This is a genomic window from Tsukamurella sp. II2bb (assembly GCF_057815145.1).
In genome coordinates this window covers 1,000,485-1,109,292 of record NZ_JBYPZI010000001.1, presented here as the reverse complement: position 1 = coordinate 1,109,292, position 108,808 = coordinate 1,000,485, and the positions used below count along the sequence as shown (strand labels likewise).

Below are 108,808 nucleotides of genomic sequence, written 5' to 3'. Positions count from 1 at the left end.
CCCGAGCTCTCCTCGACCGTCACGACGCCGTCGGCGCCGACCTTGGTCATCGCCGAGCCGATCATCGTGCCCAGTTCCTCGTCGCGCGAGCTGACGGTCGCGACCTGCGCGATCGCCCGCTCCCCGTCGACGGGGGTGGCCTGTGCGATGAGGATCTCGGAGGCCTTGTCGGCGGCCGCGCCGATGCCCTTGCCGAACTCGATCGGGTTGGCGCCGGCCGCGACGTTGCGCAGGCCCTCCTTGACGATCGCCTGTGCGAGCACGGTGGCGGTCGTGGTGCCGTCGCCGGCGATGTCGTTGGTCTTGGTGGCGACCGACTTGACCAGCTGGGCGCCCAGGTTCTCGACCGGGTCCTCCAGCTCGATCTCCTTGGCGATGGTGACGCCGTCGTTCGTGACGACGGGGCCGCCGAAGGCCTTCGCGAGCACCACGTGGCGGCCACGGGGGCCGAGGGTGACCTTGACGGCGTCGGCGAGCTCGTCGACACCGGCCTCCAGGCTGCGGCGCGCCGACTCGTCGAATGCGATTTGCTTAGCCATGTTTCAAAGCTCCTAAGCTCTGCGGAAACGGCCGGACCGCCCCGACCCGCTGTATCCCAGGGGCGGAGCGGTCCGGAATTCGCACGTGTGCGCCGTTACTTGCCGATGACGGCGAGGACGTCGCGCGCGGAGAGCACCAGGTACTCCTCGCCGTTGTAGTTGAACTCGGTGCCGCCGTACTTGCTGAACAGCACGGTGTCGCCCTCGTTGATCCCGGTGGGGACCCGGTTGCCCTGCTCGGTCACGCGACCCTCGCCCACGGCGACGACGGTGCCGGTCTGCGGCTTCTCCTTGGCGGTGTCCGGGATGACCAGACCCGACGCGGTGGTGGTCTCGGCCTCGGCGGCCTTGACCAGGATCTTGTCGTCAAGCGGCTTGATGTTCACGCTCGCCACAGTTCGCCTCCATGTGTGGAAAATCTTCTTCTCATGTTTGAGTGGCCCGAAAGTCACAGCCGTCGTCGCGGGTGCCGGCGTCACCTGTGCGTCCGGGTGTCACCCCGTCCGCACGAACCACTTAGCACTCTACCGATGGGAGTGCTAGCACTCAAGGGCGGTCCTACACACGCCGATCGGTGGGAGTGATACGAATCAGTGGAGGGACCGGTACTGCGCGAGGTGCGGCGCCCGCTCCAGGGCCTCCTCGATCCGCTCGTCCCGCCGGCCCGCGGCGCGGTCGAGCCGGCGGCGGGTCGCCTCGTCCATCGGGTAGAAGGCCTCGAGAACGAGGCTCTCGAGCACCACGTCGTGCGGGGCGCCGAACGTGGTGAGGGTGCTGACGAAGGCGAGCTCGGCGCCGTCGACGTCCCGCATCCGGAACGGCACGAAGACGCCGGGTGCGGGATCGGGTTCGACGGTGCCCGCGGGCGCCGGGTAGCCGCTCAGCTCGCGGTACAGGTCACGGAGCCGGGGGTCGGCGGTGCGCTCGTGGCTGCGCCGCACCCTGGCGAGCACGGAATCGCGCACCTGCGCGTGGTCGAGCAGGCGCGGCGCGAGACCGTCGGGGTGCAGCGTGAGCCGCATGACGTTGAGCGGCGCAGCCAGCAGTGCCGCGTCGACGCCCGTGACGAACAGCACGGCCCCGGCGTTCGCCGTCACCAGATCGAATCCCGCGCCGAGAACCAGGGCGGGATAGGGCTCGTGGGCGGCGAGGACCGTCTCGAGCGCCGCGCGCACGGGCCGCATGGGCGCGTCGTCCAGGCCGTGCGCGGTGTACACCGGCGCGAACCCGCCGGCCAGCAGCGCCTCGTTGCGCGCGCCGAGCGGCATGTCGAGCTGCTCCCCCAGCGCGGCCACGAGGCGCCGGCTCGGTCGCGCGCGACCGGTCTCGACGAAGCTCAGGTGGCGGGCGGAGACGCCGACCGCCAGCGCGACGTCGAGCTGGGTCCGGCGGCGCCGCAGTCGCCAGTCCCGGATCATCTCGCCGCACGTCACGGTCTCGACGCTAGCGCCGGTCGGTAGGCGATCGCATTACCTCGTAGGTAATCGACGCCCGATCCACCCACCACGAGACTCGTCGGTATGACGACCACGATCACCACCTCCGACCGGCTCTCGCCCGCCTTCACCGCGATGGCGGTGGGCCGCATCGCCTGGGGCACCGCCGCGGTGCTCGCTCCGCGGACCAACCTCCGGGTCGCGGGTGCCCCGTCGCCGGGCGCACCCCACACCGACTACCTGATCGGAGTGTTCGGTGTTCGGGCCCTCGCGATCGGGCTCGGCTACGTCACCGGCGACGCCCGCGCCCGGGCCCGCTGGCGCCGCCTCGGCCTGCTCATCGATGTGGTCGACACCGTGAACGGGCTGGCCCGATTCGCGGCCGCCCACGACGCCGAGTCGCGCCGCGCCGGTCGCCGGATGATGGCGATCACCGGCGCGTACGCGACGATCGGGCTGGCGGACGCCGCCGCCGGGGTCCTGCGATCCCGTCAGGCGGCGCGACGCGGGCGGTCGGACCGGGCCGCGTAGGCGGCGCCGACTCCGAGGAGGGTGACGCCCACCAGCAGGAACGCGATCACCCGCACGGCGCCGTCGAGGGCGGCGAGGTCGAACAGGAAGAGCTTCGCGACCGCGCCGCCGATCAGCACGAGCCCGGCGACGCTCCCCGCCGCTCCCCACTGCCGGCGCCGCTGCAGCAACAGGTACGCACCGGTGGCGATCCAGGCGACGGTCGCGAGGCCGTGGCCCCAGCGCGCGCCCTCCGCGCCGCCGAGCGCCCAGCCGACGTTCGCGAGCAGCGCGGTGGCCGCGCCGAGCGCCGCGACGCCGCAGATCACACCGACGAGGCTCCGGGATTCCGCGGACACCCGCGGCACCACGCGCCACGCGGTGACCACCGCGAGGACGAGTGCGAGGAGGGCGGCCGCGAGGGCCGGAAGGCCGCCCGCGCCGCGGCGGGCCGCCTCGTCGAGCAGGGTCACCGTCTGCCCGTACTCCACGAGCGCCAGGACGAGGCCCACGCCGCCCAGCGCCGCGCCGGCCCAGCAGGCCGACGGTTCGCGGCCGGCGGCGACGAGCGCGCCGATTCCGAGCGCGAGCACGACGGCGGGCAGCGAGGCCGCGGGCACGGTGATCACCGCGCCGATCAGGGCCGCGAAGGCCGCGAGCCCGAACCAGACGGCGCGGACCGACGGTGCCGTACCGGGCAGCAACCCGAGGGCCACCGTCGACGCGACGAGCGCGAGGGCACCGGCGGCCGCCGCCCAGGCCGGGGCGACGTTCAGCGCGAGCAGCACGGGCAGCACGGCGACCACGCCCGCGGCCAGGAGCGGCCGGCACCGTCCGGCCCGGGCCTGCGCGTCCGCGGCGGCCAGCAGGCCGACCACCGCGCCGAGCACCGTGCCGCCGAGGATCGGCAGCGCATCGGCCGAGCCCGCCCCGAGCGCGAGCACCGCGAGGGTGAGCGACGTACCGGCGGAGCGGACGACGTGCAGCCACGGCCACGCGGCCGGACGGGAGACGCCGATCGAGGCGATCGCGAGGATCAGGGTGAAGCCGCCCAGCAGGTAGGCGTTGTCGGCCAGCGGCGGTGCGAGCGCGTAGACCGGCGCGAACAGCGCCACGCCGAGCCACTGGCTGCGCCAGCGCGCGGCGAGCCCGAGCCCGCCGAGGGCGATCAGCCCGGAGAGGGTGAGGCCCACGACCGGCGGCACCCACTCGTAGATCCCCGTCACCGCGACGGTGTCGAGGTAGGCGGCGGCGATGCCGGTGGCCGCGAGGGCCGCGGCCCCGACCCCGCCGCCCGGGCGCCGGTGCAGCCACAGGGCCGACCCGAGCAGGCCCGCGGCGAGGGTCGCGCCGAGCCCGACCCGGACCGCGGGGCCGAGCAGCCCGGCCTGCGCCGCCAGGACCAGGAGCAGCGCGACGCCGATCAGTGTCACGAGGACGCCGGCCCCCGCGAGCACCCGCCCGATGGTGAGAACGGGCGGGCGCGGAGGGCCGGCGGGAACGGGTGCCGGGCGCATCGCCGGCGGGAAGGGCTGCGCCGCGGGCGGCGCGGGCCGGGGGTGCGGCGCGGGCCGGGCCTGCGGGACGGGCCCGGCCTGCGCCGGCGCGGTCCGGGCCGCGGCAGCCATGAGGACGGGCGCCACGGCGCCCTGCACCGCGGGGTTCCGAGCCCCGGGGCCCTGGATCGCACCGAGCTCGGCCTGCATCCACTGCAGCCGCCGGACGGTGATGTCGAGTTCGGTGGCGAGACGGGCGATCCGGAGATCGGTCTGCGAGGTCGTCTGTGACATACCCCTACGCTGCCGCGCCTCAGTGCGGCGCGGCAGCGTAGGACTACTCAGTTCGCGGCGGTACTTCCCACCTCCGCGCCGTCCGCTCCGGCGCTCCGCACCTCGGCGGGGGCGGCACCGTCGGACCGGCGGGGGCGGGACAGGGCGAGAACCGACACCGTTCCGGCGAGGCCGACCAGCGTGAGCCCGACGACGACGGCGATCGCGGTGGTCATCCCCGGCAGCAGCTGCCCGGGGAGGGCCTGCGTGCCGGCACTGGTCGTGATCGCCGTGACGACGGCCATCATGACGGCGCCGCCCACCTGGATGAAGGTGTTGAGCAGACCGGAGGCGAGGCCCTGCTCGTCGTCGTCCACACCCTCGGTGGCCTGCGAGTTCACGGCCGGGAACGTGAGGGCGAAGCCGACGCCGAGCAGCAGGATCGTCGGGAACAGGAACAGCCAGTAGCTGGCCCCCGCCTCCGCCCGGAGGAACCAGACGTACGCGCCGAGGAAGGCGGTGAGGCCCACAGCGACGAGGACGGTGCTGTTCACGCGGTCGAGGACGGCGTCGATCTTGGTGGCCGAGGCTACCACGAGCAGGCCCGCGGGCAGGAAGGCCAGCGACATGGCGACGGGGCTCCAGCCCAGGGAGTCCTGCACGTACAGCGTGACCAGGAACTGGAAGGCCGCGTAGCCGCCGAACATGACGAAGCCGGCGAGATTGGCGTGCACGAGCCGGACGGACTTCAGGATCGACAGGCGCACGAGCGGGTGCGGGTGCTTGACCTCGATCACGACGAAGGCGACGGCCAGCAGCGCGGACGCCGCGAACAGGGTGAGCACCGTCGGCGAGGCCCAGCCGAGGTGCGGCGCCTGGACCACCGTGTAGACGAGGATCAGCAGGGCGCCGGTCGACGTGACGGCGCCGGCCACGTCGAAGCGCCGCAGCGTGAAGGTCTCCGACGGTGCCGTGCGCGGGATGACCTTCCAGCCCAGGAGGACGAGCGCCAGCGCGATCGGGCCGGGGAACAGCAGGGTCAGCCGGTAGGAGACCTCGGTGAGCAGGCCGCCGAAGACGAGGCCCATCGAGAAGCCGGATGCGCCGGCGACCGTGTAGATGGAGAAGGCCTTGTTGCGGGCCGGCCCCTCGGCGAAGGTCGTGGTGATGATCGACAGTCCGGCGGGCACGGTGAAGGCCGCGGCGACGCCCTTGACGAAGCGCAGCGCGATGAGCGCGGCCGGCAGGTCGACGAAGGCCGTGGCGACGGAGGCCACGCCGAAGACCAGCACGGCGCCGAGGAAGACGGGGCGTCGCCCGAGCAGGTCCGCCGCGCGGCCGCCGAGCAGCAGCAGGCCGCCGTAGCCGAGGACGTAGCCGGAGACGATCCATTGCAGCGCGGACGGTTCCATGCCGAGCGCGGATTTGATGGAGGGCAGTGCCACACCCACCATCGAGATGTCGAGGGCGTCGAGGAACAGGGCGCCGCACAGGACGAGCAGGAGCAGCCAGGTGCGGGAGGTCCAGCCGGACGCCGTGGTGACGTGGAGCTCTTCCCGCCCGGGGTTCGGGTTCGACGGTGCTGTCGGGGGTTCGTGTGTCGTAGTCACACGGATGACTCTATGCGCACGCATTAAATGTGTCCACATTTAATGCTGAGGAATATTTTGCGACGGTCCGGTGTACACTGCGGACATGAGCGTCAAAGGCGACGTCGCTCCGGTCGACGCGAGTACCTGCACCCCGGCGGATGACGCGCTGGCGGAGCAGTGGCACCGGCTGATGCGCGACTACTCCCGGATGACCTGCGCCCTCGACCGCGCACTGTCGGCCCACGACCTGACGTCGTCGGAGTTCGAGGTCCTCGAACAGCTCGCCCGCGCCCACGCCACCGACCAGGGCAAGGTGCGCATGGCCGATCTCGCCGAGCACGTGCACCTGTCCCAGTCCGCACTGTCGCGGCTGGTGGCGCGCCTGGAGAAGGACGGGCTCGCCCTCCGCACCATGTGCCAGAGCGACCGCCGGTCGGTGTTCACCGCCATCACCGACCTCGGGCGCGAGCGGTACGCGGCGGCGCGGCCGACGCAACGGGCGGTGCTGCGCGCCGAATCGGCCGGGTGCGGGATGCGCGACTACCTCTGCGGCGACGAGGCCTGAGCCGGCCGCACCCTAGAGCTTCGTCAGCGTCACCGAGAGCCCCGGGTCGGTCGCCGCGCCGAGGTCGGTGGGCGTCGGGTCCGCGTCGATGACGTGCGCCCCCAGCGCCGCGATCATCACGCCGTTGTCGGTGCACAGCCGCGGCTTCGGCACGCGCAGCTCGATGCCCGCGGCGTCGCAGCGCTCCTGCGCCAGCGAGCGGATGCGGGAGTTCGCGGTGGCGCCGCCGCCGAGCACCATCGTCTCCACACCGACGTCCTGCGCGGCGCGGATCGCCTTGAAGGTCAAGACGTCCGCGACCGCCTCCTGGAAGGACGCGGCGATGTCCGGGACGTTCAGGGGACGGCCCGCCGCGTTCTCGGCCTCGACGTGCCGCGCGACGGCGGTCTTGAGCCCGCTGAAGGAGAAGTCGTGCCGGGCGTCCTGCTGCCGGGTCATCGCGCGCGGGAACCGGATCGCGTTCGGGTCGCCGTCGCGCGCCAGCCGGTCGATCACGGGGCCGCCAGGGTAGCCGAGACCGAGGAGGCGGGCCACCTTGTCGAAGGCCTCGCCCGCCGCGTCGTCCACCGTGGTGCCGAGTTCGACGATCGGGGCGCCCAGGTCGGTCACGTGCAGCAGGTGCGTGTGCCCGCCGGAGACGAGCAGCGCGATGCAGGGCGGCATCGGGCCGTGCTCCAGGGTGTCGACGGCGACGTGCCCGCCCAGGTGGTTGAGGCCGTAGAAGGGCACGTCCCACGCCGCCGCATAGGCTTTCGCGGCCGCCACGCCCACGAGCAGGGCGCCGGCGAGGCCGGGGCCGATGGTGACGGCGAGCGCATCGGGCCGGTCGATATCGGCTGCGGCGAGGGCGCGACGCATGGTCGGGACGATGGCCTCGAGGTGGGCGCGCGAGGCGACCTCGGGCACGACTCCCCCGTAGCGGGCGTGCTCGTCCTGGGACGACGCCACCTCGTCGGCGAGCAGGCGCGCAGTCTTCGATTCCGGATCCCACTCGACGATGCCGACTCCCGTCTCGTCGCACGAGCTCTCGATCCCCATGACGATCACTGCGCAGCCTCCTCCGGCTCTCTAGCGGCGGGCTCCCGCTTCATCGTGTAGGCGTCGGCTCCGGAGGGCCGGTAGTAGTTCTTCCGCACCCCGACGGTGACGAATCCGTTGCGTTCGTACAGGTTCCGGGCGGCGTCGTTATCCGTGCGCACCTCGAGGAAAACGGCACCACCGTGCCGGTCGGCCTCGCCCAGGAGCGTGCGCAACAGGGCGTAACCCACTCCGGCGCCCTGGTATTCGGGGTCGACGCCGATGGTGAGGACCTCGGACTCGGGGAAGAAGGTGTTGCCCAGTAGGCCGATGCCGGCGTAGCCGACGAGCCGGCCGCCCGCGTTCTCGTCGCGGGCGGCGAAGAAGCGGGTGTGTCGTTCCGGGGTGAACGCCGATGCGGGCCACGGACTGTCACCCTCGAACAGGATCGTCTCGAGCTCCGCGCAGCGGGCGGCCTCGTCGGGCCGCAGCGGCCCGATCGCGATCTCAGGCACGCGAGGCCATTTCGACGGCGTCGGGGCGGCGCAGGTACAGCGGCACGAGCGGCTGCGGCTCGGTGCCGAGCAGGTGCTTCCCGACCGCGACGAGGCTCGCCGGCGTGGGCGAACCCTCGACGACTCGCGCACCGTCGGTCTCCAGGTCCGCGGGCTTGATCACGCCCGGCCCGGCCGTGCGGGCACCGTCGGAGTACCGGGCCCAGTAGACCTCCTTGCGCCGGGCGTCGGTGACGACGACGACCTCCCCCGCCTCGCCGTGCGCGATGGCGTCGAGGCTGCACACGCCGTGCACCTCGATGCCGAGCGCATCACCGAAGGCGGCACCGGTGGCCATACCGACCCGCAGGCCCGTGAACGGTCCCGGGCCGCAGCCCACGATGACCGCGCCGAGATCGGTGCGCGCGAGTCCGGCCTCGGCGAGGCACTCGAGCAGGTACGGGACGAGGACCTCGGCGTGACCACGGGCGTGCGTGCGGTCGCGGCGGGCGAGCACCGCGCCGGTCGCAGCGTCGACGATGCCCACCGTGAGCGCCGGCGTGGCGGTGTCCAGGGCGAGCACGTACATATCTGCAGGTTACCGCCTCGGCGTGTCCGTCCCCGAATCCGCGCACACCGCCCCGGGCGACGAGGTCGCCGACGCCAGGGCACGAATGAACTGCGCGATGACCGCCCGCACCTCGGTCGACGCCGCCGACGGATCGTCGGCACGGGCGATGTAGAGCGCCGATTCGTCGAGCATCCCGAGGAGGACGTGCGCCAGCGGACGCACGGGCTGCCGCACCATCGCCCCCGTCTCCATCGCCCGGCTGAGGAGCGAGGAGATCACGGCGAGCCCGTACTTCTCGCCGCGGGCGCGCCAGCCCTCCCAGCCGAGCACGGCGGGCGCGTCGATCATGGTGATCCGCGTGATCCCGGGCGCCGACATCGCCGCCAGGAAGGCGTCGACGCCGACCAGCATGGTCTCCACCGGCGGCAGCTCCCCCGCCTCGGCGACGGCCCGCGCCGCGCCGCCGATCCACTCGTCCTCCACCGCGTCGAAGACGGCCTCGAACAATCCCCGCTTGTCGCCGAACTGGTGGTAGAGCGCGCCGCGGGTCACGCCCGCGGCCGCGACGATCGCCTGGGTGCCGACGCCCGCGTAGCCGTGCTCGGCGAACAGGGAGCGCGCGGCACCGATCAGCGCGGCGCGGGTCGCGGCGGTGCGCTCCGCCTGGGTGCGGCGGCCGCCCCGCTCCTCATCATTGACTTTCATACAGGTTGCACGTAACTTTCATACCGAGTGTTCGTAACTGCGCTCCGTACAGTAGTCCCCGACCCTCGGAAGGGCGCGCCATGCGGCGATTGCACCTGGTCACCAAGGCCGTCACCACGGCGGCACCCCACCTCGACGCAGCCGCGGAGGCCGGCGCCGGCACGGCGGCGGCACCGTCGGGAGGTCCGGCATGAGCCTCTCCTCGCTCCCCTCCGGCACTGTCCACTTCCAGGTCTACGGGCCCGAGACCACCGACCGTCCGCCCGTGCTGTTCGTGCACGGCGCGCTCGTCGACATGCAGTTGTGGGATCGGGTGGCCGGCACCCTGGGCGCGGCGGGGCACCGCTGCTGGTCGGCGACCTGGCCGCTCGGCTCGCACCGCATCGCCTGCCCGGACGCCGTCGCCGACGGTCCCCGCGGCGTCGCCCGGATGGTCGCCGCCTTCATCGAGGAGCAGGGCATCGCCGGGTGCACCCTCGTCGGCAACGACACGGGAGGCGCGATCTGCCAGTACCTGCTGCACGAGCGACCCGAGCTCGTCGGCCGGGTGGTGCTCACGAACTGCGACGCCTTCGAGACCTTTCCGCCGCAGCCCTTCGCGACGCTGTTCGCGCTGCTGCGGCGCCGGTCCCTGGTCCGGCCGCTGATGACGACGATGCGGTCCGTCGCCCTGCGGCACTCGCCGCTCGGCTTCGGACTGCTCGTCACCGATCCGGACCCGGGCGTGACCGCGTCCTGGGTGCGCCCCGCCCGGGTGGCCGCGAAGATCCGCACCGACCTCGCGACGCTCCTGGCCCGGATCGACCCGTCGGACCTGGCGCGGATCTCGCCCACGATGCGCGACTTCCCCGGGCCCGTGACGATCGTCTGGGGCATGGCGGACCGCTGCTTCACGCCCGCGCTCGGCCGCCGGCTCGCCGCCGCCTTCGGTGACGACAGGCCCGGCGGCGTGCGGTTCGTCGAGGTCGACGGCGCCCGCACCTTCGTCTCCCTCGACGCCCCGGCGGCCGTCGCGGACGCCGTCATCGACATCGCGGCGATCGGGTAGCACTCCCTCGGCATCAGCGGCGCCCGGACGGAGGGAGCAGATCTTTTCGTTCTCGTCCGTTCCTGTCAGTGGGCGGGTCCACGATGGAGTCATGAACGAGAACTCCGACCCCCTCCCCGACTGGGCACCCCTGGTCCGCGGCCTGCGCACCCGGTTCCGCACCCGCGACTTCGCGGCGGGCCTCGAACTGGTCACGGCCTTCGCCGCCGCGGCCGAGGCGGCGAACCACCACCCGGACATCACGTTGCGCTACGGCACCGTCGACGTGCTGCTCTACAGCCACGACACGGGCGGCGTCACCGACCGGGACCAGCAGCTCGCGGCGCGGTTCTCGGCCATCGCCCGGGAGCGGGAGATCAGCGCCGGCCCCGGCGAGCTCACGGTCGTCGAGCTGGGCCTGGACACGGACGACGCCACACAGATCGCGCCGTTCTGGTCGGCGCTGCTCGGGGCCGAGATCCAGGACGACGCGGACGGCATCGAGGTCCGCACGCACGGCGCGGACGCGATCCTGTGGTTCCAGCGCACCGAACCGCACGAGACCCCACGGCAGCGGTTCCACCTCGACGTGTGGGTCGATCCGCGCGAGGCGCGCAGCCGGATCGACGCCGCGATCGCGGCCGGCGGCCGGCTGGTCTCGGACGACGAGGCACCCTCGTTCTGGGTGCTGGCGGACGCCCAGGGCAACCACGCCTGCATCTGCACCGTCGCGGGCCGCGATTAGCACGGGTACCCCGGTACCAGGATCGGGGAGAAAGGTACCAGAAGCTCCGGGAACTCCTCGCCGTCGATCGCGCGGAACGGATCCTCGCGATCGGCCGGGACGCGGCGAGTCGATTGACGCCGGAGGACCGCGCCCGCATGCTCAACTTCGACGCGGAGCTCTACGACGAGGAGACGGGCCTGCCCCGATGATCGTCGACACCTCAGCTGTCATCGCGGTGCTGGCGGACGATCCGGATGCTCACCGTTACGCCCTGGCACTCAGCTTACGGTCGGGCCGAATGTCTGCGGGGAACTATCTCGAGGCGGGCATAATCGCGGACTCCACTCTCAATCCGGTCATCGCGCGGCGCCTCGACGAGCTTCTCGCCCAATCGGGAATCACGATCGAGCCGGTCACACACCACCACGCAGCGCTCGCTCGGCAGGCCTATCGCGACGTCGGCCGCGGCAGTGGCCACCCGGCGAAGCTCGACTTCGGCGATTGCTTCGCCTACGCCCTCGCGATCGACGCGGGTGAACCACTGCTCTGGAAGGGAGACGACTTCTCGCACACCGGCATCGCCTCGGCCCTCCCCACGGAGTAAGTGCGATCAGGCCCCGTCGACCCACTCCCAGGTGGCGGTGCGCACGTCGGTTCCCTCCGCCCGGCGCAGCCGCACCAGGAGATGACGGTCCGTGAGACGCTCCGCGATGCCCTCGCCCCACTCCACGACGACGACGCAGTCCTCGAGGTCGGTGTCGAGGTCGAGGGCGTCCAGCTCGTCGAGCCCGCCCAGCCGGTAGGCGTCGACGTGGACCAGCCCGGGCCCGCCCGGCACCCCGGCGCGATGCTCGCGGGCGATGATGAACGTGGGCGACGAGACCCGGCCGACCACCCCGAGCCCCGCGGCGATCCCGCGGGTCAATGCCGTCTTCCCGGCCCCGAGCGGACCGTCGAGGATGACCAGGTCACCGGCCGCCAGCTGCGCCGCGAGTTCCCGGCCGAGGGCCTCGGTGTCCTCGACCTCGGGCAGCACCCGCTCGCCGTGCACCGGCCCCGCGTTCACCGCGCGACCGCCCGCGCCACCAGGTCGGCGACTGCGCGCGCGACCCGCGGCGCCGACTCGAGGATGAGCATGTGCCCCGTCTCGGTGAGCACGATCAGTTCGGAATCCAGTTCCTCGGCAAGGACTTTCGACTTGCGCAGGGGCGTCATCCAGTCGTGGTCGCCGCACACCACCGAGGTCTCGATGCGGCGGAGTACCGGCACGGCGCCGCGCTCGTCGTAGTCCTCCAGCGCGGGCATGAAACCCGCATAGGTCGCGAGCGGCGCCGTGAGGCTCATGGTCGAGGAGAAGTCCGTCATCGTGGCACTCCGGTCACCCGGCGCGTAGGCGCCGGCGGTCACGAAGGGCGCCGCGAGCGGCGCGATCACCTCGCGTCCGCGGCCGACCACCGAGGGCAGGAAGCGGATCGCGACCCGGACCACGTCGAGAACCGGATTGCGCAGGGCGGCGGCGAGTCCCACGTCCGTCAGCGCGTGCGAGGCGGTGCCCAGCAGCGACGCGCCGACCACGCGCGACCCGATCAACTCGGGGTGCCCGGTGGCCAGCGCGCAGATCGCCATACCGCCCATCGAATGTCCGACGAGGACGACCGGCCCCTCGGGAACCAGCGTCCGAATGACGGTGGCGATGTCGTCACCCAGCAGCCCGACGGTGCTCTGCTCGGGGGTGCACGCGCCGGAGTCCCCGTGGCCCCGGCAGTCCGGGAAGACCATCCGGACATCGTCGCCCCACCGCGCCTGCAATTCGTTGCGCATCAGCACCCAGGACGCGGTGCGCAGCGTGAAGCCGTGGACGAAGAGCACCGTCACCGGCGCGGTGCGGGGACCGACCTCGCGGACGTGCAGCGGGACCCCGTCGTCGCTCATGACGATCGTCTCCCGGTCCGACCGGAACACCAGGTCGTCGGGTGTGACGGGGTCGTCGCCGGCCCCGCGGACCCCGAGAACCCTTGCCGCGGTGGCGATCCCCGTCAGGACGGCGACGGCGACGCCCGTGCTCAGGCCCGCGAGCAGGGCCGGGCCGGGCACGCGTGCGGGGATGTGGATCCGGCCGCGATCGTCGTTGTTCACACTGCCCCCGTGTACGTCCGCACCGCGCGCCCGCGGACACCGGTGAGGACCTCGTAGTCGATGGTGCCGAGCAACTCCGCCCAGTCGGAGGCGCGGTCGGCGGCGGGCGCGTCGCCGAACAGCACCGCGGTATCGCCCTCGGAGACGCCGCCACCATCGGGCCCGAGGTCGATCACGCTCTGGTCCATGCAGACCCGGCCCACCTGGGGGAACCGCCGCCCGCCGATCGCGACCTCGATGCGCCCGCTCAGGGGCCGCCAGACGCCGTCGGCGTAGCCCGCGGGGATCAGCCCGACGACGGTGTCGCGCGGAGCGATCCAGGTGTGCCCGTAGCTGACGCCGTCGCCCCGGCGGAGCCGCTTGATCAGGATGACCGGCGCCGCGAAGGTCATCACCTGCCGGAGGCCGAAGTCCCTGCCGGGCACCGGGATCCCGCCGTACAGCGCGATGCCGGGGCGGACCAGGTCGAAGTGCAGGTCGGGGCGGGTCAGCGCGGCCGCGGAGTTCGCGGCGTGCACCTGCGTGGGCCGCAGGCCGTGCGCCCGCGCGTCGGCGACGGTGGCGGCGAGCGCCTCGCGCTGCACGTCGAGGTGCGGATGCTCGGGCTCGTCGGCGTGCGCGAGGTGGGTGAACAGGCCCTGCAGTTCGACGGCGCCGGCCCGCTCGGCCTCGACCAGGGCGTCCCGCACCGCGGGCCATTCGTCCGGGGCGACGCCGTTGCGGTTCAGGCCCGTGTCGACCTTCGCGTGCACCGTCGCGGGCCGCCCGACGGCCTTCGCGGCCGCGACGACGGCCGCGAGCTGCCGCGGCGAGCTCACGCCGATCCGCACGTCCGCGTCGATCGCCCGCTCGTAGCCGCTCGTGCTGAGCCAGCTCAACAGCGGCACCGTGACCCCGGCCTCGCGGAGGGCGAGGGCCTCGTCGATGGTGGTCACCCCGATCTCGGTGGCACCGCCGGCGAGCACGGCGCGGGCGACGGGCAGCGCGCCGTGGCCGTACGCATCGGCCTTGAGCACGGCCATCACGGCCGCGTCCGGCGCATGCTCGGCGACGACGCGCGTGTTGTGCGCGACCGCACCCAGGTCGATCTGCGCGGTCAGTCGGTCCAGCCCGGACGCCGGGATCTGTGAGTTCATGGCACCGTCAGCCTAGTCGGCGAGCTTCTCGCGCAGCACGTCCGGCACGGCCGCACTGATCGCGGAGGCGTGGGTCGGTGCGCCGTCGGCGGCGCGGGCGGCGGCCAGGCCGTGCACCCGCGCGGCGCAGGCGGCGGCATCGAGCGGGGCCAGCCCCGACGCGAGGAGCTTGCCGACGAGGCCGGTCAGCACGTCGCCGGAGCCGGGTGTGGCGGCCCAGGACGATCCCGCGGTGTCGGCGACCGCCGTCCCGTCCGGCGCGGCGATCACGGTGACGTGCCCCTTGAGCAGTACCGTCGCGTCGAACTCGCGCGCCGCCTCGCGGGCCGCCTCGACCCGGTCGTTGCCGATGGGGCCGACGAGCCGGGCGAACTCCCCGGCGTGCGGCGTGAGGACCGTCGGCGCGGTGCGCCCGGCCAGCAGACCCGGATGTTCGGCGAGCAGGGTGAGCGCGTCCGCGTCGAGCACCGTCGGCAGGTCCTGGTCGAGCACCCGGGCCAGCCGGTCCGCCGCGGCACCGTCGGTGCCCATCCCGGGACCGGCGGCCCAGGCCTGCACGCGGCCCGCGGCCGCGACGTCCTCGCTCGCGACCGCTTCGGGCCAGGCGGCCAGCACCGCATCGCGGGCGGTGCCCGCGTACCGGACCATGCCCGACGTGGCGCGGATCGCCGCGCCCGTCGCCAGCACGGCGGCGCCGGGGTACCTCTCGCTCCCGGCGACGACACCGAGTACGCCGAGGCTGTACTTGTCGTCGGCGGGCCCGGGGACGGGCCACAGCGCGGCGAGGTCGGCGTCCTCGTAGGAGCGCAGCTCGCCCGGTCCGAGGCCCAGGCCGATGTCGATTAGGTCCACGCGGCCGCAGTGGGCCGGGTTCAGGGCGTGGACGGGTTTGCGGGCGCCGAAGGCGACGGTGACCGCCGCCGCGACGGCCGGCCCGTGGACGACGCCGGTGTTCACATCCACGCCCGACGGGGTGTCCGCCGCGACGATCGGGGCCGTGATCGCAGCGACGAGGGCCGCGGCGTCGGGCCGCAGCGCCCCGCGCGCGCTGATCCCGACGATGCCGTCGACGACCAGGTCGGGCCGGGACGGCGCGCTGACGACGCGGCCGCCGGCACGGCGCAGAGCCCGCAGCCCCGCCGCGTGGGCGCGGTCGGGGGCCAGCAGCACCGCCTCCACCGCCACGCCGCGCCTGCGGAGGAAGGCGCCCGCGAACAGGGCGTCGCCGCCGTTGTCGCCGGAGCCGACGAGCAGGGTGACCCGGCGCCCCGCGATGCCGCCCGTGCGGGTGGCCAGCTCCTCGGCGCAGACCCGCGCGAGGCCGTAGGCGGCCCGACGCATGAGGGCGCCCGCGGGCAACGCAGCGAGCAGGGAACTCTCCGCCGCGCGCACGGAGTCGGGAAGGTGATAGTGCCGCACGCCGCCACGGTACGGCAGCGTCCACGCACGCGAGCGCGTGACGCGGACCGCCGAGCCCGGCATGCGACGTCGTTCATCCGCTAACGTGAGCGGCGTGACGGATGCGAACAAGCTGGTGAAGCAGTTGCGGCGCCGCGGGCCGCACCGCGTGCTCAAGGGCGACCTGGGCGTTGCGGGGCTGCTGGGCGCGATCTACACGCCCGAGAGCGGCTCGAACCTGCCCGCGGTGGCCTTCGCGCACGACTGGCTGACCCCGGCGAGGCGCTACGCCGGGACGCTGCAGCACCTCGCCTCCTGGGGCCTCGTGGTCGCGGCCCCGGACACCGAGGGCGGGGTGTTGGCCTCGGACGGGCGCCTCGCGATCGACCTGGGCACCGCACTCGACGTGATCACCGAGGTCCGCTTGGGCGACGGCGCGATCACGGTGAACAAGGCCAAGCGCGCCGTCGTCGGGCACGGCTGGGGCACCGGCGCCGCGCTCATCGCCGCCGCCGCGGACCCCCGCATCGAGTGGCTGTCGGCGCTGTTCCCCGCACCCACGTCTCCCCGGGCCGAGAAGGCCGCCACCGAGACGCACGCGACCGCACAGATCCTGGCGGCCGCCGGCGACGAACACTCGATGTCCTCCAACGCCGGCGTGCTGTCGCTGCGTTACGCGGGCCCGTCGGAGTTGCGGCTCGTCCCGGACACCGAGCCCGGCGGGCTCGCCGAGGGGATCTCCGTCCGGGGTGCGCTGGGCGCCGGCGGCGCCGACAAGACGACGCAGAAGATCGTCCGCGCCCTGCTCACCGGCTACCTGCTAGGCGGGCTCGGCGGTGACAAGGAGTACAAGGCCTTCGCGGAGCCCGGCGCGGATCTCGGCGAGAGCTCCTTCGTCTGGGATCCGAACGCGGAACCCGAGCAGCCCAGCGCGCTCCAGCGCCTGCGCAGCCTGGTCTGATTCCCGCGTTCAATCCGCGGTGAGCCAGGACAGCGGCAGGTCCGCATGCGCGATCACGGGGATCGGCTGCGTGATCTCCGCCGCCGGCAGGGTCACACCGGCGGCCCGCAACAGGTCGTCGTACAGGTCGCGGCGCGCGGCGATGCGCACCGCGCGGGCGTGGTCCTCGGGCTTCGGATCACTGCTGGTCATCACCGGCTCCTAGGGCGCGCTGGTCGCGAACTCGGCGCCGCTCCCCTGCTCAGCGGATTCCTCCGGCGGGCACGGTTCCCCGTCCGGCGCCGGGGCCGGTGACTGCGGCCCGGGAACGGGCTTCCCCGACGGGGCGGCCGGCGGTACGACCGGCGCGACCGACGGTGCCGCCCCCGCGGCGGAACCACCCGCCGGGGAAACTCCCGACGGGGCGTTTCCGCCGGGCGTTCCCGGCGCGCCGGCCTGACCCACGCTGGGCGTGGCGCCGGCGGGGGCGCTCGTCCCCGCCACGGGCTTGTTCGGCCCCGGCTGGCCCTCGCCCGGCGGGTTCGTGCCCGGCACGGTCGCGCCGGCCCTGTCCTTCGCGTCGAGCGGCGTCAGCGTGCCGTCCGCGCCGACCTTGAGCGTCGCCTTCTCGACGGTGCCGTCCGGCTTCTTGGCGGTCACCTCCACCGTTGTGCCGTCCGGGCTGAGTACGGCGGTCACCGTGCGGCCGAGGGCGTCCGTGCCGAGCACCGTCCGGCCTTTGCCCGGGCCCTTGTCGGTGTCCTCACCGTCCTTGCCGGCGTCCTTGCCGGCTTTGTCCGCGGTCTTGTCCCCGTCGCCCTTGTCCTTATCGCCGAGACCGAGCTGTTCGGCGATCTTGGGCAGCAACTGCGAGAGCCACGACGAGCCGCTGTCCTTACCCGCCCCGGTGCCCACGCTCGGCATCCCACCCGGCGTCCCGCTCGGCGTCGCGCTCGACGGAGCGGTGGCCGCGGGGCTGGTCGACGTGGGGCTCGTCGGGCTCGCGCCGGTCGGAGCGGCACTGGACGGGGTGGGGCTCGTCGGGGACGCGCCGGTCGGGCTCGCGGTGGACGGGCTCGCCGACGTGGGGCTTCCCGAGCCCGGCGAACCGCTGCCGCCGCTTCCTCCGCCTCCCCTGCCTCCGCCACCGTTCCCACCACCGTTCCCGCCGCCGGGCACGTCCTGTGTCCGGCCGGTGATGCTGCCGAACGACGGGGCGGGGAAGGCGGTCGAGTCGATCCCCGTCGCTGCTGCGGGCACCGTGGCGTAGGCGGCCTGCACCGACGAGACGCAGGTGGCGATGATCTCGTTGAAGCGGGTGAGGTCCTCCGCCAGCTGCTTCTCGAAGCGTTCCACCAACGCCTGCGCCTGCTTCACGCTCGCGATGCCTCCGACAGGATTGACGAGGACGGCCCCCACCGCCGCCGCGGTCGTGAGGCCGTCGCCGGTTCCGGCGTCGCCGAGACCGAAGGCCTCCTTGTCGAATTCGCTGAGTCCGGAGACCTTCGCGGCGACGGCGGCGGCCACTGCGCCGGGCACCGCCGCGGCGGCGGTGGCGGTCTTCTCCAGAACCGCGGCCACCGGTTCGCTGCGCTTCTGGTGCGCGGTCAACGTGGCGACGGCAGCGGTGCCCGCGTTGTCCGGCCACGCCGTCTGGACGCCGGAACGCGCGGTGGCTTGGTCCGTCGCCGCCTGCCGCGCCGCCGTGGCCTGCTGCCGCAGCATGACCGCGTCGCCGCGCAGGGCGGCGAGATCGATGCCGCGCTCGTTGTCGTACGTGCGACAGACGTGGTCGCGCCAATCCGGCCACGACTTGCTGGAGATCACCTTCGCGATGTCCAGCATCTCCTTGAAGTACTGCAGGCAGCTCGCCCCGCCGTCGAGCATCTGATCGACGGTCTTCTCCGCCACGACTCAGGCCCCGGTGACGGCGGCGGCGCCGGCGGCATCGGTGGTGACGTGCGCGCTCGCCGAGTTCGCCAGGCCGGTGCCGCAGGAGCGCGCGCCCATGCGCCAGGCGTCGACACCCGTGGCCAGGCTCTCCATCACGGCGGCGTAGGCGCCGCCGTCGGCCTGGTAGTTCCGCCCGAAGTCCCCGGGCTCCGCGGTGAAACCGCGGATCCGGCCGGCGACGGTGCCGAGGTTGTCGGCCACCGTCGAGTAGCCCGCACCGGCCCTGCTCACCGCGGCCGCGTCGATCTTCGTGCCCATCCGAACCCCCTCGCTCGCACGTCCCCTACTCATTGGACGCACCAGCGGGCGGATCGGTTCCGGGTTCCCGTCAGATCGCCCCGGTGCCCCGGACGGCGGTCAGCAGGCCCGCCGGGCGGGCCTCCACGGGCAGAGGCTCGACCTGCGCGAACCCGCAACCGATGGCGCGGGAGGCACCGTCGGCCTCCTCGCTGTCGCCCACCATCAACACCCGCTCGGGCGCCAGTCCCAGGGCGCTCGTGGCGATGCGGAAGATCTCGAGGTCCGGCTTGGCGTGCCCGGCCTCGAAGGACAGCACGAACTCGTCGACCAGGTCGGCGATTCCCTCGCGCGCGAAGGCCGGCCTGATGTCGTAGCCGATGTTGGAGAGCACGCCCACCTTGAGACCCGCGTCCCGGGCCGCGCGGAGTACGACCTCGGTATCCGGGTAGATCGTCCAGTTCAGGGGGTTGGAGAACTCGCCGTAGAGCCGTTCCCGCTCGCTCGGGTCGGCGACGCCGGAGTGCTCGAGGACGTGCAGGTAGGCGCCCCGGTGGTCGGCGGACGAGAGGTCGCGGGCGTGCCAGGTGCGCAGCGCCTCGCCCTCCATCGGCACCGGGACCCCGACCGGCACCGTCATCCGGTGCAGCAGTTCCTCCTGCGCCGCGTCGTCGAGCGGGCGCCCGTCGGCGCCCGTGAGCCCGGCGAACCACTGCGGGTCGGGCTCCAGCCGGAACAGCGTCCCCGAGAAGTCGAACAGCACACCCTCATAACCGGTCATACCCACACGGTACCGGTTATGAAAACGTTTCGACAGGCCGCGTCAGGAAATGAGACCGGCGAGCCGCTCCGCCGTGCCGCGCGCCAGTTCCTCGGTGGACGCCTCGACCATCACCCGCACCAGGGGCTCGGTGCCCGACGGGCGCAGCAGGATCCGCCCGGCCTCACCGAGCGCCGCCTCCTCCGCCGCGAGCGCCGCGACCAGGTCCGACGAGGCCATCGCCGCCGCCTTGTCGATCACCTTCACGTTCACCAGCACCTGCGGCAGGACGGTGAGCACCGAGGCCAGCTCGGCCAGCGACGAGCCCGTCTGCGCCATCCGCTCCATGAGCTTGAGCCCGGTGAGGACCCCGTCGCCCGTGGTACCGAAGGCCGGCAGCACGACGTGCCCGGACTGCTCGCCGCCCAGCGCGTAGCCGCCGGTGCGCAGTTCCTCGAGCACGTACCGATCGCCCACGGCGGTGGTCCGCAGGGTGATGCCCGCGGCCTTCATCGCCAGGTGCAGGCCCAGGTTGCTCATCACCGTGGCGACCAGGGTGTGGTCGGTGAGCTCGCCCGCCTCCTCCATGGCGACGGCGAGGATCGCCATGATGGCGTCGCCGTCGACGGTCCGGCCCGCCGCATCGATGGCGAGGCAGCGGTCGGCGTCGCCGTCGTGACCGAGGCCCAGATCGGCCTCGTGCGCGAGGACCGCCGCCCGCAGGCCCTCGAGGTGCGTCGAGCCGCAGTCGCGGTTGATGTTGAGCCCGTCCGGCGTGTCGTGGATCGCGATCACCTCGGCCCCCGCGTCGCGGTAGGCCTTCGCGGCCACCGTCGAGGCGGCACCGTTGGCGGCGTCGACGACGACCTTCAGCCCCTGGAGCGAGACGTGCACCGCCGACTCCAGGTGCGCGACGTACCGGTCGACGGCGTCGAAGGCCCGCTTGACACGGCCGATCGCGGCGCCCGTCGGACGGGGCGGCGCGGGATCGTCGAGCGCCGCCTCGATCGCGTCCTCCTGCGCGTCCTCCAGCTTGTGCCCGCCGCGGGCGAAGAACTTGATGCCGTTGTCCGGCATGGGATTGTGCGAGGCGGAGATCATCACGCCGAGCGCGGCGTCGTACTCGGCCACCAGGTGCGCGACGGCCGGCGTGGGCATCACGCCCACCAGCAGCACGTCGACGCCGGCGCTGGTCAGGCCCGCGGAGACCGCCGCCGACAGCATCTCCGACGATGCCCTCGGGTCCCAGCCGACGACCGCGAACGGCCGCGCTCCGCCCTTTCCGCCCTTCGCCGGGTCACGACGGCCGTTCGCGTCACCGTCAGCAGCACCCGACCCCTCGGCCGGCGCGCCGAGCACCGCCGCCGCGGCCGCGGACAGGCGCAACGCCAGATCAGCGGTCAGGTCCCTATTGGCCAGGCCGCGCACACCGTCGGTCCCGAACAGACGCCCCATGAATCACACCTCACGGAAGAAGAAACGAGTGGAAACGAGACCAGGGCAGGCGCCCGCACGGATGCGGGTGCCTGCCCTGGTGAGAGCCTGCAATCAGCGCTTGCTGTACTGCGAAGCCTTGCGGGCCTTCTTCAGGCCGTACTTCTTGCGCTCGACGGCACGCGGGTCACGCGTGAGGAAGCCGGCGCGCTTGAGCGCGGGGCGATCCTCGGGCGAGACCTCGATCAGCGCGCGGGCGATGGCGAGGCGCAGCGCGCCCGCCTGGCCCGACGGGCCGCCACCGGTGAGGTTCGCGGCGATGTCGAAGGACTCGAGACGCTCGACGGTGACCAGCGGGGACTTCACCAGCTGCTGGTGCAGCTTGTTGGGGAAGTAGTCCTCGATGGTGCGGCCGTTCAGCACGAAGTTGCCGGTGCCGGCGGTCAGGCGCACGCGGACCACGGCCTCCTTGCGGCGGCCGACGGTCTGGACGGGGCGCTCGACGACGACGGGGCCACGGGGAGCGCGGGTCTCGGCAGCGGCCTCAGGGGTCTCGGAGGTGTACTCGTTGAGAACGACCTCGGCGTCGCCCTCGAAGTTCTCGATCGTGTCGCTCACTGCTGCGCCACCTGCTTGATCTCGTAGGGAACCGGCTGCTGCGCGGTGTGGGGGTGGTTCGGGCCGGCGTAGACCTTCAGCTTGCCGCCGATGGCGTTGCCCAGCTTGTTCTTCGGGATCATGCCGAGAACGGCCTTCTGCACCACGCGCTCAGGGTTCTTGGAGCCGAGGACCTCGCTGATGGTGCGCGAGCTCAGGCCGCCCGGGAAGCCCGAGTGGCGGTAGTGCCGCTTGTCGGTGAGCTTGGCGCCCGAGAGGGCGACCTTCTCGGCGTTGATGATGATGACGTAGTCGCCGCCGTCCACGTTGGGGGCGAAGGTCGGCTTGTGCTTGCCGCGCAGCAGGTTGGCCGCTGCGACGGCGAGGCGGCCGAGCACCACGTCGGATGCGTCGATGACGTGCCACTGCCGGGTCACGTCACCCGCCTTCGGGGTGTAAGTAGGCACAGGAGATCCTCTGCTCGATGGTTCGGTGCCGGTCCCATGTGCGGCAAGAGCACCCCCGGCGACCAACGGAGACCCGGGACTCGACTCCGCATCGCCCTCGAGAAGGGCAGCGCGGCGCCACACACCAGCGGACCAGAGTACGCGGGCGCCCCGTCGCAGGTCAAAACGGCCGGGTCCGCTCGCCCACCACCGTGCCCGACGGTGCCGAACGTCAGGGTCCGGTAGGGGGCTTTCCCGGATGTGTCGGGGGCACCGTCGGAAATACCGTTGCCTTCCATGACCACCCCGACCGTGGAGGCGCCCGACGCGCCCGAGGCCGAGAACCCGGCCACCCCCTGGACCACCGCGCAGCTGATCGGTTTCCGCCTGCTCTTCGTGCTGGGCGGCGGCCTGACCCTGCTGTCCGTCTTCGGCAGCCTGCAGCTCGCGCCGGTGATGACCGTCGTGCAGGGCCCGTTCGCCAGGATCGGCGCGCTCGTCACGGGCACCGAGCTGGAGCTGCCGTCGCTCAGCGGCTCCGGCGATTCGCTGGGCATCTGGCAGTACCACATCGGCTGGACCGTGGTCGCGGTGCTGATCACCGCCCTGTGGACGGTCCTGGACCGGGGACGGCGCGAGTACCGCGGTCTCGCCGGGTTGCTCTGGCAGGTGGGCCGGATCGCGCTCGCGAGCGGCATGATCTTCTACGGCCTGGGCAAGGCGATCCCCACCCAGATGGCGTACATGGAGCTGCCCACCTACGCGCTGCAACCGGCGGGCGACATCAGCCGGATGAACATGCTGTGGGGTTTCATGGGCGCCTCCGACGGCTACTCGATCGTCACGGGCCTCGTCGAACTGGTCTCCGGCCTGCTCCTGCTCTCGCGTCGCACCTGGATCCTCGGAGCGCTCGGCTCGATCGTCTCCATGGTGCAGGTGCTGTTGCTGGACACCTTCTACAACGTGCCGGTGAAGTGGCTCTGCCTCGAATTCCTGCTCCTCGCGGTCGCGCTGCTCGCGCCGCAGTGGCTGAACCTGATCCGCGCCGGATTCGGCCGGGCCACGGGTCCCGCGCCCGCGATCTGGCCCGCCGCGGGCGCCGACCGGACCTGGCTGCGACGCACCGGGAGAACCGTCGCCGCGCTCGCCATCGTGAGCATCACCGGGCTCGGCCTGGTCTCCGGCGTCATGATCAAGGCCGCACTCGCCGAGCCGCGCAGCGAGATCGACGGGACCTGGCACGCGACCTCCTTCCTGGTGGACCGCCGCGAGGCGACCCTCGCGACCGATCCGGCGTGGATCAACGTGGCCATCACGTACCGCGGCCGCGGGATCTGGGAGTCCGCGGGCGAGCGCTTCACCACCTTCGTCACCCAGGACTCCACCGCACGGGTCACGCCCTGGCTCCTCGAGGTGGACGATTCCACGCTCACGATCAAGCCGGCCGAGTCCGGCCCCGAGACGGTGCTGCGGTACACGCAGCCCGGCCGCGACCGCCTGACGATCAGCGGCCGGGTCGACGGCCGCGACATCGCGGCGGTGTACGAGCGACGCCCGATGGACCGGCAGTCCGAGCAATTGCGGCTCACCCACACGGAGCCGGACCCGGAGACGCCGTCGCTGGATTTCCCCTGATCGCCCGTTGCACTTGTTACATCTGTCACTAGGAGTGGTCGTGAGTGAGACTTACGATGACGGCATGAGCGCACCTCAGAGCCGTGCGGAACCGGCGGGGCCGGCACCGTCGACGCCCGTGCCCGCGACCGTCCCACCGTTCGTCGCCGGACCGCCCGTACCACCCCCGCCCGCCCCTCCGGCCGCACCGCCGGAGCCGCGGTGGTCGGGCGTGCAGAAGCTGGCCTTCCGGCTGCTGTTCGTGCTCGGCGGCGGCATCATGCTGCTCTCGCTGTACGGGAACGCGGGCCTCGCGCTCGTCTGGCGGTTCTCCGGCGTCTGGTGGCTGCTCGCGCAGATCGGCAGCTACGTCAGCCGCGGCGAGGGCGTCGACATCGTCCTCTCCGCGGGTGGCGACAACCTGTGGCAGTGGTGCGTGCACCTGGGCTGGATCGTCGTCGGCCTGGTGATCGTGGCGGTGTGGACGGCGCTCGACCGCGACCGCCCGAACTACCGCTCCCTGCTGGGACTGCTGGGCGTGCTCGCGCGGTTCGTGCTGGCGATCTCGATGATCATCTACGGCCTCGCGAAGGTGATCCCCACGCAGATGGGGTTCATGATCCTCCCGTCGCACCAGTTGCAGCTCACCGGCGATACCAGCCTGTTCACCACGCTGTGGGGCTTCATGGGCGCGTCGGTCCCGTACATGGTGGTCACGGGCCTGGTCGAGCTGCTGGCCGGCATCCTGCTGCTGTGGCGGCGCACGTCGCTCCTGGGGTCGCTCGTGGCGATCGTGGCGATGAGCCAGGTCTTCCTGCTCAACCTGTTCTACGACGTGCCGGTGAAGATCGTCTCCGGCGAGCTGCTGCTCGTGGCGATCGCGCTGACCGTGCCCTCCCTGCCCAACCTGGCGCGCGTGGTCTTCCACCGCCCGGCACCGGCGCCCCCGGCGCCGCTCCCCGTCGCCGGCGCCGGGCGCGCGTGGTCCCGGATCACGGGCCAGGTCGTGAAGTTCGCGGTGGCCGGCCTGATGTTCGTCCTCATCGCCGCGCAGGGGGTGGTGATGACCTACGTGATCCACACGCCGCGCTCCGACCTCGACGGGGTCTGGCGGGCGACGTCCTTCACCATCGACGGTGCGCCGGCGGGCCTCACCCAACGCGATCCGGCGGCGTGGTCGAACGTCGCGATCACCTTGCGCGGCAGTCGCTCGAACGAGACGATCACGAAGCTGGGCGAGATCTACGACAGCGTCGTCACCCAGGAGCCGTCCGGCTACACCACGGCGTGGCGGCTCGATCTCGACGGCGACGTCCTCGAGATGCGCAAGCGCGAGAACGACGCCCCGCTGCGGGTGACCGCGCGACTCGACCGCGACCGGCTGCATCTCAGTGGCACCGTCAGCGGCAAGCGTTTCGAGGGCGTCTACGAACGCCGGTTCATGGAGCGGGAACGTTCGCACTTCCGGTTGGTCCAACCCGACGATCCGGGCCCCGTCGGCCCGGAACAAGGAGGTTCGTGAGATGACGAGACCGTTCCGGTTCGCGCTGGTCGCACTGCCCGTGCCGCAGCTCGGCGACTGGGCCGGCTACGCCCGCTCGGTCGAGTCCGACGGCTTCGACGTGCTGGCGCTACCCGAGAACTACCCGCTGCCCGACGGTTTCACCTCTGCGGCGGTGGCGCTCGGCGCGACCTCGACACTGGAGGTGGCGAACTTCGTGGTCGCCGCGCCACTGCACGACCCGAAGCACGCGGCGTGGCAGGCACATTCGCTCGCGGCCACCAGCGGCGGCCGGTATCGCTTCGGCATCGGCACGGGCCGCCCCGACGTGGCGGGCGACGCCGCCGCGCTCGGCGTGCCCTTCGGCACCGGCTCCCAGCGCCTCGCCCGGGTCGTGCAGACCCTGGACGCGCTCGCCTCGCTCGACGGTGCCGGCCACACGCCGGTGCTCATGGCCGCGGGCGGCCCGAAGGCGCTCGCGGTCGCGCGGGAGCGGGCGGACACGGTGGCCCTGGCGACGGCGCCCACCACCACGGCGGAGCGGCTCGCGGAACTGACCGCGCCGCTGCGGGACCGGGTGGAGCTGGCCTGCTCGATCTTCGCGGTCAACGGCGCCGTCCCCGCCCATGCCCGCGCTTTCATCGGCTCCGATCTCGACGCGCTCCGCGCCGTGGACTCCCCGGCGGTGCTGGACGGCTCCGTCGACGAGATCTGCGCGACCCTTCGCCGCCGCCGCGAGCAGTACGGCTTCTCGTTCATCGCGCTCGGCGGGCACACCGTCGACGCGATGCGTCCGGTCGTGGCGCGCTTGGCCGGAACGTAGTACGCCGACGGCTCCCCTCCCCCACGATCTCGGCGCATGATGGAGGCATGCGCCCAGAGCTGAGGTCCGTGCCCGGTACCGCCCCGCGGGGCGTGGTCTTCGGGGATCCGCACGTCACGCCCGACGGGACGACGGTGATCACCGTCTCGCGGATCCGGCGCCGCCGCAGCGGCGAGGACCGGGTCTCGGCGATCGGCGTTTACACCGTCCGTGACGGGCAGGCGGTGTGGTCGCCGGCCGTCGACGCGGACCGCATCGCACTGCTCGGCGTGACGACGGGGCTCATCGCCGCCACGCTGGCCTCGCTCGCCGTGGTGCGGAAGCCGCCGTGGCCGGCGCTCACCGGGACGGTCACGGTGACTCGGGGCCGATAGCGCTCTCCGGTCCAGCGACCATCGCGACCTGCACCAGCTCGACGCCGCGCGCCCGCGAGACCCAGGTGCCGCGACCGGGCGGCTGCGGCGACATCTTCACCGCCCCGAGCACGGTGCCCTCGTCGCGGGAGCCGCTCATCACCAGGCCGTCGGCGGCGAGGTCGCGGATGCGGGCGAGGAAACTCTCGTACAGGCCGCGGGCGAGGCCGCCGCTGCGCCGGGCGATGACCACCTTCAGGCCGATGTCCCGCGCCTGGGGCAGCAGTTCCAGCAGCGGTGCCAGCGGGTTGCCGGTGGCGCTCGCGACGAGGTCGTAGTCGTCGACGATCAGGTAGATGTCCGGACCGGTCCACCACGACCGGTCCCTGAGCTGCTGTGGTGTGACGTCCGCGCCCGGGCACCGGTCCCTCAGGACCTGCACCAGGTGGGCGACCATGGGCGTCAGGGCGTCCGACGACGAGGCGTAGCCGGCGAGGTGGTCTCCCTCGACCGCGCCGAGCAGCGTCCGGCGGTAGTCGACGAGGACGATCTTCGTCTGCTGCGGCGAACCGCCGGCGACGAGGCCGGCGATGATCGTGCGCAGGGTCTCGGTCTTGCCGCACTCGCTGTCTCCGAGGACGAGGAAGAAGGGCTGCGTCTCGAACTGCAGAGTGGCGGCGGCGAGTTCGGACTCCCCGACGCCGAAGACGGCGTGCGTCGGCGGCGCGTCCCGGCGGGCCGGGATCCGGTCCCGGAGCACCAGATCCGGCAGCATCCGCACCTCGGGTGCCCGGTCGTCGTACTTCTGCGCGAGCTCGTCGACCATCGCCCCCTGAGCCGTGGGCAGGTCCGCGGCGGTCGTGCCGCACGGGAGCGCGACGAGCATGTGCAGTTGCTCGGAGGTGATCCCCCGACCGGGCCGGCCGACCGGCACGGAACCGGCCACCCGGCGGCCCATCTCGGAGTCCATCGGATCACCCAGCCGCAGTTCGATCCTGGTGCCCAGCTGGTCCTTGACCGCGGGCCGGATCTCGCCCCACCGGGACGCCGCGATCACCAGGTGCACGCCGTACGAGAGTCCCTGCGTGGCCACCGCGTTCACCTGCGGCTCGAGCGTCTCGAATTCGGTCCGCAGCACCTGCCAGCCGTCGATCACGAGGAAGACATCGCCGAACGGATCGGCGGCCGCCGCGGGGTGCGCGCGGTACTGCGCCATCGACGCGACCCCGTGCTCGCGGAAGGCCGCCTCGCGCCGCCGGATCACGCCCGTCACCTCGGCGACGGTGCGGCGCACCCGGTCCGGGTCCAGTCGGCCTGCCACGGAGCCGACGTGCGGGACGCCGGCGATGCCGGCCAACGAGCCACCGCCGAAATCGAGCACGTAGAACTGGATCTGCCGCGGCGTGTGCGTCAGCGCCGCCGAGACGACGAGGGTCCGCAGCGCGGTCGACTTGCCCGACTGCGGACCGCCGACGACCGCGACATTGCCCTGCGCGCCGTGCAGATCGACCAGCAGCAGGTCCCGCCGTTGGTCGTAGGGCCGGTCGACCACGCCGATCGCCACGCGCAGCGGTGTCGAATCGGTACGCCGCAGGTGGGCCGCGAGGTCACCGACGGGCGCGGAATCGTCGAGCGGCGGCAGCCACACCTCGTGCGCCGGGAGCCCGTGCCCGGCCAGGCGCGCCACCATCGTCTGCAACAACGACGGTGCGCCGTGTGCCGGCGCGGCCGACGACGGTACGCCCGTCGCCGGAACGGGATCGCCGGGCTGCGCCGGGATCCGCATCAGGCCCGCGGGCAGCCCGGAGCGCCGGCGTTCGACCGGCGCCGGGGCGTTGCGGTACTCGCGCACCGCCGCGTTGCCGACCGCACCGCGGCGCGCCGTCGACGCGGCGGAGACGGGCGGCTCGTACTCGCCCGAGACGTAGCAGGCGTGGAACCTGCGCGGCGGATCGGCGTCGAACTTGAGGTATCCCGCGCCCGGCGTCGACGGCAGGTGGTACGCGTCCGGCACGCCGAGAACGGCACGGGACTCACTGGCGGAGAAGGTCTTCAAACCGATCCGGTACGACAGGTGCGAGTCGAGGCCGCGCAGCTTGCCCTCCTCCAGCCGCTGCGAGGCCAGCAGCAGGTGGATGTGCAGCGACCGGCCGAGCCGACCGATCGCGACGAACAGCTCCGCGAAATCGGGTTTCTGCGAGAGCAGTTCGGAGAACTCGTCGACGATCACGACGAGCGCGGGCATGGGATCCAGCGGCGCTCCGGCCCGGCGCGCCTTCTCGTACTCGCCGACGTTCGCGAAGTTGCCCGCCCGGCGCAGCACCTCCTGGCGGCGGTTCATCTCCCCGGAGAGGGCGTCGCGCATGCGGTCGACCATCGCGATCTCCTCCTCGAGGTTGGTGATGACCGCGGCGACGTGATGAAGACTCTCCAGGCCGAGGAACGTGGCACCGCCCTTGAAGTCCACGAGCACCAGGTTCAACGCCTCCGGCGGGTGGGTGGCCACCATGGACAGCACCAGTGTCCTGAGGAATTCCGATTTTCCTGATCCGGTTGCCCCGATGCACAATCCGTGCGGGCCCATGCCGTTCTCGGCGGCCTCCTTGAGGTCCAGCTCCACGGGCTCGCCCCGCGGGCCGATCCCGATCGGCACCCGCAGCCGCTCGCGGGCGGAGCGCTCGCGCCACACCGACTCCGGCGTGATGGCGGCGGCGTCCGTGATGCCGATCAGGGCCGGCAGGCCGGGATCCACAGGCCCCGCGGCACCGTCGAAATCGAGGAGTTCGGCCATCGACGCCGGGCGGAACCGGCCGATCCGACGCGCCGTGACCTGCGCCGCGCCCGCGGTCACCGCGTCCGGCTGGGCGAAGTACTCCACTCCGGCCGCGCTGCGGGCGCCGAGTCTGCGGGACTCGTCGATCACCAGATTCAGGCCGCTCCGGGCCGCGAGCGAATCCGGCTCCGGAGACAGATCGAGCACCGTCACGCCGTCGATCCCGACGGCCACGTCGAGCACACCGCCGGGCGTGACCGCGATCCCCCGGTCCAGCAGGATCACGTGGTGGGGCCGGGTGGGATCGGCCGGCGCGGAGCGGGAGAACGCGCCGCGCTCCGCGAGCTCCACGGCGATCGCGTCTTCGAGCTCCGCCGCCGAGCCGTACACGGTGCGTACGGGACCGAGCCCGTCGCACTGCGTGGGATGCGCCACGTGCGGAAGCCATTTCAGCCAGCCCCACTCCGCCGAGTCGACATCGGGCGTGGCGGCGGCGATCCGCACGTGATCCGGTCCGTGCAGAGTCACCAGGGCCAGCAGCATCGCGCGCGCCGTGTCGAAGACCTCGGCGCGCGGGCCGCTGAGCCCGACGGCGGGGAAGCCGCGCACCGCGACTGCGACGGGCAGGCCGGGCACCGACGCGCCGTGCCGGACGAACCGGCGCAGCGCCACCGTCGACACCGGCTCCAGGTCCTCGAGCGGCCCCGTCTCGGGCGGGACCAGGCGGGTGGCGAGCCGCTGGCTGCCCACCCCGACGCGGACGTGCAGGAAGTCCGGGTCCGCCGGGCGCCGCTCCCACATCCGCCGGGAGCCGACGCACCCGGGCAGCGCAGCGGGATCCGGGTGGATCCACTCGAGGGCGGCGCGCTGCTCCGCGCGCGTGCGGTCCACCTGGGCGCGGACCTGTCCGAGGTAGCGCAGATAGTCCTTCCGGTCCTCGTTGAGCTCGGCGGCGGACGCGCCGTTGCCCTTGTTGTTCATACCGTACATGCCGAACATCGACATGAGCATCATGAGCGGGAACATCATCATGAACGGGCTCTGCATCATCGCGCTGCCCGAGGTGAACATCAACGCGATCATGCCGACCACCGCGACCACCATGACCACCGGCAGCAGCTTGGCGAGCAGTCCACCGGGCACGGCGCGCGGGATCTCGGGCGGCGCCTGCAGCGCCACCTCACCACCGGGCGTGCGCGGCGGCGCAAGCCGTTGCTTCCGCGCGAATCCCTCTGTGACCGGCTCGAAAACCACGTCGGTCGTGTCAGCCACCCTCGGCCTCCCCCGGACTGCGGCGCGCCCCCACGCACCGTCGTGACTCCACTGTGCATCGCCGGGCCCGCGGCCGGAGGTCTTTCGGCGAACCCCGGGCAGAAGGGAACCGATCGCCGCTCTGGTGCGTCCAATGAGTATCGGGCCCTTGTTCCACGGGCCGAGCAGGGCGATGCGAGGGGGCGTTGTGACGGACACGATGGAGGAGACATCCACCGAGGTGGCACGGCTGAGCCGGGTCTCCGTGCTGTGCGGCGGAGCACAGGTCGACGTCTCCCTGCCGCTGCTCACGCCGACGGAAGTGCTGATCCCCGAGCTGATCCGGCTGTTCGGGGATCGGATCGGCGGCTCGGCGGAATCGGCGTGGTCCCGCCCCTGGCGGCTGGCACCGGTCGGTGGCGAGCCGCTTCCCGGGCCGCGCACCCCGGCGGACGCCGGTATCACCGACGGTGCCCTGCTCGTCCTGTTCGTAGCCGACGCACCTCCCCCACCTCCCGTCTTCGACGACGTCTTCGACCGCACCGCGGCGGATCTCGTGGTGGGACGCCGCTGGGACGAACGGTCGGCGTCCCTCGTCGGCCTGGTGGTGCTGGGGCTGGCGACCATCGCGACCGGCGCGGTGGCGCTCCGGCTGGGCCTCGCGCCCCGCGGTGCCGACGGTGACCGCCCCGGGGTCGATCATGTCTTCGCACAGTTGTGGTGCGGGGCTGCGTCTCTCGCGCTGATCGTCGGATCGGTGCTGTGCGCGCGGCGAGCGGCGTCGCCCGGACCGGTCCCCACCGCGCTGGCGATGTGCGCCACCGCCCTCGCCGCCGTCACCGGCGCCCTCGTCGTGCCGCTCGGTGCCGACGGCCGGTACGGTCCCGCGCACGCACTGCTCGCGACGGGGGCGGCGGCCGTCACCGCGCTCGTCGCGCTGCGGTTCACCGGTCGCGGTACCGCGGTGCACACGGCGCTCCTCGCCGCGGCGGCGCTCGCCGGGCCGGCCCTGTTCGCCGCCCTGTGGCTGCCCGGCCACCGCGCGGCGATCGGTGCCACTATCGCGATCGCGGGGTATCTCGTACTGGTCTTCGCCGCCCGGATCGCCGCCGTCGCGGCACGGCTGCCGCTGCCCCACGTCCCGGCCGCGGGCGAGCGGATCGACCCGATCGACGACGATCCGCCACCCACGGTGGCCGGGATCGGCGCGGTCGCAGCGGGACTCGGCGAGGAGCAGCCTGAGCGGGACCGTCCGCCGCACTCCGATCTGGCGCAGCGCATCTGCACCGGGATCACCGTGGGCGCTGCCTCCGCCGGGGCGGTGGCAGCGCTGACGGTGGGGGCCGCATCGCGGGAGCTGCCCGGGCATCACCTGGCTTTCGCACTCGTCATGGCAGTCGCCTTCTGTCTGCGGGGCCGCACGCACGCGGAGCCCGTCCAGGCAGGGGCGACGGTGCTCAGCGGCGCGACCGTCGCGATCGGCACCGCCACGAGCCTCGCCTGGGGATACGGCTCGTGGCCGGTCGTCGGGCTGGTCGTACTCGCCGTGATCGCCGGCCTGGCACTCGCCTGCGGCGCAGCGGCACCGCGGCGGGTCTTCACCCCGGTGCAGCGGCGCCTGGCGGAACTCGGCGAGTACCTCACGATCGCCGCCGCCGGACCGCTGCTGGGCTGGGTGTGGGACGTCTACGCCACCGTCCGGAATCTCTGATGCGGCACCGGATCCGGGCGGCCGCCGCGGCGGTGGTGCTCGCGGTCGCCGTGCCCGTGGTCCCGTCCTGGCCGGCGTCCGCCGATCCGCCGCCCGACGGTGCACCGCGCGGCCCCGTCGGCCCTCTTGCTCCCACGGTGCAACGGACGCAGTGCAATACGCTCCGTACCCAGCCGGGAACCGATTACTCCCGCGCTGATCACGCGGCGCGGTCGCTGCGCTTCGGCGAGGCGTGGCGGTTCACCCGGGGCGAGGGGCAGCGGGTCGCGGTGATCGACACCGGCGTCACGCCCCATCCTCGGCTCGGCGAGGTGATCCCCGGCGGGGACTACGTCTCCACCGGGGACGGCCGCGACGACTGCGATGCCCACGGTACGGCGGTCGCCGGGATCATCGCCGGCCGGCCCGCGCCGGGCGACTCCTTCGCCGGCGTCGCGCCGGCGGCCTCGATCATCGCGATCCGCCAGGCCAGCGCCGCCTTCGAGCCGAAGCAACGGGGAGTGAACAGCCATGGCAACGTGACCACCATGGCCTATGCGGTGGTTCGCGCCGTCGACCTCGGGGCCACCGTCATCAACATCTCCGAGGTGGCCTGTGCGGGCTCCGCGTCCGCGCTCGGGGACGACGCCCTGGGTCGCGCGGTGCGGTTCGCCGCGGAGCGGAACGTCGTGGTGGTCGCAGCGGCCGGCAACGTCGACTCCGGCACCGCCTGCGCCGAACAGAACACCGATCCGGCGCGGCCGGCGACGATCGCGTCGCCCGCGCGGTTCGCGGAACAGGTCCTCGCCGTGAGCGCCACCGAACCCGACGGCCGGGCCGCACAGTTCTCCCTGGCCGGCCCGTGGGTCGCGGTCGCCGCCCCCGGAACCGACGTCACCACCCTCGAGCCGCGCGGAGCTGGGCTGGCCAACGCCCAGACGACCCGGTCCGGTACGACGCCGCTCGCCGGAACCAGCTACGCCGCACCGTACGTCGCCGGGGTCGCCGCCCTCGTGCGGGCCCGGTTCCCGCACCTGAGCGCCGCCCAGGTGCGCGCCCGGATCCTGGCCACCGCCCGGCGGTCCGCGAGCACCGGTGGCGCGGGCATCGTCGATCCCGTGGCAGCGGTCTCGGCGACCCTGCCCGGCGAGGCCCCGGCGCCCGGGAGGCTAGAGATCGCCGCGGCGCCCGCGCCGGACACCCGCCCGCGTACCGTCGCGCTCGGCGGGGTCGCGCTCCTCGTCATCGCCGCGATCGCTGCGTGCCTCGCGCGCCGCTGAACGTCAGTGTTCCGTACGGACCCGGTCGGGGCGGCCCGGTGCGGGGCCGTCCGCGTCTACGCGCTCAACGGGTGTTCCGCTGCGTAAGCGAGCTGCTCGTCGATTGGATCACCGGTACGCTCAACGCGCAGCCTCGAGAACCGAAGCGAGTGCAGCCCGAACCCGGTCGACGCCTGCCTCAGGACGCTCTACCACCCGAGACGTCGTCGGATCCGGAAGGCGAGTCAGCGGGAGAGGGTGATCGGCGTTCCGTCGCGGGTGACCGATGCCGCTTGCCTCGTCAAGTCCGGGCCCGCGGGGATCGCGGTGAGCACCGACCACGCCACCGGCCTCGGCTTGTGCTTCAGACCCAGGATCTGCGCCGTCGCCGAGTCCGGAATGCCGTAGCGCACTCCCGAATCGGAGATGTAGAAGAGCCCGTCCCGGCGCTCGCCGCCGGGCTCGGCCGCCACCACGTACTCGCCCGATCCGGCCGGGATGGCGGCCGCATCGAGGGCGTCCCCCGCACCGTCGGCGCCGGCCAGCGCGACGGGATCGTCGGGGCCGGGGAGGGCCCGGAAGGTACGCAGTTCGACGGTGCCCCCGCCCCGTCCGTCGGCGGACGCCGCCGCGCAGAGCACCGGCGCATCGCGCAGCGTCCGCAGCGACGGCCGGCGGTCGGGCAGGGCGCCGACCGCAACGGTGCGGCGCAACGCAGCCGCGGCGACCGTTGTCGCGGGCACCGTCGCGATCGGCGCGCCACCGGTGTCGCCGGACCGGATCAGGTCCGCCGCCCAGGATCCGACCTCCTGCACACCGTCGGCGAGCACGACGTACAACCGATCTCGGTCCGCGTCCGCGACGCGGACCACGTCACCCACCCGGACTCCGGGGACGGCGTTCGACGGCTGCCCGCGACCGGGAATCTGGGGCACGACGATCGGATCGACCGGGGCGAAAGCGTTGAGCACGTGCGCGCTGACGGCGCGGGCGACGGCGCCGTCGATCCCGGCGACCCGTCGGACCACCGGGTCGGTGGGATCGATCGCGGCTCGAACCCCCCGGAACAGCAGGAAGTGCTCGTCCCCACGGCGGACGAGGACCGCGCCGTCATCGGCGGTGCCCGCATCGACCGAGGTGACCATCGTGTCGAGCGCGTCCCGTGCGGTGGGCATGTCCGACGGTGCCGGCCGCGTCCGGTCGCACAGCAGCCACGGGGAGGCACCGTCGGTCCACGCCGACACCGGGCCGAGGATCTGCGCCGGCGCGCCGACGATCCCGACCTCCGGACCGCGCCGGAAGTCGCTGAGCCGCCGGTCCTTGACTGCGGTGGGCTGCTCCGCCTCACCGACCACGAGGCGCGCGGACGCGAGGCCGGTCACGGGATGCAGGACGTCCTCGGCGCGGACGTACAGTGCGCCGGACTCCTTGGCGAGCACGATCTTCGCGTCACCCACCGCCCCCTGTGGGCGCAGCAGCGCGAGGACGCCGCACCCACCCGTGATGACGAGCGCGAGCACCAGACCGACGACGAGCGAGCGGGACTGCGAGGCCATCGGATCGGAGATCATCCGCGGATCACGGCGCAGCAGCGCATGATCCATTCGGCGAAGAATGAACCGATAGCCACTGACCTGCGCGCGCGTGGTCAATTGCTTCCGCATGAAGCCGCCCTCCCCCAAGGTGCGTGCCGATCACTTCCCCCGAAGCGACCGTCGTGACGCCGAGAATACGGTACTTTCGGCGCACGGCACCACGTTTCGGGGGAGACGGCGGGCCTTCGCAGGGGGATGCACATGGAAAACGTCACTCGTTCACCCGAATTCATCGCGCCCGGGAGGTGGCATCGCGCGGCGTGGCCCACGACGGGCGCCGTACTACTCGCGGAATCGGCCAGCGCCGCCGCCGGTCTGGGGGTCGCGGGGTTCGGCGGGCCGCACTGGGCCGCCGCGGCGGCGACGCTCACCGTCGGCGTGGGTGCCCTGTTCCGCGTGCGGGGCCGGTCGGGGGCAGAACGCCTCGCCGACCGGCTCTCCGTCCGGGGCGCGGCGCGCTCATGCATCACCGCCGCGCCCGCTCCCTGTGGCGGGGAGATCGGGGTCCGCCACACGGACCGGAGGCTGACCGTGTTCGTGCGGCTGGCACCGTCGGCGCCGCTGCTGATCGCCATGGCGCGGAAGGAGGACCCGTCGATCCCCCTGGGGCCGCTCGCCGCGCTCCTGCGGCATGCGGACACGCCCGCCGCGCGCACCGACCTGCTCCTCGTGGGCGGCCGCGCACCGGGCGAACCCCTCGCACCGCGGCTGCGGTACCAGCAGCTCCTCGGGCCACTGCAGCGCTGGGCGTCGATCGACGCCGTCGTCGCGGTGACGATCGACGCGGCCGATTGTGCCGCAGCCTGCGCGCGTCGGGGTGGCGGACCGTCGAGCGAACTGCGGGTCGCCGCGATGCTGGCGCAGCGCACCGTCGACGTGCTCCGCGCACGGGGGATCCCGGCCGTGCCGCTGGGCCCGTCCGAGGCGGCGGCGGTCGATCCCACCGCCCCCGCGGACGCCGTCCCCTGTGATCCGGAGACACTCGCGCGGCGCGATCTGGGAGCCCTTTTCACCGTCGACGCGCCGGGCCGTGCGGCACTGTCCTTTCGCGCCGATCCGGCCGGGGGCGTCCGGCTCAGTGCCTGGCGGTCGGCCGCCGGGCCGACCGCACCGACTCGCCGCAGCGCACAGGAGGCGACGGGACCGGCGAGCGCTCTGGACGCGCTCCATGTCCCGCTCGCCGGCTGCGGCCAAGTGCTCGGCTCCGACGCGAGCGGAGGCCCGGTCTCCGCTCGGCTGCACGGTCGCGGAGTGCGCACCGTCTGGGCGGCGGTGGCGGACGATCCGGCGCGGCAACTCGTGGAGCGGGCCGTCGCCACGGGCGCCAGGGTACTGATCGTGACGGGTCGGCCCGCGATGTGGCAGCCGCTGGTGGCCTGGACGGGTTCGCCTCGGCACCTCTGGATTTCAGGGTGGCGCTATCCACCGCAGTTCGCGCCCCTGCAGCCCTCCGACTACACGGTGACCGTCCTCGACGGTACGGCCGCCGGCACGGCTCCGGGCGCCGTGGAACCCTCGGGCACCGTGTGGCGGCTCGAGCGGGCGGGGATGTCCCCGGTGAGCGAGGCGGACGTCGTGCTCAGTCAGCCGATGCCGGGCATGCTCACCGTGCGCACCGACGGCGCGGCGGCGACGCTGCGACTCGTGGCCTGATCGCGCACCGAGTACGGCCGGGCCCGGCAGCCCTTGTCCGGCTGCCGGGCCCGTCTTCGCTCCCGCCCGCCTACTGCCAGCCGGCGGCGGCCTGGGTGTTGGTCTGCTGCATGGACACCACGGCGTTCTCGGCCGCGGTCTTCACCCGCGTCAGGAGATTGTTGATGTCCTCGAAGCTGGTGTTCCACCGCGTCTGCACGGCCTGGTAGGCCGTCGCGGATTCCTCGTCCTCCCAGGCGTTCGCGAACTTGTTCTGCTCCGTGCGGATCGCGTCGGCCTGCTGCATCAGCACGGTCGTGCGCTGCGCGATGTCGTCGAGCGCGCCGCGGATCGTGGCGTAGTCGTACCGGATGAAATCGCTCATGGTGTTGTCCCCCTCTGTCTTTCGGATTCTTCTCTACAGGTTCAGCGCCGACGTGATCTCGGAGGTGTTCTGCTCCTCCTGCGAGCCGTAGCTCGTGGTGTTGCTCGAGAGCATGGTGCTGATGTCGACGAGCGCCGTGTTGACCTTCGCGGCGCTCTCGTCCCACCGCGCCATCACGCCGAGGAAGGCGACCTGCGCCGCACCCGCCCAGACCCCCTGCGTGGCTTCCACGTCGCCGCGCAGCTGGCCCAGGGTCGTCTTCATCTGCACCCCCAGGTCGTCCAGCGTCTCCGCACCGGTCTTCATCGCCGCGAGTTCGGCCCTGGTTCCCATGTCGTACTCCTCCCCGCCGGACGTGCCGGCACGTCTCGGCCCGCACCGGATGGTGCGTGCCGTCCCCGGTCACGGCGTCCAGCCGCCTCCCGGAAGCTCCTCGCAGGCGCGCCGGAGCGCCCTGCCGATACGATGCGTGCTTCCCTCGGCGACGGAGATCCACTCCCCCGCACCCGGTTCGCTCGCCGTCCGCACCACGATGCGCCCGGCGGGCGAGTCGACCACCGCGACCACGGTCCCGCACCGCCGATCGCCCGCGTGCACCGTGAACTCGACGCTGCGCTGCGAGCGCGCGAAGCACCTGCCGATCAGCCGGGCCGCGTCCGCGTCCACCCCGATGGCGCGCAACGCCGCGGCGATCTCGCCCGCGTCGCCGGAGCGCAGAGCAGCCCTACCGGATTCGGCGGGAAAGGACGCCGCGACGACCGGCGCCGCCGGCTGCGCCGACCCGAGGACGGGTGCGACGAGTACCGCCAACCGGTCCGCGGAACCGTCGCAGTGCGGCAGGTCGACGGTGGCGGTGCCCGCCGTCCGGACCACGCGCGCGGTCAGGTGCCCCGCTCGCGCCAGGCACAAGCGGGTGTCGAGCACGCCGTACCCCCGAGCCTCGATCCGCACCTGCGGCGCGGCCAGCACGTCCAGGGCCGCCGTCTCGGCGTCGTCGAGCGCAACCGCCGGCGCGCTGCGCGCACCGGAGGCCGACGCGTCCTCGACCGGGCCGGCGGGCCGCCGCGGGTCCGGCGGTGTCCACAGCACCGGCGGCACCTCGGTGCCGAACCGGGCGCGCAGGGCCGCCACCGCGTGCGCGGTCACAGTTCTTCCACCTGCGACTCGCCGTGAGCCCCCAGGACCGCGGGAGCGGCGTGGACCACGAAGGCCTCCGGCGCATCGCCCGGCTCCGTCGAGGGCGTGGCGCCCTCGTGCCGGGTCGAGTGCTTGGCCGCGGCGGCGCCGGCGGCACCCAGCATGCCGGCGGGCATCATCGGGATGCCGCGGGCGCCGGAGGACGACCCGCTCGCCGCAGTAGGGGCAGGCGCGACGGCGCCACCCGGACCGCCGCGCTGCACGGCGCCCGCCGGGTAGGCCGAGAGCGGCGGTGCGGGCACGCCGACGCCGCCCCCGCCGCGCCCGGCACCCGAGCCTGCGCCCTTGTCCTTCGCGGGCTTGGTCCGGGCGCCCGGCAGCGCCGGCGGCGCGGCGAACTCCCAGGGAGCACGGAGCGGCTCGGCCGCGCGCTCGAAGCCCGCCATCACCGCCGCCGCGGTACCGTGCGCCTGCTGTTCCACGCGCTCGGAATCCGCTGCGGCGCCGAGCAGTGCGGCGACGGCCGGTTCCGGGCCACCGGCGGCCGCGGCGGCCTGTGCGGTCTCACGCTCGGTGCGCATCCGGGTGGCCTCCGCGACGGACGGCATGGCGCGGGCGGCGGTCTCGTACGCCGCACCCTGCCCGGAGAGCTTCGCCGCGTACTCCGCCAGGTCCGCCGCGTGCCGGGCCAGCCACCGCGCGTACTCCGGCAGCGGCCCCGTGCGGCGAGCGGCGCCGTCCTTGCGACCCAGGTCCACCGCCCCGTCGAGCTGGACGACCAGCCGATCGAGCCGGACCGCGGCCTCGCCGTACGCCGCGGCGAGCCGCGCGGTCTCCTGCGCCGCCGTGGTCAGCGGCTGCGCGCCCGCACCGCCGAGCAGATCACCCGCGAGCCGCTCAGTGCTGCGGGAGGACCAGTCGACGCCGGTGAAGCCCGGATCGCGGAGCACCGTCAGACCGCCAGGCCGAGAGTCGTGGCGAGCTCGGCGTCCCCGCGCTGCACGGCGGTCACGTGCCCGGAGACGGCCTCCCCCAGGCGGCGCAGGTCCGCCACCGCGGTCTCCGCTGCGCGGAGCTGCGCCTCCCCCATGCGCTGCGTGGTGCGAGCCACCGTCTGCGAGACCTCGTCCCGGCCGGTGGCGGCCGGCGCCGCGTGCGCCTGGAACCGCGTCTGCGCGCCGCGCAGGTCCTCCACGATCCGCTCGATGCCGCGCGCGATCTCCCGCGCCTGCTGCGGATCCATGCTCAGCTTGGTACCGGTCACGATTGCACTCCCCCCGAAGTCGTCCCTATTCATTAGACGCACCGGCTCCCGGTGCGGTTCCGCCTCTTACAGGCGCAGTTCCACGTCCGGCTCGTCGTACCGCTCCGCGGGCACCGCGTCCCCCACCACCTGTGGGCCCACCAACGGCAGATCGCCCAGGACCTGCTCGCCGTTGTCGCTCGTGACGAGGTAGTCGGGTACGGCGTGATCGCCGGCCGACGCCGCGCGGGCCCCCGCCGCGCCCGCGGCGCCGATCGGCATCATCGGCGCCGCCACGCCGCCACGCGTGATGACGTCCGACGAGGCGGGCACGGTCCGGGCGCCGCCCTCCACCACCGGGGCGCGGGCCGCGGGCGCCGCCGACTGGGGCTGCGCCAGCGAGGCCGCGGCCGCACCCACACCGCCGCCGAGGCCTCCGAGGCCGACCGCGCCGGATCCTCCTCCACCGCCGGCCCCGCCGGCCGTGAGCGTCGCGGCGGCCGGGAAATCGTCCGCGGCAGTCACTTCCGATGCTTCCGTATCCGCCTCCGCCGCAGACTCGGCGAGGCCGCCCAGCGCCTCACCCGCGGAGCTCGCGAGCCCGACCGCGGTCTTCACCGCCCCCGAGACGGTATCGGTGGCGAGCTTCACGACGCCCGTCAGGGCGCCCGTCGCCGCCGAAACGACACCGGGGACGATCGATGCCGCGGCCTGTGCCGCCGCCGACGCCGCGGTCGTCGGCGGGGTGGCGACCGGCACCTTCCGCCCCGCCGCGCCCACCTGGGCGCTGAGCCCGGACAGTTGACTCTTGGTGCGCGAGACCACCTCCGTCGCGTGCGCGAGGTGCTCCTGCGCGGCGGCGACGGCGGCCGCCTGCCCCGGCGGGAGCCACAACGACGGACCGAGCGCCGCGATCACGGACATGAACGAATCGATGATCGCCTGCAGTTCGGCCTCGCCCGCACCGACCACCGTCGCCGCTTCGCCGACCGCGGTGGAGAGCTCGGCGCCCTGCTCGGCCGCCAGCCCGGTGCCGGTGGCCGCCTCGAGCCCCTTGCCCGCGGCCGCCGTGGCGGCCGGCCCCTGCCACACCGACGAGAGCTGACTGATCGCCTGCATCCCCGCCGAGGCGCCCTGCTCGAGGGCCTTCGAGGCGCCGGAGAGCGCCGCCGACGGGTCCAGCCCGGAGAAGCTGCCGGACCCGAAGGTCGAGAGCAGGTCCGTCATCGGCTTGACCAACCCGGCCACGTCGAAGCCGGGCACCTGTGGGGCCTCCGGGACGCCCTTGGGCGCCTCCGGGAGTTCCTGCTGCGGCGTCGTTTTCGGGGCGGTGGGCACGGGTGGCAGGCCGAGCGCGGCGAGCACCTCGTTCACCGGCCGGTCCAGTAGGGCGCGGATCGCCGGGTCGAGTGCGGTATCGGGCGCGGCCGGAACCGCCACGGGATCGGCCACCGTCAGATCCCCACGGAACCCAGCCCCGCGACGTTCGCCGCCTCGGTGGCCCCGTACGCGGCGACGGTCGCCGCCGACGATGCGGCGATGGCCCCGTACAGGACACCGAGCTCGGCGACCGATTCCACGTGCACGGCCTGCGCGGCGGTGAAGGCCGCCAGGAAGTCCTGCCCGATCAGCCCCAGCGCCGGATTGAGCGCCGCGACGTTCGCCGCCGCGTCCACCGAACCGGCCGATACGACCGCCGCCCCGATCCCGGCGTTGGCGGCCCCGAAGGCCGCGATCGCCGAATTGACCGCCATGAACATTGCTCTCCCCCATCGTCTACGGCGGGCCCGGTGGATAAGGCCCTCATCAATTGGACGCACCAGCTCGGGATTCGGATCCCGATTCCTCCCCCACCGCTTTCAGCCCACCGCGAAGTCCGCGTGGAACCGTTCCATCACCGTGGCCCGCCGCGCCTGCACCTCACGAGCGGCCACGGCGCAGACGTCGACGATGCGCCGGCCGAGGGCGGCACCGTCGGACCTGCAGGCCGCAGGGGTCAGGGTGAGCCCGACCAGCGCGCACACCCCGTCGAGCTCGACCCGGATCGCGCCGTCCGGGCTGGAGACCGCGACGCGCAGGCCGTCGAGTTCGGTGCTGGTGCGCCGCAGCACCCGGAGCTGCTCGTGCGCGCGGGCCTCGATGCGGTCCATCTCGGCGCTCATCAGACCCGCCTCAGCCAGCTGCCGACGGCGTCGTCGTGCGCCTGCCGGGGCTCGGCGACCGGCTCCGGCAGCCGCAGGGCACGCAGCACCTCCGGCCCGACGCCCGCCCGCTCCAACTCGGCGCGACGCCGCAGGCCGGCCGTCGTGGCGGCCTCCCGGCACAGCCGGACGATGGCGTCGGCGAGGTCCTGCGGCTCGCGCCGCAGCTCCGTCCGCTCGATGGCGATGTGCAGCGGCGTGCCCTGGTCGTTGGCGCGCACCCGCAATCCGCCGTTGGTCGATGTGGCTATCGTCATGGTCTCCCCCTTCATCGTTCATTCCTCGCGCACGGTGCCCACGGCACGCTCGCACGCGCCGGCCAGCGGCGCAGCCGAGCGCCCCGCCTCGCACCCGACGCTGAGCTGCGCCGCCCCCGCCACCACGACGTACCAGTCCACGAACCGTTCGGCGTCGATCCGCTCGCGGTAGCCGATCACGTCCCGGCCGCCGACCCGGGTACTCGGGTTGAGGTCGCTGATCCGCCGGTCGGAGCGGCGGCTGAGGGCGGACTGCAGGTCGGCCGCGACGGCCGCGAGGTCCGACGGTGCCCGCAGCCGCGTCCGGACCACGGTCACCCGCCGGCCGTCGCCCGCCTCCGCGAGCCGCCGGTCCGGGCCGGGTTCGGTGACGGCCCAGCCCCGTGGCAGGTCGACGGAGGCACCGTCGAAGGCGACGCGGACGAAGGTCTCCGCAGGTGACGCGGGGCGTTCGGGCGCCGCCGGAGCCGTGCCGGGCAGGCACGCCACCGCGCTCGCCGCAACCACGCCGACGGTGCCGGCACCCGCCGCGACGAGCGGCCACCGCCGCCGCGACCGATGCGCGGTCGGTCGGTCCGGTGTCTCCCGAGCGGAACGGCTGGACTCCCGGGGCGCCGCCTCTGGAGCGGCGACGGCGAGCACGTCCTCCTGCGCCGTGCGCACCACCCGCCACAGTCCGGCGGTCGCCAATGCGCCGCGGACGGTGCGGTAGACCTCGGGCGGGCCGTCGACGAGCGCCTGATCGAGACCGTCGTCGAAGATCCGGCGGGCGGCGCGGACCGGATCCGGGTGGGACGCCGCGGCAACGGCTCTCCACTCCCCGTCGGCGAGGGCGAGGACGTGCGCCTGCGCGACCGGCCCGCGGCATTCGAGGACCAGCGCGCGACGGCAGTAGAGCAGGCCACCGGTACGTACGAGTGCCTCCGCCCGCGGCAGGACCTGCGCGTGCACGCCGAGCGACGCCGCGGCCGCCGCGACGAGGCCGCGGCGCGGGCCGCCGAAAACGCTGGGCGCCAGCACCGTCCACGACCGGGACGGCGCGCAGCCGCTCGCCGCGTCGGCGAGCCACTGCGCCCACCGCCGGGTGGTGCGGGCGGGCGCGGCGAACTCGTCGGCGTCCTCCGGTGCGGGCACCGATCGCACGGCACCATCGGGCCCGCGTACGTACCATTGATCCCCCGCGCAATCGATGACGATGCGCGCCGGGTCCCCCAACCCGATCATGGATCCGGACAGTAGTCCGCCGAGCCGGACGGACCACCGAGCTCGGTTCTTTCTCAGCAGATTCCCAGATCGCACCTCGTCGATGTATGCGCGACGAACTTGACACGACGTGATGCCAGACACATGATACTTGGTAGTATTGCTGGTCAAGGAGGTTTTGCAATGAACGGATTCGACGGACGAGTTGCCATCGTCACCGGTGCGGGCGGCGGCCTGGGCCGCGCCCACGCGCTCGCGCTCGCCGAGCGCGGCGTGCAGGTCGTCATCAACGACGTCGGCGGCGTCGCCGGCGCGCAGGCGGTCGTGGACGAGATCGTGGCGGCCGGGGGCACCGCGGTGGCCGATACCACCGACATCACCGATCTCGCCGCGGTCGAAGCGATGGTCGCCGCCACGCTGGAGCGGTGGGGCCGGATCGACATCCTCATCAACAACGCGGGGATCCTGCGCGACAAGAGCTTCGCGAAGATGGACCTCGCCGACTTCCGCAAGGTGGTGGACGTGCACCTCATGGGATCGGTGCACTGCACGAACGCGGTGTGGCCGCACATGGCCGAGCAGGGCTACGGCCGCATCCTGATGACCACCTCCGCCTCGGGCATCTACGGCAACTTCGGCCAGGCGAACTACGGCGCCGCCAAGTCGGCCCTCGTCGGCCTGACCAACGTTCTCGCGATCGAGGGCGCGCGCAAGGACATCCGCGTCAACGCCCTCGCCCCCACCGCCGCCACGCAGATGACGGACGGCCTCATCGACGCCGCCGACGCCGCCAAGCTCGGCCCCGAGACCATCGCGCCCGCCGCGGTCTTCCTCGTGTCCGACGACGCACCCACGGGCGTCATCCTCGGCGCGGGTGCCGGCGTCTTCGCCATCTCGAAGATGGTGGAGGGCCCCGCGATCCACCTCCCCGGCGGCGGCACCGCCGAGGAGATCGCCGCCCGCTGGAACGAACTGGACGACTTCGGCGGCTTCCGTTCCCACGCCTCGGCCTTCGAGCAGACCAACCACTACGTCGCGATCGCCGACGCCGCAGCACCGACCCCGGCCTGACCGAACCGTTCTTCACGAAACGAGCACTGTCATGACGAGTTCCGCCACGGAACTTCTCCACCGCACCGATATCGCGCCGGCCACGTACCGCTCGGTGGTCCGCGAGGACGCCCGCGCACAGCACGCCGCCGCACAGAAGGAGGCGGTCGCATGACGGGCGCACTCGACGACGGCTTCCCACTCGCCGCCGTCCCCGGTCACTACGCAGCGGAGAAGGGCGACACCGTCGTCGCCCGTGCCGACGGTGACGAACTGACCTGGCGCGAGCTGCACTTGCGCAGCAACGCGATCGCCCGCGGCCTGATCGACCGCGGTGCCGGCCCCGGCCGCATCGTGACACTGCTGATCCCCAACTCGACCGACCTGATCGTGGCGGTCTTCGCCTGTTACAAGGCCGGAGCCACACCGCAGGTCCTGTCCCCCAAGATGACGGCCTCCGAACTGGACGCCATCATCGCCCTCGGCGATCCCGCAGTCGTGGTCGCGACCGAGTCCGGCCCCGGCTCGGACCGGGCCGGCGCGGTGACTCTCGCCGTGCTCGCGGCCGGCCGCTCCGATACCGACCTCGGCGAGACCCGTATCGCCACCTCGTGGAAGGCCCCCACCTCCGGGGGCTCGACGGGGCGTCCGAAGATCATCCTGTCGGGCCGTTCGGGCGTCACCTCGTCGTTCGATCCGACGTTCTGGCAGATCGCGCCGGGCGACAGCACACTCATCACCGCGCCGATGCACCACAACGCGCCCTTCTCGACCGCGATGTGCACCGTCTTCGGCGGCGGCTCCGTGACCATGCTCAGCCGGTTCGACGCCGAGCGCACACTCGCCGAGGTCGACGCCGCGCAGGCGACGTGGGTCTACCTGGTGCCCACCATGATGCGGCGGATCTCCGCGCTGCCCGACGAGGTCCGGGCGAGGTACTCCCTCGCCTCGGTGCGGTCCTTCTGGCACTGCGCCGAGCCGTGCCCCTCGTGGCTCAAGCGGGAGTGGATCGATTGGTTGGGCGCCGAGCGCATCTGGGAGCTCTACGCAGGCACCGAGGCCGAGGCCGGGTGCACCATCCGCGGCGACGAGTGGCTCGAGCACGTGGGCTCCGTCGGCCGGGTCACCTGGGGCGAGATGCGCCTGATCGACCTCGACGGTGCCGTGGTCACGGAGCCCGGTGTGACCGGGGAGATCTACACCCGAGTCCCGCCCGGCAACCCCGCCACCTACCGCTACATCGGCGCCGTGCCGAACGAGCTCGACGGATGGTCGTCGTTGGGCGACATGGGCGAACTCGACGCCGACGGGTACCTGTACCTGCACGACCGGCGGGGCGACATGGTCACCGTCGGCGGCGCGAACGTGTACCCGGCGGAGATCGAGGCGGCCCTCCTCGAGCACGACGCCGTGGAGACCGCCGCGGTCGTGGGCCTCCCCGATGAGAGCCTCGGCAACCGGCTGCACGCCATCGTGCAGCCGCGGGAGACCGCCACGCTGGACGAGGACGAGCTCCGCGAGTTCCTCGCGGCACGCCTTTCGAAGCACAAGCTGCCCAAGACCATCGAGCTCGTCGCGCAGTCCCTCCGCGACGACGCCGGCAAGGTACGACGGTCCGCCCTCCGCGCGGCCCGGATCGAAGGAGACGCACGATGAGCACCGACCTGTTCGACCTCAGCGGGAAGCACGTCCTGGTGACAGGCGGCGCCCGCGGCATCGGTCGGATGATCGCCGAGGGCCTGCTGCGCCGCGGCGTCACCGTCCACCTCTCCACGCGCAAGGAGGACGCGGCGGCCGAGGCGGCGCGCGAGCTCGCCGCGCTCGGCGACGTGCACGCCCACGCCGTGGACATCGGCACCGAGCAGGGCTGCCGCGCCCTCGTCGAGAGGGTGTCCGCGCAGACGGACCGGTTGCACGCACTGATCAACAACGCGGGCGCGACCTGGGGTGCCCCGTTCGACGAGTTCCCGGATTCGGCCTGGGACAAGGTGTTCGGCGTGAACGTCAAGACGCCGTTCAACCTCGCCCGGGCGGCCCGACCGCTGCTGGAGGCCGCCGCGGCGGCCGGTGACGGGCCCGCGCGGATCGTCAACATCGGCTCCATCGACGGCCTCATGGTGCCCAACTACGAGAACTACTCGTACGCCGCGTCCAAGGCCGCGATCCACCACCTGACCCGGCAACTCGCAGCCAACCTGGCACCGTCGATCCTGGTGAACGCGATCGCACCCGGCCCGTTCCCCACGAAGATGATGAAGTTCGTGCTCGAGGAGCGCGGCGAGGAGATCGAGCGGTCCAACCCGCTCGGCCGGGTCGGGCGCCCCGAGGACATCGACGGCACCGTCGCCTTCCTGTTGTCGGGTGCGAGCTCCTACATCACCGGAGCCGTGATCCCGCTCGACGGTGGCCTGACCACCACCGCATCCGTCACCCTGTTCAACGCCGAGGAGGCATAGCCGTGCGCGAAGCAGTCATCGTGTCCACCGCCCGCACCCCGATCGGGCGCGCCTACAAGGGCGCCTTCAACGACACCCAGGGCCAGGCCCTGGCAGGGCACGCCATCGCCGCCGCGGTCGCCCGCGCGGGCATCGAACCCGGCGAGGTCGAGGACGTGATCCTCGGCTGCGCCATGCAGGAGGGCAGCACGGGCTACAACGTCGCGCGCCAGGCACTGCTGCGCGCGGGCCTGCCGGTCACCGTCCCCGGCATGTCCGTCGACCGGCAGTGCGCGTCCGGCCTCATGGCCATCGCGACCGCGGCGAAAGAGATCGTCGTCGACGGCATGCGCGTCGCCGTGGGCGGCGGCGTCGAGTCGATCAGCCTGGTGCAGAACGAGAACCGCAACGGTTTCCGCGCGCAGGACCCGTGGCTGGTCGAGCACGGCCACGACGTGTACATCTCCATGCTGAACACCGCCGAGAACGTCGCACAGCGGTACGGCGTGACCCGCGAGGCCCAGGACGAGTACGCGCTCGAGTCGCAGCGCCGCACCGCCGCCGCGCAGGAGGCGGGCCTGTTCGCCGACGAGATCGCGCCGTTCACCGGCACCAAGCTCGTGGCCGGCGCGGAGGGCCCGGTGGCGGAGGAGTTCACGCTCGCGCTGGACGAGGGCAACCGCCCGTCGACCACCCTCGAGGGCCTGTCCGGGCTGCGTGCGGTCCTGCCGGACCGCGAGGGCCACGCCGCGACGATCTCCGCGGGGAACGCCTCGCAGCTGTCGGACGGCGCCGCGGCCGTCGTGCTGATGGAGCGCGCCGAGGCCGAGCGCCGCGGCCTGGAGCCCCTGGGCACCTACCGCGGTATCGCCGTGGCCGGCTGCGAGCCGGACGAGATGGGCATCGGACCGGTGTACGCGATCCCGAAGCTGCTCGCCCAGCACGGGCTCACCGTCGGCGACATCGACCTGTGGGAGCTGAACGAGGCGTTCGCGTCGCAGGCGCTGTACTGCCGCGACCAGCTGGGCATCGACCCCGCCAAGTACAACGTGAACGGCGGCGCGATCGCGATCGGGCACCCGTACGGCATGAGCGGCGCCCGCATGGTGGGCCACGCGCTCCTCGAGGGACGCCGCCGAAAGGCCCGGTACGCAGTGGTCACGATGTGCATCGGCGGCGGCATGGGTGCCGCCGGCCTGTTCGAACTCTGATCGAGGCGGACCCCGGCTCACCTGGGCCGGGATCCGCCTCAGCGGCCGCGGGCGGAGCTATGCTGTGACGGATATGACGCAAACCTTCGGTGTCGACGCCGCAGCGCACGAGGCCGCGCGCACGACGATTCTCGACGCGGCGGCGGAGGTCTTCCAGCGGCAGGGCTTCAACCGCACCACGATCGACGACATCGCGGACGGAATCGGCGCGACCAAGGGCCGCGTCTACTACTACTTCCGGTCGAAGTTCGACATCTACCTCGCGGTCTACGAACACGGCATGACGCTCGTGCGGGAGGCGGTGGAGCCGCATGCGGACGGGCCCGGAACGGGGCGCGCACGCCTGATCGCCATGTGCGAGGCGCACGCCGAGAACCTGATGACCAATCTCAGCTACCACAACTCGATCCACCAGGGCATCCACCGGCAGACCACGCCCGCGCTCAAGGCCCGCCAGGCCGAGGAGCTCGCCGAGCTCAACGCCATCCGTGCCGATTACGAGGTCCTGTTCCGCCGCGTCGTCACCGAGGGCATGGCCGACGGTTCCCTGCGCGCCGGCGACCCGCATCTCACGGCCCGCATGCTCCTCAGCAGCCTCAATTCGATCGACGCATGGTTCCGCACGCGGCCCGGGCAACCGGCCGGCGAAATCCGGGAGCTCGCCGCCGAGATCACCCGGATGCTCATCTCCGGTCTCGAGGCGCCGGGGCCTCGGTAGCGCCCCGTCGGGCCCGCATGCCCGGCGGCCGTGACGAAGGCGACGACAGGCCTCGCGCGTGCTAGACGCGCGAGCCGACGGCATCGTCGTCGCTGTGGCGCGCGCGACGACGCGACAGGACAGTGAGGACGATGGGGATGATGATCGTCAGCGCGGAGCCGATGAACAGGACCTCGAGGTGGTCGCGCAGCAGCGGGATACCGCCGAGGAAGTAGCCGAGCAGCACGATGCCGTCGCACCACAGGATCGAGCCCAGCACCGAGAACAGGGTGAAGCGGCGATGGTCCATCCTCGAGAAGCCCGCGAGCACCGGGACCAGGGTGCGGACGATGCCGATGAACCGCGCGAAGAGCACCGTGAACGGGCCGTACCTGTCGAAGAAGGCGTAGGTCTTGTCCACCGGACCCTGGCCGATGAAGTTCATGACTCTGCCGCGCATCACCCTCGGCCCCGCGTACCGGCCCAGCGCGTAGCCGCACTGATCGCCGACGATCGCCGCGATCGGCAGGAACAGCAGCAGCTGCCACAGGTGCGCGAAGGGCTGCGGCTGCGCCGCGAAGATCCCCGCGGTGAACAGGATCGAATCCCCCGGGAAGACGAAGCCCACCAGCAGGCCCGTCTCGACGAAGATCAGCAGCACCAGGCCGATCAGGCCGGCGGAGCCGAGGAAGCCGGCGACGTCGAAGGGGTTCACATCACCCGAGTATCCACGCGATCGGCGTCGCTGTCGTGAACGACGGGCGAACGCCGCATGCCGGACGAGGCTCGGCACGCGACATCGGCTACGTCAGGGCGATGGAGACCGTTGCCGGAGGGCCGGCCGGCGGGGACACGGCGTCGGCCTCGACGTCGGTGGGCGCCGGGGTCCCCGCGCGCACGCCGCGCGAAACACACGCGCACAGCCACCGGTTCTCGGCGTGCTGATCGGCGCTGTAGTACACGTCCCGATGGTCCAGGTGGCCGCCGGAGACGCCGAGCACCGTCACCTCGCACAGTCCGCACTCGCCCTTTCGGCAGTCGAACATCGGGGACACCCCGGCGCGTTCGAGGGCCTCGAGCATCGTCTCGTCGGCGCGCACCACCGTCTCGAGATCCAGGTCCGGCACCGAGACCACGAAGTCCTGCGCGGCCCACGATCCGGAGTTGCCGAAGGTTTCGAACCGTAGCCCCGTGGTGGGCAGTCCGCGCCGTTCCCAGCCCCGTCGGACCTGATCCATCAGGCGGATCGGCCCGCACATGTACAGCTCGGTCCCGCCCGCGTCGGCCGCGGAGGTGATGCCGTCGAGCAACTCCTCGACGTCGAGCGGAGTCTGCTCGTCGTCGACGTGGACCCGGAGCCGATCGCCGTGCGCCTCCGTCAATTCGCCGAGGTAGGCCATGGCGGACCGGGACCGGCCCACGTAGTACAGCTCGTAGCGCTGCCCGCGCGCCTTGAGCGCCGCGGCCATCGCGTGGATCGCGGTGACCCCGATACCGCCCGCGAGCAGCACGTATCGTCCTGCTCCCACGCCCAGAGGGAAGTTCTGCAGGGGCTGGGTCACGTCGATGACATCGCCGTCGACGAGTCGGTGCATCGCCTCGGAGCCGCCGCGCGATGTGCGCGAGAGCAGTACGGACAGGGTGACCAGCAGCCCGTCGGCGCTGCCCCGCACCACCGAGTAGGAGCGGGTCACCCGGCCGGCGCGGGTGTCGATCCGCACGTCGACGTGCGACCCGGGTGCTGCCTTCTGCGGCTCGTCGTAGCGCAGCGTGATGCGGCGGACGCCGGCGGCCACGTCGGCGACCTCGACGACCGTGACGCGCTGCCAGCGCGGGCTGGCGTCGACGGCCATCAGTGCTCGCCCCGCCGGTCGAGCGCCACCGGGCGCCCCTCGCGCAACAGCATGCCTTCGATCAGGCGCCGCGCCCACATGCCGCCCATGTCCACGTTGACGCTGTAGAACTCGTGCTGCGGGTTCGCCTCGATGGCCCGCTGCTGCGCGCGGAGCATCCGCTCGTCCTCCTCGAACACCCCGTGCACGCCCTTGCGCAGCTGGGTGGTGATCAGCTGGCTGTCGAGCCGGTAGTTGCGCATGAACGCCCAGAAGTAGTGGCAGGTGCGGCCAGTGGCCGGGGTCATGGTGTTCATGACGTAGCCGTTGACGCCCTGCGAGCGGTCGCCCTCGGGCGCACCGGTCCCCGCGCGCGCCACGCCGACGTCGATGCACACCGTCGACGGGGCCTGGAACTCGATGATCTGCCACCGGTCGACCTTCCCGGTGTAGCCCGGGAACTTGTCGTTCATGTTCTTCTGCCAGAACGGGGGCGGGTCGATGTCGCGCATCCAGCGGGTGACGGTGACCGTCCGCTCATCGTGGGTCGTGTCGAACCGGGTCTCGCTCAGCTCGGCCTGCCCGATGGACGACGAGTGCACGAACTCCTCGTGGGTCAGGTCCATCAGGTTGTCCACCACCAGCTGGTAGTTGCAATCGGCGGCGATCAACTCGCCGTCGCCCGCCCACTCGTCCGAGTCCATCTGGTGCATGTCGGGCACCAGGTCCGGATCGGCCCGGTCGGGGTCGCCGAGCCACACCCACACGAACCGGTGTCGTTCCACCACCGGATAGCTGGGCACGGCGGCGCTCGGGTTGATCGTCCGCTGCGCGGGCATGTGCGTGCACCGCCCGGCCGGGTTGTAGCGGAGTCCGTGATAGGGGCACTGGATCTCGTCGTCGCCGACGAGCCGGCCCATGCTCAGCGGCGCGAGCCGGTGCCAGCAGGCGTCGGCGAGCACGACGGCCCGGCCGGTGTCGCGGGTCCGGTACATCGCGAGGGGCACGTCGCAGATCGTGCGCGCCAGCGGCTCTCGCGCGGTGACCTCGTGGTCCCAGGCCGCCGCGTACCAGCAATCGAGCGGGAAGTTGAACAGGGTGGCGGAGGTGCCGGCCCCCGGCTCGTCGGTGCGAGTCATCGTGGTGTCCTTTCGGTGTCAGCGGTGTCGGACGGTGCCGCCGCGGCCCGGCCCAGCCCGAGCAGTGCGGCCGCATTGTGCTTGAGGATCAGCGGTACCGCCTCGGACGCGACGGGGAGCTCGGCGAACTCCGCGAGCCAGCGCTGCGGTGTGATCAGGGGGTAATCGGTGCCGAACAGCGTGCGATCGCGGAGCATGCCCGAGGCGACCTTGACCAGCTCCGGCGGGAACCTCTTGGGCGCCCACCCGGACAACTCCAGGTAGAGGTTGCTCTTGTGGGTGGCCATCGAGATCGCTTCGGCCTGCCACGGCACCGACGGGTGCGCGAGGATGATCCTCAATCCGGGGAAGTCCGCGGCCACGTCGTCGAGCAGGATCGGGTTGCTGTAGCGCAGCTTGATTCCGCGGCCACCGGGCAGCCCCGCACCGATGCCGTTCTGGCCGGTATGGAACAGCGCCGGCACGCCGAGCTCCGAGATCGCGGACCACAGCGGGTAGAACCGCTCGTCGTTCGGCGAGAATCCCTGGACGCTCGGATGGAACTTGAACCCCGCGACCCCGTGATCGAGGACCAGTGCACGCGCCTGGTCCACCGCGGCCGCACCACGGAGCGGATCCACCGAGCCGAACGGGATCAGGATGTCGGCGTGCTCCCGGGCCCGGGCCGCGATCTCCTCGCTGGAAACCGGCCGGTGACCGGAGTGGGTGCCCGCGTCCACGGTGAAGACGACCGCCGCGATGCCGAGTTCGCGGTAGGTCGCCGCGATCTCGTCGATGGTCGGGGTACGCCCGTGCGAGCCCCGGAAGTACGCCGCCGAGGCGTCCATGAGCTCGTCGTCGAGGCTGAGGTGGCCGTGATCGTCGATCTCGATGTGCACGTGCATGTCGATCGCAGTCAGTGCGTCGAGGTCCACCGCGGACCCGTCGTAGCGGCTCATGCACCGGCCTCCCCACGCTGGACGGCCTCCGCGCGCTGAGCGGCGAACGCGACGTACGGATCGAGGGAACCGGGCACGGCGAGAGCGTCAGGGCTGGCGACGTCGGACAGGGCTCGTCCCTGCAGGATCTTCTTCACGGGCAACTCCAGTTTCTTTCCGGTGCGATTGCGGGGGACCACCGCCACCGGGACGACGGTGTCGGGGACGTGGCGGGGCGACAGTTCGGTCCGCAGCCTGCGCACCACCGTCGCGCGGAGGTCGGCGACGTCCTGGCCGGGTTCGGCGACCAGGAACAGGATCAGCTCACCGTTGTCCCCGTCGCTCTCGAGGTGAACGATCAGGCTGTCGGCGACACCGTCGACCTCCTCGATCAGGCGGTAGAACTCGGCGGTGCCGAGGCGCACACCCCCGCGGTTGAGGGTGGCGTCGCTCCGGCCCGCAACCTGGCACGAGCCGTTCTCCTCGAACCGGATCCAGTCGCCGTGGCGCCAGACCCCGGGGTAGGTGTCGAAGTACGTCTCCCGCAGCCGGCGACCGTCCTCGTCGCCCCAGAAGGCCACCGGCATCGACGGCATGGGCTCGGTGATGACCAGTTCGCCGAGCTCGCCGACCACCGCCCGTCCCTGCTCGTCGAAGGCGTACGCGGCCACCCCGAGGGCGGGGCCGGAGATCCGCCCTGCCCACACGGGCAGGAGCGGATCGCCCTGCACGATCCCCGAGCACACGTCGGTGCCGCCGGAGCCGACGTTGATCGCGGCGTCCGGGAACTGTTGATGCAGCCACAGGTACCCCTCGGGCGGGAGCGGCGCCCCGGCGGACGCGATGGTGTGCGGCGCGAGACGGTGACTGGTCCCGGGCGTCAGCCCGGCCTTACGGGAGGCCATCGCGAACCCGGGCGCGGCTCCGATGATCGTGGCGCCGGTCCGCTCGGCCAGCGCCCACTGCCAGTCCGGGTCGGGGTGGACGGGGTTCCCGTCGATCGTGACGATGGTCGCACCGAACAGCATCGTGGAGACGAGGGCGTTCCACATCATCCACGCCGTCGTCGAGTACCAGAGCAGGGTGTCGTCGGGTGTGACGTTCCAGGACAGCCCGTGGTTCTTGAAGTGCTCGAGCAGGATGCCGCCGTGACCGTGCACGATCGCCTTCGGCAGGCCCGTGGTGCCGGAGGAGAACAGCACCACCAACGGGTGGTCGAAGGCGACGCGGGTGAACGTGGGCACCGTCGACGTCGCGGCCCGCACCGCGTCCGACCAGGAGGTGGCACCCGCGATCCGCCACTGGCCGTACTCGACGTCGATGATCGTCGTCGCCCGCAGCGCCGCCGCGATCTCGGCGACCTCCGCGGTCCGGTCGATCGGCTTCGTGCCGTAGGTGTATCCGCCGGCGGCGAACATCACCTTCGGTTCGATCTGGCCGAACCGGTCGATCACGCTGCGGGCACCGAACTCCGACGCGCAGGACGCCCAGATCGCACCGAGTCCGGTGGTGGCGAGGTACGCCACCACGGCCTCCGGGATGTTCGGAAGGTACCCGGCAACCCGGTCCCCGGCCTCGACGCCGAGGCCTCGGAGCACGTCCTGGACGCGCGCCACCTGTTCGGTGAGCTCGCCGTAGGTGAGCGTCAGCGGCTCGCGGGTCTGCGAGAACGCCCGGATCGCGACCTTCGACGGGTCGTGGCGCACCACGTGCTCCGCGTAGTTCAGGCGCACGCCCGGAAACCACTGCGCGAAGGGCATCTCCCGGGAGACCAGCACCGTCGTCGGGGGCGCGTCGGCGATCACCTCGAAGTAGTCCCAGATGCTGGCCCAGAACCGCTCGATCTCGGTGACCGACCACTGCCAGAGGCCCGGCCGGTCGGCGAGCGAGAGGCCGCGGGTCTCGTTCAGCCAGGACAGGTAGCGACCGATCACGGTGTCCGCGCCGGGGGCGGGAGCGCTGATCAAGTCACCGTCGTCGACGACGGGGGTGGCGTCCATGGTTCTCCTTCGGGGGCGATGAGGCGGAACGGTGATGCGGAGTCCCGGGCGGCGTCAGAGCGCCGACTCCTTCTCGGTCCGCAGCGCGAGCATGCAGAGGGCGGCGATCGTGGAGCCGCAGGCCATGGCGATCGCTACGCCCTGCAGGCCGACGCCGCTCTCGAACAGGAAGCCGGCGATGACGGGGCCGAGCGCGGCGCCACCGCGCCCGATGCCGATCACGAAACCGCTGCCGCTGGCGCGGACCGCGCTCGGGAAGGAGTGCGCGATGAGGGCGTAGAGGGCGCAGACGGCCGAGTTGGTGCAGAAGCCCACCATCGCCGCGACGATGCTCATGGCCAGGATGGTGCTCTGGCCCGTACCGAAGACGATGACCATGACCGAGGACAGCGCCATGCCGATGATCGCGAGGACGCGGGTCCCCATCTTCATGGACAGGAAGCTCAGCAGCAGCCCGCCGCAGAATCCGCCGACGTTCGCCCAGACCAGGACTCCGGCCGCGGTGGCCGGCGAGAACTTCATGTCCGCCACGATCTTCGGAATCCACTTGAGGATGAAGTAGAAGGTCATGATGTGCGCGAAGTACGCGGCCGTCAGCAGGATCGTCACCCGCGCCAGGCGCCCGCTGAAGAGCTGCTTGATCGAGGTCTTCGGGTCGTCCGGAGACGGTGCCGGAAGCATGGGGCTGACCCGGTGGCCGAGCTTGGTCATCGTCGAGTTCACCAGCTCGAGCGCATTGTGTGGACGGCGCTGCACCAGATAACCGACCGACTCGGGAACGATGAACCACACCAGCGGGAAGGCCAGCACGGCGCCCGCCGCGCCGACCCAGAACACCGATCGCCAGTCGCCGGTCTGCTCGAGGAGCGCCGCCGCGAGCATGCCGCCGAGGACCGCGCCGGCCGGGTACCCGACGGCCATGATCGCCACGGAGCGGGTCTTGGAGCGGCTGTTGGAGAACTCACCCGCGATCGCGTTGGTGCAGGCCAGCATTCCGCCGATGCCGAGGCCGGTGAACAGCCGGAACACTGAGAGCGTGGTGACATCGCCGGCCGTCGTGGCCAGGAACATGCCGACCGCCATGATCGCCAGGCAGCCCAGAGTGACCGGCCGCCGGCCGAACCGGTCGGCGAGGTTGCCGATCACGATGGACCCGACGGCCATGCCGATCAGCTCCATCGACAGTACGAGGCCGAGAGCCGCGCGATTGATGCCCCACTCGGCGGCGATGCCGGGGGAGGCGAAACTGATGGACAGGACGTCGTAGCCGTCGAGGGCGTTGAGCAGGACGCACACCCCGACGATCAGGATCTGCCGGGTGCGCATCGGGGAGTGGGCGAGGACGACGCGGGGGTCGTGGGAGGCGGAGACGTCCTGGGACTGGTCCGCCACCGTGGGCTTCTCGGACATGGAGAAAGACCTTTTCGTGAGGTTCCTTGCGGAAGAGAGGTGAACGGGTGGGGGCGGGCCCGTCAGGCGCCCGCGGACGACGGGGTGGTGAGCAGGGCGTCGAGGACGAGGACTCCCTCGCCCGCGGGGCGGACGACCACCGGGTTGAGGTCGATCTCCGCGATCGACTCCTCGGCGGTCATGACGGCTCCGACCGTGGTGACCAGCCGGGCAGCGGCGGTGATGTCGAGCGGAACCGAGCCGCGGAATCCGGTGAGCAGCGGGGCTCCCCGGAGCAGGCGCAGCTGCGCCTCCACCTCGTCCGTGGACATCGACGCGGGGAGGAGCCGCACGTCCCGGTGCAGTTCGGCGGTGACGCCGCCGAGGCCGACCAGAACCACCGGACCCCAGCCGGGCTCACGCCGGGCGCCGATGATCAGCTCGGTCCCCGATGCTCCCATCGCCTCGACGAGCGCACCGTCGAGCACGATGGCGGGGTCGTATGCGGCGACGTTCCGGTGGAGTTCCGCCCATCCGGCCCGGACGGCGTCGGCGTCACCGAGTGCGAGGAGGACGCCGCCGGCCTCCGACTTGTGCGACAGGTCCGCCGATTGCGCCTTGAGCACGACGGGGTAGCCGACCTGCTCCGCGATCTCCACCGCCTCGTCGGCGCTGGCGGCGAGCCCGCCGTCCGGGAACGGGACGCCCGCGGGGGCGAGGAACTTCTTGGCCCGGTACTCCGGGACGACGCCGCCGCCCGCGGGCAGGACGCCGGTGACGGGTGCACCCCGCCCACTGCCGCTGCTGGATCGCGCGTCCGCCGCCGCGGCGGCGGTGAGTCGCGCGACCGCGCGCAGGACGCGCTCGGGGGACGGGAAGTAGGGGATGCCCGCGGCGCGCAGTTCCTCGACCGCGTCCATGGGGATCGGCGCTCCCTCATCCATGCCGGCGATGATCACCGGCTTGGTCGGCGTGATCGACCGCAGCGCGTCGCGGATCGGCGGCATCTTGATACCCGCGGTGACCGGATCGGTCTGGATGATGTCCACGATCACCGAGCCGAACCGGTCGTCGGCCACGGCGGCGAGCACCAGACGGCGGTAGATGTCCGGATCGACCAGCCCCTGCGCGGTGATGTCCATCGGGTTGCTCAGAGCGACGAAGGGCGGCAGCGCCGCACGCAGCTCGGGGAACTCCGCGTCGGTCACCGTCGGAAGGGGCAGCCCGACGCGTTCGGCGAAGTCGAGCGTCAGCGCCTTGAAGGCACCCGACTCGCCGATCACCGCCGGCCCGCGCTCCCCCATCGGAGGGCACCGGAGTGCGATCTCGCCGACGTCCGCCAGTTCCTCGAGGGTGTCGACGAGGATGACACCGGCCCGCTGCACCAGTGTCGACATCACGGCGTGATCGCCCGCCATCGCGCCGGTGTGCGTGGCCGCGGAGCGCCGGGCGGCGCTGGAGGTTCCGGGATGCAGGAGGACGATCCGCTTGCCGGCGGCCAGCGCGGCCTCGGCGGCGGCGAGGAACCGCTGCGGATTCCGGAACTGTTCGACGAGCATCAGGATGACGCTTGTGTGCTCGTCCGCGGCGAGGTGATCGACGAAGTCCTCGACCCCGGTGTTGGCCTCGTTGCCGGTGGACACGGAGAGGGAGACGGGGATCCCGCGCGCGGCGATGATCACCGACAGCACGGCCACCATGGCGCCCGACTGCGAGACGATGCCGAGCGCTCGATCGGCGCCCGTAGGGCTGACCGTGGTCTCCACGAAGGTCAGCGCGGCGTGAGCATCGTGGTTGACCAGGCCCAGGCAGTTCGGGCCGAGCAGGAGCATCCCGGCGTCGTTCGCGATCCGGGTGATCTCCGCCTGTGCGGCCCGGCCGGCGTCGTCGCTCTCGGCGAACCCGGCGGAGAAGATCACGCACGCCCCGGTGCCCCGGGCAGCGAGGGTGCGGACCGCGTCGAGGACGGCGGGTCCGGGGACCGCGAGGACGGCGCAGTCGATGTCGCCGGCGATCTCGGTGATGGATCCGACCGCCTGCCGGTCGCCGATCGTCGGGCGATTCGGATTCACCAGGTGGATCTCGCCGGAGTAGCCGCTGCGCTCCAGATTGGAGAGCACCGACGCACCGAGGGCCCCGGGCTTGGTGGAGGCACCGACGATCGCGACCGAGCGCGGTTGCAGCAGGCGGTCGATCGAGGTGCGGGACGTGGGGATGGTCTTCATGGGGTCACCTGCGGGTTCGGTCGTTGTCGACAGGGAGAGGTTCGTCAGGGAAGGGCGGCGGACTGTTTGAGCGCCAGCAGGTCGCGGAGCGCGCGATCGCGCTGGGCGCGGATCGTCTCGGTCCGGTCCTCGCGCCCGTCGGCCGCGAGCTCGGCGTCCACACCGGCGACGATCTTGTCGATCAGCGCGGGGGTCAGTTCGGGCTGCCCGAGGTCGTCCCACCACCGGAGCATCGGCGGGCCGAGGTGCTCGAGGACGTGCCGCATACCACCGTCGCCGCCGGAGAGGTGCTGCGTGGCGAACGGGCCGAGCAGGCCCCACCGGAGGCCCGGACCCCAGGCGATCGCGATATCGATGTCGGCGACGGTCACCGCCCCGATGTCGACGAGGTGGTAGGCCTCGCGCCAGAGCGCGGCCTGCAGTCGGTTGACCACGTGGCCGGGGATCTCCGCGGCGACGCGGATCGTCCGCTTACCGAGCCGCTGGAAGAAGTCCTCCGCCTCGTCGACCGCCGGTGCCGCCGTCCGCTCCCCCGCTACCAGTTCGACCAGCGGAATCAAGTGCGGCGGGTTGAACGGGTGCGCGACCAGGACCCGCTCGGGATGGCGCAGGCCATCCGCGACCTCGCTGATCAGAAGTCCCGAGGAGGAGGTCGTGAGCAGCACGGACGGCGAGGTGTGCGCGTCGAGGGTGCGGAATATCTCGCGCTTGATCGACAGCCGCTCCGGCCCGGCCTCGATGACCAGGTCCGCCGACGGTGCCGCCGCGGCCAGATCCGTCACGGTCTCCAGGCGAGCGAGCGGCCCGGTCTCGGCCTCGGTGCCGGTCTCGGCCAGGTGCGCGGCGATGTGGCGCCGTGCGGTCGCGTGCGCATCGACATCGGGGTCGACGACGGTGACGGCGAACCCGTGACGCAGCAGGTCGGCGGCCCAGCTGGCTCCGATGGCACCACCACCGACGACCAGCACGTGGTCGATGTCCTTGGCCCCCATCACTGATCCTCGGCGGTGGCGGCCGGCCGGCCACGGGTCAGAAAGGCCTGCATCCGGGCCTTGGCCTCATCGGTGCCCTGGGCCACGCCCGCCATCAGCGCCTCGATCAGGTAGCCCTCGGCCTGTCCGGCCTCGGCGATCCGGGGAAGTGCCTGCAGGACCGCGAAGTTGGTGACGGGCGCATTGGCGGCGGCCGCCCGGGCGAGGGTCAGTGCCGTGTCGAGACCCGCACCGTCGTCGACCAGGTACTGCGAGAGGCCGATCCGTTCGCCCTCCGCCCCGTCGTACCGGCGCCCCGTGAGCATCATGTCGATCATCCGGTCGACGCCGATCAGCCGCGGTACCCGCACCGACGCGCCGCCGCCAACGAACAGTCCATGCTGACCCTCGGGCAGCGCGTAGAAGGTGCTGCGCTCGGCGATCCGGACGTGCGCCGCGGACGCCAGCTCCAGACCACCGCCGATGACGGCGCCCTTGAGGGCCGCGAACACGGGGACATGCGCGTCACGGATCGCGCCGAGCGCCCGGTGCCACATCCGCGAGTGCTGCACGCCCTCGAAGGTGCTGCGCTCGTCGAGCTCGGAGAGGTCCAGGCCCGCGCAGAAGTGCGCGCCCTCGGCGCACAGCACCACCGCGCGGACGTCCCTGTCGAGGGTGGAGAAGAACTGCTCGATCGCGAGCACCGTTCGGTCGTCGAGGGCGTTGCGCTTGTGTGGCCGAGTGATCTCGAGGATCGCCACGGCACCGTCGCGACGGGACGCCAGCGACGAGGGTACGGCCTCAGTGGCGTCGGGGGTAGCGGTCATCGGCACTCCTTGGGGTGGGATCGATGCGCAGCAGCGCCTTCTCCGGATCCTGTGACTCACGCGGCTCGAAGAGGTGAATGTGATGCGCGATACATTTAGAATATCAGGATTCCTGATAAGCACAAGGGGTTCCCGACCACCTGTGCGGATCGCGCACACGGGTCGCATCCCGTGCGCGAGCTAAAGTCATGTCTGCACGTCGGCACCGACTCGGGCGCCGATCCGGAGTTGTGGAGTTGTCCAGATGGTGGTGGCGCGAACGCGAGGCGGTAGTACTGACGACGTCGCCGGCGCGAACGAGGCGCCGGGGGCGGCGAAGCCCTCGCTGATGTACCTGAGCAAACTGCTCGAACAGGTCGTGCGGCACCGACTCGACCATGCGCTGCGTCCGTACGGGGTGACCGCGCCGCAGTACACAGCGCTCACGGTGCTCGGGGCGCGACCGGACAACACGATCACATCGGCGGTACTCGCCCGGCGGAGCTTCGTCACCGCGCAGACCATGCACGACATGGTGCTGTCGATGGAGCGCAGCGGTTGGATCACGCGCACTCAGGACACCGCACACGCGCGGCGCAAACTGATCCGGCTCACTGCCGAGGGGCGTCACCTGCTGGCAGAGGTAGCCCCGCAGATCGCCGACCTCGAGGCGACCATGCTCGCCGGGCTCGATGAGGCGGAGATCGATCAGTTCCGCGGGCTGCTGACCAGCTCGTACCGGGCGCTGGCGAGTTCTGCGCCGTCGTAGGCCGGCCCTACTGTCCGGCGGTCAGCCGCCGCAGCACCCCGCGGCACCGTCGACCTCGCGCTTCTCGCGGGTGATCCGGTTGCGCTCGGCGAGCTCGTCGTCGGCGGGGTAGTCCACGCGCACGAGCGTCAAGCCGCAGGCGGCGGCCACGTTGATCGCGCTGGAGCGCTCGCGCTCGTCCAGGAGCCCGGCGACCCAGTCTGCCGACCGCCGGCCCTCCCCGACCGCGGCGACCGCGCCGACCAGGGAGCGCACCATTGACCAGCAGAAGGCGTCGGCGGAGACCTCCGCGGTGCAGACCCCGTCGGCGTCCCGGCGCCAGGCGAACCGTTGGAGCTCGCGCACGGTCGTCGCGCCCTCGCGGCGGCGGCAGAAGGCGGCGAAGTCGTGCAGGCCCAGCAGGCGGTCGCTCGCCTCCTGCATACGCGCGACGTCGACGGGGCGGCGCCACGGCGCGGTGTCGCGGGCGCGCAGCGGGTTCGCCCCGTACGGCGCATCCGTCAGGCGGTACTCGTAGTGCCGGCGCAGCGCCGAGAAGCGGGCGTCGAACTCCGCGGGCGCCTCCGCGATCGCCGTGACCCGCACGTCCTGCGGCAACATCCGGGCAAGCCGACGCACCAGACCGTCCGGCAGCGTGGAATCGGTGTCGAAGTGTGCTACCTGGCCCGTCGCGTGCACGCCCGCGTCGGTCCGGCCGGCGACGGTGAGCTGCACGTCGGTCCGCAGCACCGTCCCGATCGTCTCCTCCAGCACACCGCACACGGTGCGCCGCTCGGGCTGGCGGGCCCAGCCGCTGAAGTCGGTGCCGTCGTAGGCGATGTCGAGGCGGTAGCGAGTCATGTCGCGGGTGATCCTACCGCCCGATCCGCGCGGTTCCGGCCACCCACCGGCGACCGGAACTCACGATGTCGAGTCCTGGTGCGACGCAGGTGCGGAACGCACCGTGAGGTCGTGGAGGACTCGACATCGTGAGCCGGGGCTACTTCGCGCTCTGCAGGTCCTCGCCCTCGATCACTTCGGGGTCCTCGAGTGCCACTGTCGCGCGGTTGGACTTGCTTCCAGTCTCCGGGAGCGTGAAATAGACGACGAGACACAGCGACACGATCACGATCATGTACACGGCGACCATCATCGGGTGCCCGGCACCGACGAACGCGGCGGCGATCAGGGGCGCGGTGCCACCGAAAACGGCGATCACCAACTGGTGCGAGAATCCGATGCCGGAAACCCGGACGGACGCGGGGAACAGCTCCGCCTGAATGGTCGGGTACACCGCCTGCCAGATGCCCAGCACGACCCACCCGGACGCAGCGACGATGACGTAGATCCAGTATCCGGGCGTGTTCAGCAGCAGAAGCAGCGGGTAGAACAACACGATCATTCCGATCGCTCCGACGATCGGGAAGATCTTGCGCCGACCGAGGCGGTCCGAGAGCGCGCCGCAGGTCGGTACCACGACGACGAGCAGGATCAGCCCGATGACACTGCCGGTCAGGGTGGAGGACTTATCCCTACCGGTGGTGAGCTGAGCGAAGGTCGGCAGGAACGTCGCCCAGGTGTAGTAGGCCACCGCGGGCGCGGACAGTGCAGCGGTCTGCAGCAGAGCCTTCGGGTGCTCCCGCATCAGCGCCAACAGTCGCTTCGGTGCGGAGATCTTGTCCACCTCAGCGGCCGCTTCGAACTCCGGGGTCTCCTCCGATTTGGCCCGCAGGACGAGGCCGACGAGGCCGAGGACACCGCCCACGAGGAACGGGATACGCCACCCCCAGGCCGCCAGGGTCTCGGCGTCGAAGACGGCGGTGACGAGTGCGGCGGAACCGGTTGCCCCCAGGGTCGCGAGACCGCTGGCCATGTTGGTGAAGGACCCGAACAGGCCCCTCCTGTTCGCGGGAGCGTGCTCGACCATGAACGTGATGGCGCTCTGCTGTTCACTGCCCGCCGAGATGCCCTGAATGACGCGGGCGATCACGAAGAGAACCGGCGCCGCATAGCCGATCGTGACGAAGCCGGGAGTCAGCCCGATGATCAGTGAGCCGGCCGCCATTCCGGAGACGGACAGCGTCAGGACCACTCGCCGGCCGTAGCGGTCGGCCAACGGGGAGATGATGATTCCGCTGAAGGGACGCACGACGAACCCGATCGCGTACGTGACCAACGCCGCCATCAAGGATGCGAACTGTGAGTGGCTGGGGAAGATCTGGGGAGCGAAGATCGCTGCGAGCAGCCCGTAGATGTACCAGTCGTACCATTCCACGAAGTGGCCGATGGTGCCGGCGATCAGGTTGATGGGGCGGCGTGGGCGATCCGTCACTTCAGGAACTCCTGAAGGGCTCGAGGCGCCGGAAGCGTCGTGGGGTTTCGTCATGTGAACGGTCCTTGCATCATCTGGGGTGGTTGGATTCCCCAGGAGGGGGTCGGATTCTTCGGGCGCGTTTCCCCGATGACGCGGGACGAGCGCCGAGCGCCCTATGGGCACACTGGATTCGCGAATGCGATGTACGCTAATCTATCCGCGGACGGAGCGAGAACGGCATGAGTCATCGGCTCGCCACCGGCGGTGGTGTCGCGATATGTCGTGAACGCCACCCGTACGTCGGTGGCAGGTGTGATCAGGGCCCGGCGGTGCGGGCCGAGTACTAGACGTCGTTGGTCACGAGACGTCGTTGGTCGCGTGGCTCGCCCAGATGCGGCCCTCCTGTTCGTACGTGGGCAACCCCGAGACCTCGAGGATGCGGTCGAGCAGCCGCTGCGTGGCGACGGCGTCACGCCCGGAAGTCAAGGGCGACTGGCGATCCGCCAACCGGTCCAAGAAGTGATGCACGGCTTCGGCGAAGCCCAGGGTCTCGGTGGCGGTCGACCAGCCGAACGCCTCGGCACTGAGCCGCCGGGTGGTCGTGACACCGTCGACGGTGACCGAGACCGATTCGGGTGCGCGCACTTCCGCGGATCGTCCGGCTCCGTAGGCATCGAGCTTCTCGTTCCATTCGCCCGCCGTGCGCGCCGCCATCAGCACGCCGGTGTTCCCGGTGTCGAACCGGATGAGCGCGGCGGTCCCGTCCTCCTGCCACTGATCGTCACCGGCCGTGTGCGCGGCCACCTCCACGGCCTCGCCGCCGCAGTACCAGCGGAGCAGGTCGACCATGTGAATAGCGTTCTCGAACGTCGCGCGATACTCCGATCCCGGCCGGTTCTTCTGCGCGACGCAGAACGATGGTCCGGCCGCACCGAAGGGCTCCCTCCCGGCCACGTACACCGGGGCGTAGCGGCGGTTGAAGTCGATCATCAGGATGCGGCCGCGTTCGTCGGCCAGATCGGCGAGGCGCTCCGCCTCGTCGACGGACGGCGCGAGCGGCTTCTCGCAGAACACGTCCACATCCCGTTCGAGGCACGCCTGAACGGCGTGCGCGTGCTCCGAGCGCGGGGTCAGCACGAAGACCGCGTCGAGATCCTGGGCCGCGAGCATGTCCTCGACCGTGCTGTACGCCGACCCGAAGCCCCAGCGGCGCATCAGCGGCCCCGGGTCCGGGCGGCGCGAGACGAGTGCGGCGAGCTCCACGTCGTCGCGCTTGACCAGGGTCGGCAGCTGCGCGATCGCGGCGATGTTCCCTGCGCCGACGACGCCGATGCGTGTCCGCTCCCGCGTGCTCATCGCTGGCCCTCCGCAGCACTCGGCTCAGGCAGGAGGGCGCGGAGCGCTGCCACCGCCCGGGCGAAACCGACCGCCGGCTCAGGGAGATCCTGTGGATGCCAACGATACTCGTACTCAAGGGTGAGGACGTCGTCGTAACCGAGCGCGGTCAGCGCCGGGAGGATGTTCCCCCAGGGGACGACACCGTCGCCGACGACCCGCGAGCGCACCGCGCGCTCCGACGCCGCGACGCGCGCGGTCTCGGAGGCCTGGAACGGCGCGTCCGGGTCGGTGAAGACGAGGTCCTTGACGTGCACGTGGCCGATCAGGTCGCCCTGGATCCGCAGCGCCTCCTCGTAGGGTTCGTCGTGGGTGAACGTGAGGTTGGCTTGGTCGTAGAGGACCCGGACCGCCGGGTGGTCGACCTCGCGCACGAGCTGGGCCGTCTCCGCGGCCGATCGGGTCATGGTCCCGAAGTGGTTCTCCACACACAGGACCACCCCGGCGTCGGCCGCTTCCGGTGCCAGTGTGCGCAGAGCCTCGGCCAGCCGGTCCCAGTGCGCCCCGTGGTCCTGGTCGCCAGGATGCCATGAGCCCGCGTAGACGCGGAGCCGGTCCGCTCCCAGAAGCTGGGCGATCTCGATGGCGCCACGGAACTCATCGACCGCGGGACGCCACTGGGCGTCATCGAGGGCGTTGATCGCGGTGGTGTACGGCGTCATCCCGACGATCGGCAGGCCGAGGTCGTCCGACACCTGCCGAGCCTGCGCGGCCGCGCTGCGGCCGCGCAGCGGCAACCCGGAGCGGTAGTCGTCCTGATAGATGAGCTCGGCGGCGTCGAGGCCGGCGTCCGCGAAGAGCGCGAGCGCCTCCGGGACGGTCTGCTCCGGGGTGCCGAGAGTGTGGCCTGCGATACGCATGGTCACTGGTCCTTTCTAGTGTTGTCGTTCTCATCCGCCGCTGCACGCCAGTCGGAGGAGCCGACCAGGGGTGGCGGGGCGGCCACCCTGGAACGGTCGACGATCTCCATCAGCAGTCCCCACGGCGTGAGGAAGTAGCACCATCGATTGCCCGCAACGCGGGGGCTGTCGCCCGCGACCTCCTTACGATCGCCGAGCACTCGCACGCCCGGAATCTCGCGGAGCGCCGCGAGCGCGTCGTCGACGTCGTCCACCACGAAGCAGAGGTGGTGCCCGCCGGCGTCGCTGTGCCGGGGGTGTTCGGTGCGGCGGTCGGAGCTGCTCCACTCGAACAGCTCCACGTTCAGGTTGGGCGGCATGCGCAGCATCGCCAGGGTGAGGCGTGCATCGTCCGGCACCGCGAAGTTCTCCGGCATGAACGCCGAATCCGGCCCTCGGGTGGAGCGATACAGTTCCTCCGCCCCCAGCGCCTCGACGAAGAATGCGACAGCATCGTCGAGGTCGGGCACTGTGAACGCGACGTGGTCGGCGTATCGGAGGCCCGGGATCCTGGGCAGCCGGCCGACTGCGCGCGCGGTCATGAGCGCGGCTCCGCGGTCGAGGCGCGCACGAGGAGTTCCGGCGTCAGAACGACGTGGTTGACCGATCCGTCGGCCGCCTTCTTCTCCGCGAGGTCGATCGCAATGTTCCCCATGTCGGAGATCGGCTGGCGCACCGTCGTCAGGGCGGGGTTGTAGCGCGCCCCCAGGGCGAGTCCGTCGAAGCCGATGACCGAGACGTCCTCGGGCACGCGCACACCGCGGGCGGTGAGCGCGGAGATCACTCCGAACGCGGTCATGTCGTTCGCCGCGATGATCGCCGTCGGCTGGTCGGCCATCGCGACGAACTGGGCCGCCGCCCGGTCACCCGCCTCGGTGTCGGTACCGCTGTCGAGAATGATCGGGTCACCGTCGACCAGCTCGACGTAGGCGTCCAGGCGTTCGTGGGCGGTGTGCGTGCCCGAGATGCCCGAGACGTAGCCGATCGTGCGATGGCCGAGCGAGCGCAGATGCTCGAAGGCGAGCTCGACACCACGGCGGTTGTCGACGGTGACGCTCGGCACCGTCGAGTCCTCGTCCACGCGGTCGATGATGACCACGCGGTCCCCGAAGCCGAACTGGTTCAACGTGTCGATGTCGACCCGCGTGGACGGCGCGACGACGCCGAACGGTGCGTACAACGCCTGCATCGCGGTCAGGTAGCTGGCCGTCCGCTCGTTGTCCCCGTTCGTGATGCACAGCAGCAGCTGATATCCGCTGTCCCCTGCGGCCTGGGCCATCGTCTTGGCCAGCTCCGCGTAGAACGGATTGGTGATGTCCGGGACGATGAGTGGCACGAATGCGCTGGTCTTCGTGCGCAAGGCCTGCGCCAGCGGGCTCATGGTGTACCCGAGTTCCGCGGCGACGCGCAGGATGGTTTCCCGGGTCTCCGCCTTCACCGCCTCCGGGCGCGAGAACGCGCGCGACACCGTCGAGCGGTGGACGCCCGCCGCCTTCGCGACGACGTCGATGTTCAGATCGGCCATCACTTACCCTCTTCTCGTTCCGCCGCGTAGGCGTGCCAGATGATCCTCATGACATCTTCCAACTCGCCCAGGGTCGGCAGTCCGTGAAAGCCCTCATCGAGTGAGCGCGCGACTCGACGCACGAACGGATCGTGAAGCGGATCGCTGTCCACGTCGATGACTGCTCGTTCGGTGCGGCCGTCGAGCGCGGTGAACACCGCGGAACCGTCCGACTCGACGGCGGCGAAGCCCGCCTCGCCCGCGGATGAGTAACTGCAGTAACGCTTCAGCGGCGAATCGGGGAACGCGTACCCCACCTCGACGATCGCCTCGCTGCCGTCCGGCGCGCTCAGCAGGAGGGTCGCGTGATCCTCGACCTTCCCGGCGTGCAGCCTCGACGACAGCCTCGCGGTCACGTCCGCGGTCACATCGGCACTGCGCTGCAGGAACAGGTCCGCGAAGTGCGGCCCCAGGTTCGCCAGGCAGCCGCCACCCGCGCGCTCGGGGTCGAGCATCCACGGGTTGCCGTTGCGCTCGTACCGCTTCGGCGGGCCGGCCACGAAGGAATACCGCTGGTACACCGGCCGGCCGGCCTTCATCAGCCAGCCGTCCACGGGACCGCCGCGCTGGATCAGGGGCACTGCGGCAGGGACGCGCGCGTCCTCGGCCGCGCGGCGCACCTCCTGCAGCTCGGCCAGCGAGGTGCCCAGGGGCTTCTCGACGACGAACGGGATACGTCGCTCGATCAGTGCCAGGCACGTCTCCGCCATCCGGTCGTGCGGCCCGAAGACGTACGCGAGCTCGAGGTCGGGCAGCTCCAGCAGTCGGCGCCAATCGGCGTCGACCGGGGCGCCCCACAGGGCGGCGAGGTCGCGGATCTGTTCCGGATGCTCGTCCGAGACCCCGACGACGTCGTGCACCTCGGCGATCGTCGGCGCGTACAGCGGAACGTGCCAGTGCGAAGCGCCGATGACGATGGTGCGGGCCCGGGTCATCACGTCCCCCTGCTGGGTCGAACCTCGATCATGTCTACATGACTCCAATGAGATCGGTTGCTGAGATCGGTTGCATTGACCATAGGCGGCGTGCAAGAGTGTTGTCAATCACCTTTACGCCCCCGAGAGATGCGCCCCACACGTCATTGCCCGGGCGACGGACTGCGTGATCGAGGACGCCTCGACACCACGTGGCCGACGGCTACATCGGGCTCCGACGCAGCACATCACTTACTCATCCGATCGAGAGGATGCCTCGACATGATCATCAATACGTTCTCGTTCCTGTGGACGACGACCGCGCAGGAGGCCATGGAGCGGTTGATCAAGCACGGGTACAAGACTTTCGAGGTACCGATCAGCTCGCCGCACTGCTGGCCGGACGAACTGTCCGCGGCGGACCGCGCGGCCGTCGGAGCGATGCTCGATGAGTCCGGCGCCCGCATCAGATCGCTCAACGCCGGCGGGTACGACATCAACCTGGCCAGCCCCGGTGCCAACATGCGCCGCAAGAGCATCGAACACATCGCGTCGGTGATCGACCTGGCTACGGCGTGGGGCGTCCCCGACGTCGTGATCTCCCCCGGGACGCGGCGCCCGATGATCTCACCGTCGCTCGATCGCGTGCACGGCTGGTTGTCCGAGAGCCTGGAGACAGTGATCCCGATGGCCAGGCGGGCCGGGGTGCGGCTCCTGATGGAGAACACGCCGTACTGCTTCACGCCCACCATCGGGGAACTGGTCGCATTGGAGAAGTCTGTCGACGACGACGCCCTCAAGATCGTGTACGACGTCGCCAACGCCGCGTACATCGGCGAGGATCCGGTCGCAGGGCTGCTCGAGCACCACGATTCGATCGCACTCGTCCACATTTCTGATACGGGCGTGGACACCTGGGGTCATGACCCGATCGGTACAGGGGTGGTCGATTTCGAGGGCCTGGGCCGCACCGTCGAGTCGACATGCGGCGTGCACAACGTCGTTCTCGAGATCATTCGCGAGGAGAACCCCCTGGATGAATTCGCCAAAGCGATGCGTGACCTCGACGACAGAGGCTGGAAGGTGAGCACGCCGGCCTGAGACGCCCGCGCGAGAGTGCACCACATCAATCCCCCATGCAAAAGAGAGTGTTCGATGAGAGTTCTGGTCAGTGGAGCGAGTAGCGGTATCGGAGCGGCGACGTCTGTCAGGCTCGCGGAGGCGGCGCTGGCACGCGGCGTTCAGCCCATGGTCGCGGTATGCGGACACCGGTCGAACGGCGGACAGGAGGAGGTCGTTCGTGCAATCCGGTCATTGGGCGGCACCGCCATCGGCTTGACGGGCGACCTCGGCGACCCCGACGTGCCGGGCCGGCTGGTCGAAGCCGCGGTCACCGAATTCGGCGGCCTGGACGGGCTGGTGGCCAACGCCGGGATCGCCAGCCCCGGCACGATCTGCGAGATCTCCCTCGAGGACTGGGATCACATGTTCTCCGTCAACCTCCGTGGCGCCTGGCTCCTGGCCAAAGCGAGCTACCCGCACCTGAAGGACAGCCGCGGGGCGGCATGTTTCACCTCGTCGATGTCGGGCCGGCTACCGCACGCCGGATCAGGTGCCTACAGCCCCGGCAAAGCCGCATTGACGATGCTAGCCCGAACGCTCGCGCTCGAGTGGGCCCCCGACGGCATCCGAGTGAATGTGGTCTCCCCCGGCATGACACATACGTCCATGACCGAGAAGATGTACGCCGATCCCCAGATCAAGAAGCAACGGGAAGCCATCATCCCCCTGGCACGAATCGGGGAACCGATGGACATCGCGAACGTCATCGAGTTCCTGATGGGCCCGCTGTCGGGTTACGTCACCGGACAGGACATCTGCGTCGACGGCGGCTTCTCCTCGTCGATCCTCAGCCATATTCCGGGCCGCCCCAGCTCCGGCTCCTGACCGGCGTCTCCATCTCGACCGCCTGATCTCACCCCAGAACCGATAGGACTCCCATGTTCACCAAGCTTCAGACCCTGCGCACGATCGACGAATCCGGCGCCGTCCTCATCGTCCGGCTGCCGGACGCGGAGACCGCGGAGCGGGTCGCGCACGCCGCGATCGAGGGCGGGTTCCGCGCCCTCGAGATCACGCTGTCCATTCCGGGAGCCGTCGATCTCGTGCGCCGGCTGTCAGAGCAGTACGGGTCGCAGGGCATCGCCGTCGGGGCCGGGACGGTGCTCGACGGCTACGCCGCGTACGAGTGCATCCGCGCCGGCGCCACGTTCCTGGTCAGCCCGCAGCTCAATCCCGAGATGATCCGGGTGGCGAACCGCTACCAGGTGGCCACCGTCAGCGGGGCGTTCACGCCGACCGAAGCGCTCGAGACGGCCGAGGCGGGCGCGGACATCGTCAAGCTGTTCCCGACGGAGAACGCCGGAATCCCTTACGCCAAGGCACTTCTCGCACCGCTGGCACATCTGCCCGTCATGCCCGCGGGCGGTGTGACCACCGAGAACGTCAAGGACTGGTTCGCGGCAGGTGTCGCAGGCGTCGGTGTCGGCAGCGCCGTCACCAAGGCCTGGCAGCCCGACGGCGACTTCACCCGGGTCACCTCGGCCGCCCGTGACTTCCTGGCCGCGGTCCAGGACGCACGGCGATGACCGCGCCGGCCCTGCGCATCGTCATCGGTAGCGCCGGCTCCGGCAAGTCGACGATCGCCCAGCATCTCGCGCGCGAGCACGCGGCCGCCTACCTCGACAAGGACGCGATGAGCGCCAAGTTCGTGGAGGCCGCCCTCGTAGCGGCCGGCTACGACCCCGGCGACCGCGAGTCCAACGCCTACTACCTGGAGAAGCTGCTCCCACTGGAGTACGACTCCCTGCTCGACGTCGCCGGCGCCAACCTGCGCCTCGGCCGCCCGGTCGTGATCGACGCACCCTTCAGCCCCTTCTTGTCCGATCCCGGTTACATCACTGCGGCCGCGGACCGCTTCGACTGGCCGCCGGTCGACATCGACGTGGTCCTGGTGCGCGTCTCCCCCGAAACCCTCCGGGATCGCCTCCGCGCACGCGGCCTGGAGCGGGATCGCTACAAGCTCGCCCACTGGGACGAGTACTGGGCGGAGCACGGGGCACGGGCGTGCGCCTGGAAGGGCGTGCGGCTCTCGGAGGTCTCGAACGACCCGGAGCGCGGGGACCTCGTGCGTCCCGCAGTCGGAGGCCCCCGATGATAAGCGGAACGACGACGCTCATCGCCCACCTGGGATACCCCACCACCACGTTCAAGTCATCGCTGGTCTGCAATCCGTGGTTCGAGGCGAAGGGGATCGACGCCGCGGTCGTCCCGATGGGGGTCCGGCCCGAGCACTACCCGGACTTCTTCCGGTCGGTGTTCTCACTCACCAACATCCGAGGCGCACTGGTCACCATGCCGCACAAGGTGACGACGATGGGGCTGGCCGACGTGATCAGCCCGACCGCGGCGATCGCCGGCGCGACCAACGCGGTCCTCCTCCGGGACGGCGAGCTGATCGCCGACCAGTTCGACGGCGAGGGCTTCCTCCGCGGAGCGTTGCGCAAGGGTTTCGACCCGGCCGGTAAACGCGCCCTGGTCGTCGGCAACGGCGGCGTCGGTTCACCTATCGCGGCCTCGCTCGCCGGGTCCGGCCTGGCGGCCATCGGCCTGTACGACCCGGATTCCGCGGCCTCCGAGTCACTCGCGCGGCGGATCGGCGAGCACTACCCCGATGTCCGGATCACCATCGGATCGAAGGATCCCGAGGGCTACGACATGATCATCAACGCCACCCCCATCGGGATGAAGGACGATGATCCGATGCCGGTCGACGTCGACCGGATCGCGCCCGGTGCTTATGTCGGGGATGTGGTCCTCAAGACGGAGATGACGCCATTCCTCCGGGCTGCGCGGGACCGGGGCTGCCCCGTTCAGGTGGGCAGCGACATGCTGTTCGAGCTGATCCCCGCGTACCTGGAGTTCTTCGGTTTCGGCCTCGCCACCCCCGACGAGCTCCGCGCCACCGCTCACCTACCGTCGTGAGTGCAGGAGACACCCGCCGCCGGCCGCGCCCTGACCTCCGACCGGCCTCACGATGTCGGGCTCGGCGGGCGTGGAAGTGCGCAGGCGCATGTCTGATTGCGAAGGACCCGACATCGTGAGCGGCGTAGCGTCGGGACGGTGAACGAGACCGCGCAGACCGTGACCGTGACCGTCGGCGTCCCGCCCGAGGTGCTGTTCGCCGCCCTCACCCGCCCTGCGATGCACGCGGCGGCCGACGGCTCCGGCATGCTCCGCGGGGTGTCCGAGGACGGCCCGGAGACGATCACCGGCGCAGGCGAGACCTTCGGCATGGAGATGACCGACGAGCAGGGCCGGCCGTACTCGGTGACCAACCACGTGACCGTCTTCGATCCGCCCACCCGGATCGCCTGGCTGCCCGCCGGCCGCGGGCGCGAACCCATCGGGGTGGAGTGGTCCTGGGAGCTGGTGCCCGAGGGCGCCGGGACGCTGGTCGCCGTTACCTGCGACTGGTCGCGCGTGACGAACGAGGCCTACCTCGCGCGGTTCACCCTGCCCCGGGTCTCCGCAGCGCAGGTGCGGGGCACCGTCGACGCGATGGTCGCGCTGCTGACCGACTGACGTCACCGACGACGAAGGCCCGCCACCTGCGAGCAGGTGGCGGGCCTCGTACGGTGCGGACTTACTTGTCCTCGGCGTCCTTCGACTCCTCGGCCTCGGCCGGAGCCTCGTCGGCCGGAGCGGCCTCGAGGGCGGGCTCCTCGGCGGGAGCCTCCTCCTCGGCCTTGATCTCCTCCGCCTCGACGGCGGCGGACTTGGCAGCGGCCTGCGAGGCTGCGACGCGGGTGGCGCGCGAGGCCTCGGTGGCGGCGAGCTGCTCGGTCACGATCTCGATGACCGCCATGGGGGCGTTGTCGCCCTTGCGGTTCTCGGTCTTGATGATCCGGGTGTAGCCGCCCTGACGGTCGGCGACGGCCGGAGCGATCTCCGCGAACAGCACGTGCACGACGTCCTTGTTGCGGATCTCCTTCATGACCTCGCGGCGGTTGGCCAGCTTGCCGTGCTTGGCATGGCTGATCAGCTTCTCCGCGTAGGGACGCAGGCGCTTGGCGCGGGACTCGGTGGTCTCGATGCGTCCGTGCTCGAAGAGCGCGGTCGCGAGGTTCGCCAGAATGTGCTTCTGGTGCGAGGCCGAGCCGCCCATCCGGGCGCCCTTAGTGGGCCTAGGCATTGTTTCTCCTGTGGGTGTTTACGAGCTTGTCAGCTCAGAGCTGCTCGGTCTCGGCGTAGTCCTGATCGCCATCGGCGTCACCCGAGAACGACGGCTCGTCGCTCCAGGTCCCGGTGGCCGGGTCGTACCCGTCGACCTGCGACGGATCGAACGACGCGGGGCTGTCCTTGAGGGCCAGACCCAGCGCGTGCAGCTTGACCTTGACCTCGTCGATCGACTTCTGACCGAAGTTGCGGATGTCGAGAAGGTCGGACTCGGTGCGGGCCACGAGCTCGCCCACGGTGTGCACACCCTCGCGCTTGAGGCAGTTGTACGAGCGCACCGTCAGGTCGAGGTCCTCGATCGGCAGCGAGAACGCCGCGATGTGGTCGGCCTCGGCCGGCGACGGTCCGATCTCGATGCCCTCGGCCTCGACGTTGAGCTCCCGGGCGAGCCCGAAGAGCTCCACCAGGGTCTTGCCCGCCGACGCCAGCGCGTCCCGCGCGGTCATCGAGTTCTTGGTCTCGACGTCCAGGATCAGACGATCGAAGTCGGTGCGCTGCTCGACACGAGTGGCCTCGACCTTGTAGGTCACCTTCAGCACGGGCGAGTAGATCGAGTCGACCGGGATGCGGCCGATCTCGGCGCCCGACGCCTTGTTCTGCACGGCCGGCACGTAGCCGCGGCCCCGCTCGACGACGAGCTCGATCTCGAGCTTGCCCTTGTCGTTCAGGGTGGCGATGTGCAGGTCGGGGTTGTGGACGGTGACCGACGCCGGCGGGACGATGTCGCCCGCGGTGACGGCGCCCGGGCCCTGCTTGCGCACGTACATGGTGACCGGCTCGTCGTCCTCCGACGAGACGACCAGGCCCTTGAGGTTCAGGATGATGTCGGTGACATCCTCCTTCACGCCGGGGACCGTGGTGAACTCGTGCAGCACACCGTCGATGCGGATGCTGGTCACGGCCGCGCCCGGGATGGACGAGAGCAGCGTGCGGCGGAGCGAGTTGCCCAGCGTGTAACCGAAGCCCGGCTCCAGCGGCTCGATGATGAACTTCGAGCGCGCCTCGGAGATGACCTCTTCGCTGAGAGTGGGTCGCTGCGAGATGAGCATTGAGTCTTACCTTCTTCCTGGACGCCCGCTATATGACGTCCACTTCCGGGGGCGGATGCCCCCGATACGATTACTTCGAGTAGTACTCGACGATGAGCTGCTCCTGGAAGGGCACGACGATCTGCTCACGCTCGGGCACGCGGTGCACGAGGATGCGCAGGGTCGACGGGACCACCTGGAGCCACGCCGGAGCGGTGCGCTCGCCGACGGTCTCGCGCGCGATCTGGAACGGCGTGGTGCCGAGCGACTTCGGGCGGACGTCGATGATGTCGTACTGCGAGACGCGGTACGAGGGAACATCCACGCGGACGCCGTTCACCGTGAAGTGACCGTGGGTCACCAGCTGGCGGGCCTGACGACGGGTACGGGCCAGGCCGGCGCGGTACACGACGTTGTCGAGGCGGGTCTCGAGGATCTGCAGCAGGGCGTCGCCGGTCTTACCCGAGGCGGTCTTGGCCTCCTGGTAGTAGCGGGAGAACTGCTTCTCCATCACGCCGTACAGGAAGCGCGCCTTCTGCTTCTCCTTGAGCTGCAGGAGGTACTCGGACTCCTTGATCCGCGCGCGGCCGTGCTGGCCGGGCGGGTACGGACGACGCTCGAACGCCTCGGAGCCGCCGACGAGGTCGACGCCCAGACGACGGGACTTACGGGTGACAGGGCCGGTATAACGAGCCATGGTTTCTCTCTCCTACCTTCCCTAGACCCGACGCCGCTTGGGCGGACGGCAGCCGTTGTGCGGCTGCGGCGTCACGTCGGAGATGGTGCCCACCTCCAGGCCGGCGGCCTGGAGCGAACGGATGGCGGTCTCGCGACCCGAACCCGGGCCCTTGACGAAGACGTCGACCTTCTTGACGCCGTTCTCCTGCGCCTTGCGGGCAGCGTTCTCGGCGGCGAGCTGCGCGGCGAACGGGGTGCTCTTGCGCGAGCCCTTGAAGCCGACGTGGCCCGAGGAGGCCCAGCTGATCACGTTGCCGCTGGGGTCCGTGATCGAGACGATCGTGTTGTTGAACGTGCTCTTGATGTGAGCGTGGCCGTGCGGGACGTTCTTCTTTTCGCGACGACGCGAAACGCCCTTCTTCGCGCCCGTGGCGCGCGACTTCGGAGGCATTACTTCTTCTTTCCGGCGATGGTCTTCTTCGGACCCTTACGGGTGCGAGCGTTGGTCTTGGTGCGCTGGCCACGCACGGGCAGGCCACGACGGTGGCGGATGCCCTGGTAGCACTGGATCTCGATCTTGCGACGGATGTCGGCCTGCACCTCGCGGCGCAGGTCACCCTCGACCTTGTAGTCCGTGCCCTCGATGTAGTCACGGAGCTTGGTCAGGTCCTCGTCGCTGAGGTCCTTGCTGCGCAGATCCGGGCTCACACCGGTCTCGGCGAGAATCTCAGTCGCGCGGGTACGGCCGATGCCGTAAATGTAGGTCAGTGCGATCTCCATGCGCTTCTCGCGCGGGAGATCGACACCCATAAGACGTGCCATTGTCTGGCTGTTCCTTCTCTTCGTTCGGAGGTCTGCTCCCCGCCCGTCCTCGTTGGTTCCGGCGCTTTCACGCCGGCCGAGGCCCCGGCCTCCGAGCCGGGGGTCCGCAGGGGCTCGTCTGCCCCCGTTGGTGCGGAGAGGTCATCACATGTTCAAGCGGTGAACCGCTCGAAGCGCAGTGATCAGCCCTGACGCTGCTTGTGACGCAGGTTCTCGCAGATCACCATGACCCGGCCGTTACGGCGGATCACCTTGCACTTCTCGCAGATCGGCTTGACGCTGGGGTTGACCTTCACGTCAGTCCTATCTTCAGTGTTTTCCACGCCGTACCGCTAGCCCGGAACGACGCCACGGCAGGCACGACGAAGCCGCGCACGCACGCGATGATCCAGTGTACGCTCCGCTGCCCGGCCGCCCAAATCCGCTCCTGAGCAGGCACACATGCTAGCCTCAGGTTCGGCCGTTGATGCACTATTCGCCACTCCCGATTTCCCTGTTCCGGCACCTCGATCTCCGAAGGACCCGCGATGCGCCTGTCACTGACCCGCCGCCTGACCGTGGCCGCCACCGCCGTGCTCGGCGCGACGGCCTCCGTCCTCGCCGGCGCTGCGCCGGCGTCCGCCGCACCGCGCGTCGTCGTCGGCCCCGGCTCGGAGATCGACATCGTCCAGAAGGAGACGGCCGAGGGCATCGAGGTGGCCGCGTGCACCGTCGGCGTCCTCGCCTACGCCCCGGACGGCCGCCGCGTCGGCGTCACCGCGGGCCACTGCGGCAAGGTGGGCCAGGAGGTCACCGTGCCCGCCCCCGGGCAGGCCCGCACGCTGATCTCCGTCGGCCGGTTCGAGAAGTCCTCGAACCCGCCCACCGCGATCGTCGACGGCCGGGAGGTCTCGACCGACGTCGCGCACCCCGACTGGGGCACCGTCTCCTTCAAGGCGGGCGTGCCGCTCGTGAATCAGCTGGGCAAGGCGGCGCCGCGCTCGCTCGGCAAGGCCCGCATCGGCGACAAGGTCTGCAGCCAGGGCCGCACCAGCGGCTGGGTCTGCGGCACCGTCACCGACGTCACCGCCAACCGCTTCCGCACTGACCTCAAGCTGCGCTCCGGCGACAGCGGCGCGTCGCTGATCCGCGTCGCCGACGGTGCCGCGCTCGGCATCCACGCGACGGGCTCGTCCCGCCCGGGCAACGACGGCTCCGAGGTCTCCGACTACTGGGATCTGGGCTTCGTCCTCGCCCAGGCCGGCGGGCTGCGCCTGGCGGTCTGAGCGCCCCGGAACGACGAAGACCCACCCCGCGGGGTGGGTCTTTCTCGTATCCGGATACGTACTACGCGGTCACTTGTACCGGTAGACGATGCGCCCGCGCGTCAGGTCGTACGGGGAGAGCTCCACGACGACCCGGTCCTCGGGCAGAATACGAATGTAGTGCTGCCGCATCTTGCCGCTGATGTGTGCGAGCACCTTGTGCCCGTTCTCCAGCTCGATGCGGAACATTGCGTTGGGGAGCGGCTCGACGACGCGGCCCTCCACCTCGATGGCTCCGTCCTTCTTCGCCATACCCTCCACGATCCTGTTGTCTTCAGCGGACGCCGTGTGCGACCTAAAGCCCCTCCGCAGGCGGACGGGCATGCGGCCGAACGCCGCGCTACCCATCGATTCTACGCGCTCACGACCCGTCGGACGAATCCTGCCCGGAACCGGCCCCGCCGCTGACGAGGTGCAACGCGAGTTCGATCGAGTCCGGCACGAAGTCCGCAGGGTCCTGCGCGACCGCCGCGAGGAGGTCGACGGGGCGCATCCACTCCCCGCTCGCCACCTCCTCGGCCTGGTGCACGACCACCCCGTCGTAGACGCAGACGTACTGGAAACACACGAACCTGGTGCTCGGGTCGGCGTAGTGGCGCACGCCGACGGGGCGCAGCGGCACGCCGTGCACGCCGAGCTCCTCGAAGGCCTCGCGCGCGGCACCGTCGTCGGGCTCCTCCCCCGCGAGCAGCACCCCGCCGGCGCAGAAGTCCCGCAGGCCCGGGTAGACGTCCTTGGTCGCGGTGCGCCGGTGCACGTAGATCCGGCCGGCGGAGTCGAAGACGAGGACGCCGGTGGCGCCGTGCCGCAGGTTCTCGGCGCGCACCCGGGACCGGGGCGCCGCGCCGGCGGGGCGACCGGCATCGTCGAACAGGGCGACGATCTCCTCCACGACTTCTCCCCTCGACTTTCCCCACAGTATGAGCCAAAACCTGGACAGCGCGGCGCCCGTGCACTTGTATCGGGGCCATGAGCAATCCGGACAGCCCGAACTGGCATTTCGAGACCACGCAGATCCACGCCGGGCAGACGCCCGACGGTGCGACCAACGCGCGGGCGCTCCCGATCTACCAGACCACGTCGTACACGTTCAACAACACCGATCACGCCGCGGCGCTGTTCGGGCTGGCCGAGCCGGGCAACATCTACACCCGCATCATGAACCCGACGCAGGACGCCGTCGAACAGCGGATCGCCGCGCTCGAGGGCGGCGTGGCCGCGCTGCTGGTCGCCTCCGGGCAGGCCGCCGAGACCCTCGCGATCCTCAACGTCGCGGAGTCGGGCGATCACATCGTCAGCTCGCCCTACCTGTACGGCGGCACCTACAACCTGCTGCACTACACCCTCGCCAAGCTGGGCATCGAGGTCACCTTCGTCGAGAACCCGGATGACCTGGAGCAGTGGCGCGCCGCCGTCCGCCCCAACACCCGCGCGTTCTTCGCGGAGACCATCGCGAACCCGCGCGGCCACGTGCTCGACATCGCCGGCGTCTCCGGCGTGGCGCACGAGAACGGGCTGCCCCTCATCGTCGACAACACCGTCGCGACCCCGTACCTGCTCAACCCGCTGGCGCACGGCGCCGACATCGTCGTGCACTCCGCGACGAAGTACCTCGGCGGCCACGGCGCGGCTATCGGCGGCGTCATCGTCGACGGCGGCGACTTCGACTGGACGCAGGGCCGGCACCCGAACTTCACCACCCCGGACCCGTCGTACCACGGCGTCGTCTTCGCCGATCTCGGCGCGCCCGCCTTCGCCCTCAAGGCCCGCGTGCAGCTGCTGCGCGACCTCGGCCCCGCGATCTCGCCGTTCAACGCCTTCCTGCTCAGCCAGGGCATCGAGACCCTGAGCCTGCGGGTCGAGCGGCACGTCGAGAACGCGCAGAAGGTCGCCGAGTTCCTCACCGGCGCCGACGGCGTGACCGATGTGATCTACGCGGGCCTGCCCTCGTCGCCGTACCACGAGCGCGCGAAGGAGCTGCTGCCCAAGGGCGCCGGCGCGATCGTCGCCTTCGAGCTGGCCGGCGGTGTCCCCGCGGGCAAGGCCTTCGTAGACGCGCTGCAGCTGCACAGCCACGTCGCGAACATCGGCGACGTCCGCTCGCTGGTCATCCATCCCGCCTCGACGACGCACTCGCAGCTCACCGAGCAGGAGCAGCTCGAGTCCGGCGTCACGCCGGGCCTGGTGCGCCTCGCGGTCGGCATCGAGCACATCGACGACATCCTCGCGGACCTGCAGGTCGGCCTCAAGGCCGCCGCGGACGCCTCCTAGGAGGGAATGCCATGCGCGCGCTGCGGTGGTGGCGACGGCAGGTCCGTTTCGTCCTTCAGAACGACGGTGCCTGGACCGCGGCCGTGCAGCGCGGCTGTACGTAGCACCGCGCACGGGCGTGCCCGGCTCAGCTCTCCAGGGCGGCGCGGACCTGGCGTTCGAGGGCGACGGTGGCGGGTTTCGGCAGGTCGATGAGGCCGTCGAGTTCCGCGCGGGCGCGCTGGTAGGCCTGCTGCCGCTCCGGGCCCGTGGCGGCACCGTCGAGCGCGACGGACAGGAGGCGCTGGGCCTTGGCGAGGCGCTCCTGCTCGAGCGGCGAGAAGTCGCCCCGCCGACGGCGCCGGGCCTCCTGTTCCGCGACGTCGAAGGCTGCGGCGTAGGCGTGGACCGCGGCGCGGTACTGCTCGACGTCGCCCGGCGCACCGTCGGGCCCCTCCGGGCGGAGCAGGTCGGCCCGGCGCTTGGCCTTGTGGAAGTCGACGGTGAGCGGCTCCCGCAGGTCGATCATCATCGGGAAGTCGAGGACGGTGGCGAGGTCGGTCTCGTACTCGAACCAGCGGGTGTCCACGGCGTCGTGCTCCGCGACGGCCTTGTCGAGCTCGCGCCGGAGCTGCGCCGCGTCGACCCGGCCCATGCCCTTGGCCTGCGCGACCGCGACCTTGGTCTCCTGCTTGATCCGATACCGCTCGAGCCGGCGGCGGGCGCGGCGATCGTTCCACACCATGACCGATCGGCCCGCCGCGGCCAGTGACCCGCTGAGGGGGAACACCAGCCACCACATGTCGGTCCAGCTCACGTCCCCAGCGTAGCGCGATGATTCGGACCGCTCAGGGGTTCGCGAGCGCCCCCGAGCGGCCCGGGATCACCGGTGCTGCTCCGCGTTGGCGACGATGACGTCGTGCACGTACTGGGCCAGGCCCGGCGCGACGTCCTCGTAGTACTTCGTGAAGCGCTCGTCGGCGACGTACATCTGCGCCAGGCAGACCTGCATGGCGTGGTCGCAGTCGTAGAACTCCTCGATACCGGCGCGATGCCGCTCGGCGAGGGCGTTCGCCTCGTCCGAGCCGGGCGTCACGCCGCGCGTCAGCGCGTCGGCGAACGCGGCGTTGACCGCGTCACCGTCGGCCTTGATCCGCTTCCAGTCGTCCTTGGTGAAGCTCGCCTCGCGCTGCTTGCTCTGCTTCCACGCGTCCGTGCCGCCCCACCGCTGCTCGGCCTCCTCGGCGTACTGGTCACCCATCCAGCCGTCACCGAAGATCTCGGTCTGCTCCTCGGCGGTGAGCTGGATGCCGCTCCTCTTGCTGTTCATCATCTCCTCCACAGCCGCGACCATCCGGTGCAAACGGTCGATCCGCTCGGAGAGCAGCTTGCGCTGCTGTTCGAGATGCGCCATGGCATCCGCCGCCGGATCGTCGAGCAGGGTCGCTATCTGCTCGAGAGGGAAGCCCAGCTCGCGGTACGTGAGCACCTGATGCAGGCGCTCGACGTCGGCGTCGTCGTACACGCGGTAGCCGGCCGACGTGCGTCCCGACGGCACCACCAGTCCGATCTCGTCGTAGTGGTGCAGGGTGCGCACGCTCACGCCGGTCATCCGTGCGATCGCACCGACGGTGCGCGGTCCGGGCCTTCCTTCGTTCACGACGACCACTCTCCGGCCTCACGTCGCGTGAGGGTCAAGTTCTATTCCGGGCGGAGGGTGAGGATGCGCGGGCCGTCGGCCGTGACGGCGACGGTGTGCTCCCAGTGCGCGGCGCGGGCACCGTCGTCCGTGACGACGGTCCAGTCGTCCGCGAGGACCGAGGTGTCGGGGGTGCCGAGCGCGAGCATCGGCTCGATCGCCAGGGTGGAGCCGACGACGAGTCGCGGGCCCTTGCCCGGGTCGCCCTCGTTGGCGAGGAAGGGCTCCATGTGCATCTCGCGGCCGATGCCGTGGCCGCCGTAGCCGTCGACGATCGCGAACTCGCGACCCAGGCGCGCCGACTGCGCGTAGGTCGCGGTCTCGATGGCGTGCGAGACATCGGTGAGGCGGTTCCCGTCGAGCATCGCGGCGATCCCGGCCTCCATCGCGAGGCGCGTGGCCTCGGACAGGTCCTGGTCCTCCTGGGACAGCACACCCACGCCGAAGGTCCACGCGGAGTCGCCGTGCCAGCCGTCGAGGACGGCACCGCAGTCGATGGAGACCAGATCGCCGGCGGCGAGCACCGTCGACCGGTCCGGGATGCCGTGCACCACGACCTCGTTGACCGAGGAGCAGATCGAGCCGGGGAAGCCGTGGTAGCCCTTGAAGGACGGCACCGCGCCGGCCTCGCGGATCACGGTCTCGGCGACCTCGTCGAGTTCGAGGGTGGAAACGCCGACGCGGGCGGCGTCGCGGACCGCGACGAGCGCGCGGCCCACGACGGCGCCCGCGGCGGCCATCGCGTCGAGCTCTCCCGCGGAGCGGAAGGGCACGGTCTTCTTCGTGCGGCGGAACCGGCTCACTTGTCGAGCTGCGCGGTCACGCGGCCGAGGACCTCGTCGACGGTGCCGACGGCGTCGATGTGCGTGACGAAGTCGCCGTAGTAGTCCAGCAGCGGCGCCGTCTGGTTGGTGTACACCTGCATGCGGTTGCGGATGACCTCCTCGGTGTCGTCCGCGCGACCGCGCGCGAGCATGCGCTCGACGACGGTGTCCTCGGGGACCTCGAAGGAGACCACGGCGTCGAGCTTCTCACCGCGCTCGGTGAGGATCTCGGCCAGCGAATCCGCCTGGTCCGTGGACCGGGGGAAGCCGTCGAGGATGAAGCCGTTCTTCGCGTCCGGCTCCGCCAGGCGCGAGCGCACCATGTCGACGGTGACCGAGGACGGGACGAGCTCGCCCGCGTCCATGTACTTCTTGGCCTCGACGCCCAGCGCCGTTCCCTCGCTGATGTTCGCGCGGAACAGGTCGCCGGTCGAGATGTGCGGAATGCCGTAGCGCTCCGACAGTCGTTCGGCCTGCGTGCCCTTGCCCGCGCCGGGAGGGCCGAGAATAACGAGTCTCACTTGAGGAATCCTTCGTAGTTGCGTTGCATCAGCTGGCTCTCGATCTGCTTCGTGGTGTCGAGCGCCACCACCACGATGATCAGGACCATCGTGCCGCCGAACGGCAGGTTACTCATGTTCGAGCCGCTACCGGTCAGTTCGATGAAGAGGTTCGGGAGGATGGCGATGATGCCGAGGTAGAGCGAACCGGGCAGCGTGATCCGCTGCAGCACGTAGTTCAGGTAGTCGGCAGTCGGCTTGCCCGGGCGGATGCCGGGGATGAAGCCGCCGAACTTCTTCATCTCGTCCGCGCGCTCCTCCGGGTTGAAGGTGATCGCGACGTAGAAGTACGTGAAGAAGATGATCAGCGCGAAGTAGATGACGATGTGCCAGGTGCTGCCGGGATTCACCAGGTTCGACTGGATCCACTGCACCCAGCCGGCGGTCGAATCACTCGCGACGAGCTGGATCACCAGCTGCGGCAGGTACAGCAGCGAGGACGCGAAGATCACGGGGATGACGCCCGCGGTGTTCACCTTGAGCGGCAGGTAGGTCGACGAGCCGCCGTACATCTTGCGACCGACCATGCGCTTGGCGTACTGGACCGGGATGCGGCGCTGACCCTGCTCGACGAAGACCACGGCGACGAGGATCACGAGCACGGCGAAGCAGACGAGGCCGAAGGCGAGGCCGCCCTGGCTCTGCAGGATCTTCTGGCCGTCTGCGGGCAGGCGCGAGGCGATGCCGGCGAAGATCAGCAGCGACATGCCGTTGCCGATGCCGCGCTCGGTGATCAGCTCACCGAACCACATCACGAGGATGGCGCCGGCGGTCATGGTGACGACGATGACGATCAGCGTGAACAGATCGTTGTCCGCGATGATGCCGGGGCAGTCGGGCAGCAGGTTGCCGCGCGAGGCCATCGCGACGATCGCGGTGGCCTGCAGCAGCGCCAGCGCCACCGTCAGGTAGCGGGTGTACTGCGTGATCTTCGCCTGCCCGGCCTGGCCCTCCTTGCGAAGGGTCTCGAAGCGCGGGATGACCACCATCAGGAGCTGGATGATGATCGACGCGGTGATGTACGGCATGATGCCGATCGCGAACACCGACAGCTGCAGCAGTGCGCCGCCGGAGAACATGTTGATCAGCGAGTAGACCTGGCCGCTGTCGCCACTGGTGGCCTTGTCGACGCAGGCGGTGATGGTCCCGAAGTTCACACCGGGCGACGGCAGTGTGGCGCCGAGCCGGTAGAGCACGAGGATGCCCAGGACGATCAGGATCTTCCGCCGCAGATCCGGGGTCCGGAAGATCGGGACTAGGGCCGAAAGCACACATCCTCCTGGCAGCCGGGCGGCCCGGACGGGCCGCCCCACGCTCGTGGACACGCACTGCACCCGCGGCGAAGTGCGATGTCCTCATGGGTAATCCTGCAAACGTATGAACTCTAACAGCCGCACTCAAAGGGGCTGCTCATGGCGGTGCGCCCCAACAGGGGCCCGCCCGCGCCCGACGGCGCACCGTCGGACCCGCGAAACGAGAGCCGCGGTAGGCACCGGTGACCGGCGCCTACCGCGGCGTCCACGATTCGCGCAGCGCGAGGACTAGGCCTCGGCCGACGGCTTCAGCTCGGTGGCCGAGCCGCCCGCGGCCTCGATCTTCGCCTTGGCGGCGCCGGTGACCTTGGTCGCCGTCACGTCCACCTTGACGCTGATCTCGCCGTCGCCCAGCACCTTGACGACACGGTTCTTGCGAACCGCACCGGCGGCGACGAGCTCGTCGATGCCGATGGTGCCGCCCTGCGGGAACAGGCGGGCGATGTCGCCCACGTTCACCACCTGGTACTCGACGCGGTTGCGGTTCTTGAAGCCCTTGAGCTTCGGCAGCCGCATGTGCAGCGGCATCTGGCCGCCCTCGAACGCCACGGGGACGTTCTTGCGCGCCTTGGTGCCCTTGGTACCACGGCCCGCGGTCTTACCCTTCGAGCCCTCACCGCGACCCACGCGGGTCTTCGCGGTCTTCGCGCCCTTGGCGGGACGGAGATCGTGCAGCTTGATGGCCATTGGTTACACCTCCTCCACTTCCACGAGATGCGACACGACCTGGATCAGGCCGCGGTTCTGCGCGGTGTCCTCGCGAACGACACTCTTGCGAATGCCCTTCAGGCCGAGGGTGCGCAGGCTGTCGCGCTGGTTCTTCTTGGTCCCGATGGTGCCGCGCACCTGGGTGATCTTCAGCTCTGCCATGACTTACGCTCCCTGACCTGCACGGGCGCGGAGCATGCCGGCCGGGGCCACGTCCTCGATGGGCAGGCCGCGACGAGCCGCGACCTCCTCCGGACGCTGCAGCTCCTTGAGAGCGGCCACGGTCGCGTGCACCACGTTGATGGCGTTGTCCGAGCCGAGGCTCTTGGCGATGACGTCGTGGACGCCGGCCGCCTCGAGCACGGGACGCACGGCGCCACCGGCGATGACACCGGTACCCGGGCTGGCGGGACGCAGCAGCACGACGCCGGCCGCGGCCTCACCCTGGACCGGGTGCACGATGGTGTTGCCGATCATCGGGACGCGGAAGAAGTTCTTCCGGGCCTCCTCGACACCCTTCTGGATGGCCGCAGGAACTTCCTTGGCCTTGCCGTAACCGACGCCGACCATGCCCTGGCCGTCGCCGACGATCACGAGGGCGGTGAAGCTGAAGCGACGACCACCCTTCACGACCTTCGAGACACGGTTGATGGTGACAACCTTCTCGATGTAGTTGCTCTTCTCGGCCTCGTTGCGGCCACCGCGCTGATCGCGGTCGCGGCCACCACGACCGCCGCGGCGGTCGTTCGAGTTCTCGTTGCTTCCGGCGGGGCCGTTGTTGCCGCCGTCACGACGCTGACGTCCGGGCATCAGGCTGCCTCTCCTTCGATGGAAAACATGGTGGTGTAGGTCATCAGAACGTCAACCCGCCTTCGCGAGCGGCGTCCGCGAGTGCGGCGATCCGGCCGTGGTACTTGTTGCCACCACGGTCGAAGACGACGGCCTCAACACCGGCGGCCTTGGCGCGGGCGGCGATGAGCTCGCCGACCTTCTTCGCCTGAGCCGACTTGTCCCCGCCTGCGGCCTTCACGTCGACCTCGAGCGTCGACGCCGAGGCCAGCGTGTGGCCCTTGAGGTCGTCGACGAGCTGGACGTGGATGTGCCGGCTGGAGCGCTTGACGACGAGCCGCGGACGGGCCGCGGTGCCCTCGATCTTCTTGCGCAGGCGGAAGTGACGACGCGCCTTCGACGTGCGGCGACGAGTCGAGACGTCCTTGCCCGCCGGGATGCGCTTGTTGTTCTCAGTCTGAGTTGCCATGAGTTACTTACCCGTCTTTCCGACCTTGCGACGGATCTGCTCACCCTCGTACCGCACGCCCTTGCCCTTGTAGGGATCGGGACGGCGGAGCTTGCGGATGACCGCCGAGACCTGGCCGACCTGCTGCTTGTCGATGCCGGACACGGAGAACTTGGTGGGGCTCTCCACCGCGAAGGTGATGCCCTCCGGCGCCTCGATCGGGACCGGGTGGCTGAAGCCGAGGGCGAACTCGAGGTCCTTGCCCTTGAGCGCCACGCGGTAACCGACGCCGTAGATCTCCATCTTCTTGGTGTAACCCTCGGTCACACCCGTCACCATGTTGGCGACCAGGGTCCGCGACAGACCGTGCAGCGCCTTGCTGCGCCGCTCGTCGTCGGGGCGGGCGACCACGATGGCGCCCTCATCGTTCTTCGACACCGAGATCGGCTCGGAGACGGTCAGCGCCAGCTGGCCCTTCGGGCCCTTGACGGTGATGTCCTGGCCGGCGATCTGCACGTCGACGCCCGCGGGAACGACCACGGGGTGCTTACCAATTCGCGACATATTCCTGTCCCCTTACCAGACGTAAGCGAGGACTTCGCCGCCCACGCCCTGCTTGGCTGCCTGGCGATCCGTGAGGAGGCCCGAGGACGTGGAGATGATCGCCACGCCCAGGCCACCGAGGACCTTCGGCAGGTTGGTGGACTTCGCGTACACGCGCAGACCGGGCTTCGACACGCGGCGCAGGCCGGCGATCGAACGCTCACGGCTGGGGCCGTACTTCAGCGAGACGACGAGGTTCTTGCCCACCTCGGCGTCCTCGGTACGGAAGTCGGTGATGTAGCCCTCACGCTTGAGGATCTCGGCGATGTTCGCCTTGATCTTCGAGTGCGGGAGCGTCACCTCGTCGTGGTACGCCGAGTTGGCGTTGCGCAGACGGGTCAAGAAGTCTGCGATCGGATCAGTCATGGTCATGACAGATTCGTCTACCTTTCTCGCAGCGGTTCCCATGCATCGACGGCACTCTGGTGCCCTGACGAATCAGGGCCTGGAACGTCCGACGGTGGGCCTACTACGAAGCAAACCGTCCTGCAATACCGTTGCACTGCAGGGATTCCGGACCGGCGAACCGGTTCGGGGAAGTGCGCCGGCCATGCTCGAAGCACGACAGGCAACCTCACTAGTGTAGAGAAAGCGCCGGTCAGAGTCGAATCGGGACTCGACTCGGGACTCGAATCGCAGTCGACTCGGAGTCGAGTAGCAGTCGACTCCTACCCAGGGCGGAAATCGCCGACGATGCCTTGTCCCGGTCGTGCGGGCGGCTTACCGTCGGACCATGAGCACCGTCACCGACATCGTCCGCGATCCGAGGCTCTACCAGGCGGCAGCGGCCGGGCAGGCCACCGACGCCGCCGCCTGCGTCCAGCCCATCCCCTACATCCGGCACTGCCTGGAGGACGTGGAGTTCCCCCGCGCCTACTGGTGGATCTTCCCGGTGATCAAGGGAGCATCGGCGGTGGGCCTGGCCTCGGCGCCGCGGTGCCCCGGCCTCGCGCGGTTCACGGCGGTCATGCTCACGATCTACTTCTGCTTCGCGGTCGGCGCGCACATCCGCACCCGTGACCTGCGGCTGAACTTCGCGGCCGCGTCGTCGCTGCTGGCCTTCTACGCCACGCTCGCAGCCACGGGACCGCGCGTCAGTTCACCCGCAGCGTCGTCGTGACCGGCGTCGGGTTCTGCGTGAGGTCCAGGACCGGGCAGTGGGCGTCGACGGTGTCCGTCAGCTCGCGATAGCGCTCCTCGGTCTCGGGCCCGGTGATGTCGACGGTGACGCGCACGGCCGAGAAGCCCGGCCGCACGGCCTCGTCGAGACCGAAGAAGCCGCGCACGTCGAGGTCCCCCTCGGCGCGCAGCCGCAGCTCGTCGATCACGATGCCCAGGCGGTCCGCGTAGAACCGGTAGGTCACCACCTGGCAGGAGAGCAGCGCGCCGAGATAAGTCTCGACCGGGTTGATCGCGGTGTCCGCGCCGCCCAGCGTGGGCGGCTCGTCGACCGCGAGGGTGTGCTGACGTGCGGTGACGACGCTGCCGACCGACCCCTGAGGCTCGGCGGTCGCCGTGAAGACCACATGGGCGTTCGCGACGTTGCGGGTGACGGCCTGGTCGGTCGCGTCGATGATGGCGGCGAGGGAGCCGATGGCGGATGCGGTCATGTTTCTCTCCTGCGGGACGTGTGCTTCTTTCGCGAAACATATGTCCGAATCGACACCGGCACATCGGTTGTGTTCAGCGTGATTCCCTGCGGATACGCTGATCGCCGTGTCCACCTTCCTGACGGTCGCCCTGCTCTCCGTGCTCACGACGGCGGGCCTGGTCGGGGCCGTCGCCTCCGACGGTGCCGCCTCCCTCGTGTGGGCGGGTGCGACCGTCGTGGTGGCGGCCGTCCTCGCGTGGCGGCTCCGGTCGGCTCCGCCCGGAACGCCGATGGTGGCCGCCTTCGTGACGGGCGTCATGATCGTCTCCGCCGGGCTGCCCGCGGCGATCATGCTCACCGAGAACCGCGGATCGGCGCAGTCGCACCAGGCCGGCGGGGTCAAACCCGGATCCGCGAGCCCGGTGCGCGACCCGTCCGCCGAACTGCGGCGGGCGCTCGACCAGGCCGATCGCCTGATCCCCGGCGGCTCGAACTCGATCCTCGATATCGACATCGACGAGAACTCGACGCAGGTGTACGTCCTAGACCTCAACACGGGCCAACGGGTGGGCGGGAACTATTCATCGCGCAGCGACGAGTGGTACACCCCGAGTCGCCAGCCGGTGAACGACCGCGCCGACGCCACCTTCAAGCGCGCCGACGTCGCGGGCCTGGACCTCACCGCCGCCTCCGCCGCGGTGACGAAGGCCGCGGACCAGCTGGGCATCGACCGGACGAACAAGCACGCGAGCGACGGCATCGACATCAAGCGCCGCTACCAGGATCGCAAGCTGGTCGTCGAGTTCAGCATGTCCGGCGAGTACCTGTACACCGATGCCGCGGGGAACCTCCCCGACACACTCGCCCTGGCCACCGTCGACGGCGTGACCGCCGTGGGCGATCGGCTCCTGCGGGAGAGCGGCATCGACCCCGCCCATCCCTCGCTCACCGGCCTCCAGTACCGCTCGTTCGCGCCGAACGCGACGGCACTGAGCATCCACGACCGCGGCGAACTCACCCTGAGCGTGCAGGGCGACGGCCGCACCGGCTCGATCGAGGCGGCCGCCGGCCGTTTCCCGGTCGTCAATCTGCGTCCGTCCACGGGCTCGAGCCGCAACGGATTCGCCTTCACCCAGCTCACCGCGGCCGTGATCGAACGCGCGCGGGCGGACCTGCAGCAGCGCGCGTCGGTGATCCCCGTCGACGCGCATGCGATCAGCTTCCAGGTGGAACGCGACACCAGCATCGAAGCGCTCCGGCAGCGCGACGCCCCGCCGATCCTGCTGATGACTCTCGGACCGTCCGCGAAGGCCTACTACTCCTTGGCGGGGGCCTACCTGCGCACGGAGCGCCGCTGACCGGCGGGGCCGCGGGCTAGGCCTTGGCGGTGAGCCGGCGGATCGTCGCGACCTCCGCGTCCCGATAGGGACGACCGTCGGGCCAGAGCAGATCGTGGAACCACTGGTTCGGCTGCCGGGCTCCGGTGTACGGCTGCTTCCACGAGTCCCACGGGTAGTAGGTCTGGCTACGGCCGGCGACGAAGCCCCACTGGTAGGCGTCGATGCCGAGCTCCTTGCAGATCGGCAGGATCGTCTCGATGGTGCTGCCCTGCGGTCGCGCCATGTACTCGGTGAGCAGCAGCGGCCGGCCCTGAGAGGCGAGGTCGGCGGCCATGGCGCGGAACTTCGCCGGCGGGTCGTAGCTGTGGAAACTGATCACGTCGGACTGGGCGAGCTGGATGGTCCGGATCTCCGGGCGGGTGTCGGCCCAGACGCCGGAGGTCAGCGGCTGCGTCGGGTTTCCGGCGCGCGCCCAGGCGAAGGCCTGCGGCAGCAGCTGTGCCACGCGGGCGACCTTGTCCGACGGGCTCAGGGGGTACGAGTCGGCGAGGTTCTCCGGCTCGTTCCACACGTCCCAGGCGAGAACGCGTGCATCGTTCGCGAAGGCCTTGACCACGCCGGTCGCGTAGGCCTGCAGGGCGGCCGTGTCGGGCGCGGTGAGCCCCGCGGCGCCGGGACTCTGCACCCACGACGAGTTGTGCACGCCGGGCGTGGGCTCGCGCTGCGCACCGAGCTTGGGGTTCGGGTCCCAGCACGAGTCGAAGAGCACGAACATGATCCTGATGCCGTTGTTCTGCGCGACCGTGAGGAAGGTGTCGAGCCGCTGGACGAAGCCGGTCGGGTCCGCGGTCCACAGTTGGTCCTGCAGGAAGACGCGCATGGTGCTCATGCCCAGCCCGCGCGCCCAGCTCAGCTCGAGGTTCATCCGGGCCGGGTCGAAGGTCTGCGCCTGGAACATCTCGAACTGGTTCCCGGCGTTGGCATTGATGTAGTTGGCGCCGAGCATCCAGGGGTTCTGGGCGCGCCACTGCCGGGCGCGCTCGGTGGTCCATCGCGTCGCGGGCGCGGTGGGTGCCGCACCCGGCGTCGTCGGCCCGACGGTGCCGCCCGCCCCGGTTCCGGAGCCCGGATCGGCGGCGGCGCGCGCAGCCGCCAGCGCCAGCGGTACGGTCGCGGCGGCGCCCAGCATCGCCCGTCGAGTCACAACAGTCACACTGACACCATATGCAACATCGGTCACGGTGCCACGAATGTGCCCCGTATTCGCGCGTCGCGAAACCGGCCGATGTCGAGCACCCGGCGAAGCATCCGCATCGGAGCGCGGACATCGCCCGGTTTCGGAACGGGCCTCAGCCCTCGATCGCCTTGCGGGCCTCGGCCTCGAGTTCGGCGCGGAACCGCGGCGCCTCGGGCAGGACCCCGCGGTCGACCAACCGGTCGACGGTGCTGACCACCTGGTTGAGGTACGTCGCCCGCTCGGCGGCGACGCTCGACGCGGCGTGCCGGTACAGCTTGAGGCCGCGATCCAGGTCGCGCACGTCCTCAGCGGCGAGGCCGGCGGAGCCGGTGCTGCGTGCGTACCGGTCGGCGGCGTACCAGCTGGTCCGCAGGTCGGTGACGGCCTGGACGTAGTCCTTGGCGGACTCCGCACCCGGGTACTGCTCGGTGCGCAGGGCGCCCGCATGCTCGAGCGCGTCGTGGAAGGCGATCACCTTCGGTGAGCTGAAGTCCCACATCGCGGGGAAGCGCAGCAGCATCTCCGGGTCGAGTTCGTAGGCCGCGTACTCGGTGAGCACCTCGTCGTGCCGGCCGTTCGCGCGGTCCCACAGCGCCCGGTCCGACGGTGCCGGCGCCGGCTGGGGGCGCGGCCGCTCGGGGGCGGGTTTCGGGGCGACGAACCGCACCGGATCGGGTGCGCGGAGCTTCGCCGCGCCACCGCCACCTCCGCCGATGAGCACGACCATGCCGATGACCAGAACCCCGGCGAGGAACAGCAGCCCGACGGGGCCGACGAACCGGGTGCCGATCACACCCACCGCCGCAGCGCCGAGCAGACCTGCGACGGCCGCGTTACGCATCGGAATCACCCACGTCCGACAGCCTAGCCGTCAGGCGGCGAGCGCCCGCTCCCCCGCCGGACGTGCGAGGAGGGCACCGTCGGGCGACGGGGGCCGGGCGATCCGCGCGTAGGCGAGGGCCATGGCCCCGACTGCCCCGAGGAGCAGCGTGGCCGAGATCCCGGCGTTGAGCGCCATGTGCACGCTGAGGTAGCGGATGGACAGCAGGATCGCGGCGAAGGCGAGGGCGCCGCCCACGACGGTGACGATCCGCGCCCGGTGCCAGCCGTCCTCGGGGCGGACCATGGCCGTCTCGAGGGTGAGGACGAAGACGAGGCCGGCCACGAGGTCGACGCCGTAGTGGGCGCCGAGCCCCAGGGTCGCCGAGAGGGTGCACACCCACCACGCGATGCCGAACAGCTTGAGCAGCCGTGGTCCGCGCAGCGCGTGCACCAGGATCGCGGTGGCCCACGCGGTGTGCAGGCTGGGCATGCAGTTACGGGGCGCGAGCTGGTCGTAGTACGCCGAGAAGGGCTCGAGCGAGGTGGGCACGGCGTGCGGCCAGATGTTCATCCAGCCCGCGCCCGGCAGCTGGTCCCCGAAGGCGTAGTCCGGCCCGACGACCGGGAACAGGAAGTAGATGATGGGGCCGATCGCGCCGATCACGATGAAGGACCGCACGATGTGGTGCCGCGGGAAGCCCTCGGTCGAGCTGCGCCGCAGTTGGAAGTACGCGACCACCGCTGCCCCGACGGGCAGGTACGTGTAGACCTTGGTGATCACCCACAGATACCACCCGTGCTCGCCCACGAACCGGCCCATCACCCACGACGGGCTGCCGAGCGCGCGGTCGGCGACCTCGACGAAGTGATCGGCGACGTAGGGCAGCGCCTGCATGGTCAGTCCCAGCCACACCGAGGAGACGGCGTTGGCCACGATGAGCACGGCGGCGACGCCGAAGGCCTTGAGCGCGGCCGCCCGTTCCCGGCCGGTCAGCCGCAGGCCGGCGTAGGCGGCGAGAGCGACGAGGCCCCACATCACGCCGTTGCCGAAATGCAGCGGCACCCCCGCCAGGAGCCGCTGGGCGTTGAACAGCACCTCCACTCCGGCGACGACGCCCGCGAAGGGCAGGCGCAGCCGAGCGGGCATGCACATCAGCGCCAGCGCGAGCGACGCGACTTTGACCTCACCGGTGACCGGGCGACCGACGAAGTCCTTCGCCAGGCCCTGCACCGGACCGGGTAGGCCGTAGGCCATGGCGACGGCCTGGATCACGGCCACGAAGAGCACGACCGCGAGCACCGCCCACGCCAGGGGGCTGTGCCGGAAGCCGTGTCGGGGTCGCTCGCCGCGCGGACCCCGCGGGAGCGCGAAGTCTGCACGCACCAACATGAGATGACAGCATAGTGAACACCCGCGTAACTCCGGGAATCCGATCCACGTTTCGTGACGCGAATCGCCTGGGCACGGGCCCGACGGTGCCCTCCCTCACCCCCGGCGGGACCGGGGCAACCACTTTACGGCGTTCCCAGCTCACCCGTCGGGTTCGCTGCTTCAGTCAGTTCTGCCTCGAGCTCCTCGATCGTGGGCAGGCTGGAACCGAGGTCGTCTGGCAGATGCGCGGTGATCGCGGTGGTCCATTCCGCGACTCCGATGGGTGCCGAGTAACCGCGGAGCGCGTACTCAGCCACCACGTTGTTCTTGGTCTTGCACAGCAGTAGCCCGATCGTCGGCATGTCGCCTTCGTGTCGGAGTAGGTCGTCAACCGCAGCCATGTACATGCCGACCTGTCCGACGTGGCTGGCGTCGAACTCGCCGACCTTCAGTTCGACGACGACGAAGCACCTCAGGTTAAGGTGGTAAAACAGCAGGTCAGGGTAGAAGTCGTCGCCACCGACGCTCAGGTGAACCTGTTGGCCGACGAACGCGAATCCTTGACCGAGTTCGAGGAGGAACTTCTCGACGTGATCGACCAGGGCGCGCTGGAGGTCCCGTTCGCGCCGGACGTCGGCGGTGCCGATGAAGTCGAACAGGTACGGGTCCCGGGTCGCCTGCTGAGCCAGGTCGGAGTCGGGGGGCGGTAGGACGCGTTCGAAGTTGGTGATCGCCTTGCCAGAACGGTCGTGGAATCGGTTCTCGATGTGGTGAACGAGGACGTCGCGGCTCCAGCCGTTCTCGACCGCGGCCCGGCAGTACCAGAGCCGCTCATCGGCGCTGGCCAACTTGTCCAGCAGGGCGACGTTGTGACGCCACGGCAATTGTGCAACGCTGCGTTGCACAATTGCCTCGTCCGGCCATGCAGCGGCGAACGCTCGCATGTACTTGAGGTTGCGTGCCGAGAAGCCCTTCGCGTCCGGGAGACGTTTTCGCAGGTCGACGGAGAGCCGATCAATAACCCGAGCACCCCAGCCCTCGTCGGACTGACGTGCCAAGATCTCCTTGCCGACCGCCCAATAGGTTCTCACGAGCTGCTGGTTAGCGGCAGCTACCGCACGTTGCCGCCCCGTCCGCACCCGATCGGTGATGGCTTCCAGCAGGTCCGGGTACCAGTTGGGCACCAACTCGCCACGGGCACCCGACTGTGCCGAATCGTCAGTGGACATCGTTCATCACCGCCCCAGGCATAGCCTCGATCACTTCCCCGCTGAATCCGCGAGCAGAAGGCCCCGCGGCCAACCTACCTCGGATTCAGCACGAACATTCCGGTTCGTTCCGGGAACGCGAGCCGACGACGAAGGGCGCGCACCCCAGTTCCGGGGTGCGCGCCCTTCGCGCGAGTACCTGTTCCCGGGTCAGGCCCGGGATTCACTCACCAGCTGCTCTTGTGCACACCGGGGAGCTCGCCGGCGTGCGCCATCTCGCGCAGGCACACACGGCAGAGGCCGAACTTGCGGAACACCGAGTGCGGGCGACCGCACTTGTTGCAGCGGGTGTACGCGCGGACGGCGAACTTCGGCTTCTTGTTGGCCTTGTTGACCAGCGCCTTCTTTGCCATGGCTCAGTTCTCCTTGAAGGGGAAGCCGAGGTGCTTGAGCAGTGCGCGGCCTTCCTCATTGTTGGTGGCAGTGGTGACGACGGTGATGTCCATACCGCGCGGGCGGTCGATCGAGTCCACGTCGATCTCGTGGAACATCGACTGCTCGTTCAGGCCGAACGTGTAGTTGCCGTTGCCGTCGAACTGGTTGCCGTTGAGGCCACGGAAGTCGCGGATACGGGGCAGCGCGATCGAGGTGAGGCGATCGAGGAACTCCCACATGCGGTCGCCACGCAGGGTGACGCGCGCGCCGATGGGCATGCCCTCACGCAGCTTGAACTGCGCGATCGACTTGCGGGCCTTGCGGATCTCCGGCTTCTGGCCGGTGATCAGCTCAAGGTCCTTGACGGCGCCGTTGATGAGCTTGGCGTCGCGGGCGGCGTCGCCGACGCCCATGTTGACGACCACCTTGACGACACCCGGGATCTGCATCACGTTGTCGTACTTGAACTCGGTGTTCAGCGCGTCCTTGATCTCGGCGCGGTAGCGCGCCTTCAGGCGCGGCTGGATCTTCTCAGAGGTGGTCATCTCAGATGTCCTTCCCGTTCTTGCGGGAGATCCGCACGCGCTTGCCGGTCTCCTCGTCGGTCCGGTAGCCCACGCGGGTGGGGTTGCCGTCCGAGTCGACGACCATCACGTTGGAGACGTGGATCGGGGCCTCGCGGACCTCGATCCCGCCCTGCGCGGTGGCGGACGTGCTGGTGTGCTTCTTGATCCGGTTGACGCCCTCGACGAGGACCTTCTCAACCTTCGGGAAGGCCTCGACGACCTTGCCCTTGGCACCCTTGTCGGGGCCGGAGATCACGATGACGGTGTCGCCCTTGTGCACCTTCATGTCAGAGCACCTCCGGAGCCAGCGAAACGATCTTCATGAACTTCTTGTCGCGCAGCTCGCGGCCGACCGGGCCGAAGATGCGGGTGCCACGAGGGTCGTTGTCGTTCTTGATGATGACAGCGGCGTTCTCGTCGAACTTGATGTACGAACCGTCCGGACGGCGGCGCTCCTTGGCGGTCCGCACGATGACGGCCTTGACGACCTCGCCGCGCTTGACGTTGCCGCCGGGGATGGCGTCCTTGACGGTGGCGACGATGATGTCACCGATGCCGGCATAGCGGCGCGAGCTTCCACCGAGCACGCGGATGCAGAGGATTTCCTTAGCACCCGTGTTGTCGGCGACCCGCACTCGCGATTCCTGCTGAATCACTGTGGCAGTCTCCTCAGACCTGGATTTTCATGCGTGCCGGATTACCGACCCGAACACGCGCGGTCCGCCACCCGGCGCGCGAGGCGTCGGGCAACCCGTCCATGATAGGGGAACCCGCAGGTCGCTGTCGAATCGCGCCCGGTCGGGTGCCCTGCCTGCGGCCCTCCTGCCCGACGGTGCCGCCCCGCCCGGCCGGTAGGTACCCCTGTCGCCGCGGCAGGCTCAGCCCAGGCGTATCCAGTCGTCGACGTGCCACGCTCCGTCCTCGAAGAGCAGCCTGATCCGCACGGTCTCGTGGTTGACGCCGGGCCTGAAATCGCGGTCGTAGTACGCCACGCTCTCCATCTCACTGTCGCCGCCGCGGTTCAGATCGAGCCGGGTCTTGATGCTGGACAGATTGGGTGTCATCCCGTCGCGCAGGATCATGCCCCGGAGGTACTGCATCGCGTCCGCCTCGGGGAGTCTCCGCATCCTGGCAAGAAGCCCATCGGACAGGTACGACTGCACCTGAGAGAGCGACCGTCGTTCCGCTACACCCGTCACCAGCAGATCGACGGCGAGCCGTGCGAGCCACCCCGATGCGCACCCGAAGCCGACTCGTCCAATCCGCCACAGGCGCCGGGTCACCGCGAGCCCTCCGGCCACAGCTTACGAACTATCGACTCCATCGTTCCACGGTCGCGATGGCGACTTCTTCCGCCTTGCATTTCGCACCGAAATAATCCAAGTCGCGACGAAAATGAAGAGCTGCGCCGCCCATCCCCATGTACCCGTGAAACTCTCCGGGAACAACATGAACACCAGGACCAGGACACCCACCCCGGTTACCGACGCCATTGCTACCGACAAACGTCTTGAGTCGTTCACCTATCAGAGTCGCCCTCACCATCTCGAATCCATTGATCGATATGCCATGCACCATCCTCAAACAACATGACCACTCGAACATTCTCGTGGTTTACACCCGGATAGATATCGCGATCGTAGTATGCCACCGTACGAATAACACTGTCGCCTCCTCTATTAAGGTCCAACGTCGTCTTTATACTTGAAGGATTTGGCGCCATTCCGTCACGCAGAATCATCCGTTTGAGATACTGTCGACCTTCAGCCTCCAACATACTGTTGACCTTCGCAAATAGCGCGTCGGATAGATAGGATTCAACCTGGGCGATGGACTCCCCTTCTGAAACACCCTTGATGAGTAGATCAACGGCTATCCGCGCCAATGCCGGATCTTCGAAAGGATTCCGCACCTCGTTACCTCCAACTTTCGCTGATGTCGCTAGTGGGCTCGATGTCAATGTGGACGGAGCGGCGCGGATGGAATTCTTATTCCTCGCACAGTTACTTGCCCACCGACTTCCGCAACTCTTCCATGTCACGGGACGTTGAAGTGCTGACAGTTCCCCACTCAGGAATCACCTGTTGGGTCGCGGCACCTTTGGTAAGGAAGGCATACTGGCGCCCCACCGTGATCGGAATATCGCCGGGTACGACGTAGATCGCTTTGTCAGTCTCCCCGCCGAGCCTGGTCACCTGCTTGTTCACAGGCGGAGCCCCCTTCAAGGCCTCAGACACTTCGACCTCATACGTCGTCGAGGCTAAGCCGTCCTTCTCTTCCACCCCGATACGGCGAACTGCCTTTGCAACGAAGACGTTATCAGCGAGACTTGCAGCCGCTGTGATTCCGCCTCTCGGATCAATAACTGGGTCGATCGTGATAGCCACGAGCGCTCTGCCATCGGCTGACCTAGTAGCAGGGGGCAACTCGTCGTCCGCCGGAAAACCCTGGAACGGGATAACGACAGATGCCAAGAGCGCTGCGGCAAGCAAACCACCAAGTACGCCGCCCACTGCGCTAACGACACTCACCATGCGCGTACGCCAGATCGCGTAGGCGACGACTGCACATAAAAGCACACCTACGACGCCGATGACCCCTCGCAAAGTGAAGCTCATCGGGATCGGCATCAGCACGAGCGCTGCAACGATGATCGCCGAACCTACCGCGAGACCTGCGCACACGACCTTCTTGTTCATCTCCTGCCTTCCCACTACGGCTCCATCGCGATCAGCTTGCCCGCATACGGCGACAGATCGGTGCTCGACGGCTGCGGGACAATCACGGCCGAGCGTACAAGAGAAGCGCATTCCTCAATAATCGCGTCTTGATTACCTTCGTGCCGTAGCCCGACGTTGCGTCCAACAACGTTATTATGCACGTGGACACGTGACGAACAGATCAGACGGAGAACGCTCGATGCGCCGCAGCCGCTCCGCAATCGCTTCATCGGTCTCGATCCGCGCCCAGACCGAGTTGTCGACGAGGCCGTCCGTCACTGCGCGACCGGGCTGACCACGGGTGCGCCGAGTCCCGTGGACAGGCCGGTCAGCCCAGCGATGCCGTCGATCATCGCGCCCTTCTGTTTCGACGCGATGAGGCGACGCAGCGCCACAACGACAACGGCGCCGTCCGACCGCGCCCCGGTGACATTGCGAGCACGCTCGATCAGGCCCCGATCGACATCGACACTGATAGCCCCCATAGAGTGCCCCCTCCCGCGCTCGATCTCCTCACCGTACGGATGCCCGTCGGGCCGCGAGCGCTTATCCAGCGACCCGGCACGAAAATGATCTACCCGCAGGTAGCTCGTGCATCACGTACCGTCAGCTCGTGCTCCTGTCCGATTTCCCGCACCGCGGGGTGACCCGCCTGCGCGGCATCTCCCCCGAGGCGCTGGCGGCTGCGGCGGATCGCCGACGCGCGGAGGACCCGGTCGTCGTCTTCCCCGGCCTGAGCACACCCCTGCCGAACACCCCGAGCGCCCTCATCGAGGACGTCCTCGACCGCCTCACCGCCGTCGCGATCGAGCTCTTCCCCGCCTGGCTACCGGCACCGGACCGCGCCCCCGAATCCGGCGCGACACTGGACCGGATCGCCGCCCGCTCGATCGCGCACGCACACACCGGCGAGCCCGGGACCGGTACCGCGCTCGGCGTCCTCGCCACCGCCGCGGTGCACCCGCAGTCGCTCGCGGCGTTCACGGCGCTCCCGGCAGTAGACCGCCGGTCCGCCCTCGAATACGCGCTCACCCGCAGCTACGGCGCGCCCCTGGTCGCGCTCGCCGTCACCGTCGACGAGCCCCTCACAACTCACCAGGGCGACGTGCTCGCCACCGTCGCGCAGTGGCTCGCACGCGGCGACTGCGCCGTCTGGCTGCTCGGGGCCGGTTCCGCGCACCTCGACCGGTTCCCCGAGGTCGACGGTGCCCCGCCGCCCCCGCCCGGGGCCGACGCCCCGAGAGCGCTGGCGCGGCTGCGCCCGGCACCGTCGTTCCCGCCAGTCTCGGGCCGCCCGCACCCGGCGAGCGACACCGAACAACGCCTTGAACGCGCCCTGGCGGGCGTGGAGTGGGCGGCGGAACGGCACTGGAACCGCACCGTCGACCTGGGAGAACTGCACCCGCCGGTCCGGGTGGACCTGCTCTTCCCCACCTCGCGCCTCGTCGTGGAGGTGGACGGGCCCGACCACCGGACCAGGGACAAGTACGAGGCGGACCGGCGCCGGGACGCGGACCTCCTGCTCGCCGGCTACCGGGTGCTGCGGCTGACGAACGACCGGATCCGCGGGGACCTGTCAGACGCTGTGGCCATAATCCGTACGTTGGTGGTATCCGGAGCGGGAAGGAGGGCGTGGTGACGGCGCTGACGGACGGGCTGACGGGCACGGAGTCGGCGGTGCTGCTGGTGCTGGCCGCCGCTGTCGAGCCGGTGCGCAATCCCGACCTGAAACAGCTCGGTCCGGAGTTGAAAGCCGACTCGCGGCGCAGGCTCGTCGATCGCGCATTCGTGGATGTGGAGAAGGGATCCCGCGGCGCGCTCGTGCTCTCCCTCACCGACCGCGGCTGGGCCGCCGCCGCCGAGCTGCTCGAATCCCCGCCCCCGCCGCGCGCCACCCCACAGCTGCGCGCCCTGTTCACCTTCGCCGCCAGCGTGGGTCGCTACCTGCGGCGCGAGTCGCTCGCGCTCGGCGAGGTGATGACCTCCGCCTCCCCCGCGCCACCCGCTCCCCCGGCCCACGAGCCCGCAACCGCGCCCTCGCCCGCAGCCGACCCCGTCGACCTGGTGCGCGCGGCGTACCTGCACATCGCGGCCCCGGGCGCGTGGGTCACGCTGAAGGACCTGCGCGCGGCCCTGCCCGGTGTGCCGCGGGGCACCGTCGACGATGCGCTGCGCGCCCTGTACCCCGAACCCGGAGTGCACATCGTCGCGGAGGACAATCTCAAGGCCCTCACCGCCGAGGACCGCGCAGCCGCGCTGCACCTCGGCGGGCGCCCCCTGCACGCGATACGGATCACTCGATGACGCTCTCCGATCAGCAGCGCGCGGCGCTGCGTTCCGTCCGCCTGAGCTGGGCGCCCACCTACGAGGAGGTCTGGGATTCGGCGTCGGAGGACATGCACGTCGACGGCCTGCACACCGACGTCTGGGAGGACCTCGAGGACGCGCTCGGCGATGCCGTCGCGAGCACCGGCGCGTCTCCGACGGGCCTGGTGATCACCGGCAACGCGGGTACCGGCAAGACGCACCTGCTCACCCGGTTCCGGGCCGAGGTGCAGGCGGCGGGCCACTACTTCGTGCTGCTGGAGCTTCTCGACGCCTCCGACTTCTGGCGCGCCGCGCTGACCTCGCTGCGCAGCTCCCTGCTCCGCCCGGCGCGGGACCACGACACCCAGCTGGGCCAGCTGCTGTGGCTGCTCTCCGACGAGGCGGGGCTCTCGCGGGCGCACCGCCGCGAGTTCTCCGGCGACGCGGTGCCCACCCCCGCGGGCCTCGACGCGCTGGTCGCGGCCATGAGCAAGCGCCGCCCGCAGGTCCGGCAGTACCACGGCGTGCTGCGCGCGCTGGTCCTGCTCGCCTCCCCCGACACCCGGCTCGCCGACCTCGGCTCCGCCTTCCTCGACGACATCGAGGTCGAGGAGACGGCCGCCGACCGCCTGTACTGGGGCCTGCCCGCGCGGGGCTTCTCCGCGGTGGAGACGGTGCGCGCGATCTCCGCGTTCATGGCCGAGACGGCGGCCACGGTCTTCGCGGTCGACCAGATCGACACGCTGCTCGCCCAGTCCGCGGCCACGCTCGCCAACCCCGACGCCGCCGAGAACGAGGTGATCGAGCAGGTGGGCCACGGTCTCATGGCGCTGCGCCAGGGGCTGTACCGCACGGTCACGGTCGCGTGCATGCTGCCCACGGCGTGGGAGACGCTGTCCAGCCGCGCCACCGCGTCGGTCGCCGCCCGGTTCCGCGTGGTGGGCCCGCTCAAATCGCTGCCCGACGGTGCCATCGCCCGCGCCATCGTCGAGCGCCGGCTGACGGCCGCGTACCGTGCCCGGGGTTTCGTGCCGCCGCACCCCACCTGGCCGGTTGCGCCCGAGGCCTTCGCCTCGGCGGTGCATCACACCCCGCGTGACCTGCTCACCAAGGTGGACGGGCACATCCGCTCGTGCGTCGCCACCCGCTCCGACTTCGAGCTCGGTTCCTTCGACGACGGTCCGCGCCCCCCGCAGCCCGGCCGGCAGGAGCCCACGGAGACGCCGGCGGTGACCGCGCCCGCGGACGCCCTGGCGGCGATCGACGCGCAGTTCGACGCGCTGCGGCTGCGGGCCCGGGTCGGTGACGTCGCCACGGACCAGGCCGTCGCCGACAAGCGGATGTCCGCGCTGCTCGAGGCCGGCCTGCGCGCCTGGACCCGCGAGGACGGCGGCGACGGTTTCCAGGTCGAACGCGGCGGCAAACAGCTCGACGCGCGGCTGCGGCGACGGCTGCCCGGCCGGGTCGAGGACGAGCAGCACTGGTCGTTCCGGGCGATCCCGTCGCCCCAGGCGCTGGCGGTGCTCAACCGCATCCGGAGCTCCGTGACCGCCGCGGGGCTCGCCGCCGGCATCGATCGGCGCAAGCTCTTCCTCCTGCGGTCGGCGCCGTGGCCCACCAGCCCCAAGACGTCCGCCGCCCTCACCGATGCGCTCGACAGCGGCGCCGAACTGCTCCCGCTCGACGAGGCCGACCTCGCCTCACTCGACGCGCTGAGCCGGATCATCGCGGACTCCCCCGACGGGCTCGAGGAGTGGCTCGCGGCGCGGCGCCCCGCGCACGGGCTGCGGCTGTTCGCTGGCCTGGAGCAGAAGGCGAGCCCGGCACCGTCGGCCCAGGGTGCGGGGGCACGCCGCGGCGCCGGCCCGGGGCGCAGCCGCAGCCTCATCCCCGGCGACGCGGTCGGGAAGGTCGGCGGGCTGTCCACGTCGGTGGCCGACGTCATGTTCGGCGGTCCGCCCGCGCCGCGCACGGACGTCGTGCTCGAGCCGGAGGTCGCGGCACCGTCGGGCGACGGTGCGATCACGCTCGGTACGTCGCCGGACCGGCGGCCCGTCGCGGTCGAGGAGGCGGAGCTGCGCAAGCACACCGCGATCTTCGCGGGCTCGGGCTCGGGGAAGACGGTGCTGATCCGTCGCCTGATCGAGGAGTGCGCGCTGCGCGGGGTCTCGGCGATCGTCCTGGATCCGAACAACGACCTCTCCCGCCTCGGCGAGCCCTGGCCCGAACAGCCCGCCGGCTGGTGGCCCGGCGACGCGGAGCGCGCGCAGCGCTACCTCGACGAGACCGAGGTGATCGTCTGGACGCCGAACCGGCCCTCGGCGCGGCCCCTTGTGCTGCAACCGATCCCGGACTTCGCGGCGCTGCGGTCCGGCATGGACGGAGTAGGCCTGGAGGCGCAGGAGGCCCGCGAGGGCTTCGACATGGCCGTCGAGGCCTGCGCGAGCGCGCTCGAACAGCACGTGGGCGTGGGCGGCGCGCGGCGCGAGCAGCAGCGGGCGATCCTGCGTGAATCCCTCCACGCGTACGGCCGCCAGACCGGGACGTCCGACATCCGCGGTTACGCGGCCTTCCTGTCCGAGTGGGACGGTACGCGGAGCAGGCTCGGCAGCGCCGACAAGCTGGCACCCGAGCTGGCCGCGAACCTGCAGGCCGCGCTCATCAACAACCCGCTCCTCGGCGGCAGTGGCGAGGCGATCGACCCGGCCGCCCTGCTCACCCCCACCGCCGGGAAGCGGGCGCGGGTGTCGGTGATCAGCCTGATCGGCCTCCCCGACGAGACGCAGCGGCAGACCTTCGTGGCCCAGCTGCAGCTCGCGCTGTTCGCCTGGATCCGCCGCAATCCCGCGGGCGAGAAGCCGCTCGGCTGGCTACTGGTGATGGACGAGGCGCAGCAGATCGCGCCGTCCGGGGCGGTGAAGCCCTCCACCGAGTCCACGCTGCTCCTGGCCTCGCAGGCGCGCAAGTACGGGCTGGGGCTGGTCTTCGCGACGCAGGCGCCGAAGGGCCTGCACGACAAGATCGTCGGCAACAGCGCCACCCACTTCTACGGCAAGCTCAACGCGCCCGTGCAGATCCAGGCCGCGAAGGACCTCGCCGCCGCGCGCGGCGGGCGCCTCGACGGCATCGGCGGCCTGGGCGCGGGAGACTTCTACCTGGGCTCCGGCGCGTCGACGGTGCGCCTGCACGCGCCGATGTGCCTGAGCCACCACGCCGCCAGCCCACCCACGGAGGACGAGGTCCTCGTCATCGCCCGAAGGAGCACTGCATGAGCCCGAAGAAGAAGGTCAGCTGGAGCGAGCTGTCGCCGCGCGCCAGAGCGATGTTCGTCGCGACCGCGGCGGTCGACGCGGGGCTCCGCGCCTGGGCGCTGGCCGACCTGGCCGGACGCGACGACGCCGAGGTCCGCGGCCCCAAGAAGCTCTGGGGTCTCGGCCTCGGCGTGGTCAACTCCGCGGGGGTCTTGCCCGCGGCCTATCTGCTGGTCGGTCGCGGCGCCCGCATGGCGTAGCGCGGATCAGCCCGCAGCTGGAGCGCGGATCAGCCCGCGGGGCGGGTGGCGCGCAGGCGGGGCTGCTGTGCGCGGCCCTGCCCCTGCGGCCGGCCCTGGCCCTGCGTCCGCCCGCCCGACGGGGCCTGACGCTGCTGACCGCCCTGGCCGCGCGTGGCGCCTTGGGCCCGTCCGCCGCCCTGGCCACGGCCGGAACTCTGGCCCGCGCCCTGACCGCGGCCGGCACCGTCGGGCCGCTGACCCGTTCCCTTGCCGCGCCCGGCGCGACCACGGCCCGGGGCGTGACCGCCGCCGGCGCGGCGCGGTTGCTGCGGCGGCGCGACCGGCGCGGGCTCGACGTAGGGAGCGACCTCGCCGACCAGGTCGACGACGACCGGCGAGCCGGCGCTCACGGGCACGGGCCGCGCCGCGATGGCGGCCTTCTTGAGCAGGACCTGGGTGTCCTTGCGCTGCTCGGTGAGCATCACGGTGACGACGGTGCCCGCGCTGCCGGCGCGCGCGGTCCGGCCGCTGCGGTGCAGGTATGCCTTGTGCTCGGCGGGCGGGTCGACGTGCACGACCAGCTCGACGTCGTCGACGTGCACACCGCGGGCCGCGATGTCGGTGGCGACGAGCACGCGGGCGGTCCCGGCACTGAAGGCCTCCAGGTTGCGGTCGCGCTGCGGCTGGCTGAGGTTGCCGTGCAGGTCGACCGCGGGGATGCCCTGGGCGGTGAGCTGCTTGGCCAGCTTCCTCGCCTGGTGCTTGGTGCGGGTGAACAGGATCCGCCGGCCGGTGCCGGACGCGAGGGCGCGCACCAGCTCGGTCTTGTCGTCCTTGCCGCCCACCTCGAAGACATGGTGCGTCATGTCGGCGACCGGCGAGGTCTCCGGGTCGACCGAGTGCGAGACCGGGTCGTGCAGGAACCGGCGGACCAGCTTGTCGACGCCGTTGTCCAGCGTCGCGGAGAACAGCAGGCGCTGGCCGTCGGCGGGAGTGGCGGCGAGGATCCGCGTGACCACCGGCAGGAAGCCGAGGTCGGCCATGTGGTCGGCCTCGTCGAGCACGGAGACCGCCACGTCGGAGAGGTCGACGATCTTCTGCCGCATGAGGTCCTCGAGGCGGCCGGGGCAGGCGACGACGATGTCGACGCCCTGCGCGAGCGCCTGCTCCTGCCGGGACTGCTTGACGCCGCCGAAGATGGTGGTGACGGTGAGGTCGAGGGCCTTCGCGAGCGGCTCGACGGTGGCCGTGATCTGGGTCGCGAGCTCGCGCGTCGGCGCCAGCACCAGGCCGACGGGGCGACCCGGGCGCCGGCGCGAGCCCCGGGCACCGTCGACGGTGACGACGAGCGGGATCGCGAAAGCCAGGGTCTTGCCCGACCCCGTCTTGCCGCGGCCGAGCACGTCGCGGCCGGCGAGGGTGTCGGGCAGGGTGTCGGCCTGGATCGGGAAGGGGGTGGGGCGGTCCATGGCCTCGAGGGCACGGACGACGGGAGCCGGGACGCCGAGGTCGGCGAAAGATGCGGTGGGCACAGCTGTAGACACGGGTGTGGTCATACCTAACACTGGTGGGTGGCGAAGGCGGCGGTGGCCGCGTCCGTTCGCCGCAAGAGAAGAACCGGGAGGAGGTCTCGAGCCGATGCCGGCGAGACAGGGCCCGGGAGCCCTACGACGCATGCCGGGCGTCACCGCCCCGCACTATCTAGAGCCTAGCAAACTTGTTGGCCCGACGCGCATACTCGAAGGGGACGTGCCGACGCTCACACGCCGGACGGTCGCCACCCCTGTGCGACATCGGGCGGTCTCATGAGCGAGAATGCACGCAGGAAGCGTGCACCTTCACACGCACGCCCGGGGAGGCAGGAAATGACCGCACGTACGACTCGTCCCTTCCGCGCACGCGGCGCGGCGGCCCTCGTGGCCGGCGCCGCGATGGTCGCACTCGCCGGCTGCGGGTCGGTGGCGGGCACCGGCACCGCCGACCAGAAGGACGTGGCCGCTTACCAGTCGACGATCGCCGCCTCCCGGGCCGCGGCCGCGGTGGCAGCCGGCAAGTCCGCGTGCTCCTCGTGGCAGGCCGGATACGACACGCGGGTCGTCGCGAGCCGCGCCACGGTCGCCTTCACCAAGGACCCCAAGTGGACGTGGGACGGCATCAGCTCCCTGCTCAACGCCGAGCTCGCCGCGATCGCGACCGAGTCGGGCAAGCTGCCCGGGATCCTCGCCACCGAGAACCTCGCGCCGACGATCAAGACGGCGATCACCGACTACAAGACGAAGCTGGACGCCTACGCCGACGGCCTGCGCGTCGACCAGTCCGCCCGCGCGTCCGGTGACGCCACGTGGGCCAAGAGCAACCCCGCGTTCTCGCAGCTGGGTGAGGCGGCCACGGCGGTCAAGAGCGTCTGCCGCTGAACCCGGTCGGGCCGCCGCCGGGCGCCGGCCCGGCCCGGTGGCGCACCTCGGAACAACAGCTCGCCCCAGAAGAACAACGCGCCCGGAACAACAGCGCCCCGGAACGACGAACGGCCCCCGTCCTCTCCTCGCGGAGTGGACGGGGGCCGTCTCGTCTGTGCGGTGCGGGTGGGCCTACTTGGCCTTCTCCAGCACCTCCACCAGGCGCCAGTGCTTGCTGGCGCTCAGCGGACGGGTCTCCATGATCCGGACGCGGTCGCCGACACCGGCGACGCCCTCCTCGTCATGCGCCTTCACCTTGGAGGTGGTGCGGATGATCTTGCCGTACAGGGAGTGCTTCACCCGGTCCTCGAGCTCGACGACGATGGTCTTCTCCATCTTGTCGGACACGACGTACCCGATGCGAACCTTGCGGCTGTTGCGCTGCTCGGTGCTCACGTTGCTTCCGTTCTCGCTCATGCGGCGTCACCCTCCGGGCCCGAGGCCAGGCCGAGCTCCCGCTCGCGCAGGATCGTGTAGATCCGTGCGATGTCGGTACGCACGGTGCGCAGGCGACGGTTGTTGCTCATCTGTCCGGTGGCCATCTGGAAGCGCAGGTTGAACAGCTCCTCCTTGGCCTCGCGCAGCTTCTCCACCAGCTCGTCCGCGGTCAGACCGCGAAGATCAGCGGCGACGGTGTTCGACATCAGAACTGCTCCTCTCGGGTGACGATGCGGGTCTTGCAGGGGAGCTTGTGCTGGGCGCGGCGCAGGGCCTCGCGAGCGGTCTCCTCATTGGGGTAGGACATCTCGAACAGCACGCGACCGGGCTTGACGTTCGCCACCCACCACTCGACGGAGCCCTTACCGGAACCCATGCGGGTCTCGGCCGGCTTCTTGGTCAGCGGGCGGTCCGGGAAGATGTTGATCCAGACCTTGCCGCCACGCTTGATGTGGCGGTTGATGGCGATACGAGCGGACTCGATCTGACGGTTGGTGATGTAGGCGGGCTCGAGAGCCTGGATGCCGTAGTCACCGAAGGTCACCTTGTTGCCGCCCTTGGACTGGCCGGACCGGCTGGGGTGGTGCTGCTTGCGGTGCTTCACCCGACGGGGGATCAACATGGCGTCAGCCCTCCTGGTTCGTTGCAGCCGGAGCCGCCGCCACCGGAGTCTCCTCCGTTGCGGCGCGACCGGCCTCGGTGCTGGTAGCGGTGGTGCCCGAAGCGCCGCTACGGCGCGGGCGCTGGGGGCGCTCACGACGCGGGCCGCGACGGTCGTCGTTCGACGGTGCCGCCAGCTCGCGCCGGCCGCCCACGACGTCACCCTTGTAGATCCACACCTTGACGCCGATCCGCCCGAAGGTGGTCTTCGCCTCGTGCAGGCCGTAGTCGATGTCGGCGCGCAGCGTGTGCAGGGGCACGCGGCCCTCGCGGTAGAACTCGCTGCGGCTCATCTCCGCGCCGCCCAGGCGACCCGAGCACTGGACCCGGATGCCCTTGACGTTCGGCTGACGCATCGCCGACTGGATCGCCTTGCGCATCGCGCGGCGGAACGCCACGCGGTTGCTCAGCTGCTCCGCGATGCCCTGTGCGACGAGCTGGGCGTCGGCCTCGGAGTTCTTGACCTCGAGGATGTTCAGCTGCACCTGCTTCTTGGTGAGCTTCTCCAGCTCGGACCGGATGCGATCGGCCTCGGCGCCGCGGCGGCCGATGACGATGCCCGGACGCGCGGTGTGGATGTCCACCCGCACGCGGTCCCGGGTGCGCTCGATCTCGATCTTGCTGATGCCGGCGCGCTCGAGGCTGTCGGTCAGACGCTTACGGATCGCGACGTCTTCCTTGACGTACTCCGAGTACTGCTTGTCGGCGTACCAGCGGGACTTCCAGTCCGTGGTGATGCCGAGGCGGAAGCCGTGGGGATTGATCTTCTGACCCATGCTTACGCTCCCTTCCGGTTCCGGCTGGCGGCGGGCTTCTTCGAGTCGACCGACTCCACCACGACGGTGATGTGGCTGGTGCGCTTGCGGATCCGGTACGCACGGCCCTGGGCCCGCGGCTGGATGCGCTTCATGGTCGGGCCCTCGTTGGCGTACGCCTCCGAGACGACCAGGGTGCGCGGGTCGAGACCCAGGTTGTTCTGCGCGTTGGCGATGGCCGAGGCCAGGACCTTGGCGACCGGCTCACTCGCGGCCTGCGGCGCGAACCGCAGGATGGCGAGCGCCTGCTCGGCGTCCTTGCCGCGGACCAGGTCGATGACGCGACGGGCCTTCATCGGCGTGACGCGCACGAAACGCGCGGTCGCCGAGGCGGTCGGATTGGCGGTGGTGGCTGCTTCGTTGCTCATTAGCGGCGCTTACCCTTCCGGTCGTCCTTGATGTGGCCCTTGAACGTCCGCGTCGGGGCGAACTCGCCCAGCTTGTGGCCCACCATGTTCTCTGAGACGAACACCGGCACGTGCTTGCGACCGTCGTGGACGGCGAAGGTGTGACCGATGAAGTCGGGGATGATGGTGGAACGACGCGACCAGGTCTTGATGACCTGCTTGGTGCCCTTCTCGTTCTGGACGTCGACCTTCGCGAGGAGGTGGTCGTCGACGAACGGGCCCTTCTTGAGGCTGCGTGGCATTCTCTAACTCCCTCCTAGCGCTTGTTCTTACCGGACTTGCGGCGACGGACGATCAGCTTGTCGCTCGCCTTGTTCTTGCGGGTGCGGCCCTCGGGCTTGCCCCACGGGCTCACCGGGTGGCGGCCACCGGAGGTCTTACCCTCACCACCGCCGTGCGGGTGGTCGACCGGGTTCATGACGACACCACGGACGGTCGGGCGCTTGCCCTTCCAGCGCATGCGGCCGGCCTTGCCCCAGTTGATGTTGCTCTGCTCGGCGTTGCCCACCTCGCCGACGGTGGCGCGGCAACGCACGTCGACGCGACGGATCTCACCGGAGGGCATGCGCAGGGTCGCGTACGCGCCCTCCTTGCCCAGCAGCTGGATGCTGGCACCGGCCGAGCGGGCCATCTTGGCACCGCCACCGGGGCGCAGCTCGACGGCGTGGATCACGGTGCCGGCGGGGATGTTGCGCAGCGGCAGGGCGTTGCCCGGCTTGATGTCGGCGTTGGGGCCGGACTCGACCACGTCGCCCTGCTTGAGGTCCTTGGGGGCGAGGATGTAGCGCTTCTCGCCGTCCAGGTAGTGCAGCAGTGCGATCCGCGAGGTGCGGTTGGGGTCGTACTCGATGTGCGCGACCTTGGCGTTGATGCCGTCCTTGTCATGGCGACGGAAGTCGATGACGCGGTACGCACGCTTGTGCCCGCCACCCTTGTGCCGGGTGGTGATGCGACCGTGCGCGTTGCGGCCACCGCGGCCGTGCAGCGGGCGGACCAGCGACTTCTCCGGGGTCGACCGCGTGATCTCGTCGAACGTCGAGCCCGACGAGCCACGGCGACCCGGAGTGGTCGGCTTGTACTTACGGATAGCCATTTAGCTCGCGCCTCCGAAGATGTCGATGGGCTTGCTATCGGCGCTCAGGGTCACGATGGCGCGCTTGGTGCTCTTGCGCTGGCCGTAACCCGCACGGGTGCGCTTGCGCTTG

General features: G+C 70.9%; 124 protein-coding genes (2 of these 124 only partly in view). 35 read left to right on the top strand and 89 right to left on the bottom strand.

Annotated elements, in window-relative coordinates:
• From groL to AC21LY_RS05820, 3 genes are all read right to left on the bottom strand, one after another.
• Nucleotides 1-539, bottom strand: the 5' portion of a protein-coding gene (groL, locus tag AC21LY_RS05830) for a chaperonin GroEL (RefSeq protein ID WP_489045359.1). It extends 1,069 nt beyond the left edge of the window; 539 of the gene's 1,608 nt are visible here — the first part of the coding sequence; its start codon is at nt 537-539; the stop codon falls past the left edge of the window.
• Between the two features lie 95 nt (nt 540-634).
• The gene (gene groES / locus AC21LY_RS05825; RefSeq protein WP_489045358.1) at nt 635-934 is read right to left on the bottom strand and encodes a co-chaperone GroES; all 300 of its coding nucleotides are present in this window, start codon (nt 932-934) and stop codon (nt 635-637) included.
• A gap of 195 nt (nt 935-1,129) precedes the next feature.
• Nucleotides 1,130-1,972: a helix-turn-helix domain-containing protein gene (locus AC21LY_RS05820; RefSeq protein WP_489045357.1), complete on the bottom strand. Its 843-nt coding sequence runs from the start codon at nt 1,970-1,972 to the stop codon at nt 1,130-1,132.
• An 87-nt stretch (nt 1,973-2,059) separates the two neighbouring features.
• On the opposite strand from AC21LY_RS05820, the gene AC21LY_RS05815 reads away from it, so the two are divergent.
• Complete coding sequence (locus tag AC21LY_RS05815) at nt 2,060-2,506, top strand: hypothetical protein (protein ID WP_489045356.1); 447 nt, start codon at nt 2,060-2,062, stop codon at nt 2,504-2,506.
• On the opposite strand, the gene AC21LY_RS05810 is transcribed toward AC21LY_RS05815, so the two are convergent.
• Both AC21LY_RS05810 and AC21LY_RS05805 read right to left on the bottom strand, forming a co-directional pair.
• Complete coding sequence (locus tag AC21LY_RS05810; RefSeq protein ID WP_489045355.1) at nt 2,467-4,275, bottom strand: DUF2339 domain-containing protein; 1,809 nt, start codon at nt 4,273-4,275, stop codon at nt 2,467-2,469. The genes AC21LY_RS05815 and AC21LY_RS05810 overlap by 40 nt on opposite strands.
• 47 nt (nt 4,276-4,322) lie before the next feature.
• Nucleotides 4,323-5,888, bottom strand: a complete 1,566-nt coding sequence (locus AC21LY_RS05805; protein WP_489045354.1) for an MFS transporter — start codon at nt 5,886-5,888, stop codon at nt 4,323-4,325.
• A 61-nt stretch (nt 5,889-5,949) separates the two neighbouring features.
• Between AC21LY_RS05805 and AC21LY_RS05800 the strand changes: the two genes are divergently transcribed.
• Nucleotides 5,950-6,411, top strand: a complete 462-nt coding sequence (locus AC21LY_RS05800) for a MarR family winged helix-turn-helix transcriptional regulator (protein WP_489045353.1) — start codon at nt 5,950-5,952, stop codon at nt 6,409-6,411.
• 12 nt (nt 6,412-6,423) lie between these two features.
• Here the strand turns inward: AC21LY_RS05800 and tsaD are convergent, their stop codons facing one another.
• The 4 genes from tsaD to AC21LY_RS05780 are packed head-to-tail and all read right to left on the bottom strand — an operon-like array spanning nt 6,424 to nt 9,198.
• On the bottom strand, nt 6,424-7,458 hold the full coding sequence (gene tsaD / locus AC21LY_RS05795) for a tRNA (adenosine(37)-N6)-threonylcarbamoyltransferase complex transferase subunit TsaD (protein ID WP_489045352.1): 1,035 nt from the start codon (nt 7,456-7,458) through the stop codon (nt 6,424-6,426).
• Nucleotides 7,455-7,943, bottom strand: a complete 489-nt coding sequence (gene rimI, locus AC21LY_RS05790; RefSeq protein ID WP_489045351.1) for a ribosomal protein S18-alanine N-acetyltransferase — start codon at nt 7,941-7,943, stop codon at nt 7,455-7,457. Before rimI ends, tsaD begins: the two co-directional genes overlap by 4 nt.
• Complete coding sequence (gene tsaB, locus AC21LY_RS05785; protein WP_489045350.1) at nt 7,936-8,511, bottom strand: tRNA (adenosine(37)-N6)-threonylcarbamoyltransferase complex dimerization subunit type 1 TsaB; 576 nt, start codon at nt 8,509-8,511, stop codon at nt 7,936-7,938. The genes rimI and tsaB overlap by 8 nt, the downstream gene beginning before the upstream one ends.
• Nucleotides 8,512-8,520: 9 nt before the next feature.
• A complete protein-coding gene (locus tag AC21LY_RS05780; protein WP_489045349.1) occupies nt 8,521-9,198 on the bottom strand; it encodes a TetR/AcrR family transcriptional regulator in 678 nt (225 codons plus the stop codon).
• A 190-nt stretch (nt 9,199-9,388) separates the two neighbouring features.
• Between AC21LY_RS05780 and AC21LY_RS05775 the strand changes: the two genes are divergently transcribed.
• From AC21LY_RS05775 to AC21LY_RS05765, 3 genes are all read left to right on the top strand, one after another.
• Nucleotides 9,389-10,246: an alpha/beta fold hydrolase gene (locus AC21LY_RS05775; RefSeq protein ID WP_489045348.1), complete on the top strand. Its 858-nt coding sequence runs from the start codon at nt 9,389-9,391 to the stop codon at nt 10,244-10,246.
• A 91-nt stretch (nt 10,247-10,337) separates the two neighbouring features.
• Nucleotides 10,338-10,970, top strand: coding sequence for a 4a-hydroxytetrahydrobiopterin dehydratase (locus AC21LY_RS05770; RefSeq protein ID WP_489045347.1), 633 nt, complete (start codon nt 10,338-10,340; stop codon nt 10,968-10,970).
• Between the two features lie 187 nt (nt 10,971-11,157).
• Complete coding sequence (locus tag AC21LY_RS05765) at nt 11,158-11,556, top strand: type II toxin-antitoxin system VapC family toxin (protein ID WP_489045346.1); 399 nt, start codon at nt 11,158-11,160, stop codon at nt 11,554-11,556.
• A 6-nt stretch (nt 11,557-11,562) separates the two neighbouring features.
• On the opposite strand, the gene tsaE is transcribed toward AC21LY_RS05765, so the two are convergent.
• Genes tsaE through AC21LY_RS05745 form a run of 4 tightly spaced genes read right to left on the bottom strand, consistent with a single transcriptional unit; the run spans nt 11,563 to nt 15,643 of the window.
• Entirely contained in the window at nt 11,563-12,018 is a 456-nt protein-coding gene (gene tsaE / locus AC21LY_RS05760; protein WP_489045345.1) for a tRNA (adenosine(37)-N6)-threonylcarbamoyltransferase complex ATPase subunit type 1 TsaE, read from the bottom strand.
• Complete coding sequence (locus tag AC21LY_RS05755) at nt 12,015-13,088, bottom strand: alpha/beta fold hydrolase (protein ID WP_489045344.1); 1,074 nt, start codon at nt 13,086-13,088, stop codon at nt 12,015-12,017. The genes tsaE and AC21LY_RS05755 overlap by 4 nt, the downstream gene beginning before the upstream one ends.
• The gene (gene alr / locus AC21LY_RS05750; protein ID WP_489045343.1) at nt 13,085-14,224 is read right to left on the bottom strand and encodes an alanine racemase; all 1,140 of its coding nucleotides are present in this window, start codon (nt 14,222-14,224) and stop codon (nt 13,085-13,087) included. Before alr ends, AC21LY_RS05755 begins: the two co-directional genes overlap by 4 nt.
• A gap of 12 nt (nt 14,225-14,236) precedes the next feature.
• A complete protein-coding gene (locus AC21LY_RS05745) occupies nt 14,237-15,643 on the bottom strand; it encodes an NAD(P)H-hydrate dehydratase (RefSeq protein WP_489045342.1) in 1,407 nt (468 codons plus the stop codon).
• Nucleotides 15,644-15,704: 61 nt separating this feature from the next.
• Here AC21LY_RS05745 and AC21LY_RS05740 point away from each other — a divergent pair, with 61 nt between their 5' ends.
• Nucleotides 15,705-16,583, top strand: a complete 879-nt coding sequence (locus tag AC21LY_RS05740) for a dienelactone hydrolase family protein (protein WP_489045341.1) — start codon at nt 15,705-15,707, stop codon at nt 16,581-16,583.
• A gap of 9 nt (nt 16,584-16,592) precedes the next feature.
• On the opposite strand, the gene AC21LY_RS05735 is transcribed toward AC21LY_RS05740, so the two are convergent.
• The 7 genes from AC21LY_RS05735 to rplM all read right to left on the bottom strand — a co-directional run bounded on the left by AC21LY_RS05735 (nt 16,593) and on the right by rplM (nt 22,010).
• Nucleotides 16,593-16,775 carry a hypothetical protein gene (locus AC21LY_RS05735; protein ID WP_489045340.1) on the bottom strand — a complete coding sequence of 61 codons (183 nt, stop codon included), beginning with the start codon at nt 16,773-16,775 and terminating at the stop codon, nt 16,593-16,595.
• Nucleotides 16,776-16,784: 9 nt separating this feature from the next.
• Nucleotides 16,785-18,473, bottom strand: a complete 1,689-nt coding sequence (locus AC21LY_RS05730; protein ID WP_489045339.1) for a hypothetical protein — start codon at nt 18,471-18,473, stop codon at nt 16,785-16,787.
• A 3-nt stretch (nt 18,474-18,476) separates the two neighbouring features.
• Entirely contained in the window at nt 18,477-18,773 is a 297-nt protein-coding gene (locus AC21LY_RS05725) for a hypothetical protein (protein ID WP_489045338.1), read from the bottom strand.
• Between the two features lie 70 nt (nt 18,774-18,843).
• On the bottom strand, nt 18,844-19,533 hold the full coding sequence (locus AC21LY_RS05720) for an HAD family hydrolase (RefSeq protein ID WP_489045337.1): 690 nt from the start codon (nt 19,531-19,533) through the stop codon (nt 18,844-18,846).
• 42 nt (nt 19,534-19,575) lie between these two features.
• Nucleotides 19,576-20,967, bottom strand: coding sequence for a phosphoglucosamine mutase (gene glmM / locus AC21LY_RS05715; RefSeq protein ID WP_489045336.1), 1,392 nt, complete (start codon nt 20,965-20,967; stop codon nt 19,576-19,578).
• A gap of 93 nt (nt 20,968-21,060) precedes the next feature.
• The gene (gene rpsI / locus AC21LY_RS05710) at nt 21,061-21,564 is read right to left on the bottom strand and encodes a 30S ribosomal protein S9 (RefSeq protein WP_489045335.1); all 504 of its coding nucleotides are present in this window, start codon (nt 21,562-21,564) and stop codon (nt 21,061-21,063) included.
• On the bottom strand, nt 21,561-22,010 hold the full coding sequence (rplM, locus tag AC21LY_RS05705) for a 50S ribosomal protein L13 (RefSeq protein WP_489045334.1): 450 nt from the start codon (nt 22,008-22,010) through the stop codon (nt 21,561-21,563). Before rplM ends, rpsI begins: the two co-directional genes overlap by 4 nt.
• 276 nt (nt 22,011-22,286) lie before the next feature.
• Between rplM and AC21LY_RS05700 the strand changes: the two genes are divergently transcribed.
• The 4 genes from AC21LY_RS05700 (at nt 22,287) to AC21LY_RS05685 (ending at nt 26,301) form a co-directional block, all read left to right on the top strand.
• Complete coding sequence (locus AC21LY_RS05700) at nt 22,287-23,624, top strand: hypothetical protein (RefSeq protein ID WP_489045333.1); 1,338 nt, start codon at nt 22,287-22,289, stop codon at nt 23,622-23,624.
• Between the two features lie 64 nt (nt 23,625-23,688).
• Nucleotides 23,689-25,125: a hypothetical protein gene (locus tag AC21LY_RS05695; protein ID WP_489045332.1), complete on the top strand. Its 1,437-nt coding sequence runs from the start codon at nt 23,689-23,691 to the stop codon at nt 25,123-25,125.
• A 1-nt stretch (nt 25,126) separates the two neighbouring features.
• Complete coding sequence (locus AC21LY_RS05690; RefSeq protein WP_489045331.1) at nt 25,127-25,927, top strand: LLM class flavin-dependent oxidoreductase; 801 nt, start codon at nt 25,127-25,129, stop codon at nt 25,925-25,927.
• 47 nt (nt 25,928-25,974) lie between these two features.
• Nucleotides 25,975-26,301 carry a hypothetical protein gene (locus AC21LY_RS05685; protein WP_489045330.1) on the top strand — a complete coding sequence of 109 codons (327 nt, stop codon included), beginning with the start codon at nt 25,975-25,977 and terminating at the stop codon, nt 26,299-26,301.
• Here AC21LY_RS05685 and eccCa read toward each other — a convergent pair.
• The gene (gene eccCa, locus AC21LY_RS05680) at nt 26,279-30,325 is read right to left on the bottom strand and encodes a type VII secretion protein EccCa (RefSeq protein WP_489045329.1); all 4,047 of its coding nucleotides are present in this window, start codon (nt 30,323-30,325) and stop codon (nt 26,279-26,281) included. The two genes, AC21LY_RS05685 and eccCa, sit on opposite strands and share 23 nt — an antisense overlap.
• Nucleotides 30,326-30,512: 187 nt before the next feature.
• On the opposite strand from eccCa, the gene eccD reads away from it, so the two are divergent.
• Together eccD and mycP are read left to right on the top strand one after the other, a co-directional pair.
• Nucleotides 30,513-32,015, top strand: a complete 1,503-nt coding sequence (gene eccD, locus AC21LY_RS05675; RefSeq protein WP_489045328.1) for a type VII secretion integral membrane protein EccD — start codon at nt 30,513-30,515, stop codon at nt 32,013-32,015.
• Nucleotides 32,015-33,274, top strand: a complete 1,260-nt coding sequence (mycP, locus tag AC21LY_RS05670) for a type VII secretion-associated serine protease mycosin (protein ID WP_489045327.1) — start codon at nt 32,015-32,017, stop codon at nt 33,272-33,274. The genes eccD and mycP overlap by 1 nt, the downstream gene beginning before the upstream one ends.
• Before the next feature lie 224 nt (nt 33,275-33,498).
• On the opposite strand, the gene eccB is transcribed toward mycP, so the two are convergent.
• The gene (gene eccB, locus AC21LY_RS05665) at nt 33,499-34,917 is read right to left on the bottom strand and encodes a type VII secretion protein EccB (RefSeq protein WP_489045326.1); all 1,419 of its coding nucleotides are present in this window, start codon (nt 34,915-34,917) and stop codon (nt 33,499-33,501) included.
• A 132-nt stretch (nt 34,918-35,049) separates the two neighbouring features.
• On the opposite strand from eccB, the gene AC21LY_RS05660 reads away from it, so the two are divergent.
• The gene (locus AC21LY_RS05660; RefSeq protein WP_489045325.1) at nt 35,050-36,501 is read left to right on the top strand and encodes a type VII secretion protein EccE; all 1,452 of its coding nucleotides are present in this window, start codon (nt 35,050-35,052) and stop codon (nt 36,499-36,501) included.
• 70 nt (nt 36,502-36,571) lie between these two features.
• On the opposite strand, the gene AC21LY_RS05655 is transcribed toward AC21LY_RS05660, so the two are convergent.
• The 10 genes from AC21LY_RS05655 to AC21LY_RS05610 all read right to left on the bottom strand — a co-directional run bounded on the left by AC21LY_RS05655 (nt 36,572) and on the right by AC21LY_RS05610 (nt 42,837).
• Complete coding sequence (locus AC21LY_RS05655) at nt 36,572-36,865, bottom strand: WXG100 family type VII secretion target (protein WP_489045324.1); 294 nt, start codon at nt 36,863-36,865, stop codon at nt 36,572-36,574.
• A 33-nt stretch (nt 36,866-36,898) separates the two neighbouring features.
• Entirely contained in the window at nt 36,899-37,198 is a 300-nt protein-coding gene (locus AC21LY_RS05650) for a WXG100 family type VII secretion target (protein WP_489045323.1), read from the bottom strand.
• Nucleotides 37,199-37,267: 69 nt separating this feature from the next.
• A complete protein-coding gene (locus AC21LY_RS05645; protein ID WP_489045322.1) occupies nt 37,268-38,011 on the bottom strand; it encodes an ESX secretion-associated protein EspG in 744 nt (247 codons plus the stop codon).
• Nucleotides 38,008-38,952, bottom strand: a complete 945-nt coding sequence (locus tag AC21LY_RS05640) for a PPE domain-containing protein (RefSeq protein WP_489045321.1) — start codon at nt 38,950-38,952, stop codon at nt 38,008-38,010. The genes AC21LY_RS05645 and AC21LY_RS05640 overlap by 4 nt, the downstream gene beginning before the upstream one ends.
• 2 nt (nt 38,953-38,954) lie before the next feature.
• Nucleotides 38,955-39,266, bottom strand: coding sequence for a PE domain-containing protein (locus AC21LY_RS05635; RefSeq protein WP_489045320.1), 312 nt, complete (start codon nt 39,264-39,266; stop codon nt 38,955-38,957).
• A gap of 66 nt (nt 39,267-39,332) precedes the next feature.
• Nucleotides 39,333-40,697 (bottom strand): hypothetical protein, encoded by a 1,365-nt coding sequence (locus tag AC21LY_RS05630; RefSeq protein WP_489045319.1) that lies wholly within the window; start codon nt 40,695-40,697, stop codon nt 39,333-39,335.
• Nucleotides 40,698-40,699: 2 nt separating this feature from the next.
• Nucleotides 40,700-40,999: a hypothetical protein gene (locus tag AC21LY_RS05625; RefSeq protein ID WP_489045318.1), complete on the bottom strand. Its 300-nt coding sequence runs from the start codon at nt 40,997-40,999 to the stop codon at nt 40,700-40,702.
• A 105-nt stretch (nt 41,000-41,104) separates the two neighbouring features.
• On the bottom strand, nt 41,105-41,407 hold the full coding sequence (locus AC21LY_RS05620) for a YbaB/EbfC family nucleoid-associated protein (RefSeq protein ID WP_489045317.1): 303 nt from the start codon (nt 41,405-41,407) through the stop codon (nt 41,105-41,107).
• Nucleotides 41,407-41,703 carry a hypothetical protein gene (locus AC21LY_RS05615; RefSeq protein WP_489045316.1) on the bottom strand — a complete coding sequence of 99 codons (297 nt, stop codon included), beginning with the start codon at nt 41,701-41,703 and terminating at the stop codon, nt 41,407-41,409. Before AC21LY_RS05615 ends, AC21LY_RS05620 begins: the two co-directional genes overlap by 1 nt.
• A gap of 18 nt (nt 41,704-41,721) precedes the next feature.
• Nucleotides 41,722-42,837, bottom strand: a complete 1,116-nt coding sequence (locus AC21LY_RS05610; protein ID WP_489045315.1) for a type VII secretion-associated protein — start codon at nt 42,835-42,837, stop codon at nt 41,722-41,724.
• A gap of 252 nt (nt 42,838-43,089) precedes the next feature.
• Here AC21LY_RS05610 and AC21LY_RS05605 point away from each other — a divergent pair, with 252 nt between their 5' ends.
• The 6 genes from AC21LY_RS05605 (at nt 43,090) to AC21LY_RS05580 (ending at nt 48,320) form a co-directional block, all read left to right on the top strand.
• Nucleotides 43,090-43,977, top strand: a complete 888-nt coding sequence (locus AC21LY_RS05605; RefSeq protein WP_489045314.1) for an SDR family NAD(P)-dependent oxidoreductase — start codon at nt 43,090-43,092, stop codon at nt 43,975-43,977.
• A gap of 31 nt (nt 43,978-44,008) precedes the next feature.
• Entirely contained in the window at nt 44,009-44,131 is a 123-nt protein-coding gene (locus tag AC21LY_RS05600) for a hypothetical protein (protein WP_489045313.1), read from the top strand.
• Nucleotides 44,128-45,612: an AMP-binding protein gene (locus AC21LY_RS05595; protein ID WP_489045312.1), complete on the top strand. Its 1,485-nt coding sequence runs from the start codon at nt 44,128-44,130 to the stop codon at nt 45,610-45,612. Before AC21LY_RS05600 ends, AC21LY_RS05595 begins: the two co-directional genes overlap by 4 nt.
• Complete coding sequence (locus AC21LY_RS05590; protein ID WP_489045311.1) at nt 45,609-46,412, top strand: SDR family oxidoreductase; 804 nt, start codon at nt 45,609-45,611, stop codon at nt 46,410-46,412. Before AC21LY_RS05595 ends, AC21LY_RS05590 begins: the two co-directional genes overlap by 4 nt.
• A 2-nt stretch (nt 46,413-46,414) precedes the next feature.
• Entirely contained in the window at nt 46,415-47,602 is a 1,188-nt protein-coding gene (locus tag AC21LY_RS05585) for an acetyl-CoA C-acyltransferase (RefSeq protein ID WP_489045310.1), read from the top strand.
• Between the two features lie 73 nt (nt 47,603-47,675).
• Nucleotides 47,676-48,320, top strand: coding sequence for a TetR family transcriptional regulator (locus AC21LY_RS05580; protein WP_489045308.1), 645 nt, complete (start codon nt 47,676-47,678; stop codon nt 48,318-48,320).
• A 61-nt stretch (nt 48,321-48,381) separates the two neighbouring features.
• Here AC21LY_RS05580 and AC21LY_RS05575 read toward each other — a convergent pair whose 3' ends face one another.
• The 9 genes from AC21LY_RS05575 to AC21LY_RS05535 form a co-directional block, all read right to left on the bottom strand.
• Nucleotides 48,382-49,014, bottom strand: coding sequence for a DedA family protein (locus tag AC21LY_RS05575; RefSeq protein ID WP_489045307.1), 633 nt, complete (start codon nt 49,012-49,014; stop codon nt 48,382-48,384).
• 88 nt (nt 49,015-49,102) lie between these two features.
• Entirely contained in the window at nt 49,103-50,152 is a 1,050-nt protein-coding gene (locus tag AC21LY_RS05570; protein ID WP_489045306.1) for a PDR/VanB family oxidoreductase, read from the bottom strand.
• The gene (locus tag AC21LY_RS05565; protein WP_489045305.1) at nt 50,152-51,270 is read right to left on the bottom strand and encodes an aromatic ring-hydroxylating dioxygenase subunit alpha; all 1,119 of its coding nucleotides are present in this window, start codon (nt 51,268-51,270) and stop codon (nt 50,152-50,154) included. Before AC21LY_RS05565 ends, AC21LY_RS05570 begins: the two co-directional genes overlap by 1 nt.
• Nucleotides 51,267-52,208, bottom strand: coding sequence for an amidohydrolase family protein (locus tag AC21LY_RS05560; protein ID WP_489045304.1), 942 nt, complete (start codon nt 52,206-52,208; stop codon nt 51,267-51,269). Before AC21LY_RS05560 ends, AC21LY_RS05565 begins: the two co-directional genes overlap by 4 nt.
• Nucleotides 52,205-54,187, bottom strand: a complete 1,983-nt coding sequence (locus AC21LY_RS05555) for an acetoacetate--CoA ligase (protein ID WP_489045303.1) — start codon at nt 54,185-54,187, stop codon at nt 52,205-52,207. Before AC21LY_RS05555 ends, AC21LY_RS05560 begins: the two co-directional genes overlap by 4 nt.
• A gap of 54 nt (nt 54,188-54,241) precedes the next feature.
• On the bottom strand, nt 54,242-55,597 hold the full coding sequence (locus AC21LY_RS05550; RefSeq protein ID WP_489045302.1) for an MFS transporter: 1,356 nt from the start codon (nt 55,595-55,597) through the stop codon (nt 54,242-54,244).
• Nucleotides 55,598-55,659: 62 nt separating this feature from the next.
• Entirely contained in the window at nt 55,660-57,801 is a 2,142-nt protein-coding gene (locus AC21LY_RS05545) for an acetate--CoA ligase family protein (protein WP_489045301.1), read from the bottom strand.
• Between the two features lie 44 nt (nt 57,802-57,845).
• Nucleotides 57,846-58,793, bottom strand: a complete 948-nt coding sequence (locus AC21LY_RS05540; RefSeq protein WP_489045300.1) for a 3-hydroxyacyl-CoA dehydrogenase family protein — start codon at nt 58,791-58,793, stop codon at nt 57,846-57,848.
• Complete coding sequence (locus AC21LY_RS05535; protein ID WP_489045299.1) at nt 58,793-59,599, bottom strand: crotonase/enoyl-CoA hydratase family protein; 807 nt, start codon at nt 59,597-59,599, stop codon at nt 58,793-58,795. The genes AC21LY_RS05540 and AC21LY_RS05535 overlap by 1 nt, the downstream gene beginning before the upstream one ends.
• Before the next feature lie 250 nt (nt 59,600-59,849).
• Here AC21LY_RS05535 and AC21LY_RS05530 point away from each other — a divergent pair, with 250 nt between their 5' ends.
• Complete coding sequence (locus tag AC21LY_RS05530) at nt 59,850-60,347, top strand: MarR family winged helix-turn-helix transcriptional regulator (protein ID WP_489045298.1); 498 nt, start codon at nt 59,850-59,852, stop codon at nt 60,345-60,347.
• Between the two features lie 21 nt (nt 60,348-60,368).
• On the opposite strand, the gene truA is transcribed toward AC21LY_RS05530, so the two are convergent.
• From truA to AC21LY_RS05495, 7 genes are all read right to left on the bottom strand, one after another.
• Complete coding sequence (gene truA / locus AC21LY_RS05525; RefSeq protein ID WP_489045297.1) at nt 60,369-61,187, bottom strand: tRNA pseudouridine(38-40) synthase TruA; 819 nt, start codon at nt 61,185-61,187, stop codon at nt 60,369-60,371.
• A 139-nt stretch (nt 61,188-61,326) separates the two neighbouring features.
• Nucleotides 61,327-62,658 carry an MFS transporter gene (locus tag AC21LY_RS05520; RefSeq protein ID WP_489045296.1) on the bottom strand — a complete coding sequence of 444 codons (1,332 nt, stop codon included), beginning with the start codon at nt 62,656-62,658 and terminating at the stop codon, nt 61,327-61,329.
• A gap of 339 nt (nt 62,659-62,997) precedes the next feature.
• A complete protein-coding gene (locus tag AC21LY_RS05515; protein WP_489045295.1) occupies nt 62,998-63,996 on the bottom strand; it encodes a Gfo/Idh/MocA family protein in 999 nt (332 codons plus the stop codon).
• Nucleotides 63,993-64,895 (bottom strand): sugar phosphate isomerase/epimerase family protein, encoded by a 903-nt coding sequence (locus AC21LY_RS05510; RefSeq protein WP_489045294.1) that lies wholly within the window; start codon nt 64,893-64,895, stop codon nt 63,993-63,995. The genes AC21LY_RS05515 and AC21LY_RS05510 overlap by 4 nt, the downstream gene beginning before the upstream one ends.
• Before the next feature lie 2 nt (nt 64,896-64,897).
• Complete coding sequence (locus tag AC21LY_RS05505) at nt 64,898-65,476, bottom strand: VOC family protein (RefSeq protein ID WP_489045293.1); 579 nt, start codon at nt 65,474-65,476, stop codon at nt 64,898-64,900.
• Nucleotides 65,473-66,459: a LacI family DNA-binding transcriptional regulator gene (locus AC21LY_RS05500; protein ID WP_489045291.1), complete on the bottom strand. Its 987-nt coding sequence runs from the start codon at nt 66,457-66,459 to the stop codon at nt 65,473-65,475. The genes AC21LY_RS05505 and AC21LY_RS05500 overlap by 4 nt, the downstream gene beginning before the upstream one ends.
• A complete protein-coding gene (locus AC21LY_RS05495) occupies nt 66,459-67,433 on the bottom strand; it encodes a Gfo/Idh/MocA family protein (RefSeq protein ID WP_489045290.1) in 975 nt (324 codons plus the stop codon). The genes AC21LY_RS05500 and AC21LY_RS05495 overlap by 1 nt, the downstream gene beginning before the upstream one ends.
• Before the next feature lie 261 nt (nt 67,434-67,694).
• On the opposite strand from AC21LY_RS05495, the gene AC21LY_RS05490 reads away from it, so the two are divergent.
• The 6 genes from AC21LY_RS05490 to AC21LY_RS05465 all read left to right on the top strand — a co-directional run bounded on the left by AC21LY_RS05490 (nt 67,695) and on the right by AC21LY_RS05465 (nt 72,056).
• Nucleotides 67,695-68,513 carry a sugar phosphate isomerase/epimerase family protein gene (locus AC21LY_RS05490; RefSeq protein WP_489045289.1) on the top strand — a complete coding sequence of 273 codons (819 nt, stop codon included), beginning with the start codon at nt 67,695-67,697 and terminating at the stop codon, nt 68,511-68,513.
• Between the two features lie 54 nt (nt 68,514-68,567).
• Nucleotides 68,568-69,359: an SDR family NAD(P)-dependent oxidoreductase gene (locus tag AC21LY_RS05485; protein WP_489045288.1), complete on the top strand. Its 792-nt coding sequence runs from the start codon at nt 68,568-68,570 to the stop codon at nt 69,357-69,359.
• 53 nt (nt 69,360-69,412) lie between these two features.
• The gene (locus AC21LY_RS05480; protein WP_489045287.1) at nt 69,413-70,060 is read left to right on the top strand and encodes a bifunctional 4-hydroxy-2-oxoglutarate aldolase/2-dehydro-3-deoxy-phosphogluconate aldolase; all 648 of its coding nucleotides are present in this window, start codon (nt 69,413-69,415) and stop codon (nt 70,058-70,060) included.
• A complete protein-coding gene (locus AC21LY_RS05475; RefSeq protein WP_489045286.1) occupies nt 70,057-70,629 on the top strand; it encodes a P-loop nucleotide/nucleoside kinase family protein in 573 nt (190 codons plus the stop codon). Before AC21LY_RS05480 ends, AC21LY_RS05475 begins: the two co-directional genes overlap by 4 nt.
• Nucleotides 70,626-71,456, top strand: coding sequence for a shikimate dehydrogenase family protein (locus tag AC21LY_RS05470; RefSeq protein ID WP_489045285.1), 831 nt, complete (start codon nt 70,626-70,628; stop codon nt 71,454-71,456). Before AC21LY_RS05475 ends, AC21LY_RS05470 begins: the two co-directional genes overlap by 4 nt.
• A 138-nt stretch (nt 71,457-71,594) precedes the next feature.
• Nucleotides 71,595-72,056, top strand: coding sequence for an SRPBCC domain-containing protein (locus AC21LY_RS05465; protein WP_489045284.1), 462 nt, complete (start codon nt 71,595-71,597; stop codon nt 72,054-72,056).
• A 61-nt stretch (nt 72,057-72,117) separates the two neighbouring features.
• Here AC21LY_RS05465 and rplQ read toward each other — a convergent pair whose 3' ends face one another.
• From rplQ to rpmJ, 6 genes are all read right to left on the bottom strand, one after another.
• Nucleotides 72,118-72,666, bottom strand: coding sequence for a 50S ribosomal protein L17 (gene rplQ / locus AC21LY_RS05460; RefSeq protein ID WP_489045283.1), 549 nt, complete (start codon nt 72,664-72,666; stop codon nt 72,118-72,120).
• Nucleotides 72,667-72,700: 34 nt separating this feature from the next.
• Nucleotides 72,701-73,759 (bottom strand): DNA-directed RNA polymerase subunit alpha, encoded by a 1,059-nt coding sequence (locus AC21LY_RS05455; protein ID WP_068522636.1) that lies wholly within the window; start codon nt 73,757-73,759, stop codon nt 72,701-72,703.
• Between the two features lie 70 nt (nt 73,760-73,829).
• The gene (rpsD, locus tag AC21LY_RS05450) at nt 73,830-74,435 is read right to left on the bottom strand and encodes a 30S ribosomal protein S4 (RefSeq protein WP_126196472.1); all 606 of its coding nucleotides are present in this window, start codon (nt 74,433-74,435) and stop codon (nt 73,830-73,832) included.
• A 21-nt stretch (nt 74,436-74,456) separates the two neighbouring features.
• A complete protein-coding gene (gene rpsK / locus AC21LY_RS05445) occupies nt 74,457-74,867 on the bottom strand; it encodes a 30S ribosomal protein S11 (RefSeq protein ID WP_068522638.1) in 411 nt (136 codons plus the stop codon).
• Nucleotides 74,867-75,238, bottom strand: a complete 372-nt coding sequence (gene rpsM, locus AC21LY_RS05440; RefSeq protein ID WP_146435040.1) for a 30S ribosomal protein S13 — start codon at nt 75,236-75,238, stop codon at nt 74,867-74,869. The genes rpsK and rpsM overlap by 1 nt, the downstream gene beginning before the upstream one ends.
• A gap of 182 nt (nt 75,239-75,420) precedes the next feature.
• Entirely contained in the window at nt 75,421-75,534 is a 114-nt protein-coding gene (gene rpmJ, locus AC21LY_RS05435; RefSeq protein WP_024332746.1) for a 50S ribosomal protein L36, read from the bottom strand.
• A gap of 231 nt (nt 75,535-75,765) precedes the next feature.
• Between rpmJ and AC21LY_RS05430 the strand changes: the two genes are divergently transcribed.
• On the top strand, nt 75,766-76,503 hold the full coding sequence (locus tag AC21LY_RS05430) for a chymotrypsin family serine protease (protein ID WP_489045282.1): 738 nt from the start codon (nt 75,766-75,768) through the stop codon (nt 76,501-76,503).
• A gap of 69 nt (nt 76,504-76,572) precedes the next feature.
• Here AC21LY_RS05430 and infA read toward each other — a convergent pair whose 3' ends face one another.
• Nucleotides 76,573-76,794 carry a translation initiation factor IF-1 gene (gene infA / locus AC21LY_RS05425; protein ID WP_005140011.1) on the bottom strand — a complete coding sequence of 74 codons (222 nt, stop codon included), beginning with the start codon at nt 76,792-76,794 and terminating at the stop codon, nt 76,573-76,575.
• Between the two features lie 109 nt (nt 76,795-76,903).
• Nucleotides 76,904-77,434 carry an NUDIX hydrolase gene (locus AC21LY_RS05420; RefSeq protein WP_489045280.1) on the bottom strand — a complete coding sequence of 177 codons (531 nt, stop codon included), beginning with the start codon at nt 77,432-77,434 and terminating at the stop codon, nt 76,904-76,906.
• Between the two features lie 77 nt (nt 77,435-77,511).
• Between AC21LY_RS05420 and AC21LY_RS05415 the strand changes: the two genes are divergently transcribed.
• Nucleotides 77,512-78,813 carry a bifunctional o-acetylhomoserine/o-acetylserine sulfhydrylase gene (locus tag AC21LY_RS05415; protein ID WP_489045279.1) on the top strand — a complete coding sequence of 434 codons (1,302 nt, stop codon included), beginning with the start codon at nt 77,512-77,514 and terminating at the stop codon, nt 78,811-78,813.
• Between the two features lie 127 nt (nt 78,814-78,940).
• On the opposite strand, the gene AC21LY_RS05410 is transcribed toward AC21LY_RS05415, so the two are convergent.
• The 11 genes from AC21LY_RS05410 to rpsH form a co-directional block, all read right to left on the bottom strand.
• Nucleotides 78,941-79,594, bottom strand: coding sequence for a hypothetical protein (locus AC21LY_RS05410; protein ID WP_489045435.1), 654 nt, complete (start codon nt 79,592-79,594; stop codon nt 78,941-78,943).
• An 81-nt stretch (nt 79,595-79,675) separates the two neighbouring features.
• On the bottom strand, nt 79,676-80,461 hold the full coding sequence (locus AC21LY_RS05405; protein WP_489045278.1) for a MerR family transcriptional regulator: 786 nt from the start codon (nt 80,459-80,461) through the stop codon (nt 79,676-79,678).
• Nucleotides 80,462-80,493: 32 nt separating this feature from the next.
• On the bottom strand, nt 80,494-81,294 hold the full coding sequence (map, locus tag AC21LY_RS05400; RefSeq protein WP_489045277.1) for a type I methionyl aminopeptidase: 801 nt from the start codon (nt 81,292-81,294) through the stop codon (nt 80,494-80,496).
• The gene (locus AC21LY_RS05395) at nt 81,291-81,836 is read right to left on the bottom strand and encodes an adenylate kinase (RefSeq protein ID WP_489045276.1); all 546 of its coding nucleotides are present in this window, start codon (nt 81,834-81,836) and stop codon (nt 81,291-81,293) included. Before AC21LY_RS05395 ends, map begins: the two co-directional genes overlap by 4 nt.
• A complete protein-coding gene (secY, locus tag AC21LY_RS05390) occupies nt 81,833-83,146 on the bottom strand; it encodes a preprotein translocase subunit SecY (protein WP_489045275.1) in 1,314 nt (437 codons plus the stop codon). The genes AC21LY_RS05395 and secY overlap by 4 nt, the downstream gene beginning before the upstream one ends.
• 270 nt (nt 83,147-83,416) lie before the next feature.
• Nucleotides 83,417-83,875, bottom strand: a complete 459-nt coding sequence (gene rplO / locus AC21LY_RS05385) for a 50S ribosomal protein L15 (RefSeq protein ID WP_146435019.1) — start codon at nt 83,873-83,875, stop codon at nt 83,417-83,419.
• 3 nt (nt 83,876-83,878) lie between these two features.
• Entirely contained in the window at nt 83,879-84,058 is a 180-nt protein-coding gene (rpmD, locus tag AC21LY_RS05380) for a 50S ribosomal protein L30 (protein ID WP_126196462.1), read from the bottom strand.
• A gap of 3 nt (nt 84,059-84,061) precedes the next feature.
• Nucleotides 84,062-84,706: a 30S ribosomal protein S5 gene (gene rpsE, locus AC21LY_RS05375; protein WP_126196461.1), complete on the bottom strand. Its 645-nt coding sequence runs from the start codon at nt 84,704-84,706 to the stop codon at nt 84,062-84,064.
• Nucleotides 84,707-84,749: 43 nt separating this feature from the next.
• A complete protein-coding gene (gene rplR, locus AC21LY_RS05370) occupies nt 84,750-85,154 on the bottom strand; it encodes a 50S ribosomal protein L18 (RefSeq protein WP_489045274.1) in 405 nt (134 codons plus the stop codon).
• Nucleotides 85,155-85,157: 3 nt separating this feature from the next.
• A complete protein-coding gene (gene rplF / locus AC21LY_RS05365; RefSeq protein ID WP_489045273.1) occupies nt 85,158-85,697 on the bottom strand; it encodes a 50S ribosomal protein L6 in 540 nt (179 codons plus the stop codon).
• A 12-nt stretch (nt 85,698-85,709) separates the two neighbouring features.
• Entirely contained in the window at nt 85,710-86,108 is a 399-nt protein-coding gene (rpsH, locus tag AC21LY_RS05360; protein WP_068533016.1) for a 30S ribosomal protein S8, read from the bottom strand.
• A gap of 361 nt (nt 86,109-86,469) precedes the next feature.
• On the opposite strand from rpsH, the gene AC21LY_RS05355 reads away from it, so the two are divergent.
• Nucleotides 86,470-86,856 carry a DoxX family protein gene (locus AC21LY_RS05355; protein WP_489045272.1) on the top strand — a complete coding sequence of 129 codons (387 nt, stop codon included), beginning with the start codon at nt 86,470-86,472 and terminating at the stop codon, nt 86,854-86,856.
• Here AC21LY_RS05355 and AC21LY_RS05350 read toward each other — a convergent pair.
• Nucleotides 86,831-87,346, bottom strand: a complete 516-nt coding sequence (locus tag AC21LY_RS05350) for an OsmC family protein (protein ID WP_489045271.1) — start codon at nt 87,344-87,346, stop codon at nt 86,831-86,833. The genes AC21LY_RS05355 and AC21LY_RS05350 overlap by 26 nt on opposite strands.
• A 106-nt stretch (nt 87,347-87,452) precedes the next feature.
• On the opposite strand from AC21LY_RS05350, the gene AC21LY_RS05345 reads away from it, so the two are divergent.
• Nucleotides 87,453-88,685, top strand: coding sequence for a hypothetical protein (locus AC21LY_RS05345; RefSeq protein WP_489045270.1), 1,233 nt, complete (start codon nt 87,453-87,455; stop codon nt 88,683-88,685).
• 16 nt (nt 88,686-88,701) lie between these two features.
• Here AC21LY_RS05345 and AC21LY_RS05340 read toward each other — a convergent pair whose 3' ends face one another.
• From AC21LY_RS05340 to AC21LY_RS05285, 12 genes are all read right to left on the bottom strand, one after another.
• Nucleotides 88,702-89,856, bottom strand: coding sequence for a cellulase family glycosylhydrolase (locus tag AC21LY_RS05340; protein WP_489045434.1), 1,155 nt, complete (start codon nt 89,854-89,856; stop codon nt 88,702-88,704).
• A 160-nt stretch (nt 89,857-90,016) separates the two neighbouring features.
• Complete coding sequence (locus AC21LY_RS05335) at nt 90,017-90,745, bottom strand: hypothetical protein (protein ID WP_489045269.1); 729 nt, start codon at nt 90,743-90,745, stop codon at nt 90,017-90,019.
• Between the two features lie 30 nt (nt 90,746-90,775).
• A complete protein-coding gene (locus AC21LY_RS05330) occupies nt 90,776-92,116 on the bottom strand; it encodes a phosphatase PAP2 family protein (RefSeq protein ID WP_489045268.1) in 1,341 nt (446 codons plus the stop codon).
• Nucleotides 92,117-92,241: 125 nt separating this feature from the next.
• Nucleotides 92,242-93,327: a PDDEXK nuclease domain-containing protein gene (locus AC21LY_RS05325; RefSeq protein ID WP_489045267.1), complete on the bottom strand. Its 1,086-nt coding sequence runs from the start codon at nt 93,325-93,327 to the stop codon at nt 92,242-92,244.
• 206 nt (nt 93,328-93,533) lie between these two features.
• Complete coding sequence (locus AC21LY_RS05320) at nt 93,534-93,719, bottom strand: type Z 30S ribosomal protein S14 (RefSeq protein ID WP_068522657.1); 186 nt, start codon at nt 93,717-93,719, stop codon at nt 93,534-93,536.
• Nucleotides 93,720-93,722: 3 nt separating this feature from the next.
• Nucleotides 93,723-94,286 (bottom strand): 50S ribosomal protein L5, encoded by a 564-nt coding sequence (rplE, locus tag AC21LY_RS05315; protein WP_489045266.1) that lies wholly within the window; start codon nt 94,284-94,286, stop codon nt 93,723-93,725.
• A 1-nt stretch (nt 94,287) separates the two neighbouring features.
• Entirely contained in the window at nt 94,288-94,593 is a 306-nt protein-coding gene (rplX, locus tag AC21LY_RS05310; RefSeq protein WP_489045265.1) for a 50S ribosomal protein L24, read from the bottom strand.
• Nucleotide 94,594: 1 nt separating this feature from the next.
• Nucleotides 94,595-94,963 carry a 50S ribosomal protein L14 gene (rplN, locus tag AC21LY_RS05305; RefSeq protein WP_013128004.1) on the bottom strand — a complete coding sequence of 123 codons (369 nt, stop codon included), beginning with the start codon at nt 94,961-94,963 and terminating at the stop codon, nt 94,595-94,597.
• 222 nt (nt 94,964-95,185) lie between these two features.
• Nucleotides 95,186-95,590, bottom strand: a complete 405-nt coding sequence (locus tag AC21LY_RS05300; protein ID WP_489045264.1) for a hypothetical protein — start codon at nt 95,588-95,590, stop codon at nt 95,186-95,188.
• A 236-nt stretch (nt 95,591-95,826) separates the two neighbouring features.
• On the bottom strand, nt 95,827-96,219 hold the full coding sequence (locus AC21LY_RS05295) for a hypothetical protein (protein WP_489045263.1): 393 nt from the start codon (nt 96,217-96,219) through the stop codon (nt 95,827-95,829).
• Nucleotides 96,220-96,310: 91 nt separating this feature from the next.
• Nucleotides 96,311-97,006, bottom strand: a complete 696-nt coding sequence (locus AC21LY_RS05290; protein ID WP_489045262.1) for a hypothetical protein — start codon at nt 97,004-97,006, stop codon at nt 96,311-96,313.
• A 296-nt stretch (nt 97,007-97,302) separates the two neighbouring features.
• Entirely contained in the window at nt 97,303-97,512 is a 210-nt protein-coding gene (locus AC21LY_RS05285; protein ID WP_489045261.1) for a type II toxin-antitoxin system VapB family antitoxin, read from the bottom strand.
• 128 nt (nt 97,513-97,640) lie between these two features.
• Between AC21LY_RS05285 and AC21LY_RS05280 the strand changes: the two genes are divergently transcribed.
• Genes AC21LY_RS05280 through AC21LY_RS05265 form a run of 4 tightly spaced genes read left to right on the top strand, consistent with a single transcriptional unit; the run spans nt 97,641 to nt 102,845 of the window.
• Nucleotides 97,641-98,666, top strand: a complete 1,026-nt coding sequence (locus AC21LY_RS05280) for an endonuclease domain-containing protein (protein WP_489045260.1) — start codon at nt 97,641-97,643, stop codon at nt 98,664-98,666.
• Nucleotides 98,663-99,331, top strand: coding sequence for a hypothetical protein (locus AC21LY_RS05275; RefSeq protein ID WP_489045259.1), 669 nt, complete (start codon nt 98,663-98,665; stop codon nt 99,329-99,331). The genes AC21LY_RS05280 and AC21LY_RS05275 overlap by 4 nt, the downstream gene beginning before the upstream one ends.
• Nucleotides 99,328-102,606: a helicase HerA domain-containing protein gene (locus AC21LY_RS05270; RefSeq protein ID WP_489045258.1), complete on the top strand. Its 3,279-nt coding sequence runs from the start codon at nt 99,328-99,330 to the stop codon at nt 102,604-102,606. Before AC21LY_RS05275 ends, AC21LY_RS05270 begins: the two co-directional genes overlap by 4 nt.
• Nucleotides 102,603-102,845 carry a hypothetical protein gene (locus AC21LY_RS05265; RefSeq protein WP_489045257.1) on the top strand — a complete coding sequence of 81 codons (243 nt, stop codon included), beginning with the start codon at nt 102,603-102,605 and terminating at the stop codon, nt 102,843-102,845. Before AC21LY_RS05270 ends, AC21LY_RS05265 begins: the two co-directional genes overlap by 4 nt.
• 29 nt (nt 102,846-102,874) lie before the next feature.
• On the opposite strand, the gene AC21LY_RS05260 is transcribed toward AC21LY_RS05265, so the two are convergent.
• Complete coding sequence (locus AC21LY_RS05260; RefSeq protein WP_489045256.1) at nt 102,875-104,383, bottom strand: DEAD/DEAH box helicase; 1,509 nt, start codon at nt 104,381-104,383, stop codon at nt 102,875-102,877.
• A gap of 309 nt (nt 104,384-104,692) precedes the next feature.
• Here AC21LY_RS05260 and AC21LY_RS05255 point away from each other — a divergent pair, with 309 nt between their 5' ends.
• The gene (locus AC21LY_RS05255) at nt 104,693-105,241 is read left to right on the top strand and encodes a hypothetical protein (RefSeq protein WP_489045255.1); all 549 of its coding nucleotides are present in this window, start codon (nt 104,693-104,695) and stop codon (nt 105,239-105,241) included.
• A 174-nt stretch (nt 105,242-105,415) separates the two neighbouring features.
• Here AC21LY_RS05255 and rpsQ read toward each other — a convergent pair whose 3' ends face one another.
• The 8 genes in view from rpsQ to rplW are tightly spaced (at most 14 nt apart) and all read right to left on the bottom strand, a layout consistent with a single transcriptional unit that may run on beyond the window.
• Entirely contained in the window at nt 105,416-105,700 is a 285-nt protein-coding gene (rpsQ, locus tag AC21LY_RS05250) for a 30S ribosomal protein S17 (RefSeq protein ID WP_489045254.1), read from the bottom strand.
• Entirely contained in the window at nt 105,697-105,927 is a 231-nt protein-coding gene (gene rpmC, locus AC21LY_RS05245) for a 50S ribosomal protein L29 (RefSeq protein WP_013128010.1), read from the bottom strand. The genes rpsQ and rpmC overlap by 4 nt, the downstream gene beginning before the upstream one ends.
• Complete coding sequence (rplP, locus tag AC21LY_RS05240) at nt 105,927-106,343, bottom strand: 50S ribosomal protein L16 (RefSeq protein ID WP_146434973.1); 417 nt, start codon at nt 106,341-106,343, stop codon at nt 105,927-105,929. The genes rpmC and rplP overlap by 1 nt, the downstream gene beginning before the upstream one ends.
• Nucleotides 106,344-106,347: 4 nt before the next feature.
• A complete protein-coding gene (gene rpsC / locus AC21LY_RS05235) occupies nt 106,348-107,157 on the bottom strand; it encodes a 30S ribosomal protein S3 (RefSeq protein WP_068533046.1) in 810 nt (269 codons plus the stop codon).
• A gap of 2 nt (nt 107,158-107,159) precedes the next feature.
• Nucleotides 107,160-107,564 carry a 50S ribosomal protein L22 gene (rplV, locus tag AC21LY_RS05230; RefSeq protein WP_489045253.1) on the bottom strand — a complete coding sequence of 135 codons (405 nt, stop codon included), beginning with the start codon at nt 107,562-107,564 and terminating at the stop codon, nt 107,160-107,162.
• Nucleotides 107,564-107,845 (bottom strand): 30S ribosomal protein S19, encoded by a 282-nt coding sequence (gene rpsS / locus AC21LY_RS05225; RefSeq protein WP_019202328.1) that lies wholly within the window; start codon nt 107,843-107,845, stop codon nt 107,564-107,566. Before rpsS ends, rplV begins: the two co-directional genes overlap by 1 nt.
• Before the next feature lie 14 nt (nt 107,846-107,859).
• Nucleotides 107,860-108,696 carry a 50S ribosomal protein L2 gene (rplB, locus tag AC21LY_RS05220; RefSeq protein ID WP_126196442.1) on the bottom strand — a complete coding sequence of 279 codons (837 nt, stop codon included), beginning with the start codon at nt 108,694-108,696 and terminating at the stop codon, nt 107,860-107,862.
• Nucleotides 108,697-108,808, bottom strand: partial view of a 50S ribosomal protein L23 gene (gene rplW / locus AC21LY_RS05215; protein ID WP_068522672.1) — the end only. The gene runs 200 nt beyond the window's last position; only the last 112 of its 312 coding nucleotides appear in the window; its start codon lies off the right edge, out of view — the gene reads right to left on this strand; its stop codon occupies nt 108,697-108,699. It abuts the gene before it with no gap.

Bases quoted from the DNA above. Each gene is read 5' to 3' on its own strand.
- AC21LY_RS05695 (WP_489045332.1), top strand. From the start codon at position 23,689: ATGAGCGCACCTCAGAGCCGTGCGGAACCGGCGGGGCCGGCACCGTCG.
- rplQ (WP_489045283.1), bottom strand. From the start codon at position 72,666: ATGCCTAGGCCCACTAAGGGCGCCCGGATGGGCGGCTCGGCCTCGCAC.
- AC21LY_RS05490 (WP_489045289.1), top strand. From the start codon at position 67,695: ATGATCATCAATACGTTCTCGTTCCTGTGGACGACGACCGCGCAGGAG.
- rplR (WP_489045274.1), bottom strand. From the start codon at position 85,154: ATGGCAACTCAGACTGAGAACAACAAGCGCATCCCGGCGGGCAAGGAC.
- rpsM (WP_146435040.1), bottom strand. From the start codon at position 75,238: ATGGCACGTCTTATGGGTGTCGATCTCCCGCGCGAGAAGCGCATGGAG.
- AC21LY_RS05535 (WP_489045299.1), bottom strand. From the start codon at position 59,599: ATGACCGCTACCCCCGACGCCACTGAGGCCGTACCCTCGTCGCTGGCG.
- AC21LY_RS05565 (WP_489045305.1), bottom strand. From the start codon at position 51,270: ATGACTCGCACCGACGAGCCGGGGGCCGGCACCTCCGCCACCCTGTTC.
- AC21LY_RS05810 (WP_489045355.1), bottom strand. From the start codon at position 4,275: ATGTCACAGACGACCTCGCAGACCGATCTCCGGATCGCCCGTCTCGCC.
- rplB (WP_126196442.1), bottom strand. From the start codon at position 108,696: ATGGCTATCCGTAAGTACAAGCCGACCACTCCGGGTCGCCGTGGCTCG.
- infA (WP_005140011.1), bottom strand. From the start codon at position 76,794: ATGGCGAAGAAGGACGGAGCCATCGAGGTGGAGGGCCGCGTCGTCGAG.
- AC21LY_RS05580 (WP_489045308.1), top strand. From the start codon at position 47,676: ATGACGCAAACCTTCGGTGTCGACGCCGCAGCGCACGAGGCCGCGCGC.
- AC21LY_RS05510 (WP_489045294.1), bottom strand. From the start codon at position 64,895: ATGCGTATCGCAGGCCACACTCTCGGCACCCCGGAGCAGACCGTCCCG.
- AC21LY_RS05800 (WP_489045353.1), top strand. From the start codon at position 5,950: ATGAGCGTCAAAGGCGACGTCGCTCCGGTCGACGCGAGTACCTGCACC.
- AC21LY_RS05470 (WP_489045285.1), top strand. From the start codon at position 70,626: ATGATAAGCGGAACGACGACGCTCATCGCCCACCTGGGATACCCCACC.
- AC21LY_RS05455 (WP_068522636.1), bottom strand. From the start codon at position 73,759: ATGCTCATCTCGCAGCGACCCACTCTCAGCGAAGAGGTCATCTCCGAG.
- AC21LY_RS05615 (WP_489045316.1), bottom strand. From the start codon at position 41,703: ATGACGATAGCCACATCGACCAACGGCGGATTGCGGGTGCGCGCCAAC.
- AC21LY_RS05430 (WP_489045282.1), top strand. From the start codon at position 75,766: ATGCGCCTGTCACTGACCCGCCGCCTGACCGTGGCCGCCACCGCCGTG.
- AC21LY_RS05655 (WP_489045324.1), bottom strand. From the start codon at position 36,865: ATGAGCGATTTCATCCGGTACGACTACGCCACGATCCGCGGCGCGCTC.
- AC21LY_RS05335 (WP_489045269.1), bottom strand. From the start codon at position 90,745: ATGCGTAACGCGGCCGTCGCAGGTCTGCTCGGCGCTGCGGCGGTGGGT.
- AC21LY_RS05330 (WP_489045268.1), bottom strand. From the start codon at position 92,116: ATGTTGGTGCGTGCAGACTTCGCGCTCCCGCGGGGTCCGCGCGGCGAG.
- AC21LY_RS05780 (WP_489045349.1), bottom strand. From the start codon at position 9,198: ATGAAAGTCAATGATGAGGAGCGGGGCGGCCGCCGCACCCAGGCGGAG.
- AC21LY_RS05285 (WP_489045261.1), bottom strand. From the start codon at position 97,512: ATGGGGGCTATCAGTGTCGATGTCGATCGGGGCCTGATCGAGCGTGCT.
- AC21LY_RS05480 (WP_489045287.1), top strand. From the start codon at position 69,413: ATGTTCACCAAGCTTCAGACCCTGCGCACGATCGACGAATCCGGCGCC.
- AC21LY_RS05540 (WP_489045300.1), bottom strand. From the start codon at position 58,793: ATGGGGGCCAAGGACATCGACCACGTGCTGGTCGTCGGTGGTGGTGCC.
- AC21LY_RS05485 (WP_489045288.1), top strand. From the start codon at position 68,568: ATGAGAGTTCTGGTCAGTGGAGCGAGTAGCGGTATCGGAGCGGCGACG.
- AC21LY_RS05505 (WP_489045293.1), bottom strand. From the start codon at position 65,476: ATGACCGCGCGCGCAGTCGGCCGGCTGCCCAGGATCCCGGGCCTCCGA.
- rplF (WP_489045273.1), bottom strand. From the start codon at position 85,697: ATGTCGCGAATTGGTAAGCACCCCGTGGTCGTTCCCGCGGGCGTCGAC.
- AC21LY_RS05720 (WP_489045337.1), bottom strand. From the start codon at position 19,533: ATGACCGGTTATGAGGGTGTGCTGTTCGACTTCTCGGGGACGCTGTTC.
- AC21LY_RS05270 (WP_489045258.1), top strand. From the start codon at position 99,328: ATGACGCTCTCCGATCAGCAGCGCGCGGCGCTGCGTTCCGTCCGCCTG.
- rplX (WP_489045265.1), bottom strand. From the start codon at position 94,593: ATGAAGGTGCACAAGGGCGACACCGTCATCGTGATCTCCGGCCCCGAC.
- rplO (WP_146435019.1), bottom strand. From the start codon at position 83,875: ATGGCCATCAAGCTGCACGATCTCCGTCCCGCCAAGGGCGCGAAGACC.
- tsaB (WP_489045350.1), bottom strand. From the start codon at position 8,511: ATGTACGTGCTCGCCCTGGACACCGCCACGCCGGCGCTCACGGTGGGC.
- AC21LY_RS05725 (WP_489045338.1), bottom strand. From the start codon at position 18,773: ATGGGCACGAAGATCGACGCGGCCGCGGTGAGCAGGGCCGGTGCGGGC.
- rplV (WP_489045253.1), bottom strand. From the start codon at position 107,564: ATGAGCAACGAAGCAGCCACCACCGCCAATCCGACCGCCTCGGCGACC.
- AC21LY_RS05320 (WP_068522657.1), bottom strand. From the start codon at position 93,719: ATGGCAAAGAAGGCGCTGGTCAACAAGGCCAACAAGAAGCCGAAGTTC.
- mycP (WP_489045327.1), top strand. From the start codon at position 32,015: ATGCGGCACCGGATCCGGGCGGCCGCCGCGGCGGTGGTGCTCGCGGTC.
- AC21LY_RS05660 (WP_489045325.1), top strand. From the start codon at position 35,050: ATGGAAAACGTCACTCGTTCACCCGAATTCATCGCGCCCGGGAGGTGG.
- AC21LY_RS05550 (WP_489045302.1), bottom strand. From the start codon at position 55,597: ATGTCCGAGAAGCCCACGGTGGCGGACCAGTCCCAGGACGTCTCCGCC.
- rpmD (WP_126196462.1), bottom strand. From the start codon at position 84,058: ATGGCAGAGCTGAAGATCACCCAGGTGCGCGGCACCATCGGGACCAAG.
- AC21LY_RS05415 (WP_489045279.1), top strand. From the start codon at position 77,512: ATGAGCAATCCGGACAGCCCGAACTGGCATTTCGAGACCACGCAGATC.
- AC21LY_RS05500 (WP_489045291.1), bottom strand. From the start codon at position 66,459: ATGGCCGATCTGAACATCGACGTCGTCGCGAAGGCGGCGGGCGTCCAC.
- AC21LY_RS05495 (WP_489045290.1), bottom strand. From the start codon at position 67,433: ATGACCCGGGCCCGCACCATCGTCATCGGCGCTTCGCACTGGCACGTT.
- AC21LY_RS05625 (WP_489045318.1), bottom strand. From the start codon at position 40,999: ATGGCGGTCAATTCGGCGATCGCGGCCTTCGGGGCCGCCAACGCCGGG.
- AC21LY_RS05735 (WP_489045340.1), bottom strand. From the start codon at position 16,775: ATGACCAGCAGTGATCCGAAGCCCGAGGACCACGCCCGCGCGGTGCGC.
- rpsD (WP_126196472.1), bottom strand. From the start codon at position 74,435: ATGGCTCGTTATACCGGCCCTGTCACCCGTAAGTCCCGTCGTCTGGGC.
- truA (WP_489045297.1), bottom strand. From the start codon at position 61,187: ATGACTCGCTACCGCCTCGACATCGCCTACGACGGCACCGACTTCAGC.
- AC21LY_RS05595 (WP_489045312.1), top strand. From the start codon at position 44,128: ATGACGGGCGCACTCGACGACGGCTTCCCACTCGCCGCCGTCCCCGGT.
- AC21LY_RS05410 (WP_489045435.1), bottom strand. From the start codon at position 79,594: ATGTGGTGGCTGGTGTTCCCCCTCAGCGGGTCACTGGCCGCGGCGGGC.
- rpsS (WP_019202328.1), bottom strand. From the start codon at position 107,845: ATGCCACGCAGCCTCAAGAAGGGCCCGTTCGTCGACGACCACCTCCTC.
- rpsE (WP_126196461.1), bottom strand. From the start codon at position 84,706: ATGCCCGGACGTCAGCGTCGTGACGGCGGCAACAACGGCCCCGCCGGA.
- rplP (WP_146434973.1), bottom strand. From the start codon at position 106,343: ATGTTGATCCCCCGTCGGGTGAAGCACCGCAAGCAGCACCACCCCAGC.
- AC21LY_RS05570 (WP_489045306.1), bottom strand. From the start codon at position 50,152: ATGGCCGTCGACGCCAGCCCGCGCTGGCAGCGCGTCACGGTCGTCGAG.
- rpmC (WP_013128010.1), bottom strand. From the start codon at position 105,927: ATGTCGAACACCGTCGCCGCTGATCTTCGCGGTCTGACCGCGGACGAG.
- AC21LY_RS05620 (WP_489045317.1), bottom strand. From the start codon at position 41,407: ATGAGCGCCGAGATGGACCGCATCGAGGCCCGCGCGCACGAGCAGCTC.
- AC21LY_RS05340 (WP_489045434.1), bottom strand. From the start codon at position 89,856: ATGCTGGGCGCCGCCGCGACCGTACCGCTGGCGCTGGCGGCTGCGCGC.
- AC21LY_RS05815 (WP_489045356.1), top strand. From the start codon at position 2,060: ATGACGACCACGATCACCACCTCCGACCGGCTCTCGCCCGCCTTCACC.
- AC21LY_RS05600 (WP_489045313.1), top strand. From the start codon at position 44,009: ATGACGAGTTCCGCCACGGAACTTCTCCACCGCACCGATATCGCGCCG.
- AC21LY_RS05290 (WP_489045262.1), bottom strand. From the start codon at position 97,006: ATGAACAAGAAGGTCGTGTGCGCAGGTCTCGCGGTAGGTTCGGCGATC.
- AC21LY_RS05350 (WP_489045271.1), bottom strand. From the start codon at position 87,346: ATGACCGCATCCGCCATCGGCTCCCTCGCCGCCATCATCGACGCGACC.
- AC21LY_RS05775 (WP_489045348.1), top strand. From the start codon at position 9,389: ATGAGCCTCTCCTCGCTCCCCTCCGGCACTGTCCACTTCCAGGTCTAC.
- AC21LY_RS05260 (WP_489045256.1), bottom strand. From the start codon at position 104,383: ATGACCACACCCGTGTCTACAGCTGTGCCCACCGCATCTTTCGCCGAC.
- AC21LY_RS05355 (WP_489045272.1), top strand. From the start codon at position 86,470: ATGAGCACCGTCACCGACATCGTCCGCGATCCGAGGCTCTACCAGGCG.
- AC21LY_RS05685 (WP_489045330.1), top strand. From the start codon at position 25,975: ATGCGCCCAGAGCTGAGGTCCGTGCCCGGTACCGCCCCGCGGGGCGTG.
- alr (WP_489045343.1), bottom strand. From the start codon at position 14,224: ATGAACTCACAGATCCCGGCGTCCGGGCTGGACCGACTGACCGCGCAG.
- AC21LY_RS05700 (WP_489045333.1), top strand. From the start codon at position 22,287: ATGACCACCCCGACCGTGGAGGCGCCCGACGCGCCCGAGGCCGAGAAC.
- AC21LY_RS05590 (WP_489045311.1), top strand. From the start codon at position 45,609: ATGAGCACCGACCTGTTCGACCTCAGCGGGAAGCACGTCCTGGTGACA.
- AC21LY_RS05690 (WP_489045331.1), top strand. From the start codon at position 25,127: ATGACGAGACCGTTCCGGTTCGCGCTGGTCGCACTGCCCGTGCCGCAG.
- AC21LY_RS05265 (WP_489045257.1), top strand. From the start codon at position 102,603: ATGAGCCCGAAGAAGAAGGTCAGCTGGAGCGAGCTGTCGCCGCGCGCC.
- AC21LY_RS05475 (WP_489045286.1), top strand. From the start codon at position 70,057: ATGACCGCGCCGGCCCTGCGCATCGTCATCGGTAGCGCCGGCTCCGGC.
- AC21LY_RS05770 (WP_489045347.1), top strand. From the start codon at position 10,338: ATGAACGAGAACTCCGACCCCCTCCCCGACTGGGCACCCCTGGTCCGC.
- glmM (WP_489045336.1), bottom strand. From the start codon at position 20,967: ATGGGGCGTCTGTTCGGGACCGACGGTGTGCGCGGCCTGGCCAATAGG.
- rpsQ (WP_489045254.1), bottom strand. From the start codon at position 105,700: ATGAGCGAGAACGGAAGCAACGTGAGCACCGAGCAGCGCAACAGCCGC.
- AC21LY_RS05805 (WP_489045354.1), bottom strand. From the start codon at position 5,888: ATGCGTGCGCATAGAGTCATCCGTGTGACTACGACACACGAACCCCCG.
- rpsK (WP_068522638.1), bottom strand. From the start codon at position 74,867: ATGCCTCCGAAGTCGCGCGCCACGGGCGCGAAGAAGGGCGTTTCGCGT.
- AC21LY_RS05325 (WP_489045267.1), bottom strand. From the start codon at position 93,327: ATGTCCACTGACGATTCGGCACAGTCGGGTGCCCGTGGCGAGTTGGTG.
- AC21LY_RS05560 (WP_489045304.1), bottom strand. From the start codon at position 52,208: ATGAGCCGCTACGACGGGTCCGCGGTGGACCTCGACGCACTGACTGCG.
- AC21LY_RS05555 (WP_489045303.1), bottom strand. From the start codon at position 54,187: ATGGACGCCACCCCCGTCGTCGACGACGGTGACTTGATCAGCGCTCCC.
- eccB (WP_489045326.1), bottom strand. From the start codon at position 34,917: ATGCGGAAGCAATTGACCACGCGCGCGCAGGTCAGTGGCTATCGGTTC.
- AC21LY_RS05545 (WP_489045301.1), bottom strand. From the start codon at position 57,801: ATGAAGACCATCCCCACGTCCCGCACCTCGATCGACCGCCTGCTGCAA.
- rpsH (WP_068533016.1), bottom strand. From the start codon at position 86,108: ATGACCATGACTGATCCGATCGCAGACTTCTTGACCCGTCTGCGCAAC.
- AC21LY_RS05515 (WP_489045295.1), bottom strand. From the start codon at position 63,996: ATGAGCACGCGGGAGCGGACACGCATCGGCGTCGTCGGCGCAGGGAAC.
- AC21LY_RS05650 (WP_489045323.1), bottom strand. From the start codon at position 37,198: ATGGGAACCAGGGCCGAACTCGCGGCGATGAAGACCGGTGCGGAGACG.
- rpsC (WP_068533046.1), bottom strand. From the start codon at position 107,157: ATGGGTCAGAAGATCAATCCCCACGGCTTCCGCCTCGGCATCACCACG.
- rplE (WP_489045266.1), bottom strand. From the start codon at position 94,286: ATGACCACCTCTGAGAAGATCCAGCCGCGCCTGAAGGCGCGCTACCGC.
- AC21LY_RS05765 (WP_489045346.1), top strand. From the start codon at position 11,158: ATGATCGTCGACACCTCAGCTGTCATCGCGGTGCTGGCGGACGATCCG.
- AC21LY_RS05740 (WP_489045341.1), top strand. From the start codon at position 15,705: ATGCGACGTCGTTCATCCGCTAACGTGAGCGGCGTGACGGATGCGAAC.
- AC21LY_RS05255 (WP_489045255.1), top strand. From the start codon at position 104,693: ATGACCGCACGTACGACTCGTCCCTTCCGCGCACGCGGCGCGGCGGCC.
- AC21LY_RS05605 (WP_489045314.1), top strand. From the start codon at position 43,090: ATGAACGGATTCGACGGACGAGTTGCCATCGTCACCGGTGCGGGCGGC.